Below are 113,015 nucleotides of genomic sequence, written 5' to 3' on the forward strand. Positions count from 1 at the left end.
CCGCGTGGCTGGCTACCGGACGTGGCAGGAGGAGTTCGACCGCCACGTCACGGAGGGCGAGTCGGCCATCTGGATCTGGGCCCCGATCATCACCAAGCAGTGCCCGGAGTGTGAGAATTCGCCGAGCTACCACGAGGACAGCGACTGTGACTACGATGAGACGCCGCCCGAAGAGTGGTCCGAGGGGCTGGTCGGGTTCAAGCCCGCGCCGGTGTTCGACGTCTCCCAGACCGAGGGCGAACCGCTTCCCGACCTGGACACGGAAGCGACTGGGGACGCCGGCGACCTCGTCGAACAGGTGACTGCCGCCGCTGACGACCTCGGCGTGACGGTGCGGATCGTTCCAGCCGATGAGTGGACCCACGGCGAGGCGAAGGGCATCTGCGAGCAGCTGAGCCTCGTCGACGTTCAGCCGCTCGTCGAGGTGCGTGATCGGGAGAACGAGGCCGACCTCGCGCGGACGCTGATTCACGAGTACGCCCACGCTCTGCTCCACTTCGACGTCGACGACGACACCGAGCGGGCGAAACGCGAAGTCGAGGCCGAAGCCGTCGCGTACGTCGTCGGGCGCTACTGTGGGTTGGACACCAGCGGGTCGGCGTTCTACCTCGCTGCGTGGGAGTCGGACGATTCCGAGGTCGTTCGCGAGCGGCTCGGACGGATCAGTCGGACGGCAGAGGAACTCATCGACGTCCTCAATATCTAAGCCATCAGTTGAGGGGCTCCGGTCGCAGCGTCAATCTTGCCGTTAATCGTGGGACCGAGCGTGTCCAGTTGGGTGTCGTCGCCATACACTTGCGATCAGTCCGGAGCCGACGACCCCGATGAACGAGAATGCAAGGACCGTCGTGAGGACGTTCGGATTTGAGAACCCGGTCGTCGCGATGAACAGCGCAATCGCCGCATTTCGAGCGGCAGTCGTCGTTGCTAACACTTCCCGAGTCCCTCGTGTTGGGCCGCCGAGCCAGTATCCAAGCACCAACGATGCACCCACAGCGACTGCCGAGAGCCCGAGGGTTCCCGTTCCGACGAGGGAAACCATACTGCCGCTGTAGACTACTAGCAGGACCACAATTAACCCGACGAACGTGTAGTCAGAGAGTCGCTGCGTCAGTGGATACAGACGGTCTACAAGCGACGGGAGAGCGAACGACATCCCCAGACCAAGCAGTAGCGGGACCAGCTGGATACCCAGAACCATCCGCCCGATGGCGAGGGGATCGACAGCGACGTCGCCAGGGAGTAACAGCAATAAGGAGATGGGGATGGTGACCACCGAGAGAATACAGAGAATCGCCATGAGCCCGCTCGCGAATGCGACGTCGCTATCTGAGATTTCTGCGAGTTTCGGGCCGAACGGAGCGCCGGGCGAGACTGCGAGTAACACAATACCGGCTGCGAAGCCGGTCTCCACAGAGAACGTTCGAACGAGGAGAAAGGCGATCAACGGAACCGCAATGAGGTTCACCAGCAAGGATTTCGCCAGCAGTCGCCGCCTCCGAAGCGCGTCAACGAGCTGGCTGACCGAGAGCTTCACTCCCATCGAGAACATCGTCGAAAGCACGAAAACTGTCGTGACGAACTCAACGACTACCTCTCCAGATATCTCTACCATTCCCTTGAGCTCTTGTACGAAATTCCGTGTTTCGTCCCTTTCTTTACTGCGGTTTCAAACGGTGTCGTCCGACGATGCTGCCATCCTACCCGACGACAACCACGCAAAGAGCGTGGTGAGGATCCCGGACGTGTATTTTCGGAAGATGGCATCTAATTCAGCGCACCGGTTTCCCAGCCGACGACCACCCTATTGTTGGTCGGGTCGACTAGTCGAGAGAGGTTGCTGCATCCAGCGTCAATTACGTCAACATCATCGCTGCCGTCATATAGCCGAGAGCCAATACGGCTGTGAGCGGTTCCTACAATCAACGAGAGGGGCTGGAACGACCACCACACCAGTCCGCCGATTGGGTCCAAGAGAGTTCCTCCAAGCGGTTCATAAGTCCTGCAGCTGTCGTCGTTCCGGAAATGGGCTTCCAGTCACTCCTCAAGTCGACGCCGGCGCTTTTCGAATTCCTCCTCGGAGAGCTCTCCACGGGCATACCGTGACCGGAGCGTCGAGAGTGCAGCATCCGCCTGGTTTCGTTCGTCGACCGGAGAACGCCGATGGACGAGCACACCATAGGCGACAAGAGCGACCAGACTCAGTAGGACGACCGACCAGACGAGTGGCCACCAGATGAAGCCACCTATGCCGCTTCCCATCCCGCCCATCCCACCGGAACTGCCGCCGTGCTGGGCGGTCGCGATACTCGAGAAGGGTACTATAAGCGCAGCTGCAAAAACGCCGCGAGCCACGGCAGACCTGAATGGAGGAGTACTCATGGATTTCTCAGGTGGTTACGCGGTCGCGGTTACCGTCGATTCGTCTGCGTCTTGACGTGTCTCGAGGAACTCCTCGGCGTCGAGGGCAGCCATGCTCCCGGTGCCCGCAGACGTGATCGCCTGTCGGTAGCGGGGGTCAGCAACGTCGCCAGCAGCGAACACCCCATCGACGGCCGTCCGAGCGGTGGGCCGCCCAGCGTCGTCGGTCTCCGTGAAGAGGTAGCCGTCCTCGTCCCGCTCAACGCCGGTCCCCTCGAGGAACTGCGTGTTCGGCGTGTGGCCCACGGCGTAGAACACGCCGCCCACGTCGACCGTTTCTCGCTCGACGTCGACACCGGACTCGGCCTTCTTCCGGGGGTATCCGTCGGGATGGGAGACGAGCGTCGCGCCGGTAACGCCCTCCTCTTGGGAACCGTGGATGGCTTCGAGTTCCGTGTTCCAGCGGAACTGAACGTCCTCGTGCTCGCGAGCACGGTCGGCCATGATCTCCGAGGCCCGCAGCTCCTCACGCCGGTGGACGATTGTCACGGTGTCGGCGAACTTCGCGAGGAACAACGCCTCCTCCATCGCGCTGTCGCCGCCACCGACGACGAGCACGTCGTCGCCGCGGTGGAACGCACCGTCACAGGTCGCACACGTCGAGAGCCCGGCCCCCATCAGCTCGTCTTCGTTCTCGGCACCGACCCAGCGCGCGCTCGCGCCGGTGGCGACGATCAGCGACCGCGTGTAGAGCGTGTCGCCGGTCGACAGCGATAGCTCCAGCGGCTGTCCGTCCAGGTCCGCATCCTCGATGCGACCGTGTTCGAACTGGGCGCCGAACTGCTCGGCCTGCTCTTTGCCGCGCTGGACGAGTTCCATCCCGCCGACGCCGTCGGGAAAGCCGAGGTAGTTCTCGACGTCGGTCGTCAGCGTGAGCTGGCCGCCCGGCTCGTGGCCCTCGAGAACGAGGGGGTCGAGGTCGGCCCGCGCAGCGTAGACCGCTGCCGAGAGGCCGGCGATTCCTGACCCGGCGATGACGAGGTCGTGGATATCCTGAGTCATTTACTCGGTGTAGCTCTCGATGAGCGTTCGGAGTTGGTCTTCGCCCTGGAGACCGACGACTTCCTCGGCTTGCTCGCCGTCCGCGAAGAGGACCAGCGTGGGGACGCCACGCACGCCGTACGCGCTGGCGAGGGGTTGATTTTCGTCGACGTCGATTTTCGCGACGGCCGCGTCGGTCTCCTCGGCGAGCGTTTCGACGACTGGTTCGAGCATCTGGCAGGGGCCACACCAGTCAGCGTAGAAGTCCGCGAGCACGACGTCGTTGTCGCTGGTGACGTCGTCGAGTTCTGCCTGGCCGTTCACGTAGAGCGGTTCGTCAGGCGTTGCGGTGCCAGTCGTGGCTGCAGTATCGGTTGCCATCACTCGATAGTATGGGAGTACAGTAGTTAAGAGTTTTGGACGTACTGCACAATACTACTGCTCGGTAACTCACCTACCACACGGTAACCGCGCGCGGCTATGAGTAGCAGATATGGTATTGGGATAGGATTAAGCGACCAGCTCGTGCTGCGGGAACGCAGAAGCACACGTCAAAGGGAAAAGAAGCGTTAGCTTTCGGCAGATTGGGGCACGCTATCCGGCTGTTCGTACTTCGTCTCGAACTCCTGGATAAGTTGGCCCATCTTCGCGTACCAGTCGTTGAGCATCCGCTGCATGTCATCCGTAATCTGAGACGGATCGCTTGGCGAGTAGACGTGGTAGTAACCGCCCTGGTCGTAGTTGACCTGTTCTTTCTCGATGAATCCCGTCTGGAGGAGGCGCTGAACGGCCCGGTACGCCGTCGAGCGCTCCCGGTCGACGGCCTCCGCGAGTTCATCGACGGTCATCGGTTCCTCGGCCTCAACGAGCGCTTGAAAGCACTCTTTGTCGAGTTCTTTGAGGCCGTGGAAACACTCCAGCAGCCCCTCACACTCCATATCCTGACGGAGTTGTTCGGACATCGAATCTGGCATTAGTATCACTCAATCGTAGGGGCTGTGCAGTTATAAGATTTTTGTATGGATTGCACAATTGTGCGCTATAGCGGGCTGAGTAACAGGGTTAGACGCTCCCCGTGACCACGGGTTACGTCGCCGACAGGCGACACCAGAAGCCAACGTTGTCGTCGCGAAGCTGGCACACCGCAGCCAACAGGATCGCACCACTTACGACGACCGTCGCGCCGAAGATGAGCGCGATACTCACGGTGTTGAGGACGCCGATGTCGTAGGCGGTGCCGACGCGTTTGGCGGCGACGGCGACGCTGCCGGCGAGTAGCATCGTCGCGAAGTACCCCTTGATGTCGTCCTCGTCGACGATGTTCGAGACGCCCGCGCCGATGCGCGCGCCGAGTGCGCTCCCGGCGAGCAGCGTCGCCACGACCGGAATCGCGACGAACCCGTCGCGGGCGTAGACGAAGGCGCCGAACGCTCCCGAGATCGTAATCTGGAGGATGTCCGTGCCGACGGCGATGGCAGCCGGGACGCCCAGCCCGTACATCATCGCGGGCATCAGCAGGAAGCCGCCGCCGACGCCGAGGAGCCCGGAGAGGACGCCGACGACCAGGCCGATGCCGAAAATGATACTCGCGGACACACGGACGTCCCCGCGGAGCGTCACCATCGGGGGAATTTCGAGTGCCTGTACGCGCTCGGAGAGGTCGACACTCGTTGTGGTGCCGCTAGCGCGAGCGTCACGGAGTGTGAATACCCCGACGGTCGCCAGCAGGCCGACGTACGCGACGCTGATGACGAGGTCGGCGTTCCCCGCCGCGTGCAGGGCGTCGACGACACGCTTGCCGGCTTCGATGCCGATCGTCATCGCGACGGTCATAATGACGGCGAGTTTGTAGTCGACGTGACCGTGGTCGCGGTGACGGAGTGCGCCGATGACACTCGTGCCGAACACGAACGCAAGCCCGCTGCCAACGGCGACCCGGGACGGGTACCCCATCACGAGCAGGGCGGGCGTGACGAGGAACGACCCGCCCATGCCGAAGAAGCCGAAGAGGATGCCGATGAGCAGCCCGAACCCGACGAAGAACCCGACGAGCAGCAGGCTCATTCTGAGCAGTTCCACGGCTCATTCACCTCCGAGCGCGCGCTTCACGCTCGGGCCGAGCGCGCTCGTGACGGCGCCATAGCCGACGTGGAGGACCATCGCTTCGAGCAATACGACGCCGATCAGTCCAGCTGCTTGTACGGTTGGCGGGAGTGACAGCGTATCGATCATCGTCGCTGTCCACCCACCAAATCTGGGTTTGTGCGATTCATACTTTTCTGCACACGGCACCGTAACCGGTAGCGTGTATTAACGCTTTTGGGACGACTATACAATACTATTTCCAGCAGCGTTCCATAACTTATCGATTGAACACGAGCAGGCAAACACCAAAGTGAGGGCTCGGAGGAAATTATAGATACTATCGAAATAGGGAGGCTTCGATAGTTCAGTTATCAATCGGAGGGCGCAGGTGCAGGTGGTTCGTGAGTGCCGAATTCCGGATGAGTCTCCTCCATCCAAACGTACACTACTGCACCCGACGCAAACATCAGGCCCGCAGTCAGGTAGAACGCGGCTGCTGCATTCACGAACTCCATCGAGAGTCCGATCAGTACCGCGCCGACAGCGTAGCCGGAGTCCCGCCACATCCGGTAGACGCCCATCCCCGCCGAGCGCCACGTCGGGTGCGCGGCGTCGCTCGGAACCGTCATCAGGTTCGGATACAGCAGCGCCATGCCGATCCCGGAGGTGCCAGCCAAGACGGCCCACGGGAGGTAGCTATCGACGAGCACCATCCCGAGGACGCCCGCGCCGGCGAGGAACATCCCGGCGATGACGGGCGGACGGCGACCGATGCGGTCCGCGAGCCCGCCGGTCGCGATCTGGAGGAAGTACATCGCGCTGTGGACACCGACGACGACGCCGACCGCCGCGATACCGAGGCCCTGACTCGTCAGGTACAGCGGGACGGCGATCCAGAATAGTGTATCGACGAAGTTCTCGATGTGGCCGGCCTGCGCAGCGGCGAACAGCGTCTTGTCGCCGTACGTCGCGCGCTTCAGCACCTCCTCGAACGGGAGGTTCGCGTCGTGGTGGTCGTCGTCACCCTCGGCTTGGGCGTACTGGACAGTCTCCTTGATCAGGAAGATCGAGATGAGGAACGCCAGCACGACGACGACGCCGAGGAAGTAGAACGGCTCGGGCCGCAGACTCCACTGGCCCGCGATGACGCCCGTGACCCAGGCGCCGACGGCGACGCCGGTGTAGCCGAACGCCTCGTCGATGCCGACCGCGAGCCCGCGCTGGTCGGGGCCCGCGAGGTCGATCTTCGCGTTAATCGCCATGCTCCAGGTCAACGCCTGGTTGATCCCCAGCAGGACGTTCCCGACCGTAATCCAGCCCCAGCTCGGGGCGAAGATGAGAATAATCGGCAGCGGGAGCGCCGTCGCCCACCCGGCGATGAGGACGGGTTTGCGACCGTACGCCTCACTCCACTTGCCGGCGTAGAGATTGAGGATCGACTTCACGATCCCGAACGAAACGACGAACGAGCCGATCACGAGGAACGACTCGACGCCGAGGACGTCCTCCCCGAGTACGGGGACGACTGTCCGTTCGGAACCGATGGTCAGGCCGGTCGCGAACACGAGCAGGACGTGCAGCGAGAACTGCCCGAGGTGTTCGCGGATCCCTTGGCGGAGTTCAGTTGTCGTACTCATGGATTACTCGGCCGCACAGTTGTTCGGCCCCAGTTCCAGTTCCGCTAGTTCATCCTCGGGGACCGACTCCTGGCCGACGTTCGTCCGCTTGACGCGTTCGAAGTTCGGCGGATGGTCCGGGATGTCCGACGCGAGCTCCTCGACGAACGCCTCCCGGTCGCGACCGAGGTCGTCGTTCCGTTCTCTGACCTCCGCAAGCGTGGCGGCCACCGGCGGTTCGGGCGAGCCCGGATCGTGCGCCGGCAGGACCAGCGCATCATCAGGGCGGTCCAGCAACCGCTGGAGGCTCTCGTACAGCGTCGCGGCGTTCTGCTCGACGTCGGAGTCCTCGATGCCGGCTTCGACGCCGAGTTCGACGCGGCCGACGCTGTCGTGAAACAGCGTGTCGCCAGTCAGAAGCGCCGCCCCCTCGACGTCGAAGGAGACGCTGCCCTCGCTGTGGCCGGGCGTGTGGACGACCTCGATGTCGAGGCGCCCGACCGTCACAGTCTGCCCGTCCTCGAGCGGTGTCGCGTCGACGGCGAGCGCATCCTTCTGGTGGAGATAGTATGGAACGTCGTGGCGGGCAGCGAGGTCTGCCGCCCCTGAAACGTGGTCGGCGTGGGCGTGCGTGTCGAAGACGCCGACAAGCTCGGCATCATACTCGTCGAGGACAGTGTCGTACTCGTCGAGGTAGTGTGACGGGTCGAAGACGGCAGCCTCGCCGTCGGAGACGAGCACGTGAGAGAAACAGCCCTTCCCCGGACGGGCGACTTGCACGAGGGTCCCATCGACGTCTACGGGGAGTTCCGCGTGCCGGTGGACGCGGCTCCAGCCGTTCATCCCGTCCGTCAGCGTCACCGCGTCGTACCCCAGCTCTCGGAGGACGGCCGTCGCAGTCTGGGAGACGACGCCTGCGGCACAGACAGTAACGATTTGTTCGTCACTGGGCAGGTCGTCGAGTGGTTCGATGGCCTGTTCCGGGTCGTCAGTCAGTTCGTCGTAGACGTCGACGTTACGGCTGCCCGGAATGTGCCACTCCTGGAAGTCTTCTTCGTGGCGAATATCCAGCACGAGTGGGCCATCATCATCCTGTAACTGTTCGCCGAGTTCCGCTGGCGAGAGTTCCTGCATCGGTAGTCCGGATTAGCAGAGATATTAGCATATGGGTACTGCCGGCCATGACCGGCACCGCTAATTACGTCGAGTTCGAACCTACGCGTATGGGACTGTACGAGGCCTCCATTCGAGTGAAACACGAATGCCCGTACCGACGGATCTCGGAGCGATACCCGGATCTGACAATCCGTGAGTGGCCGTTGAGCGACTGCCAAGTGCTCGAAATCACGACGGAGACGACGCCAACCGACGAACTACTCGACGAGATCAACGAGATCGGCACCGTACTGTACGAATCGGCGGACGATAATGGGTATCATGTTGTCACCCAGTCCTGTCTTTGCTCGCTCGAAGACTCCGTCATCGACCGCTTCGAGGAGCACAACTGCCTGTACCAGTCACCGACGATCTACCGCCAGGGCTGGGAGCACTACACGGTCGTCGCGTTCGACAGCGAGGACGTGCGCGAACTGCTCGACTCGCTTCGATCCGACAGAGAGATCGAACTCCTCTCGAAGACGTCAATCTCGGAGACACAGATTCCGCATAGTATGCTGGCGCCGGCGAATCAGTTGTTCGAAGACATCACTGACCGGCAGCTAGCCGCACTCCAGCTTGCCCTCGAAAGCGGGTACTACGAACAGCCACGGAAGACGTCGCTCCGCGACCTCGCCGAACGGACGGCCGTCGCTCGCTCGACGTACGAAGAACACCTCCGGAAGGCAGAGAATAAACTGCTCACGAACGCGGGCCAATTCCTCCGGCTGGTCACCGCGACCTCGACGACCAACCCTCTGGGTGTCGAGAGCGGTCGACGAACCGAACAGACCGCTGACTAACGACGGTCGGCAAAGACTACAGCAGCAACGCACCAGCGGCATACGCGAGGGCGAACGAGAGGGCGAACGAGCCGATCCACGCACCAATCGTCACACCGATTTTCCGGGCGTCTACCGCTTCTCGACCGCCGACAGCGGCACCACTTCCGATGATGGCGCTGACGACGATTTCGTTGAACGAAACTGGGACTCCCAGCAACACGGCCAGCTGTGCGATCAGGAACGAGGGGACGAGCGCCGAGATAGAGCGTCGCGGCCCAAGCGATGAATAGTCCTGCGCCAGCGACTTGATCATCCGTGGCGCACCCGTCCACGAGCCGACGAGCATCCCGAGGCCGCCGCCGACGAGCACGGCGAACGTCGAGACCATCCCTACCTCGTCGAGCAGCGGCAACAGCGGCCCGACGGCGAGCCCGACCTGACTCCCGCCCGCGGAGAACGCCACGAGCGACCCGAGCGCGAGCAGCACACGCCGCAGGCCACCGCGCTCGTCGCGACTGACATCCCACCAGACGACCACCGCGACGACGAGCGCTGCGAAGCCCGTGATTCCGACCGCCGACGCAAGTCCATCGGCTGCCAGTACCCGCTGACCGAGTCCGCGGACAGTTCCCGCTGCGCTCCCTTCACCGAGAAAACTGAACTGAACGTTTACGAGGACGGCCCCGACCAGGCCTGCGAGAACGGGGATACTGTACCGCTCGGGGACGTCGGGGCGTGGTAGCAGGCTTGCGATGGTGAACGCGATGCCGCCGCCGATGAACGGCGTCAACACCCAGACGGCGGCAATCTGCTGGTACTTCGGCCAGACCGGTGAGCCGCCAAGCGCGAGGCCGACGCCAATTACAGCGCCGGTCACGGTGAACGCCGTCGCGATGGGATAGCCGGTTGTGATGCCGATTGCCATCAGCCCCGCACCCAACACGAGTACGAGGATGACACCGGCGACCGGGAGACTGATTCCACCGACGAGGCCGCTCCCGATGGCTTCCGAGACGTTGCCGCCTTGCGTGACGGCACCGACGAAGCCGAAAATCCCGACGAGGAGGGCGGCACGCATCGTCGAGATGGCGTTCGCCCCGACGGCGGGGGCATACGGCGTCGCCCCACTCGAGCCGGCGCCGATAACCCACGCCATGAACAGGCTAGCCAGCGCTGCACCGACGAAGAGGGCGATGAGAGCGGGGTCCATAAACAGTGAGTTAGTCTGCGCCCGCCGAGGACGCATCGCGGCTCTGGCTGCGGCTCCGCCAGAAGCCCTGGGCGTACGCGCCGAGGAACATCCCGGCGAGCGCCCAGAGAATGGTGATGTTCCCGATGCCGAGGCTCGCGTAGGCGGCGCCCGGACAGATGCCGGAGAGCCCCCAGCCGACGCCGAAAATGGCGCCACCGATGAGGACGTTCCGGTCGAACGACTTCAGGCGGCGCTCGAAGCTATCGCCGGTCAGCGGCGCGCGGCCCAACAGCCGCGGCGCGACGAAGAACGTCACGCCCGTCACGGCGGCGCCGCCGAACATCACGAACACCAGCCCGAAGTCCTCGAACTGGAGGAAGTTCAGGACGACCTCGGGCCGGGCCATCTGGCTGTACGCGAGCCCGAACCCGAAGATGAGGCCGCCGACGAGAATCAACGGCATGAACGCTGGATGCCGGTCACTCATTACGGGCTCACCCCCAGTGCGGCGACCACTTGTGCGGTCACGATGGCGACGGTGAGGAACGCGAGGACGCCCACGATGGACGTCTTCGACGCCGACCCGACGCCACAGACGCCGTGGCCCGACGTACAGCCCTTGCCGACGCGCGTGCCGATGCCGACGAAGACACCGCCGACGAGCAGCCGCCACGGCTGGACGTCGGTCGTCCATGCACCGCCCTGATAGACGACGGCGTACACGGCCGCGCCGAGGACGATGCCGAGCGTGAACACGAGCCGCCAGTCCCGAGAGGTGACGTACTGCTGGAAGCGGGACTGGTCGGAGACGTACGACAGCGTCGACTCCAGGAACGTGCTCGCGCCGGCGCTAATGCCGGTGCCGAGGTAGATGACGGTGACGCCGAGCCCGACCAGCAGTCCGCCGATAGCGTAGCGGCTAATGCCGTTCGGGAACAGCTCAGCGGCGACCTGTAGTGGAAGTGGGTCAATTACCATCGGCGTCGTTAGTCACCTGCGAGGGAGTCCTGGCTGGCTGCGCAGTTGTTCGGGCCGAGCTCCAGGGTGAACGCCTCCTCGTCGTCGACGGCGTGCTGGCCGAGGTTCGTCGCGATGATGTCCTCGTAGTTGGCCGGCCGCGGCGGCATGTCCGAGAGGACCAGGTCGACGAACTCCTGTTCGTCCATCGTGAGCGCGTCCATCTCCTCGACGAGTTCGCCGATGGGCGCGGTGTACGTGCCGTCGGCGGCTGGCTCGGCGGCGTCGCTGAAGTGCGCGCCACCGACGAGCGTGTCGTCGGGTAGCGTCAGCACGCGCTCCTGGAGGGACTCGTAGAGCATGCGCGCGGCGTCCGGCGCGCCGTCGTCGCCCTCTTCGAGGTCGGGGCGGGCGACGCTCTCGATGAACAGCCCGTCGCCGGTCGCGAGCAGGCTGTCGTCGACGAGGTACGAGGTCATCCCGGTCGTGTGACCGGGCGTGTAGACAGCTTCGATGGTAGCGTCGCCGACTTCGAAGGTGTCGCCGTCTGCGGCGGTCGTCATGTCGTCGGCGTACGTGATGCCACGGTCGACAGCGGCCTCCGGGATGACGCCCTCGATGCCCTCCTCAGCGAGATTGCGAACACCGGAGATGTGGTCGGCGTGGACGTGGGTATCTAGGGCGTACTGCAGGTCGACGCCGAGGTCGTCGGCGTCGTCAAGGTAGCGGTCGGTGAACGCCCGCAGCGGATCGATGATCGCGGCTTCGCCATCGTCGTACAGCAGGTAGCCGAGACAGCCCGAGGAGGGGCGCTGGTACTGCAGCAGCGTCCCGGCGCCGTCGTAGCCTTCGACTTCGACGGCCTCGTAGATGCGCGCCCAGCCGTTCATCCCATCTTCGAGGTGGTCGACGTCGTAGCCGCGCTCCGCGAGCGTGCCCGCGACGAACTCGCTGGCGCCGCCCTTCGCACACAGGACGGTCACTTCGCGGTCGTCGGGAATCTGGTCGAGGACGTCCTCGTCGATGTCGTCCTCGAGGAATTCGAAGTACGGGACGTTGATCGACGTGACGTTTTCACCGTCGATGTGCCACTCTTCGTAGTCGCTGGTCATTCGCGCGTCGAGGAGCGTGACGTCCTCGCCGGCGTCGATGCGATCTTTGAGCGATTCCGGGTCGACGGATTCCACGTCGGCGTCCGGAGTCGGGAAGTCGTCAGCGTTCATGTTGTGCAGTCGCTTCTACTGGGTGGTCGCACAAAAGCATTTGGATAGTAGTTCCACCTTTGGACAATACTATTCTGGACCACCCCCCGCCTTAACCAGACTAGAGCGCCCATACAGAGGTTATTCCCGATTCAGCGCCTCAATTCGGGTTTAGAGTAGTTGGTGGTGTGCACAAGAATCGACAATCTTTTAGTTACGTAGTAGGTATTGTGCGATAGCTCCAAGACAGACTACCGGAGCAGACAAACCATGAGTGCAGATTACGACATCACGGAGACGCTCGACGTGAAAGGCGCATCGTGCCCCATGCCAGTAGTGAAGACGAAGTCCGCCATCGACGACCTCGCGGAAGGTGAGGTCCTCGAAGTGCTGGCGACTGACTCGGGGAGCATGAGCGACATCGACGGCTGGGCGTCTGGCACCGCCGGCGTCGAGCTCGTCGACCAGCAGGAAGGCGACGACGTGTACAAACACTACGTCCGCAAGACGGAGTAACGATGAGTACGGACACACCCGACGCGTCCGCCGACGACGCGCCCTCACGTGCGGAACTCGCCGCGCGCGTCGACGAACTCGAAGACGCGCTCGCAGAAGCCACCAGCGACGACGCCAAGAAGATGAGCATCATCGCGACGAAGGGCACGCTGGACATGGCGTACCCGCCGCTCATCCTCGCCAGCACCGCGGCCGCGTTCGGCTACGACGTGACCGTCTTCCACACGTTCTGGGGGCTCGAAATCCTCCACGAGGAACGCTCGAAAAACCTCAAACTCAGCTCCGTCGGCAACCCCAACATGCCCGTCCCGAACGCCGTCGCAGCGCTCCCGGGCATGGACCGCGTCACGACGAAGATGATGGAGAAGAAAATCGACGACAACGACACCGCCACCATCGAGGAACTCATCGAAACCAGCCTCGACATGGGCGTGGAGTTCCAGGCCTGTCAGATGACCATCGACCTGATGGACTACGACGAGGACGACTTCTACGACGGCGTCACCACGGGCGTCGGTGCCGCGACAGCCCTTGAGGACATGGCCGACGCCGACATCCAACTCCTTGTGTAATCACGAGATTCGGCTACTACCCCGTTCGCCATCCGGTGAAGCGTCAGTTTGAATCGGCTTTCCTCTTTACGCCCGGCAGCCTGCATATTCTCGTGCGCCCGCCGTGTACCGTGTCCTTGCAGATCGCCACGCCGCTTCTCGTATTTGCGCCGCCAGTGGTCGAACTCGTCACAGATTGTTTAGAATGTGAAGTCCCATTCGTCCTCGTCGTCGAACTGACCCGGCGGACGTTGGGTATCTGCGAGTTGGTCCAACAGCGTTGGATGGCCTGACCTCGCTCGTGGAGATGTGTCCACGACGCCCCCAAACCGAATCCCCGGCATCGTCTGCTGTAGCTGGCGGAGCAGTTTGAGGGTGGGGGATCGAGCCAACGTCGGGGCTCCGGTCCCACCGTCTGCGACCATTCCGACTGGTCCTGTGGGGCGGAAGGCTCGCGAAAGTGAGCCGTCACCGTCAGTATCTACACCGGGAGCACCCCGCCAGTAGTTCCCTTGCCAGACATGTAAGACGTTGAAGCGGGCCGTGTCGGCGTACTGGCGATTATACGCGATGTCGTTATCGGTGACGCGATTCGTCGGGAACAGCGACATCGCCCGAATGCCCACACGGTTGAACGCCGCGACGTTCTCCTCGTAGACTGAATACTGCCCTTGCACGACGATCCCGTTCCTGTTATGTGCCAGCACATTTTCGGCGACATAGCTCGACCGACCGAACACGAGGACACCGTTCCTGCTGTTCTCGACGGCGTTTCTCGTGACGACGTTCCGGTTCGACCGGTCGTGAATATAGACGCCGACATACGTGTCCTCGACGTCGTTACCGGCAGCAAACGCGCCCTGAGCGTACACGCTGAACACGCCGATCATCATCCCCTCCATCGAGGAATCTCGAACAGTGAACGACTGCGTGTCGTGGGCGAAGACGCCGACTTTCCCACCGTAGAACGTCGAGTTCTGAACGAGGGCGGGTGCACCGAGAATGGAGACGCCGAGGAACCCGTCTTCCCAATCTTTCGTTCCTACAACCGTGAGGTTCGAGACCGTGAGGTTCGGGCTATCCCGTGCGATGACGCCATTTGCACGCGTCTGCATTCGAACGTCCATGACGAGCGACCTCGCGGATCGCTCGAAGACCAGTCCGGCGTCGCCGTATCCGTGCGTCGCCCAGTACTGTTCCCGGAACGACTCGTTCTGGACGGGCACGCTCGTAATGTTCGCGCGATCGCGGGTCCGTACCGTCCCGATGCCAGTCAGTGATATGCCGGTGATTGCAACGCGTGACGTGTTTACGTAGACGATGCTGCGATTACTGTCACCGATGATGCGCGTCCGGTTGGCGCCGTCGCCACGAATCGTCAGGGGTTTGTCTACCGTGACGTCGGAGACGGAATGGTTCCCGCTGGCCAACCGAATCGTCGTGTTCGGTGGCGCAGCCTGAACCGCTGCGGTCAGCGATTCGTTCGGTTCGACCGTCGCTGTCACTGGCCGATCGAGAAGCGACCGCGCACGAGCTGCCGTCCGGTCCGCGCGCTCGCTTCGCGTCTCACTGAAGCGCTGCCACTCCGACGCGGAACGCCCCGCAACGCCGACATCTAACTGCTGGACCGCGCGCCACCGTTCCAGCCGCCCACCGTATTGTTGGGTGAACTCGATGGCGTCACTCCGATTCGAGAACGGCACCAGTGTCTGATTTCGCGTCGGAATACTGGCGGTACTGCCAGCGACAAAGTAGGCTGCCCTAGCCGGTACCCACCCGGGATCTGCGTCCATCGGTGTTCGAAGGATCCCATCATCGCCAACGTAGACGCCAGTTCCGGTGAAATCCGAGACGTACACAGCCATCGGCCGCCCGAATTCCCGTTCCGTACTCTCCTGTAGTCCCGCAACCATCGACGTGATACCGTAGTATCCGACGGTGAATTTGAACTGGGAGAACGCGACTTGCCCGGTCGGCAGCGCAAGTGTCGACTCGTGAGCGCGGGCAACAACGCTTTCCGGGACCCCCGTGGACTTCGTCTCCCCCATCGGAACGGCGGTTACCTGCTGACTACCACCGCTCATAGCGAACGGCCCGAGAACGGCTGCAAGGACGAGCACGCCAGCAGCGGCCACGTGCCAGAGCTCCATATCCGACGATACGGAAGGCGTGACAAAGAGTGATGGGGCAGTACACTTTTTCGGGTGGCGAGAAAACCGCCACACGAATGGGTGAACGTGTCGCCACGAGCGACGAAAACACCCCTACGGCAGCGTCGGCTGTCGTCGAGGCTGCGGATATCTCGAAATCGTTCGGCGAGGTCGATGTCCTCGAAGAAGTCTCGTTTTCGATACCCGATAACAGGGTGACGGCGATTATCGGGCCGAATGGGTCCGGAAAGACGACGCTGGCGGAACTCATTACGGGCGTAGACACACCGACCGCTGGTGAAATCACACTCCATGTCGGCGGCGAACGGCCGGTCGGGTATCTCCCGCAAGACCCACGGTTTCAGCCGTCGGCAACGGTCCGCGAGACGGTGGCGTTCTACGCGGCGTTGCTCGCGGGCGAAACCGACGTCGATGCCGCCCTCGCACGCGTCGGCCTCGAAGCCGCAGCTGATCGTCGAACGGACGCGCTCTCCGGAGGGATGCGTCGTCTCCTCGGCATCGCGGTGAGTCTACTAGGATCACCCGAACTGGTTGTGCTTGACGAACCAACGAGCGGCCTCGACCCAGAGATGACTCGGCACGTATACGACGTTATTGCCGGGTTGACCGAGCGCGACCAAGCCGTCGTGCTGACGACCCACGACCTGTCGCGCGCGGCCGACAGCGATTACCTACTCGTGGTGTCTGCTGGCGATATCGTTTCGGCTGGGTCTCCGGACGCAGTGCGTGCAGACACGGAGACAGAGACCCTAGCGGACGCCTTCGAGACGGCGGTCCGGGGCCGCACGGTTACATCCAAGGCGAGTGATCGGAGTGAGTGACGCCACCCAGCAATTCACCGCCATTTTCGAGCGAGAGCTGCGGGCACTTGTACGGTCCCGGTCGGTGTGGTTGCTGGCCCTCGGATTCTTCGCGCTGGTCGTGGCGATTGCAGCCCTCGGCGGGCAAGCCGGCTACGTGCCGCTCGTACTCGCGTTACTCACGCCGGTCGAGGTCCTGGTGCCGGTGCTGGTGGTTGCACTCGGATATCGTGCGATTCTCGGGGACCGGTTGCGGGGGGAGTTAAAGGTCCTCGATACGTTTCCGGTGACGCCAATCCGGTACGGACTCGGCGTCTACTGTGGCCGACTCGCGGTCGCACTCGGGATTATCGTCGTGACGCTGCTGGCAGCGGCGTTCGTCGTTCCACTGTCGGGCGACACGCCGAACGTGCTCGCGCAATCCGGAGGATTAGACTCGCCGGTGTACTACGCGCGGTTCGTCGCGTTGACGATGGTGTTCGCGGGTGTCGTCCTCGCCATCACGCTATTGCTTTCGTCAATAGCGCGGTCTGCTCGTCGTGGACTCGTGTCAGCGGTCGGCTTGTTGCTCGTGGTCGTCGTCGGATTCGACCTCGTCGTGATTGCCGGGGTCGGACAAGGGTGGATTGTCGAGCGTGGACTGGGTAGCGCGCTTGCAGCAAGTCCGCTAAGCGCGTATCGCGGACTCGTGCTGACCTACGCTGTCGAGCCGGCCGTCACGATGACGGTCCGAGCCGCATCCCCGGCCGCGAGTGTGTTCTCACTTGCTGTGTGGACATCACTGTCGCTGCTCACAGCGGCCGGGCTAACCGGAATCGAGTAATCGTCAAAGTGACGAATACAGTCGAATGCTAAAGCCCACTTATGTACGGTAAACACGACGTCGTTACTGACGAGGACGGTCACGTCGAGGACGACTGAATCAGACAGTCACTTCTCAGGTGACATCCTCCGCGCCGTGAACGGCGCGGCTTCCCACGCATGGGGAATACCAGCTAAGTGCGGCTATCGCTGGTAGAGGGTTCCGACCCGTGGAAGGCCGAGAGAGTCATTTGCGAGGGTGTCTCGCTCGTCTCACGGTGGGTCGTGGTGCTGTCACAGGCACTCCTATCCCGAGGCGAGTCATTGCCTGCCGGTTTCAGCGGCACGCTCTCTCCCCACGGGTCAGCCCGTTGTGCAACGTTGATTGCGCCGTTTATATCACCCTGAAACGCCGTGATGTGGCACTCGTCGTTGGTACACTGGAACGTGGCTTGAGCGGCCCTGTTCCCGATGTGACCGCACTCGTGGCACATCTGGCTGGTGTACTCCGGTCGGACGTACTCGACCGGGATACCAGCCTCTCGCGCTTTGTCCTCGACGCGGGTCTGTAACCGAGCGAACGCCCACGCATGGAGTCGCCGGTTCAGGTACGCGCCGTAGTCCAATTCTTCGCGGATGTACGTCAGGTCCTCCATCACTAGAACCGGCTTCTCGAATTGCCGGGCGTACTCCACAGCCTGCCGAGACGCCTTCTCGACAATATCGGTGAGCGCGTGCTGGTAGTGGTCGAATCGCTCGTCCATCCGCCACTTGGCGGCGTCACGCTCTTGGAGTCGTTTCAGGGTGGTGTGCATCTCCTTGCGAAGATGCTTCGCACGGCTCCCGTCACACACGAACGGGCCAGTTGGTGAACCGTCCTTGAGGGCACAGCCCGTTATCAGGGCAGTTTCACCAATATCTAGACCGATGTGTGTCACGTCGTCGCCGTCTGTCGCGTAGTCGGATTCTTCGACCGGAAACTCGACAGTGACGTGGAGCGTCCACGATGTACGATTCCGTTGCAGGCGGAGTTGGCCTGACGAAGCGTCCCCGTCCACGAGGGCGTGCCACAGACCCTCTTGTTCAGGGTTGATGCGAAGTGGTATCCAGAAGTTCGTTCCGCGACCGGGTTGTGGTGCCCACCACGTAAACTCGTAGTCTCGTGCCGGAGAGTGGTCGAACTCGGCGGCTTGGTTGGTGAGTCGAACCGGGTGGTCGTCGTCTAATTCTTGTGCGTTGTAGGTGTCGTGCAGTTGTGGGACGTAGTTGCAGAGAGCTGCTTTCGCCTGATACGGTAGGTCGTAGGGCGTCACCACGTCGCTGGTTGCATTCATCGTGTCACACCCGGCGTCGAATGCCTCGTGTAGTCCCTCACGGTAGGTTTCGAGTAGGTCACACAGTTTCCGCTCCTTGTGTGCTGTCGGGGGCGCGAGTGTGGCTTCGAGCGTCTTAGTCGTCGTTTCCATCCGTCTCTAACCCTTGTTCAATTAGCTCGCGGTAGGCACGCGGATGGCGGATGCCATTCTCACGAGCGTACGCTTTGACTCGCTCGTGTAGGTCGCCACCGCGCTCGATATCTATCTCCGTTCGCACAAGAATTTGTACGTTTCTCTCCTACTAAATATTTACGTTAGGTATTCAGTCGGGCAACAGTGACGGAGATTGTGGCACGGAGCTTACGCGATTCACTCCCGCCTGCTCAGTCCTCGGTTCCGACAGAGCGTCGGAACACTCGTCCTTCGCGGGAAGGGCGAGGATTCTCTCGCTGTATCAAGATAGTCTCACGTACCTCACCGAATGCTGCCTCGTCGGAGCTGCCTAGGTTGAACGGACGCTCGCCGGTGAGATCTATCGTATGTATACCTGCTCGTGTTGTCCAGCCGAGGTCGGTCTGGGAGGATGTCACTCGCCGTAACCCTCGCCCTCGATTGGACCGCTGAAGACGCCGTAAAGGAATTTGAAGTACCACAAGACCAGCAGCAGGACCGGGAATCCGAGGATGGTCACGAGGTTCAACGCTAGCGGCGACACGACGGCTTCTCTCACCAGCAGTCCTGTCGGCGGATAGACCGTCGGATACAACAACACCGCGACCAAGAGCGTCAGCAGCGTGGGGAGCGCCAGTGCGCTCGCGAGCCACGCCCGGTACCGGCCGCGGCTGGCCAGCACGCTCCCGCCCACCCCGGCGACGATAGAGAGCGCGACGACCGCAGCGACGGGCAGCGAGAGCACCGCATCAGCGGCACCACCCGCATCGGTCGCGACGACGGTCCCCAACAGGACAACTACGCCGCCGAGGTACGCGACCGTCGCGACGACGCCGTACGAACGCAACTCCGACGCCAACCCAGAGTCGGTCTTCGCCGCGAGGAACGCCGCCCCCGTGACTATCGAGACCGCGACCAGACCGACGCCGGTCAGCACCACCGGTAGCGTCGCCCCACCGAATAGCCACCGGCCGGCGAGCATCCCCAACAGCAGCGGCGCGAACACGCTCCCGCCGACGAAGGCGTAGTCGGTGTAGCGCTCCCAGCGCTCGTCCTCGCGCTGCTCGCGGAGCTCCGGACCGAGCCCGCGGAACACCAACGCGACGACGAACCCGAGTGCGAGCAGATAGTTGTCCGCCAGGAGCCGCGAGTACACGCGCGGGAACGCCGCCAGCAACATCGTCCCGAACGCTACGACCCACACCTCGTTGGCGTCCCACACCGGGCCGAACGCCGCCAGGAACGTCTCCCGCTCGTGTTCGTCCGTCCGGGTCGCGTACAGCATCCCGATACCGAAGTCGAAGCCGTCCAGGACGATGTACATCCCCAACGCGAACACCACGGCGCCGAACCAGACCTCCGGCAGGGAGTCGACGAGGTACGTGTCGACGGGAATCAGTGGATCAGTCATCGCTGGTCACCCACGGGAGAGGGCCACGCCAGCGGCCCGCACTCGACTCCTGGACGCCGAGCGACCGGAGCTCTCCATGAATCAGCCACTTCAGGACGTACAGCGCAGTCAGTATCAACGCGATGTAGAGGACAACGAACCCGACGAGAGTCAGGGTCGCCTCGGTCCCAGTGAGCGTCGAGGAGACCGCCTCGCTCGTCTTGAGTTCGCCCTGGATGACCCACGGTTGGCGGCCGACCTCGGTGACGTACCAGCCGGTGAGTAACGCCGCATAGCCGAATGGCGAGGCCGCGATCATCGACTTCAGGTAGCGCGTACTCTCTGTCAACCGGCCGCGGTACGTGAGGTACCCGCCCCAGAGCGCGAGCCCGATGAATAGGAACCCGAGCCCGACCATGAATCGGAACGACCAGAACACGAGCGCAACGGGTGGGTTCTCCTCGTACTCGTTCAGGCCGATGACCTCGGCGTCGAAGTCCCCGCCACTGGCGAGGAACGACCCGACTCTGGGGAGACTCACCGTGAAGAGGTTCTCGGCGCGCGGGTCGGTGAGCGCGTCGAGGGACTTCGGGAACGCGAGCAGGTGGAGGTCGGCCGCCCCCGTCTCGTAGTGGGCTTCCATCGCGGCGAACTTCTGGGGCTGCGTATCCTCAACGTGCCGGCCGTAGGCGTCACCGTGGACCGCTTGGAACGGCGCCGAAACGAGGAGCAGGACGACGGCGAGTTTGAGCGCGGAGTTCCAGGCCTCTGCGTCCGGCTTCTTCCAGACGAGGTATGCCGAGACGCCCGCGACGAGCAGCGCGACCGATATCACCGACGCGTTCATCATGTGAACGTACATCCACGGCATTCGCGGAGTGAGGAACGCCGCGACCGGGTCAGTGAGCTTGGCGACCTCCATCCCGTTGCGGGTGACCATCTCGTAGCCCCGAGGCGTCTGCATCCACGAGTTGACGACCAGGATCCAGAACCCCGACAGCCAAGCACCGACGCCGACGAGGACCGAGGAGAGGACGTACGTTCGGTCCGCGACCCGCTCGCGGCCGTACAGCAACACGCCGAGGAAGACGGCTTCCAAGAAGAACGCCATCTTCGCCTCGAACGCGAGTGGCCCACCGATCAGTTCACCGGCGATTGTGGCGAACTGCGGGAAGTTCGTCCCGAACTGGAAACTCATCGGGATACCGGTGACCGTTCCCATCACGAAGCCAGCGGCGAACACCTTCACCCAAAACGAGCGTAACCGCGCATACTGCTGCTCGTTAGTCCGTACGTCTTTCCAAGTGAAGTAGATGATAAACGGTGCGAGCCCGATTGAGAGAGACGCGAAAATGATGTGCACGGAGATCGTCCACCCGAACTGCATACGGCTCGCGGTTTCTGGAGAGAGCAAGGCCATCCACCCCAGGTCGACGGTGGACAGAAGTGTCGCTGGGACCATGGGTTAGGCGTTGCTGGGCGCGATATGATTAGCCACTAGGCGATTCCCGAATTTCGGATAACCCCGAAAGAGTTTTTATAGATGAAAATATATTCTTATGAATGCAGTAGAAAAGTCCGGGATCGGAGATGCACCAGGTTTGTAATCTCTCGGCGCGAGGACCACCGAGACCGCGCGAGAAAACTAATGGCAACAGAGGGGAAAAGATGGTCTTCGGTAGGAACCTAAACGCTCACGCTGCGCCGGCAGATGGGCGGTCTACTGATGCAGGATTCAGCCTGACGAAATGCGACAGTCGAAGTGAACCCTTCTGCGGTTGTCAGGTCCACTCCGATTCGAGGGCGTTCAGCAGCTCCTCAACCTCGGTGTGAGTGTTGACCGCGTGAACCGACGCGCGGACAGCGTCCGGCGTCGGCACGGCACGAACGACAATCCCCTCTGACGCGAGTCGGTCGACGGTCGCTTCGGGGTCGTCCACGTCGATGGTCACGAGTCCCGACTCGGGGTCTGCAGGACTCAGAAGCCGGTCGTCGGGGACGCCAGCGGCGAGCTGGCCGGCCAGTTCCTGAATCCGGGCGGCGATACGGTTGACTCCAACTTCGTCGATCGCCTCGATAGCTTCCGCCAGGGCGACGTGTGGCGCCGGGTTCGCCGAGCCGACCTCGAATCGGCGGGCGCCGGCTGCGAACTCGTAGGGATCTGCAGTCGGCGTCTCGACGCTTCGGTACCCAACTGTGGCGGGTAGGAGGGAGTCAGCAGCTGTCCGGTCGACGTAGAGGAAGCCGCCGCCCCACAGCCCCAGCAGCCACTTGTGACCGGCCGCCGCGACGGCGTCCGCACCCCACTCGCCGACATTGAGGGGAAGCTGTCCAGGCACCTGTACAGCGTCGACGAGCGCGAACGTGCCGGCTTCGTGGGCGATATCGACGAGATCGCTGACGGGCAGCTGGGTGCCGTGCGTCCACGTTACCGCGCTGAAACAGGCCAGGCGCGCGTCGGCGACGGCCTCGGCGAAGGCGTCGAGGTCGATACGGCCGTCCGCTGTCTCGACGACGCGAACCTCGACGCCCTCCTGTTCTAGGCGTTGCCACGGGAGCGTCCCGGCCGGATGTTCGAGGTCGGTTCGAACGACGGTGTCGCCGGGCTCCCAGTCGATGGCGGTCGCGACAGCGTTGATGCCCGCGGTCGTGCTCTCCGTGAGCGCGATCTCGTCGTCGTCCGCACCGACGAAGGTGGCGACGCGCTCCCGCACGCGGTCGTAGGCGTCGAACGCCACCTCGTAGGGGTCGTTTCGCGTGCTCGTCTCGTACTCGTGTGACCGCACGAACTCGTCAGCAGCCTCGACGACGTACCGTGGACTCGGCCCGTGAGCGCCGAAGTTCAGGTAGACGTCCTCGTGCAGGGCGGGCGTGTCGGCGCGAAGTTCTCTCGGGTTCATCTCGTTGTCGGTGAGTTAGTCCCGATACCGGGCAATCAGGTCGCGGAGCGTCTGTTCATTCTGGCCGCCGCGAAGCTGTTTCACCGGTTTCCCATCGGCGAAGAGGACGAACGTGGGCGTGCTCTGGGCACCGAACTCGATCGCCGTCTCGAGGTTCGACTCGATGTCGATCGTCAGCACCGTCGCGTCAGTGTCTTCCGCGAGGGCTTCGAGAACCGGCTTCATCCGCTTGCAGGTGCCACACCACTCCGTGTAGAACTCCACGAGCGCGACGCTACTGTCTTCGACGACCGTTTCGAGGTCGTCGTCATCAAGCGAAACCACGCGGTCCGTCTTCGCTGTCTGCGTTGCCATTACCAGCCTCTACGCACCCGGTGTTTAATAGTCTTGGGTCTACCACACAATACAATACGGTGCGGTCACTCCCCGTCTACATCGACCGGGAAAGTGGCCCGCCTCGGAGAGAGCGGTTAGTGTGACTTCTCCGTGGATTGCGCACGGCCGAGCGCGCCTGCAAGCGCCAGCAGATAGCCCAACCCGTACTGAACATCCGGATCACGTAATCCGCGAAGCAGACCAACGGCCCCGACCTGCTCGGGGGAGCTCTGCTCCGCCTCACCAACGCTCTCCAGCAGCGTTTGGATGCCATCACGAGTATCGTCGTCAGCGGCCGTCTGCGCGACCTCGCCGACCGCAGCACCGGTACCGGCCAATGACGTGACCATCTCGTCGTCGAGCGCCGCGGTCGCCAACGACCCTACCTCCGCGAGTTCGGCCAGGTCGTCGAGCGTTCCGCTTTGCTGGAGCGCGAGCAACGTATCAAGGGCCTCCCGCAGGTCGTCGCCGTTCTCCCCGACCGTTTCGGCCAGCGCCACGGTCTCGTCGGTCGCCAGCCCGTCGGCGGACTCCGCCAGCGTCGACCCCGTGGCCGAGAGCTCGCGGACCATCTCGTCGTCGAGCGCGCTCTCGCCCAGCGAGAGCACGTCCAGTAGCTCGTTGACGGCGTCGAGGTGCTCCACGAACTCGGCGACCGCCTCGGGGTTCTGCTCGATCGCCGCTTCGAGGTCGGTCGGCGCGTTAGCCTGGTTCTCGGACATGGTCAGAGCAGTCCCCGCGCGGTGAGCCAGTAGGACTCGTTGTACGCCAGTTTCGACCAGTGGAGTTTCTCCGAGGGCGGCGCCGGCGACGGCGGGTGCTCGTAGTCGAACTCGACGAACGACGCCGCGTCCATCCCCGTCTCGATGAAGCACAGCGTCTTCCCGTCGTAGGTCGCCGTCGCCGGGCGGCCACGGATCTCGCTAGCGAGGCGCTGACCGACGACGCCGGCCTGGTAGTGGGCGACGCTGCCCGCGTTCGGGACGCCGGTGTCGGCGGTGTCGCCGAGCGCGTAGACGTTGTCGGCAGCTTCTGCTTCGAGCGTGTGCTTGTCGACGTCGACCCAGCCGTCGTCGCCGAGCCCAGCCTCTTCGATCAGGTCGATGCCGCCGTGGGGTGGAATCGTCACGAGGAGGTCGTAGTCGAGTTCGGTCCCCTCCATCGACGTGATGGTCTCCGCGTCGGGGTCGACCGACTTGGCGTTGAAGAACGTCTCCACCTGGATGTCCCGTTCCTCCATGATGGGGCGGGCCCACTCGGCGATGTGAGGGTTGCCGTGGACGCGTTGGATCGGATACGTATACGTGATATCGACGTCCTCGCGGAGGCCGCGCTCGCGGAGCCAGTCGTCGGCCATGAAGACGAATTCGAGTGGTGCCGCCGGACACATGTGGGGCGTCCCGATGACGCTCAACACGAGGTCACCCTCGGTGAACTCCAACAGTTCGTCGCGCAAGTCGGTCGCGCCCGACTCGCTGTAGTAGTTGTGACCGCCCTTCGTGAGGCCCGGAATCTGGTCGGGCTCCAACGTCGAGCCGGTCGCCAGCACGAGGTAGTCGTAGCTGACTGGTGGGGCACTCCCGTGGAACTGGAGCCGCTGGGCCTCGGTGTCGATGTCGGACACGCGGTCGATCCGGAGATCGATTGCGTCGTCGACGAGGTCGTCGAGCGGGCGACGGCCGTCGTCAGGTTCGCGCTGGCCGAACGGCACGTACAGCCAGACCGGCTTATAGACGTGGTCGGGGTCGTCGTTGACGAGCGTGACTCGGACGTCACCGGCGTCGAGTTCGGGTTCGAGTCGGTCGGCGAGGTCGTTCGCGAGGACGGTGCCGCCGGTCCCGCCGCCGACGATAACGACGTGTTCAGTCATGCTTTCTCCACGTAGAACTCGTTGTGGTCGTCGAGCTCTTCGACCGCGAGTAGCTCGTTGCCGGCTTCCTCGGCCCACTCGGGGACGTCGGTGAGCGACTGGTCGTTGTCGCTCAGCAGTCGGATCACGTCCCCGGACTCGGCGCTCCGAATCTTTCCGATGAGGTCCATCAACGGGCCGGGGCATGCTGCGCCTCTGGCATCGACGGTGTCGTCAGGCTCGATGTCAGTCATAGAGAGCTCACAGGCGGCAGTTGGAACTATCCTATATTAGTATTGTGTGCGAGTTCCAAGATTCTGAAAATCTGTAGGCCTGGAATGAGCGACCGAGAGGTAATATTGAAATCGTAGAGGAGGAGCGTTCACCGCTCGAACACGAGCGCATAGTGGTACGGCGGCAACTCGACCTGCCGGTCGAGCGTGAACGCTGCGGCCGGAAGCACGGCTTCTTCAGTTTCTCCCGGCGTCATCCGAAGTTTCGTCGGAGGTCCGCGGGGTTCGGTTCCGACAGTCGTCGTTTCACGTGGGCGGTCATGCCAGTTGACGATGATCAGGCTTCCGCCAGGTTCGATCACCCGGAACGCCTGCTCGACCAACCCCGACTGGTCGTCGACGCCGTGGAACGTGTTTGCCACGACGAGCGTGCTGACTGAGTCGGGGAGGACCCCAGTCAGGTTCCGGGCGTCACCGTGAGTCGGAACGACGTTCTCGATGTCCTGCTGCTCAGCGAGATCATCGAGTTCACCGAGCAGTGACGCATCAAGGTCGATAGCGTAAACAGGCTCAGGGTCGGCAATTCGGGCAGCTGGAAGGGCAAAGTAGCCGCTTCCACAGCCGACTTCGGCGACCGACTCGCCGGATTCGACGCCGAGTTCCCGGAGCGTCGCGCCGGGTGTCGGCCAGAGTTTGCTCCACCAGTCCCAGTCGGGTTGGCCGGTGTTCTGGAAGCGCTCCATCCCTAGCGGGACCCCGACGTATCCACTCCCAGCAGGCGATACAGGAGGCAGACTCGAACGAGGCCAGTCCCGGCGAGAACGAGACCCAGCAGGGCCAGGACTGTGCCAACCACCGTCCCAACTCCAAGCAGCCCTCCGAGTGAGGCCACTCCGACAGCCGCCAAACCCAGCCCGCCACCGATCCGGATTCGGCTGTCTGCCGCACCAATATTGTTCTTCATACCCACAAATACACTATGATATTACCTAAGTGTTTCCCGACGGCTTCCCCTCACCGCCCAAGCAATCCGGTACAACCGTGCCTGGAGGGGTTACTACCCGAGCTGGGACTGCCACCGTATTGGTAGCTGAGCGTAGACGACGGCGTTGTCGACGAGGACGTCGACCGGAACGTACTCATCCGGCGCGTGAACAGTGTCGGTTCCGAGCGCGTACTCTACAGTCGGGATGCCTGCATTCCGGAGTTTCTTGGCGTCACCACCACCCGTAGCGCTCCGCCGGAAGACGTGATCACCTGTGGCCTCCTCCGCAGTCGACGCGACGGCTTCGACGAGTGGGCTGGTGGGTGCTTCAGCCGTACCGACGCTCCAGGAGACGTCGGCGATTGTGATACCTTCGCAGTCGGCGACGCACTCCCGAATCTCCGCGAGCACATCGGGCGTGTGGACACCTGCGGTCAGTCGCACGTCAACTTCGGCGTGCGCAGACTGCGGGACGGTGTTTATCGCGTCCCCGCCCTCGAGGACGCCGAGATTGATCGAGGGATACCAGAACAGCTCTCGGGCGGCGGCCTCACCCATCGAGGGGGCGTAGTATTCGACTGACTCCTCGACGATCGGAGCCACGTCAGCGTCGATCTCGAGTCGCTGGGTGCCAAACCGTTCGCGCATCGTCCCGACGGCGTCGTAGAGCCGGTCGATGGCATTGACGCCGAGTATTGGGCGGGAGCCGTGGACCCCCTCACCGCTGGCTTCGAGCGTCAGCCAAATGCTGCCCCGGTCCGCGATTGTGACTGAGTGGCGACCTTCCTCGCAGGTCGGCTCGCCAATCACGCATGCGTCAGCGTCGAGCTCACCAGCGTTCAGTAACGCTGGCAAGCCGGCGTCACCACCCACTTCCTCGTCACTCACGAACGCGAATTGGAGGTCGACAGGTGGCTCAGTGTCGGTGGCTGCGAAGGCCTGTATTCCCAACAACATCGACGCCACGGCACCTTTCATGTCGGTTGCACCGCGGCCGTAGACGCGTTCATCGACGCGCTCGCCAAGTGGATCGTGGGACCAGGCATCTGCGTCGAAGGGCACCGTATCGAGGTGGCCATTATATAGCAGTGTGTGGTCAGACCCACCCGGTAGCCGAACGAGCAGATTCGGCTTTGCTGGATCGACTGCAAAACGCTCTACCTCGACCGGAAGCGGGTCGAGGAATTGTTCGATTTTCGCGACGATTTCCTGCGTGTCGCCGGGCGGGTTCGACGTCTCAATCGCGAGGAGGTCGAGGGCGAGCGCGACCAGCTCCGCTCGGTGTGCTCGCACGTACTCGGATGGCGTAGCGTCGCTCATTCGCCCGCTAACTTCCCCTCGAGGACTTTCGCCGCCGTGAGTATCGGGTCCCAGACGGGGCTGAACGGCGGGGCGTACGCCAGGTCGGCGTTCCGGAGTTCAGTCACGGTCATCCCGGCCGTGAGCGCCGTCGCCACCGTGTCGATCCGTTTCGCCCCTTCCCGGCCGACGACGCTCCCGCCGAGCAGCCGGCCGGAGTTCAGGTCGGCCACCAGCGTGACGGTGAGCTCTGCGCCATCGGGGTAGTAGTGAGCCCGCGTCGGTGCCGATATCGTTACTGAGACGGGGTCGAAGCCGGCGTCCCGTGCCCGTTCTTCGTCGAGGAGGCCGGTCCGGGCGGCGCCGAGGTCGAATGCCTTGACGATGGCCGTTCCGGCGATTTCGCCGACCGGCTCCGGGTCGCCGATGACGGTCTGGCCGATTGCGCGGCCGGCGCGGTTGGCCGTCAGCGCCAGCGGCACGTGGGCCGGCTCGCCGGTCACGACGTGGCGTGCCTCCGCGCAGTCGCCCGCAGCGTAGATGTGCTCGTAGTTCGTCCGACCGTACTCGTCGGTCGCGATGGCTCCGGTCTCGCCCAGCTCGATGCCGGCGTCCGCCGCCAGCTCCGTATTCGGTTCGACACCGACGCCGACGATGGCGACGTCGGCGGGATGGGACTCGTCGTCGAGCATGACGCGCTCGACCCGGTCGGTACCTTCGAAGCCTGAGACTGCGGTGTCGAGGTGGAGCTCGACTCCCTGCTCGCGGAGGTGGTCCTCGACGACCTCGGCCACCGCGTCACCGAACGGTTGGAGGACGTGCGGCAGCATCTCGTAGAGGTGAACGTCGACGCCGCGCGCCGACAGCGCCTCGGCCATCTCGATGCCGACGTACCCGCCCCCGACGATCGCTGTGGAGTCGGGGGAGTGTTCGGTGACGTAGTTCTCGATGGCGTCGGCCTCGTCCATGTCGTGGATCGTGAACACGCCGTCGAGGCCGAGCCCGTCGAACGGTGGTTCGATGGCGCTCGCGCCCGTCGCGACGAGTAGATGGTCGTAGGGCTGGTCGAACGTCTCGCCATCAGCCTCGACGGTGACGGTTTCGGCCTCGGGGTCGATGCCGACGACCTCGTGGCCGGTCCGGAGGTCGATATCGCGCTCGTCGCGGAACTCCTCGGGCGTCACGGCGACGAGGTCCTCCAAATTCTCGACCTCGCCTTTGACGTAGTAGGGCATCCCGCAGGCGGCGTAAGACACCCACTTGCCCTTCTCGAAGACGACGACGTCCAGCTCCGGGTCCTCGCGCTTGGCCTTGCTCGCGGCGCTCATCCCTGCGGCGTCACCGCCGATGACCACGAACGTGTCGCTCATATTTCACCGTTGGGTCGGTAGCGCCAAAAGTATTTCGCGGAACACACAATATTGCGAGAGTCTCTCGAGTGGCCCAGAGCGGCCTCACTCGGAGAGAGATTCCGTAGCAGGGCCAGTCACGGGGGCTCGCGGGGTCAGTGCGGTCCATAGGTCGGCAACCAGGAACGCCCAAGCGACGGCGATCAGCAGGTAGCCGACGAGCGTCAGCGGATCCGTGAGTCCCGCGAGTGGCGGCACCGCCGTGCCCCAGAGTGCGAGCATTCCGACGTTAACGCTTGCAATCTGAACCCACGATGGCCGGCCGACGGTCTCGACACCCATATCCAGCAGGGAGACGACATCCTGCGTCTCGTTTCCGAGGGAAACCACGACGGCGGGCAGGAACGCCATCGCTAGCTGGAGCATCCAGCCAAACACGAGACCGTCGATGGCCGCTAACTCGATTGCCGCCCCGGGAACGGTCTCCGGGAACAGCAACACGAGCGGCGCCCACGGGACCGGGAACGCCAGCCAGAGATACGCCCCGAGAACGAGCGCGAGTCGCCGAGTGCGAGCCCGGTCACCGGCTCGGTACGTCCCGACGACGTTCGCCAGCAGCGCTACGGTTCCAATGACGTACACAGCCAGTCCACCCATCGTTAGTTCGTGGCGCGCGAGCCACGGCCCGGCGACGAGCCCCGCCGCCCCAACAGTGACCCCCCCAGTAGGTGACGCTGCGGAGCCGCGGATACCGGAGGTCGGCTCCGAACAGATTCGGGATCGACGTGAGGAGTGCGCCAGCTGCGACGAGCGCGAGGAAGCCCCAGACGTTGGCGTGGACGTGTGCCTCGATCGACCCGAAGTACCCGCCAGGCCCGTGGAGGTTCAACAACATCCCGAACGCGGCGAGGATACCGACGACCAGGAACCACGGTGCGGTTCTGAAGAACCGAGTCCTTCGGTCGCCGGACGTACTCGTCCGGAAGACCGTCACTAGCAGCCCGCCGAGGGCCGTGAGAACGAGCGTCGCACCGGCCGTAGCGGTCGTCGTGTCGCCGGTCGCCATCCCAATCAGAACGAGCGGGTATCCCGCGTTCAGTGTCAGCCACTGGAACCACCTGTTCCGGGTGGTCGCGGCCGTCGTCGCGGACGCAGAACCCGCGAGGGCTGGGAGGACGCCGAACAGCGCCTGTGTTATCCCCCCGATAGTAACGAAGTGGATCGTCAACCAACGGAGCCGCGGCAACGCGTCGATCACTCCGAACTCAACACCCAGCTTTCCGATGACGGCCAGCAAGCCGACGGATAGATACAAACCGGCCATGAGAAGGAACGGGTTGTTCCGTGTTTGCATCGTCGTGGACACCTGCCCCAATATTATCATCCGGTCCGTGTACCAGTTCGGACGAACCTGTCGGTTGGATTCGGATATGTGAGCATTATTCGAACATGTCAGGAGGTAGTTCAAGGGATTCCAGTGGTGATGTTCCAGTATGCCCCGAGCCCAGCTCTCCATTTCCCTGCCGTCGGATGTCTGGATTCACGATTTGTCGACGTCCCACGACGCCACAACGTTCGAAGTCGTGACAGCGCTTGCAGGCGAGGACGCAGGGATCGCACTCCTCCGGATCGAGAGTACCGAGCTCCTCGACATCCTCGCGGACGTTCGGGGTCAACCGGACGTCGTCGACGTCGACTTGCTCTGGAAGCACGAGCGGACTGCGCTCGTTCAAGTCGAGACAACGAGTCCACCGCTTCTCTTTCCTCTATGGGAGGCAGGCGTCCCCGTCGAGTTACCGTTCACCGTCCTTGCCGGACGCGCGACGTGGGAACTGACGACGTCATCGGATCGACTGTCCGAACTCGGCGAGCACCTCGACGAGGCGGGCATCGAGTACGACATCGAGTCCGTCGTCGAAATCGGCTCTTCGAAAGCCGACCGACTGCTGACACCGCGACAGCACGAGGTGCTGGCCGTCGCGATCGACGAGGGGTACTACGCCGTTCCGCGCGAAGCCACGCTCACCGACGTTGCAGAGACGTTGGGCGTCTCGAAGTCGACGTGCAGCGACATCCTCCACCGCTGTGAGAGCAGCATCATCACCTGGTTCGCCGCAGAAGAGTTCACGCAGCCCTGACGAGTGCCCGACCGATATGGGTCAGGGTTCGCTGTCGTCCTGCGTGCTACACGCACAGCCAAATGAGCGAACTCGATAGACTGCATCGATCAAACCCACTGCCAGCACGGTCACTAGAATCCTGATGAGTCCACCACCAAGTGCAGCAGCCGTCCCCCCGGCAGCCGCGGCGCCGGCCGCCGGCGCCGCGAAGAGACAGCAGAGACTCAACGCACCGCCCACACCGAGTAACCGCCACGGTGGCGTCGACGCATCCTCCGAACTCGCCTCCGTGTCCGAACTAGTCATCGGCTGGTCTCTCGTTCGACTGGTCGACCCAAGTGCGTTTGGGTCGTCGAGGCCGTTGGTCGCACTGTCAGCACACCTCGCAGCGCCGGCGCTGGTAGACCAGCAAACCGGCGAAGAACACGACGCTCACGACACCGAGGATTGGGCGGAGCGGGTCGAAGGACGTCATGAGCGCCGACGAGCTGAACAGCGCGAGCAACACGCCGTTACAGATCGGACAGCCGAACGCCAGGAATCCGCCGACGATTCCACCGGCAGCGAATCGGTCGCCAATTGGCTTCTCGGCCAGCGAGCGCTGGTAGACGAACGTGCCAGCGAAAATGGCGGTCGCGACGAGGAACAGGTAGTCCGCCGGCGTCCGAGACACCATCCGCACGTAGATCGGGTTCGGCAGCAGGCCGGTCACCGCCCCGAACAGAACAAACACCCCGATGCCCACGGCGACACTCCGGAGCAGACGGGGGCGCAGCAGCGTCGTCATGCACGCCCACCTCCGTCGAGCGAACACGTTCGTGGGTCACCGGCGCGACCGAGGAAGAAGAGGAGTAGGGCGAGTCCGACGAGCCTGAGGAGGTTGCCGTCGAATGGCAGCGCCGCCATCGCACCGACGAAGCCCAGCGCACCGAGCACGCCCGCGCCACAGCTCGCACAGCCGGCGGCGAGCAGTCCGGGGAGCACGCCGACGATCGCCGACGCACTCCGGCGACGTGCGCGCTGGACCAGCGCGAGCGCGTTGGTCACCGCGACACCGGTCAGGACGGCGTACGTGGTGACCAGCGCGAGCCCGAGGTAGCCGGTGGTCAGGTACACCTCCCGCGTGAGCGCTGTAACCGCGTAGCCGACGTCGGCCGGGTCGGTCGCGAGCACCTGGACCGAGAACTGGGGGAATGAGCTCAACACCAGGACGACGTACGTGACGAGTGTCACGGCGGCGGCCGATAGCAACCGGGCGTCCGACGTGAGCGGATAGCCAAGCGCGTCGCGGAGGTCGCGAGTCCAGTCGCGGCTCGCGGTGGCGGGACCCCCGGTCATGCCCGTCTCACCTGGTCGATCGCGTCGGCAAAGTTCTCGTAGGGGTGGGCGCCGACGAGCTTTCCGGCCGCCCCGGAGTCACGGTTGTAGAGTACGAACCCGGGCGTCCCCTGGATTCTCGACTCCTGGGCCATGGCGACGTTCGGTTCGATTCGCTCCCGGATCGTCGCGCCGCGTTCCTCACGGCAGGTCTCGACCGCGGACAGGCCAACGCCAGCTGTCTGTTCGGTGACCGCCGCGAACATTTCGTCGTCGGCCCAGTCCGTGCCGGACTCTGGCTGTTCGGCGAAGGCCGCCGCGTGCCAGTTCCAGAACGCATCCGGGTCGCTGTCGGCGACCTGCGACCACACGCAGCGCCCCCAGACCGCCGCTGGCGTGGAGTATTCTCCGATGTTCGGGTAGGGCAGCACGGCCAGGCGTGCGTCGCCGGTATCGAGGTGCTCTCGGCCGAGTTCCGGGAGTGTCTCCGTCTCGAACTGCTTGCAGAACGGACACAGATAGTCCGTCCAGTAGTAGATGTCTATCGGCGCGTCGCGTTCACCGGCAATGGGGCGGCCGTCGAGGTCGACGTCGAATCCGGTCGTCCCGGAACCAGCGTGCGTGGTGTCGGGGACGTAGTGCTGTCCGCTCGCACCAGATCGTGATCCCATGTAGGCGACACCACTACCGAACGCGAGCACCGAGCCGCCGGCGATGAGTGCCCTCCGCCGAGTGATATTGCCCTCTTCGTCCATCTATATACAATACCACTTCGCATCGGCTGATAGACGTTGTGGTCCTAACTGAATTCCAAAATTACTTTCTACGGCGCCTATACCGCGTTTTCGACTGTTTCAATTATCGAATACGGATCGTGTTTGTCATCATTCCGTACCACGACAACGAGCCCGGTCGTCTCCTCGACTGGTACGGTGATGGTGACCAGTGTATCGTACACGCGAACGGTCGCATGCAGCGACTCTCCGTGGTACTCCTCGTAGACTGCAGTGCCGATCGCCTCCAGTTGAATGTGCTCCAGAATCGCCCGGATATCCGACGCAGCGTACTGTGAGGACGCCGCCTCGTCTCGGTACAGGACATCGTACTCGCCATCCTCGTAGGACGCCAGGCCGACCAGCGTCTCACCGAGATCAGCCATCAGTGTCGATTCGAGGGATTCAGCGATTTCCCCCAGTGAGCGGTTATCCGCGTCAGTAGGCTCATCGGTCATCGTTGGTTCACGCGTGCGCTTCGATCACGGAGCGAAGCTGCGCTTCGTCCTGCATTCCGACGAGTCGTTCCGCCGGCTGGCCGTCAGCGAATAGGATGAGCGTGGGTACCCCCCGGACACCGTACTCTGCGGCGAGTTGCTGGTTCGCGTCGATGTCGATCTTCGCTACGGTCGCATCGGTCTCGGCCGCAATCGTTTCGACGATTGGTTCAAGCATCTGGCACGGACCACACCAATCGGCGTAGAAGTCGGCTAGCACGAGACCGTACTCGGCGGCAGTTTCTGACAGCTCGGCGCCGCCGTCGATATGGATCGGTTCGGACGGGCTCTTCGAGGGGGACGGCTCAGCACCGCCCGTTTCAGCCTTGTTTCGAAGCTCCGCCAGTTTCTGTCGACGGATCTCCTCGATATCTTCTGCCATTAGGTGTCCGTTTGAACCGCGCCGCCTTATTTGTTTTGTATAACTCGCACAATACTGCCCCAGTGCGGGTTTGAACGATAGGGGTCAGAGACAGGACTCAATCGGCTGCTTCTCGCGATCCTCCAAGTCTCGGCTGTACCGGTCTTCGAACTCCTGAATGAGTTGTCCGATGGCCGCATACCAATCGTTGAGCAATCGCTGCATGTCGTGTGCAACTTCCTCGGATGTCCGCGAACGATACACGTAGTAGTACCCTCCGTGCTCGTAGTTTACTTGCTCCTGAACTACCACGCCGGCCTCAAGGAGTCGAGATATCGAACGATACGCAGTCGAACGTTCACAATCCATTCGATCTGCGACGTCGTCGACGGTAAGACCCTCCTCTGCCTGTTGTAGCAGCTGAAAGACCACCTGATCCCGCTCGTTGAGCCCGTGAATGCAGCTCAGGAGGTCGAGGCACCCCAGATCGCGCTCGAGGTCCTCACGCACTGACGTGGCCACCATATCTAAAAAAATAGGGAGACAGAGACGATTAAAGCTGTTCCCGAATACTACAATACTCCGGTAGCCGATCAGATACTGGAGCCACTCTTTCCCATGGAAATCCGCTTTCGCGAAAGAAGACCCGAAGAGACTTTGTCCTGAAGACCCAAGATAGTACACGAATGGCACTCCCAATCGACCCAAGCCAGATCGACCCTGCGGACATCGGTGAAGAACAGGTAACTCTCGAAATGAGCCACGAGGAAGCTGTCGAACACGTCCGCGAGGTGTTCACGGACGCTGGCTTCGGCATCCCCGTCGAATTCTCCCCCTCCGAGATGCTCAACGAGAAGGTCGACGCCGGCCGCGACCCCTACTACGTGCTGGGCGCGTGCAACCCCGAAGTCGCCGACCGCGCGCTGGACGCAACCGACAACCAACTCGGTGCACTGATGCCGTGCAACGTCGTCGTTTGGGAAGAAGAACCGGGCAAGCAGGTCGTCTATCACGTCTCCATCATGCGCATCGCCCGCCTCATCGGGATGGCGTCCGACGACGACGAGATGGCAGACATCGTCGCCGACACCGGCGAACTCGTCGACGAGGCGTTCGCGAACCTCTAAGATGGGACATCACACGTTCGACGCCGACCGCGCTGACAAACTCGAAGAGGCACAGCGACGGTACCGGTTCCTCTCCGCGGAGGAACTCCTCTGGGCGCTCTCTCCAGATGGAGACGAAATGGTCGCAGATCTGGGCAGCGGGACCGGGTTCTACACCGACGACGTCGCACCGACTGTCGACCACGTGTACGCCGTCGACATTCAGGATGCGATGCACGACTACTACCGGGAGAAAGGCGTCCCCGAGAACGTCGACCTCGTGACGAGTGGCGTGGACGACTTCCCACTCGATTCCGACAGTCTCGACGCGGCGTTCTCGACGATGACCTACCACGAGTTCGCGAACGAACAGGCGTTGAGCGAACTCAGTCGCGTGCTCGCCTCACAGGGGACGCTCGTTATCGTGGACTGGGCAGCTTCCGGAAGTGGGTCTCACGGCCCACCCGTTGACGAGCGGTATTCCGCCACTGAGACGACGAGTGCGCTCCGCCAGCACGGGTTCACAGTCGAATTCGAAGCGGTACGGCCAGAAACGTTTCTGGTAACGGCATCAGCCGAATAAGTGAAAGAACACCCGAACGGCACGTGAGCACCAGATTGACCTGTAGCGGCGGAGACGTGGCTGAGAATCATCCTCTCCGGTGTGAAGGTCCGGTCGCGGACTCGAACGAACTCATAAGACCATTATCAGTTGCATACGAATGGAGAATATGACCGGTGACGTTGGAGTCCATCTGGACTCGACGCTATTCCTAGATTCACAACCCATCGAGATACTACACATCGAGGACGACCCAAGCTTCGCTGATCTTGTCGCGACCTTCCTCGAGCGCGAGCAAGACGCGTTTACCGTTCGCACCGAGACCGACCCCCGTGACGCACTTGCGATTCTCGAAGCAGATACCTGTTCAGTGGACTGTATCGTGAGCGATTATGATATGCCGGGTTTGGACGGTTTGGCCGTCTTAGAACGAGTGAGGGAGACCCACCCTGAAATTCCGTTTATCCTCTTTACCGGGAAAGGAAGCGAGGAGATAGCCAGCGAAGCCATCACAGCCGGTGTCACCGACTATCTCCAGAAAGCCGGCGGCACGGAACAGTACAGCGTTCTCGCCAACCGCATCCAGAACGCGGTCGGTGGGTATCGGGCTGAGCGATACATGAACCGTGGTCTTGAAGCCATCGAGACCGCCCAAGACGGGATCAGCATTCTCAACGAAGACGGCTACATCGAGTACGCGAACACCGCCTGTGCAGAGATACTCGGCTACACCCGTGAGGAGCTCATCGGTCTCCACTGGGAGACGTTCTATCACGACGACGATATCGATGACGTCTACGACGTGCTCCTCCCGGAAGCACGCGACGGCCGCTGGCACGGGACCACGACGTTCGTCCGGAAGGACGGCGCCAAACTCGACATCGAACACACGCTCTCGTACACCGAGGACAGCTCACTCATCTGTACACTCAGCCCACAAGGCGCAGCTACCGCCGACGAGTCGAATCTGTCCGCAAAAGAACAAGCGATGGACGAAGCGCCCATCGGAATCCTCCTGACCGACCCACACCAGGAGGATAATCCAATTATCTATGCGAACGAGGGGTTCACCGACCTCACTGGCTACGAGAAACGAGAAATTGTCGGTCAGAACTGCCGGCTTCTTCAGGGCGAGGGGACCACGGATGAACCAGTCCAGAAACTCCGGACTGCAATCGACAATCGTGAATCAGTGACCGTCGAGTTACGGAACTACCGGAAGGACGGAACAGAGTTCTGGAACCGTGTCCGCGTCGCGCCGCTGTTCGACGATGACGGAGAGCTAGACCTTTTCGTCGGGTTCCAGGATGACGTTACGGACCGTAAACAGTACGAGCAGCAGTTACAGTCCCACAGTGCACGGTTGGAGGGGCTGTTCGAACACTCCCCGGATATGTTCGCCGTCCATGACATCGACGGCGTGATTCGAGACGTCAATCAACGACTGTGTGACGAACTCGGCTACACGGAAGCAGAACTTCTGGGTCGGACAGTCTGGGATATTGACCCGACAGCAGATCCCGCTCGGGCCTCTACGTTCTGGGATACGCTTCCACCAAATACTCCGCATCGATTCGAGGGGGAACTCGAACGAAAGGATGGGGCGACGTTCCCTATTGAGGTGCATCTCATCCGTCTGAACTTGGACGGGGAAGACCGATTCGTTGCGATGGACCGCGACATCAGCGACCAGAAGCGCCGCGAACGAAAGCTCGTCCAGCAAAACGAGCGACTAGACCGGTTCACGAGCGTCGTCAGCCACGATCTACGGAATCCGCTGCAAGTCGCAGAGGGACGCCTCGAGTTACTGCGGGAGGACTGCGACAGCGATCAAATTGAGCACATCGACCACGCACTAGGCCGCATGGATGCGCTTATCGAGGATTTACTAACACTCGCTCAGACCGGAGAGGAAGCGATGACGCTCGAATCCATCCAGCTATCGGACCTTGTCGAAACCAGCTGGGAGACACTGTCGGCGACAGATGCAATATTAAAGATTGAAACCGATCGGACTGTCAAGGCCGACCGCGATCAGCTCCAGCAACTTCTGACCAACCTCCTTCAAAACGCTGTCGAGCACGGCGGACCAGCCGTAACAGTAACAGTTGGAGACACAGCGGACGGATTCTACGTCGCGGACGACGGAGCCGGTCTTCCTGAGTCAGCGAGAGAAGACGTGTTTGACGCCGGGTACACGACAGCTGATGACGGGACAGGGTTCGGACTCAGTATTGTCGAGGAGGTCGCCAGTAGACACGGCTGGACAGTTTCAGCCGCAAACAGTGCTAGCGGCGGTGCGCGTTTCGAGTTTGCAATCGAGTAACGGAACCGTTCTAATCGAAGGGTCTTGAGTGATGGAGAACATTATTTGACGGCTTTCCACCGTTATGCTCTCGTAGCGAAATCAGAATATTAGTAGAATCAGGGATATAACTAGTAGCCCGTGCAGAGATAGATATTCTTAGGTTCTCCTGCGAAGAGTTACGTTCGTTTTTCCCGGACGCCATTTCGGTCGCGAGTCTTATCCTCGCAGTTCGGACAGACACGTGGGTTATCGACTGCGTCCGGCGTGAACACCCGTGCATAGACCTCCGTCACGTGGCTGCCACAGTTCTGACACTCAGCCATGTCCGCAGAACCGCCTTTACCAATCATAGGCTTTCTGTCGTCACAGCACTGCGCCAGTAAACTCTTCATTAGCCCCCGGACGGTTATCTGGCGTTTAATCTCTGTCTTAGACGGCCACGAAGTAACCCCCGTAATTATATTGTCATTCGATGACACAGGTATTTTATATGTCGCTCACACGCCGGCAGTATCTCGGCCAGATCGGTCGCGTCGGCGGCGTGGGCGCTGCCGCAGTCCTGGGTGGCTGCGCCAGCAACCGGCAACCCGACACAGAGTCGGTATCCGTCCGAATCGGGTCGAAGCCATTCGTCGAGCAGAAGATTCTCGGGTATCTAGCGTACCAGCGACTGCAGTCAGTTGATTGGATTCGAGCAGTCGACGAAATTGGCTCCGGGAACTCGCTGTCGAACTGGGATGCGACGGCAGCGGGCGAGCAACACCTGTACTGGGAATATACGGGAACGGCGTGGATGCAGCTCCCGCCGCGTCATGAGACACGAATCACGGACCCCAACTCACTCTATGAGCGCGTGCAGTCGGATGCTCACTCCCAGCAACTCCAGCTGGCGGAACCGGCCTCGTTTTCGAACGAGTACGTTATCGTCGCCGACGCAACGTGGGCGGAACAGACCGGAGTATCGACCATCAGTGAACTGGCAACTCATCTCCGCGACGTAGATCGAATCCCGGGGATAGCGGTTAACGAGGAGTTCTTTCACCGACGCGACGGATGGCCTGGACTTGCGTCGTATTATGATGTCAGGACGGAAGATAGAGAGAAACTCGAGTCCGAGACGTTCATCGTTACGTCAATCGGACTGACCTACGAGCTACTCGAGCAGGGCCGAGTCCAGATTGCAAGCGGATTCGCAACCGATCCCCAGCTCGACCGTTCCACGATTACCGTCCTCGAAGATGACCGCGACTACTTCCTCCCGTACCAACCGGCGCCAACTGCATACGCACCTCTCATCGACGACCATCCGGAAATTTTCGAGGAGCTCTCGCCAGTGGTTTCAGCGCTCGATAAACCGACGATGCGGAACCTCAACAAGCAGGTGCTAATCGATGGAGACCATCCGTTTGCAGTCGCGACACAGTTTTTGAGCGAGGAGGTAGCCGCCGATGCGTAGGTCACTGTCGGGCGTTCCAGTTCTCGGTACGCTTGTCGACGTCGTTCGGTCGTCGTTTCGGCGAAAGCTTGCAACGGCGTTGCTCCTCGTGTTCCTAGTCATCAGTATCGGCACAGTCGGCCTGTATGGTCAGGTGGGCGGACTGCTCGAGGAGAACGTCGAGCAGTCGATGACGGCAGCCGCCGAGACCGAAGCAAACGAATTGAGCGAGTGGAATGAGCGGAATCGACTCGTTGTCCGACTCCTCTCCGAGCATCCCGTGTACGAAGATGGAGACCGAGCCGACGTTCGAGCGTATCTACAGACCCAGCAAGAAGAACGACCAGACGCGGCGATCATCCGCGCCTACGTGATTGACCGGCGGAACCAGACCGTCGCGACGAGTACCAATCTCACGATGGAGGGGCGGACGGTCGGAAACCTCAGCTGGAGTGAACGATTCTCCTTCCGGGATTTCGATGACGTCCAGGTGACCGAGCCGTACGCGGTGAACGATACGACGGTTATCGGCTTCATCTCACCAATCCGCCGGACACCGGAACAGTTGCTCGTCGTGGAGGTAGACACTGCAAGCGTTTTCGAACGGTTCGAACACCCTGTCGACAACGGGTTTACCCGAGTCGTCAACTCGAACGGGACCGTCGTCTTTAGCGATGATGCGGCGGCGACGCTCACGCAATACCGTGATGGGGCTCGTCGCGCCGCCGCTGTCAGCAGCGGCCTTCGTGGGAATTCCGGGTTCACGGAGTCTCCAGCGTACGAAAGCCAAGTGGAGACAGAGGGAGAGTACGTTGCGGCGTATGCAGCGGTTCCGAACACCGACTGGGTCGTTATTGAGCATGCACCGGCCAACGATGCGTACGTCATTACTCGGCAAGCGCTCCGATGGATCGGTGGGATTGCAGTATTCACGTTACTCGCACTCGTCGGTGTCGTCAGCGTTCTCGGCCGGAACGTGACAGGAGCACTATCCCGACTCACCGACCGAGCAGAACGGATTGAGGATGGTCAGTACGATGTTGAGTTCGATACTGATCGTCCGGACGAATTCGGCGATCTCAATCGGACGGTAGCGTCGACACGGGACGCCCTGCAACAGCGCATCGATGAGATTCGCGAAACCAAGGCAGAACTCCAAGCCTCGAATACCGCCCTCGAAGAACGGTCTGAGATGGTGGACGTCCTGAACCGTATCTTACGGCATAATGTTCGAAACGAGGTGAACGTCATCACTGGCCGTGCAGAATTGGCTGCATCCCGCGTCGACGATGAGGAGGCACAGGCAGATCTGGAAGCCGTACAGAGTGCTGCGTGGGAACTCAGTACGATTTCGACGCGTACACAGCGCATCAAGCAGCTGCTCGCCGAAGAGGAAGCGGAACCTGAACCCATTCACCTGAACGAAGCACTAGCATCGAAGCTCACCGACGTCGAGGCTAGTACACCATGTGCGAGCGTCGAATTTGACCGGTGTACTACCGACCCGGTAGTCGAGGCGCCACAGACCTTCCCGACAGCGGTCGCTGACGTCGTCGAACAGATCGCAGCACACAACGATGGGAATGTAGAGATCACTGTTTCAGTAACCACCGAGAACACTGATTCAGAGAGAGGGTTGGTCGTTCTCCGGGTCGATGATGATGCCAACGGGCTTCCAGCGTTAGATATTGAGGCCGTCAAAGCAGGGGAGGAGACCCCGCTCAATCACGCGGAGGGATTAGCGCTCTGGTGCCTGGAGTGGGCAGTAACGAAAGCTGATGGAGAGCTACTAGTCGCACCAAATAACGCGACTCTCAAAGTCCAAATGACCCCCTCCTCGGCAGCCCCGTAGCCTGGTTTTAGACCTGCAAACGTCGTTCCGAGCCACGGCCCACCATCAACAGCGAGCGAAAGTGTGACTGGAAGTTACACACAAGTTAACCAACAGCCCACGATTTGGAAGTGGCTTGTTGGTTAAGTTTTTCAGCGCCCGCGGAGGGGCGGAGGCGCGTTCTGACCTCCGTCGAATGATGACTGAACCCTATCTCACGACGGTCCTCGAGGAAGCCGAGCGCGTTGCCGAGCAGCACGACCAGGTCGCTCGAACGACAGACAACCAAGCCCACGAGTACCTCCGATACGCCGTCCTCCGAGTGCTTGAAGGCGAGGCGGATCACCTCCCGGCGGACTGGACGCCGATCGACGGCGTGACCGTCGGCTACGGGAGCGACGACGCGATGTACGACAGCTGGGGCTCCAGCGAAGACTGGTGGGAGACCCTCCCGCCGCAAGAAGGGTGTACCGACGGTCAAGGCGACTACACGGGGAGTTGGTTCTGGGCTTGAATCCGATAATCCAGAGACAAACAATTAATTGTCTACATTACTAACTATAAGATGGCGATGCAGTACAGTCACCGCTACCGCGCGTACCCGACACAAGAGGTAGCTGGTGATCTGGAACGGCATATCGATATCCATCGTCAAGCGTACAACTACACCCGCTACGAATACCAGAACGTGGATGCCGACACCATCGGCTCCGCGTACAAACACCACAGTCGACTCCCCGACTGGAAGGACGATTTCCCCGTCTTTACCGAGGTCAATGCAAAGGCACTGCAACGAACCGTCACACGATTCTACCAGAATCTCTCCGGTCTGAAGTCTCTAAAGGAGAAAGGGCACAAAGTCGGAGAGCTCAAGTGGAAATCACCGAAGGAGTACCAGAGCATAACGTACTCGCAGCACGGCTTCAAACTCAAAAATACGAGTGGCCGACGTGCGACGCTCTGGCTCTCCAAGATCGGAGAAATCAAAATCCGATATCATCGTGAAATCCCCGACGAATCCGACATCAAGGAAGTTACAATCAAGAAAGAGACGACCGGCGACTGGTTCGTTTCCTTTGGGCTAGAAAGGGATGAAGCCAGCCTCCCCGAGAAACCTGATGTGGACTTGCTCGATGCGAGCAACTGCGTCGGCATCGATCTCGGGGTTCAGAACTACATTCACACCTCGGACGGCAAGACCGTCGATTGGCTTGACCTCTCTGACGAGTACGAGCGTCTTCGCCACGAACAACGCAACCTGTCTCGTAAGGAGGACGGGTCGAACAACTACGAACGACAGCGTCGTACGGTGGCGAAGGTCAAGCGGCATATCCAGCAGAAGATCAAGGACTTCCAGCACAAACTCTCGACGTGGCTCGTCCGTGAGTACGACGCCGTGTTCGTTGAGGATTTGGACGTGAAACCGATGCTTGAGGACTCACACAATGCTCGCAACAAACAGGACGCTGCGTGGCGTCAGTTCATCACGCTACTCGAATATAAGGCAGAACTCTACGGTACGCACTTCGTGCAAGTTGATGCACGGGGTTCCACAAAGGAATGCGCGAAGTGTGGTACGGAAACAGCGAAACCCATCTGGGTGCGTGAACACGCCTGCCCAGCGTGTGGGTTCGAATGTGACCGCGACGCGAACGCCGCGTTGAACGTACTTCAGCGAGGGTTCGATGAATTAGGGCTGGGATGGCCCGAATCGACGCCTGTGGAGACTGCGCTCCCTACGGATACCGACGACTTCCAAGAGGTGTCTGCAAAGCGCGTCGTCGAAACAGGAAGCCTCGGGGTTTGATCCCCAGGCGATTCATCCGCTTCCGGGTGTTCTTCCCGGACGACCACCAGACAGTTCCCCGTGACATCGTCGACGTGATGGCTGCGCTGGGTGCCTGGCGCGTCTGGACCGGGAGCGCAGCCGCGTGCGGCTCCTACGACCATCGCGAACGTCGCGAGGTCCACTACCTCTGGCCGGATGGCCATCCGGTGGAGGAAGTGCTTCACGAGCGGCTCAGGGGGCCTGCGGAAGCCGTCGTTCCGGACGGCGGCCGAACGGGCGACGTTCGCGACTGGCTAGTCGTCGACGAGAACGCAGAGTCACAGGACGATCTTGAGCCCCGCACGAAGCGTGCCGTCGCCGAAGCGATGGACGTCTCGCTCCTCTCGAAAGGTGGCCGCTACGAGGTGCAGTCTGCATCCGGGAACCGGTACGAAGTCGACGTCGTCGACGAATCGTGTACCTGTCCCGACTGGCAGCAGCGCTCACCCGAGGGCGGCTGCAAGCATCTGCGTCGCGTCGATCACGAGATCAAACGGGGCCGCGTTCCCCGACCAGACGGTCGGCTCCCAGCTGACCCGAACTAACCCTGAGTAACCAACAGGGCTCTCAAGACCACGCTTGCTTTGGGTGACTCAGTCAGTATCGGCCCACTTGCTGTTACGGCAGCTCGCCAGTCACGTCAACGAGATCCTCCTCGGTTCGCCAGCGATAGAGCCGTCCTTCTTGGTCAAATAGTTCGAAGACGCCGTCCTGCATCCAGCCAAAGGAGTGGTCTTCGTCCTCGTACTCTCGCTTGAGGACGTGACTTTTCGCGAAGAATTCCGTCGTGCCGACGAGCAACCCCTGCTCAACGAGGAAGTCACTCGGCTCCTTCTCGGCGACACCGACGAGGTAGGTCACGATGTCCGCGATGAGGCAGAACTTCTGGATGCTGTTGTCCCACTCCCCACGAATATCGACCATTCGAAACGCGTACGCGTCGGTGCGCCGGTTAAGGCGGTCCACCACCAGATTCAGCCGTTGGATCGGCTCCCGGTCATAGTTTCCGAGGACGAAATACGACCGGTCGTTCTCGTAGACCGGGGTTAACTCGCTCAAGGCGTGGAGGACTTCCTCGTTATCGGCAAGCGTTATCTCCTCCTCGTCAAGCTGGTCTTTGGCACTTTTGAGAACGTCATCGGGAACAGGAGACTCCTCCTCGGTCATTATGTGAGTGTCTCGTGGCGGAGAGATATGGTTCATGGAGTAAATTACCTGCTGAAATACGTACAGTTTACTGTGGGGTGATTTACTCAGGAGTAAACTACTTGGCGCCAGAACGTGTATCGTGTTGTATGAGCACCGATCTGGGGACTGCTGAGGGGATGGAATCCCGCGAGCTCGTCCACTTCGTCACCCAACAGACGCGGTTCGCGCTAATCAACAACATCCTCCAGCACCCCGAGCAGCTCCCCTCGATGTACGAGCTCGAGGAGCTCAACCCCAGCGTGAGCGACGCGACCGTCTACAAGCACATCCAGAAGCTCATCGACGCCGGCATCGTCAAAGAAGTCGCCCTGGACGATGACCAGCGCCGACAGGGCTATCCCTGGAAGTTCTATGGGCTCACCGAGAAGGGACGGGCGTTCCTCGACGACCACAACCTCCTCGCCGCAGGGGAGACGCTCCAGCAGATTTACGAGACCATCTCCGACAAGCCCGAGAAGATGGTCAAGTACGAGAACGCGCCCCGTCCGAACGAAGAATAAGCGTATATGCTGTAAGTAGTGTGGCGGCACACTAGTCTTTTCCCGGTCGGCCACATAGCGGAAGGTATGAGCAGCGATAGAATTGACGCCGAAAGCAAGGTGTCTGGAAACCAAGCAAATATCCCCGCCCGGATTCGGCGTGAACTCGATATCGACGATGGTGATCAGCTCCGTTGGCATCTCGAAGACGACGGGAGCATTCGGGTCCAAGTGATCCAACAGCAAACGGGCACGTTCGCCGATTTCGACGGCTACGCTGGTGAGGAGTCGACCGATGTGACGAGCGAGCACGACGCGTGGGGCGTCGATGTTGAGTAAATGCCTCGTGCACTGATCGATACGACAGTTCTGTTCGCCGCCACATACCAGCAGGATGGCGCCCACGATGCCGCGCTGCCCGTACTCCACGGCATCGACGACGGAACGCTCCCCGAAGCGGTCATCCTCGACTACGTGCTCGCGGAAACGCTCAACGGCCTCACGACTCACGCCGACCACGACGCCGCCGTCGATCTCCTCGACCGCATCGAAGAAAACGCCCGCTTCCACATCGACTCACTCACCACCGACGCCCTCGCGACCGGGAAAGCCCTCTTCCGCCGACACGGGCCGCTCTCCTTCGTCGACGCCTGTATTGTCGCGTATATGCAAACCGAGGGGCTCGGCTACCTGTATGCCTTCGACGATGATTTTGACGCAGTCGAGGACGTCTACCGACTCGAGACAGCAACGAATCCCTACGATCCGAATTGACGGAGACAGACGTCACTGCTGGCATCGAAGTCCGGTTTCAGGAGAGACGATTCGAGCCGTACATCCGGCGAGTTGGAATCTGTCCCGTTGCTTAACCAACAGAACCCTGGCCTAGCGGGACGTGTTGGTTAACACGAGAGTAGCCGATGTCCGACGAACCCCCGACCCCACCGGCGAACCTCCCGACGGAGCTCGTCACCACGCTCAACGAGTCGAGCCCGGAGCAGCTCCGAGACGTTGCGACGTACGCTGAGGCGCTCGCCGAGCACAAGCAACGAGAGGCCCGTCTCGAGGAGTCGGCAGACCAAGACGCGGTCGAAGAGCGGCCAGACGATCTTCCGGACGACATCCCTGCCAAAGCGACGATTACAATCAAGGAGATCAACGATAATCGCTACTACTACTGGCAGTGGCGCGAGGGCGATTCAGTGAAATCCAAATATAAAGGCTCAGTCAACCCGGACGAATAAACCCCAAAGCAGGAAGGACCAATGTTTCCGTCGTGTCTCAACATTGGGGAAGAGAAAAAGGACGGACAGCGTACAGCAAAACAGAATCATGATCAGCGTGATTCTGAGAATAGACGGGCGAATCAGTCGGACGTAACAGTTGCCTTCGGACTAGGAGGGTGGTCGTCACTCCGATAGTCTTTCATCACTTGTTCCTCAGCTCGATGAAGGATTTCACTACAGGTGGATTTCGAGATGTCGAGCGCGTCGGCAAGCGCAACGAGCGTGGTCCGTCGAGGAGTATCGTAGTATCCCCGGTCGATAGCCTCGTCAACTAACCACTCTTGGCGGTCAGTCAATAAGGACTCCGACTCAACACTCTGCTGAATCCGTTCAACGTCGTACTCGATGCCGACATCATCCAAGGTATGACCGAGATTTGACAGCGTCTCCGAGGGGATGGTGGCTTCAAGCGTCATTTCGCCGTCGATGATTTCAAACGGCATTTCGAGTGGCACACCGGAGTCCTGCAACGAATTCAACAGTAGCGGAACCGTTGTTTCGAGTTGCATCTCGGTCATTCCATCGGTAGATTCGAGAACAGTGACGTCGGTGACCGTATCGTACTCACAGATTTCCTCACAGACTGCTTCGGAGTCATTTCCACGGAGTTCCACTCTCGCTACACCGCTGTCCTCGTTTGCTGTGGCCGCAAGCACCCGGAATCGCATATTTGGGTGTGCGTTTGATACTTCGCTGATCCAGACTGCGTCGGGAATCGTGATGGTGAGTTTTGCGTATGGCATGGCGGAAATCGTGGTTGGCCTAATTCCCCGCATTAGAGGTTTTGGATGCCTATATCGTACATTTTGGCACAACCTAAAAGTCGTTCGTGTGAACATCTTCGGCGCTCGCTCTTATGTAGAATTGCGGAAAGACCCGATAACGAGACACTCAACCGCTGTCTCGAGAGGTCCTCCAGCGAGAGTGAGTGATCGAACGATACCGAAGGTGTGAGCGGCCTGTTCCAAGCCCTGCTTGGACAGGCCGCGGAACTTCCGCAGCCACGGCTGGACGATCGAAAACAGGCACTCAGCTTGGTTGATGTGGACGCCGTCGGGCGATACGTACCTCTCTTTGTGGATGACTGTTCGGTGGTCACGCTCCATCTCTCGGTACGCTTGGAGTCCATCGGTCCAGACCTCTCCTAGCGGCTGGGAGAGATCTTCAGCCTCCTGAATCACCGGCTCAAGATCGCCTTGATAGTCGATTCCACGATGTCCACGAATTACGCGCAGTGAGTCGCGGCACGCCGCGACGAGCGTCAGCTGATCACCGTGACGCCCCCGCCAGCGTGACCGGCCAGACTGTGACGAGCCGCCGCGAGAACGGCTGTTCCGCGGCGGCTCTTGACCTTTGTAGCCCGAACAAACCCTGCCAGATTCGTCGACTTGCGTTGGTCCATCGATGATCTGGTCGAGATGCTCCCAAACCACGGGGAAGCCGCGCTGAACCGCGGCTTCCACCTCCCGAATCACTGTGTGAACCGTTTTATAGGCTCGATCGAGGAGCGGCGCAATCTGATTGATACTGAGCAACGTATCGGCGTAGAGCGTGAACGAGAGAAGTATCTCGCCGCAGGTGAGATGCTTCTCGTGGAACGGCGTGCCGTAGGTGTAGGACGGCTTGAAATCACAGTCTCGACACCAAATACGGTCGGTATTCTCCCACGTGACGATACTGTGATTCCCGCAGCGGGGACAGGACGTGTTCTCCCAGAACTCCTTGAGTCGCCGCTCGATGCAGGCATCGAGCGGCTCCGTATCGATCTTGATGACGTCTAACTCGATCAACTGCTGAAACAGACGGCCGAACGCTGTCTCAGTGGAAGACATACCTCCCGATTACCGGCGAGTTAGTGTAATTATACGGACTTTCCGCAGCTCTACATAAGAGCGTCGGCGCTTATTGAAGTGCCTAGCTGGAGACCGCAATCAAGTCGGACAACCCACAGGCGATCCGAACCTAAAGGGTTCCCGGCTACACGCACTGGGAGCCGTTACATTCCGTTCCGAGTTAGTTCACCGAGACAAGGAGGACCCAGACCTGTTCGTCCAGTGCCGAAGCCGCCCGCGGTCTACATCGGCATCTACAGGCGAACTAGACCGAGTGCCGTGGAAATTGGTTCAGGATACTTTTCCGGAGAGAATCCGTTCATAGCCAGTGTCAGGCTAATGCATGCTCGTAAGCTTCGAGCGTCCGATCGATGTCGTCCTCTGTGTGAGCCGCGCTGATGAACTGGCTCTCGAATTGATTGGGCGGTAGCAAGACGCTGTGGTCTTTCATTGCCGGGCGAAGTAGTCGTGCCCAACGATGCGTTGCACCGGTCCGAACATCCGCTCCCGTCGTCGGGACCGGTTCACTGTCGTCTTGGCTGCGGGTGAATAGGAGTTTGAACATTGAATCGGTTCCAACGACAGTGTACTCGTGGTTTGTGTCGGCGACAATCTCCGTTAATCCGGATCGAAGGCGCTCCCCCAGCGAGTTCACGTGGTCGTAGACGTCGTTCGCTTTCGCATACTCGAGTGTCGCGAGACCGGCAGCCATCGTCACGGGATGACCATTAAACGTCCCGGATTCGAAGACGTCGCCGGTTGGGGTGAACGCCTGCATGTACTCTGCCCGGCCACCGATTGCGCCGACCGGCAGGCCACCGCCGAGAATCTTCGCGAACGTCGTCAGATCCGGTTCGACGCCGAACTTCCCCTGAGCACACTGGAGGCCACCGACGCGGAACCCCGTGATCACCTCATCGAAAATCAAGAGAGCACCGTAGTCATCACACAGATCTCGGAGTGTTTCGTGGAACCCATCAACTGGTTCAACGATGCCACAGTTGCCCAGCAGTGGCTCCGTCAGAACGGCAGCAATCTCGTCGCCGTGGTGAGCGAACACGTCGGTGACGGCGTCAGCGTCATTGAACGGCACCGGCAACGTCTGCTCGGCAAACGCTTCCGGGATACCCGCACTGTCCGGTTTGGGGTTTGCGGGGTCGCCGTCGACGAGAAACGACTCATGGCCGCCATGATAGCCGTTCTGCATGACGACGATCTTGTCCCGGCCGGTGACGCCGCGCGCAAGCCGTACCGCCGCAGCCGTTGCTTCGGTACCGGAGTTGACGAACCGCAATCGCTCGACGGCAGGGACGTGGTCAATAACGAACTCTGCGAGCGCTATTTCGGGCTCAGTTGAGAACCCATACATCACGCCGTCATCGACGGCGTCAGCGATTGCTGTCCGAACCGGCTCAGGGGGATCATGCCCTAGCAGGAGCGGCCCATACCCCATCACGTAGTCGATGTACTCGGTCCCCTCCGCGTCGACGACGGTTGCGCCAGTAGCGTGGTCGATGAATTCGGGGTACGGATACGGTTCACCACGGACGGGAGAATTAACTCCACCGACAAGCGTTGAGGATGCTCGCTGGAACAGATTTCGGGTCGGGTCATCGCTCATCGGTGATCACCCCCGTAGGACGTCAAATCGCGATGGTTTGTCCGATTCAGGGTTAGTACCAACCTCAAGTGGGAACCACAACCGGTGTCATTGAACGAACCGTAACGACCGCGCGCATCCATATCTCAACCAGTTTTCGGCTCAGCAAAAAGTCCTTCTCGTGATATGTTCGCCTGGAGAACGTCCGCCGAATCGACGAGAGTATCGATGGCGTCTCCGCCCCGTTTTTGAACGGACGGTGAGAGGGTCCAAACGAACGGATGGCGAATCAAGACGACCACATTGAAACGAGAGCTACACGGTTCGACTCGGCTGAGACCGGTGTAACTGACGCTGGTGACGTCGTGTCACCGATTCATCTGACGACGACCCATGAGATGGAGCGGCCGGGACATTCCGACCACGGGTACAAGTACACCCGTTTCGGGAATCCGACGCGCGATGCGCTGGAAACTCGACTTGCGCAGTTGTGTGAGGCGGAATATGCGGTCGCAGCTGGGTCTGGCACTGCTGCAATGGCAGCGGTCTGTCTGTCAGTCGTCGAGCGGGGTGACCACATCGTCGCATTCGATGGGATATACGGCGGGACGCGTCGGCTATTTGAAGACCTGTTAGTTGATTCGCTCGGCGCTACCGTCGAGTACGTCGATGCGACAGAGACAGCGACTGTCGAAGCAGCAGTCACCGACGACACCACGCTCATCTGGATGGAGTCACCGACGAATCCACTCCTCCACCTCTGCGATTTCGCAGCGATAGCCGACATCGCATCGACGGTTAACGCCACGTACATTGTCGATAACACGTTCGCGACCCCCTATTTTCAACGACCGCTTGAACACGGCGCTGACGCAGTCGTCCACAGCACAACGAAGTATCTGAACGGCCACAGCGACTCGATGGGAGGTGCGGTAGTAACCAACGACCAAGCGATTGCGGAGGCGGTGACTCATACCCAGGCATACCATCTCGGTGGAACGCTCGCCCCCTTCGACTGTTATCTCACCCTCCGTGGACTCCGCACTTTCCCGCTTCGAATGGAACGACACGAGGCCAACGCAACAGAAATTGCGACGTATCTTGACGACCACCCGGCGGTCGTACGGGTGAACTACCCCGGTCTCCCGGACCACCCCCAACATACGCTCGCACAGGAACAAATGGATGGATTCGGTGGTATCGTCTCGTTCGAGTTAGACGCCACGGAAGCCGAGACGCGAGCAGTTCTCGAGGAACTCGACGTGTTTACACTGGCAGTTAGCCTGGGCGGCACGGAATCACTGGTGGACCATCCAGCGACTATGTCCGCATCGTATCTGTCGAAAAAAGAGCGTAAAGCTGCTGGCATTCCCGGTTCCTTGGTTCGAATTCCGGTCGGTATTGAACACATCGACGACCTGCTCGCCGATCTCGATCAGGCGCTCGCAAACCTCTGACGACTACAAATACGAAATACCTAAAAGTCCAAGCATGTTGCCGCCGTTTATATGCGGGGCAGGCGCAATCCCACGGCGTTCAGGCCGTGGATACGCGCCGTCACTCAGGGACACAATCCACCGACAAATTGCAGAGCCAAGTTTCCAATCCATACGTTGAAGTGCCAATAACCGCTATATTGCGGTACGGTCAGGTCGGAACGGAGCGGATTCCGAACGGCCTTCGGAGGCGGCCAGCCCGCCACGTAATGAGACAGTATCCGAAACACCGATGCGGTGAACGCGAATCCTCGAAGGATTCGTCTTGTGCCCGTCGGTCGAGCAAGTCTACGATACCTCCGAGTCCGGCGACGTGTCAGCGACTCCCTGCTGGCAAAAACAACAGATGGGAGTCAACGACGCTGAGGATAGGAGTACCAGCCGTTTGGCACGGCTAGCCAGCCACCGACCACGACAACTGGGTTAGATGCGGACTCCCGTAAAGTGGCGACATCCATGGTTGCACACCTAAAACTCCCACCGCTCGGGATTCCTCCGCCTGAAGGCGGAGGAGGATGTCAACGGTTCACGCGTTTTGGACTGCGTCGAGTACTTCCTCGTAGTCGGGTTCGTTAGTAGGATCATCGGCCACCCAGCTGTACGTTACCGTCCCATCATCATCGAGGACGTAGACCGCGCGGTTGGCGATGCCGTAGAGACCGAGGTCCGGGATGTCGATTTCGAGGTCGTACGCGCGGATGGCGTCGCCGGCCATGTCGCTGACGAGGTCGAACTCGATGCCGTGCTCCTCACGGAACGCACCTTGAGAGAACGGGGAGTCCGCACTCACCCCGAGAACCGTCGCCCCGGCATCTTGGAGGTTATCGAGGCGTTCTTGGAAAGCAATCATTTCGTTCGTACACGGCGGTGTGAACGCACCCGGGAAGAACGCCAACACAACTGGGCCGTCCCCAAGCCGGTCGTCGAGCGCGAAGTCCTCGTGGTCGCTGGTGCCGAGCGTCGCTTCGAATCGTGGTGCGGAGTCTCCGGTTTCCACCATACAGGAGTGTGGCTTTTCTAATCAGTAATAAAATTGTAGGGATAGAAAATAATAACCGGCTATTGGGCCTATATAGTTTCCTTCCAATAAAATTCGACTCGTGGGTTAAGTATCTCGTAAGGTTAGTGGTAGTATGGCCGATACGAGGAATTCGATACAGGTGGAAAACGTCGTTGCATCAAGCAGCATCAATCAGGAGGTCGACCTCCGGGCACTCGCTGAAGACCTCGACGCCGAATTTGAACCCGTCCAATTCCCCGGTCTCGTCTACCGCACTCAGAACCCGAGCGTGGCCGTACTCATTTTCGACTCGGGGAAGGTCGTTTGCACCGGCGCGAAAAGCATCAGCGACGTGCATGAAGCAATCACGGACACCGTACAAACCCTCCGCGAGTTAGAGGTCGATGCGCCCCAGTCACCACCGGTCAATATCCAAAATATCGTAGCCAAGGCCGATCTTCAGCGGCGACTCAACCTCAACGCAACGGCTATTGCGCTCGGCCTCGAGGCTGTGGAATACGAACCCGAACAGTTCCCGGGACTGGTCTACAGACTCGACGACCCGGACATTACCGTACTCTTGTTCGGGAGTGGAAAACTCATCATCACGGGCGCCCAGCACCGATCGGAGTCAGAAGCGGCGTTTACTAACATCCAGACCCAGCTGTCAAAACTGGGACTGCTCGAGGGTGGCCAGCGCGAGTACCCTCGGAATGTGCAGTGAACCAGTATACATTCCTGCGAATATATCCGGCGGTACCGCTTCCCCGACTGAGTTCGTACGGACACATATGCCCGGCTTCCCATCACTCGGCGGCGGCAACGACAACGACGGCCTCTTCGACGATTACGACGAGTTCGTGCCCGAGCACATCCCCGAACCGAACGTCTTCCTCGAGGACCATGATGTCCTGACTGGCAAGGACCACCTCGCATTCCACGATATCACTCAAGACCTCTTCGAGGAGCGGAAAGTCTACGACATGACGTTCAACTACAATCTTGCGCGCCTGAACCTCGATACGCGCCACAAGAACGCTGGTTATCGGTACGCTGAAGACGCCGATGATTCCTCAGTGCTGCGAGCAGAGTTCACGCCGACGACGCCATTCTGCCCGCAGACTCACACTCTCACCAAGGGGTCGTTCCGCGCGTGGAACGGTCTTAGCGAGCGACACGACTACGATCTCGTGAAGGTGCGTGCCGACCCAATGCACCATAATGCGGGCCCCATCAACGACGAGCTTCAGGAGTTAGAGGAGAAGTACCTCGAAACTGGTGACGTTGACGTCGTTGCCGATAGCGGCGACATCGGTTCCAATCCGATGGAACGCGCTAAAAAAGAGGAAGGACCGAGCCGTGGTGGTCCACAAGCGCCGTTCTAACGATACGTACGCCAACATCTGGCAGTAGTATCCACTGTCAATCAGATTCCGTCGGAGGACTTGCCCGAGCGATGTCATCGAATCTCAACCATCAGGGAAATCCAGTCGTCCAGAAGTTTCAGGAAATGTTGGATTTCCCCCGAGCGGGTCCTAACTATCGGCTTCTGTCGTTGCGTCGCCACCGTCGGCCACTGTCGGTCGATCTTGCTGACGCTCAAGCCACTCCCATTCGTTGGTACGCTGGCCTCGTGCTTCGAGTCCCCACGGATCAGTTCCGGCTTCGGCGCCCTCGAGCCATGAGGTCACGATGTTCCAGACGAAGATGATTTGCCCGATCGCGAGGATGAACGCGCCGAGCGTGGCCAGCTGGTGGAGGTCAGTGAAGTATGAAACCGGACCGACGTCGAGACTGTAGCTGGCGTACCGCCGCGGCATGCCTCCGTACCCCAGCATCACCATCGGGAAGAACGTGAGATTGGTGCCAACCATCGAGAGCCAGAAGTGCGCGTGCGCAAGCCGTTTCTGGTACATGCGCCCGGTGACCATCGGGAACCAGTAGTAGATCCCCGCGAACACGGCGAAGACGATGCCGCCCATGATGACGTAGTGGAAGTGCGAGACGACGTGGTAGGTATCGTGGAGAATCATATCGACGGGAATTGCCGCCTCGAAGACGCCGGTGACGCCGCCGATGATGAAGTTCGCGACGAAGCCGACGCAGAACAGCATCGGCGCCGTCAAGCGGAGGCTCCCGTTCCACATCGTCGTGATCCAGTTGAACACTTTGACCGCGGAGGGGATGGCAATTGCGATGGAGACGGCCATGAAGCTGGCGCGGAGCCGCGGGTCGATACCGGTGGTGAACATGTGATGGGCCCAGACGCCAAACGAGAGCACGCCTAATGCGAGTGTTGAGTAGACAACGAACTTGAATCCGAAGAGCTTCCGGCCGGTGAACTTCGGGAGGATAAGCGAAATCAACCCCATCGGCGGCAACACCAGAATATACACTTCCGGATGGCCGAAGAACCAGAAGAGGTGCTGGAATAGAATCGGGTCGCCACCGCCAATCGTGAAGAAGGTCGTGCCGAAGTTGCGGTCCAGCAGCAGCATAATGAGCACGCTCCCGAGAAGGGGGAACGCGAACAGGATTTGGCCAGACTGCACGAGCATCGTCCACGAGAAGATATCTAGGGTCGACCACGTCACGTCGTCGCCGCGCTCGGTGAAGATGGTCGCGACGAAGTTGATGGCGCCCATCGTCGCTGACACGCCTGTCAGGTGCAGGCCGAGCAACAACAGGTCGACCCCGGGATTCGCCTGATCGATCGAGAGTGGCGGATACAGCGTCCAGGCAGTCTGTGCGCCCTCGATTCCGATTCCGAACGGCTGGGCGATCATGCCGGCCCAGATGAGGAGGGCTCCGGGCGGAAGCAACCAGAAGGCGATGGCGTTGATGCGGGGGAACGCCATGTCATCGGCGCCGATGAGCAGCGGAATCACGTAGTTTGCAACGGCTGCTAAGATCGGCGTCCCGAACAAAAATAGCATCGTAATCCCGTGTGTCGTCAACAACGCATTGTACATCGAGGACGAGAGGACATCGATCGGTGGGGTCAACAACTCCGTCCGCATCAGCAGGACGGCAATCCCACCCCATGCAAACGAGATGATTGCGAAGGCGCCGTAGAGGAGGCCGATGTCCTTGTGGTCGACCGTTGTGAGCCATCGGACGAGCCCGGCTGGTTTCTCCGAGTGGCCGTGCTCGCGTTCCTGATGGTATGCACCGGAACGACCGAATGGCGAGTACGACCGCCAATTTTCTAGATTTGCTATCGTCCAAGCGACCCCAAACAGCAGGAGAGCGGTGACAACAGTGAGTGTTAGTTGCCCCGATTCAACTGGCATACGGGGTCGTTCACTCTCTGTCATCGTTCAATATTGTCACGAATATATTCGAATGTATTTTGATGAGAGAACAGTCACGACCACTGAGGAAATAAACCAAACAGTGAGGAGAACGCCATTGGCGGCCCGTAGACCCCATTCTCATCGATCCTCTCAATGAGTTGATCTCGTGCCGGCTGCCGAATTCGTTCGCCAAACGGGTTTTGCCCAGCTACTGAATACAGGCCGACGTGACGAAATACGACGTTGCCATCGTCGGTGGTGGAATTGCAGGACGAACCGCAGCAATGTTTACGGCGAGAGCCGGTCTCGACACCGCCGTCTTCGATACAGACGAATCGATTCTTCGGCGGAACGCACACCTCGAGAACTTCCCCGGATTTCCAGCTGGTGTCAACCCTCGACTCCTCCTCGACTTACAGCGTGAGCAGACCGAACGCGCGGGTAGCGACTGGTTTGAACGTAAAGTGGTCGACGTCGACCAGCACCCGGACGGCGGGTTCGTTCTCCAGCCGGCCGACGAAGACAACTGGGCCTACCGGTGCGACAGGCTGGTGGCCGCGACGGCCGGACAGCTCGACTACCTGGACGAACTGCCGGTAGACACGTACACCGAGGACGGCTCCCGGTTCGTCGACGCGACGGCCGCCGGCCGGACGAGCGTCGACGGCCTGTACGCGGCCGGCCGACTCGCCGGAAAGCCCCTGCAGGCGGTGGTCTCCGCCGGTCACGGCGGTGAGGTTGCGGTCGCGGTTCTCGAGGACGCCGAAGTCCCGTTCGCGTTCGACTGGAGTGTCCCGGAGGGCTACTTCACCGACCGCGGACACGACGTGCCGCCGGGCGTCGAGGAGGTCAGCGAGGAAACGCGACTCGAGCGCGAACGGCGCTCTATTGAGCTCATGCGGGAGTCGTTCGCAGACGCCCACCCGGAGGACCCGGACCCGCACCCAGAACTCCGAACCGACGACTGAACCGTAGCGGACCAGCTCAGTGCGTTCTCGGGGCCGATCTATGGAGCGCATCGGCTGTGAACGGCGCGCCTCCGACCAGCCCCCGTCGCGGTGGACAGGAATATATTCGGACGCAGATGCAGGACTCTGAACGCCCAAACGGGTCACATGGCCGCGATTCCGGGGAACATCGAGACGGACCAGCAACCGCCGATGACGGTGCCGCTGCGGCACTTCGTCGTCGCGCTCGGATTCCTCTTAGCCGGGTCGCTCGTCGGCCTAGCCATCGGCGTCGGCGCCGTCCCCGGTCTCGGAACGCTCGCACACGTCCACCTCCTGCTGGCGGGCTGGATCTGCATCACCATCATGGGCGCGATGACCCAGTTCGTTCCGGTCTGGTCGGGCGCAGTCCTGCATTCGCAGCGGCTCGCGAGCGCGCAACTCACGCTCGTCGTCGTCGGTCTCCTCGGGTTTGCGACCGCCCTCATGCTGAACGCGCTCGCCTGGCTCGTCCCGTTCGGGGCACTCATGCTGACCGGGTTCTGGGTGTTCATCTACAATATCGCGCGCACGCTGGCGACCCTCGACGGCTATGACGTGACCGAGCGCCACTTCCTGATGGCCCTCGGGTTCTTCGCCGTCCTCACGGTCTTGGGGTTCTTCCTCGCCACGGGCTTCACGAGACCGGTGTTCGCGGGCGTCGCGGTCACTCGACCGAACGTGGTCGCAATACACGCGACTGTCGCGATCTTCGGCGCCGTCCTCACGACCGTCTACGGCGCGCTCTACCAGCTCGGGACAATGTTCACGCAGACCGAGCTCCGCGGTGTCGACCTGTACCTCCGTCCCGTCGAGGAGGTCGGTCATCCTGTCGGCGTCGTGCTCCTAGCGGCTGGCCGACTAGCCGACACGGAGCTGGTCGCACGCGTCGGCGCGGTGCTGGTGCTCGTGGCAGCACTCGCGTTCTGTACCGTCCTCGGGCGGAAACTCTACGAGATGCAGGTGGACTGGACGCCGATGCACACCCGGTACGCGGTTGTCGTGCCGGGCCTGAGTAGCTGGGCTCTCGTGACGGCGCCGGCGTGGGTCCGAGCGCCGACCGCGCCGGCGAACCTGTTCGGCGCGGCGGGCAGCGTCCACCTGTTCGTGCTTGGCAGCATCGGCTTCGTCGTCTTCGGCACGCTCTACCACATCATCCCGTTCATCATCTGGGTCCACGAGTACAGCGGCCTGCTCGGGCTGGAGGACGTGCCGATGATCGACGACCTCTACAACGACCGCCTCGCCGCCCTCGACGGCGCGTTGCTCGTCGCCGGGACGGCCGTGCTTGTCCTTGCGGACTGGTTCGAGCTCCCGGCCGCCGTCCGCGGCCTCGGAGGCGTGCTCGTCGTCGCCGGCATCCTCGTGTTCGGCGCGAACATGCTGCTGGTGATCCGCGAGCACAGCCCGCACTCCGTGAGCCAGGTCGTCCTTGGGCGGCGGTTCACCGGGCGGGACGGCGCGGCGACAGAGACCGAGTCGGCGTGACTGGTCGCGCACAGGTGCGGAGACGTCGCGAACGATCCGCTGCTCACCGAAGAAATCGACACCGTGGGTCAGTTCGATCGACGTCGGTTGCCGCGCCCTACGCCTCCGGACGGGAGGCCAGCACGATTAGCGCAGTGCTGGCCGCGAGCGCTTTGGGCGCGATGTCCTGATCACCGTCGAACCGGGCTACGTCGCCGGCGGTCAGCCGGTGGGTGTCGTCGCCGAGCGCGAGTTCGATTTCGCCCTCGACGAGGTAGAAGACGATGTCGCGGTCCGGGTGGGAGTGTGCGGGCACGGATTCGCCCTCGCCGAGCGAGAGCCTGACCGTCTTCGGTTCCGCGTCCGGAAACGGGTTTGCGTGCGGTTCGCCCTCCAGCTCGTCGATATCTCGGATTTGTGGTGTCATCTGTTCGTAGGGTCGAATTCGTTTTCCTTGAGTCCGCGTCGGACGGGGTCGTGTTCGGTGTCGGTCGGTGGCGGTGCGGTGACGAGTAACGCCTCGAGGCGGGCCTCTGGGTCGGCTTTCACGCCGCGGTTGGTGTCTGCTTCGACAACCACGACATCACCGGGTTCGACGTGGTGTTCGTCGTCGCCATCTCGGACGACGCCGGTTCCGGACTGGACGTGGACCGCGACGTCGCTGCCCGGCGCGTGGACGGGGATGAACTGCCCGGGCTTGAAATACCCGCAAACGACTTTCATTCGGTCACTGCTGAACACCTCGACGGCCGAGAACTGGTCGTCGTCGTATGCCCGTTCGGCGTCGAAGTCTGTCGCGGTCATGTTTTCCCCTCCGTCCGGCAGACGTCGCAGCCGATGGACCAGACGCAGATGAGCGCGACCACTGCGGGGACGTGGGCGAGTACCAGTAGCGGGAGGACGAGCCTCCCGAGACCGAGCCACGAGCCGAGAGAGCGAACAGCGGTTCCGAAGAGCGGCACAGAGACGATCGCTGCGAGCGTGATTGCGGCCCGAATCGGCAGCGACCGTTCGTCGACGCTGTCGTGGATGTGCCGGAGGTGATTCCGGATCATGCTCGCTGCGTCTCCCGATAAGGGACAGGGCGCGGTCGGCGGGACCCGTCGGCACTGTTCAGATTAGCTGATTCCATGTGAAGGCGAAGGTTTGCAGCCAATTTTCGCCGGTCTCAGCTTCGGCGTGTTTGAAATGATTTGCAAACTGTTTCGTCCGGCGCTTTAGTTCTTTGAAAACACGTTCGACGGCATTCCGATTCCCGTTTGATTCGGTCTGGAATCGAAGGTTGAAATCGTGCAGTGCCGCCTTCAACCACGGTGCGCTATCGATGAGAAACAGACTGTCTTCGACGTCGTGTTTCTCGGTAAGCTCCTGCACGAACAGCTTTGTGAGTGCAGTGTTTCGTGTCGGAAACAGCTTCACGTGCAGGAATTCATTGGTTTCGGGATCGACAGCAGCGTACAGCCAGTATTGTTCGTTGTCGAGTTGGATCACGGTTTCGTCAAGCGCGACGTGATCCGGATCGCGTCCTGACGTGGGCTGTAGATCGGCTTTCTGCACCCAGTTGTGAACGGTGGATCGAGCTCGTTCGACACCGAAACTATCTAAGACTGAGATAGTATCTGAAAGTGATAGTCCAGCCGAATGGAGGTGGATACTGAGCTTCATCAGCGGCTCCGGTGTCGCCTCTCGCTCCACAAACTCTAACTCGATCTGGCCGATACTCCCGGTGAGGCGGTCAGGATCGAGCATTAGCCACTCACATCTTAGACCGCCTCATCCTTCAGACCTTATCTGAACAGTACCCGTCCACCCCACCCGAATGTTTAGGCTTGCCTAAATACATGCGAGTGAACCTCCGGCGTGGACCCTGAAAAGGGTTGACTCGAAGGTGTTCCCAACGGCGTTCAAAAAGTACGCCTCCGGACCGACGAGCAGCGCCGACACTACCGCCGATTCTAGGACCACGAGGATGGGGGGTGCCGCGAACCTGTGGACGGCGCGACTGCCCCGCCAACCACCTCGAAGTTCGGAGCCAGCCCTGTCCCAAACGGTCCAACGGGCCGAACATAGACGGCCACACCGTTTTGTTTAGGATATCCTAAATACTGCCGAGATTGCCCGTATCCACTGCCCCCGACCAAGACGGACAACCCAGCGACGCACACTCTCGGCAGGGCCTCCAGCCGCGAGTCGTGCTCGTACTCCTGCTCGGCGCGGCGCTCGGGGGCGCCTGGCTCACCCACCGCGGAGAACCGCTGGCCGCGAGGCTGCTCCCATGGGCAACGGCCGTCACCACCGGCGCCCTCGCCGGCGGCGCGTACTGGCGGCTCGCGCTGTTCGACGGCGACGCGTTCGACCGGGCGGAGCACCGACGAGCGGTGCGGCAGCGCTGGCGGCGACTCGAAACTGCGCTCGTCTGGGCGGCCGCCCTCTCCGGTGCCGCGTACCTCCTCACGGAGACGAAGAACCCCGCGCCCGCCTTCGGGCGGCCCGCGCTCGCCACCGGGACGCTCGCGTCGCTGGCCTGCTGGTACGGCCACCGGCGACTCGTCGACGCGGGAGTTGACAGCCAGTCGAGAGCGCTGCGGACCGGCGTTTTCGCCGGTGCACTCGCCGCCGTCGCTGGCTTCGCGTGGCTCGAGACCGCGACGACCGCGCTCGACTGGGGTGTCCGGCTCGGCCACCTGGCGGCGTTAGCGCTGTGGCTGGGGGGCGCCGTCTGGCACAACTTCGTCGTCCTCCCGACGCTGCGGGCGCGGCCGGACGTCGCCGCGGTGAAGTCCCAAGCGCGCCTTCCGCCGCCACCTCCCCGTGGTCGTCGCCGTCCTCCTCGCGACCGGCGTTTACCAGACCGGACGCCTCGTCGGGTACTCGGTGAACGCGCTGACGGGATCGACCGTCGGCCACCTGATCAGCGGGAAGCTCCTCGTCCTCGCGGCGCTGACGGGGCTGGTCGCCGTCAACGTCAGAAAGAGCCCGTAGGCGCCGCCGAACCACCTGACGTCGAACGGCTGATAGTCATGGCCGCCGAACGCACGGACGTCCGCGCACATGAACACGACCGTCGACGACCTCCGGGACGCGGCCGACCGCCTGCGAGCCGCGCTGGACGCCTACGAGCAGTTCGTCGACGGGTGGCCCTACGAGCGCGGTCCCCTCCCCGACGAGGTGGATTCGTACCACTCCGCACGGGACGCGACCCACACTCAGCCGCCCGCCGACGTAGGAGCCGCTCTCGTGGCCGACATCGAAGAACGCTACTACCGGGCCCGCGAACTGGAAAGCGAGTACGTCCAGCGGGCGCGAGCGAGCGGCCGGACGGACTGGGCCCGCATCGTCGCAGAGACCGAGCCGGTCTGGCGGGCGGCCCAGCGAGTCCACGCGGCGGGCTACGGGATCGATCCCGGGACTGGAGAGCCGGGCTACCTCCTGCCCCCGGCGCTCTGTCCGGCCCGCCGCGTGTCGATGAACGCCGGTTCGTCGCCGGTCGTCTACGACGACCGTGTCGCCCAGTACGGGGCCGTCGCCGAACGGTTCGGCATCTCGCCCGACGTCGTCTACCACCCCGGATCAGGACACGACGTCAGCACGTCCGAGGCGTTCCCGGACAGTCGCGTCGTCTACTCTGACGTCGACGCGGCCTCGATGGCGGACCTGCGGCGGACCGGATACGAGGCCCACGGCGCCGACGCCGTCGGGTACAAGGTCGACGACGGCGCGGACATGCTCGTGTTCCGGAACGCCGGGCTGTTCGAGGAGGCCGTCGTCGCGGCGAACCTGCGGTCCGGGGGCTGGGTGCTCGCCAACGACCACCTCGAATCCGCCCGCCACGTCTCGCGGCTGCCCACGCTCGAACTCGTCGCCGTGGTCCCCGCCGAGTGGCCGGGCGACGAACCGCCGGTCGATACGGTCGAGGCCGGCGACTGCACCCCCCGGCCGCGGACATTGGACCACTCCGAACGGGCCGACAATGGTCGCTCGGCGGCCTCATCGGATACGGCCGACCGCGTTCCGGCTGCTATCGAGGGTGGGGCGCCGCTGGACCTCTACGTGTTCCGGCGCGACGAATGACACGCCTCCGGTGTATGGCGTGCCAGAGACGCAGGTGCCAGAGACCCGGTCACACCATCCGCCCGAGACGCCGGATATCTCCCACGCCACCGCCGCGGGGCAACATTCAACCGGAAGCGGTCAGTACCGCCAGTGAACCGATGCCCGTCCGCACCAGGCGCGTCTACGAAGCGCCCCGGCCCGAGGACGGCACCCGCGTGCTCGTCGACCGGCTGTGGCCGCGTGGGGTCTCTAAGGAGGACGCACAGCTGGACGACTGGCTGCAGGACGTCGCACCCAGCGACGAACTCCGGGAGTGGTTCGACCACGACCCCGGCCGGTTCGATTCGTTTGCGGACCGGTACCGGCGCGAACTCGACGACAGTCCGGAATTGATCGACAACCTTCTCGAGTACGCGGAGTGCGGGACGCTCACGCTCGTCTACGCCGCCGCCGACGAGGACCACAACAACGCCGTCGTGCTCGCGGACTACCTCCGCGACCACCTACCGGAGGAGTGAATCGGCGCCAGCGACCGAGCAGACCAGTGGTCGTCACGGAGCGGTTGGACGGGCGCGAAAACGAGTGCGTCGGACAGACGTTCTGGGAAGGTGTTCGCGAACAGCCCTTCCCGGTGCGCGCGTCAGGTACGAACGCAATGTCCAGACACGCGTTCCTGTTGCTCTCGCCGCCGGAGACGCCTGGCAAGTTCGCGAACCCACTGGAATACGCCCGCCAGTTGGACGAGGGCGGCCACGAGGTCGCGGTCTACTTCGATGGGGCGGCGACCTACTGGTTCGACGGGATCGACGACCACCCTGCCCCGGCGGTCGAGGCGTACGAGCGGGCCAAAGAGCGCGACCTGATTGCGGGGGTCTGCGACCACTGCGCGACGTTCAAGGGCGTCGCGGACGCCGTCGAAGCCGAGGGGTTCGAGATCGAAGGGACCGAGCACGCGCCCGACGTCGCCGAACTAGTCGAAGACGGGTACGAAATCCACACAGTGTGACCGACGACGGACGCCGACCTCGCGTTCCCAGTGGCCCATACTATCCGCGCGACCGATTCGTCACGGGCAAGGCACAGTCGATTTTGGTGTGTTCACCCTGATTCCGGTTCCGGCCCGTACCCCCACTCCTCGACGAGCTGTCGAAGCCGGAGTTCCTCGATGCAGGACTGATCGAACCGAATTTCGAGCGCACGGGTCTGTTCGTCGGCCACGACGGCCTCGACGCCGTCCTCCTTCTGCAACACGCGCTCGATGGTGTTCGCGCAGTTCTGGCAATCGAACACGGACGCCGTGACAGGGACGCTGGTCGTCGCGCTCATATCCACTAATACGTATGCTTCGTCCCGCGCTAACTATTACCACGAAGGTGTTCTCCCTCGAACTTAACCGTTCATCGCCGTGCCACGGCGCGCTCGGTCACAGGCGCCACCACAGACGTCGGACCAACATCGCCAAACAACCGCTACTGGTGCGGACTACGAACCCGGCCACCGTCTCCGTCTATCGAGTTCCGCGTCGTGTCTCTGGACGTGCCCTGTCGCGTCGGTTGGACGTCGCGGGTCCGAACCTCGACGCCCGCCGGGAACGAACCAGGGGCCAGCCGCGCTAAATGACGCGGTTCTGGAGGTAGTCGAGGTGCTTGGCGTTGTACACGAGTTTCACGTCGTCGGTGGCGGGCGAGCCAATACAGGTCAGGCGAACGTTCTTCTCCTCGATCTCCTCGTCGCTGAGGATCTGCTGCATGTCCATCTCGACGTCGCCCTCGACGACGATCGCCGCGCAGTTCGCACACGCGCCGGCGCGACACGAGAACGGCCAGTCGTACCCCTCGGCCTCCGCGGCTTCGAGGATGTACTCGCCCTCGGCGACGTCCAGTGTCCCGTAGTCCTCGTCCGACAGGTCCAGCTCCTGTGCCCGCTCGAAGTTCTGCTCGTCGTGGACGTCCCAGCCTTGGTCGTCGACTACTTCGTAGTTGAGGTATTCGACGGTCGGCATCACTGTAATCTAACCCGTGCGAGTTAGAAAAGAACCGAGGCGAATACCTTCGCGTAGTCGGCGAAGACGCCGCATACCTGCGTCCAGTCGGGGAGGCGTGGATACCTCCGATTCGGGCCCCTACTCGAGACCGAGCTTCGACGATGGTCGGATCCTGGCGGCGGGTGCTGGACGGAGCGCGTGCAAGGTCCCAACAGCACTACGCGTGAACTGACAACCCTACGCCCGCCGAACACTCGTGGTGAAGTCGGCGGACCGATGGTCCGTCGGAGCGAACGCAACCGACGGTCACGGCGTCCGGGACAAATTTTTCCCAGAACGAACGCGTTTGTGTCTTCCGGAGGGGTTCGACCGTCGGCATCCCTCGTCGGCCTTTACATAGAGGACCCCTCCATCGCCGCGCGGGCCGTCGCGACCGAGTGCTGATTACTGTCCGTCCGCCGACGTGCGACGCGCCGCGTGTTGGAGCGCTACGTCGGTCCTGTCGAACTGGGCGACGCGGTCGACTTCGACGATGCGGCGGAAGGCGTCGGCAGGGAGCTCGTGAGTCGTCGCGCAGACGACGACGCCGTCGCGGCCGCCCGGGTTCCGCGAGACGGACCCGAGGAGACCCCCGTAGTACTTCTTGACGGTCGACACGACGTCCCGCTCCGACCCCTGGCGGGTCCACAGGACGTACGTCACTCCCTCGTGGCTGCCGATTTCATCCATGTAGGTGCCCGTTGGCGACAGCTACGTTCGGGACTATGATATACGTCGCCGGGAATACCTTCGGCAGAACGCCCGTCCCCGGCGAGTGCCGACCGTTACACATGGATTCCGTCGTCGCGTACCTTTCGCAGACGGACGCACCGACCGACCGCCCTGCCGAGACCATCGACACGCGGGAGCTCCCCCCGCCGCAGCCGCTCCAGCAGACGCTCGAACAGCTGGCGGACCTCGACGACTCCATCGTCCTGGTACAGCTCACCGAGAAGCGCCCGCAGTACCTCTTCCCCGAACTGGACGACCGGGGCTACGAGTACGAGTCGCTGGACGTGGCCGACGGCATGGCGACGGTCATCTGGAAGGAATGACCACACCGTCCGACCGGCAGTCCGAGGAATACATCGCGGTCATCGACCAGGACGAGGTGACCGACGAGGTGCGGAACATCGCTGTCAACTACGACCCGCTGAACCGGTCCGGCCACGAGGGGTTCCACGTCACCGAGGACGGCGAACTCCACATCGACGACGCGAAGGTGATGGCCGAGCACAGGCTCGTCGAGAAGAAGATCCCCAACGACGCGGTCCAGATCGTTCCCCTGCCGGCCGAGACCGGGCAGCTCGTCCACCAGTACGGCGAGAACGGGTTCCGACTGTACGAACTGCCGGCGCTCCGTGACGGCGCCGTCGTCGGACTGCTCGGCCGGAACGGCATCGGGAAGACCACTGCACTGCGCGTGCTCGCCGGCGACCTCGTCCCGAACTTCGGTGAGTCGTCGGGCGGCGACTGGGACCACGCCGTCGCGTCGTTCCGCGGGACGACCCTCCAGACCCACCTCGAGCGGCTCCGCGACGGGACAGTCACGACGGCACTCAAGCGCCAGCGCGTCGACAGACTCGCCGATCAGGCCGCCGACACTGTCCACGCACTGCTGGCCAGCCGGCCGACAGACGCCGACGAGCTCCTCGACGACCTCGACCTCCGACCGATACTGGACCGACCGCTCACAGAGCTCTCAGGAGGCGAGCGACAGCGCGTCGCCATCGCCGCGACGCTGCTCGAGGACGCCGACCTCTACCTGTTCGACGAGCCATCGTCGTTTCTCGACGTCGCCCAGCGTGCGACCGTCGCCCGCGTCGTCCACGACCGCATCCGGGACACGGACGCGTCGGCGCTCGTCGTCGAACACGACCTCGCGACGCTGGACCTGCTCACGGACAGCATCCACGTCGTCTACGGGGAGTCCGGCAGTTTCGGCGTCGTCTCCCAGCAGCTGTCCCCGCGAGCGGGTATCAACCAGTTCCTCGATGGCCACCTGACCGAAGAGAACCTCCGCATCCGACGCCGGTCGATCGAATTCCCGTCGGCGACCGACCGCGGTGTCCAGCACCGCGCCGTCGCGCTCGAATACCCCGCGCTCGAGAAGACGTTCGACGCGTTCTCGCTGTCGGTCGATGCGGGCCGGATTCACGCCGGCGAATGCGTCGGCGTCGTCGGCGAGAACGCGCTCGGCAAGACGACGTTCGTGAAACTCCTGGCGGGCGTCCTCGAATCCGACGACGGGACCGTCTCCGACGACGTGACCGTCTCCGACGACGTGACCGTCTCGTACAAGCCACAGTACGTCAGTCCGGACAGTCAGGGGACGGTCCGCGAACAGTTCCGGGAAGTCGCGGATCTCTACTCGGAGGAGTTCGCGAGACGGATCCGGGACCCGTTCGACGTCGAAGCGCTGTACGACCGGACGCTGGACTCGCTATCCGGCGGGGAACTCCAGCGGGTCGGCGTCGCGCTGTGTCTCGCTCGTGACGCCGACGCGTACCTCGTGGACGAGCCGTCGGCGTTCCTCGACGTCGACCGGCGCGTGTCGACCGCTGACGCGATCCGGCAGTTCAGCGACCGGACCGACCGGCCGGTGCTGGTCGTCGACCACGACCTCTTCGTGGTCGACCGCGTCGCCGACCGTCTGATCGTTTTCGAGGGCGAGCCTGGCGAGCGCGGCTACGCGAACAGTCCGCAGCCGATGCAGGAGGGGATGAACGCATTCCTCTCGGCGCTCGGCGTCACGTTCCGCCGCGATGAGCGCACCGGTCGACCGCGCGTGAACAAGCCCGGCAGCCAACTCGACAGGGAACAGAAAGCCAGCGGCGAGTACTACTACGGCAGGTGACCAGTGATCCGGCGGGTACTACCGCCGCGGGTCAGACGTGGACGCGAGTCACGTGGCCGCCGCAGCCACACTGCTGGACGTACTCCCAGTCGACGCTATCCCCGAACGCCTCGTCGAGGGCGTCGAAGAGGTACGTTTCGGGGTGGCCATGGTTCTCGTGTGTGACAAGGTTGACGTGGTTGCCGTCGGCCGTGTGTTCGACGGCTTCGATGGCCTGTCGGAGGACGAAGTCGCGGTCGTCGCCGTGCTCAGGTTTTTCGAGGTTTGCCGACCACGAGTTCTCGTGGACGTGGTCGGTCACCGGTTCCGCGTCGTGGTCGTGTGGCTCGGCGGACATCTTCGTACGGACGTTGGGTTGGAAGCCGTTTAAAGTGCTAGCAAGGCGAAAGTCCACGGCTGAAGCCGTGGGAGGATATCAAGGGTTTGGACCGTTCCCGTTGCTCGTCGGGAAACAGGGGAACTGTCAGGACGAGTTACCGTCGCTCTTCCACGTCCGTCCCCACATCCTCGCCTTCCACCAGAGGCCCGAGCGCATACATTCCAGTTCGACGATCTGGGAGTTATCTCCGACGATGACCGAGATGAAAACGGCCACCTAGACAGTCCTTGACAGGCTCGAGACGTTCGAATTCGAGTGCGAGGACGTCCACGACGCCAGGATGTCCCTAGAGAACGGCGTGGAGAAGTATACCGCTCTCGCCGAGATGTCCCGGGAGCACGTCGAACTCGACGAAAGCCTCGGTGATTTCGCGACCACGCAGCTCCTCCGAGAACTCGTCGTGGACGTCGAAGCAGACAACACCGAACTCGAGCACTACCTCAAGTACGACTCCCTAGCATTCGAATCCGCGACGGAGTGACCGGTCCCGCGGCCCGGAGGGTATCTCGTCGTCGTCGGTACTGTTATTTCGTTCTCGCCCGTTCCTGGGTTCTGGTGACAATAGCGAATGCCTGATCCGTCCGAGCACAAGCAGACTGTTCGACGCGCGTTCACGGAACAGGCCACTGCCTACGCAGCGAAGACGTCGGTGAGTGATCCGAAGCGGATCGCCCGGTTGGTTGACGCAGCCGGTGTCACTTCGACCGACAGCGTACTCGAGGTGGCTACCGGCCCCGGTCACGTCGCGTTCGGCTTCGCCGATCACTGCGAGGGGGTGGTCGGCGTCGACCTCACGCGAGCGCCGCTCCAGATCGCACGGGAGACGCAGCGAGAACGCGAGACGGGCAACGTCGACTTCGTCAGGGGCGACGCCGAGGACCTGCCGTTTCCGCCCGACGCGTTCGACGTCGTGGTTTGCCGGCTGGCACTCCATCACGTCGAACGCCCCCGTCGGATGGTCCGCGAGATGGCGCGCGTCTGTCGACCGAACGGGACTGTCGCGATCGGAGATCTCGTCGTTAGCGAGCACTCCGGCCGAGCGGAGTATCAAAACACGTTCGAGCGCCTCCGCGACCCATCTCACGTTCGCGCCCTCCCGATCAGTGAACTGATCGACGTCGTCACCGGACGCGGCGTGGAAATAGATCACCTCGAAACGGGCGAAGTGGTACAGAACGTCGAAGACTGGTTGGCCACCGCTGAGACGCCCGAACCGCGGGCCGTAGACGTCAGGGAGATGCTCCGGGAGGACGCCGAAGCAGACCTGAGCGGGACTCGCCCGTTCTGGCGCGACGGCGAACTCTTCTTTAGCCAGCAGACCGCAATCGTCGCGGGACGGCTGCTCGAGTGACCCTCAACCCGGCCAAGCGATCCCCGGCGGAGACTACCTCGACGCCACCGCCGGAACGGGCCGAATGCCCCGCCCCATCCCGCGCGTTCAGGGTTCTGCCGACGCGGCCGCCAGCCGGTCGCTGGCTTCGGCGAACAGAACGTTGTTCTCCTTGTGGACATGCATGTGGGTATCACGCTCCAACTGGTCGAGCCGTTCGAGCATACTCCGGTAGCTCGGACAGGCGTCCTCGGGGACAGCGTAGTCGTCGGTCAGCTCCGCGATCCGCTCGAGACGGTCCGCCGTCGCGGCATGGTCCTCCTCGAAGGTCCGGATCTCCTCGCGCAGTCGCTCGATCTCGTCGGCCGAGAGCCGTTCGCCGCGGTCGAGCTTCCCGACGACGGGGAACAGCTCCTCCTCTTCCTCGTCGATGTGCTCGCGCATCTCCGCCGCGAGCTCTCGGTACTCCGCCTCGACATCGCGGAGTTCGGGGTGGTTCTCGCCGTGGACCTTCGCGACCGTCTCGACGATGTCCTCGAGTTTCGGAAGCTCCTCGCGGAGGTAGTCGTGATGTGCTTCGACGATGTGGTCGGCGAGCTCTTCGAGGTCGTCCCACTCGTAGTCAGTGGCGTCGCCGTCGATCCGGTCCCGGGTCTCGGCGAGCCGGTCGCGGACCTCGTCTACGTCCAGGTCGTTCCGGTCGCAGGCGGCTGCCAGCGCCTGGTCGCCGTCACAGCAGTAGTCCAGCCCCAGTGACTCGAACGTGCGGGCGCAGGCGGGCGATTCCTCGACGAGCGATGCGAGTGTGCGGTCCGGGTTGATGTCGGTCATGGTTCGTGTTGGATTTGTCGTCGGTCAGTCCTCGGCGACGGTCACGTAGTACGGACCGTCCCATTGGTGGACCCACTCGGGTGCCGACGAGTGGTCTGCGAGCAGGTTGGCCTCGTAGGACTCGTCCGGGTACGGGTTCCCTGCGTCGTCGGTGGCGTCCGTCCGCGGGACACGGAACGTGACCGCGTCCCGCTCGCGGGCGGGGATCAGCTGTCGTCGGTCCCAGTCGTGGTCCTCTCCCGGCGAGTCGACCCACTCCTGTGGATGAAACGTGACGGCGACGGTCCCCGGGTCGGGGTCGGCTCCGCTCGCTCTGTCGGCGTCAGCCATCGTCAAAATGGCGCGTCCGGCGCGTCGTCGGCCGGTTCCTGCCCTCCGGCCAGTTCGCTGTCGGCCGCTTCCGTTTTGCCGATCAGCACCCGGAACTCGCCGGGCTCTTTCTGTCGGTACTCCCACCGGAACTCCGGTCCCGTCTCGGCCTCGAACTGGTGGTACAGCGGTTTGGGATCGTGGTCGTTGACCAGCACGAACCCCGTCCCACCCTCCAGATCGTCGTACCCGGCGAAGATCTGTTCGTGCCGCTGGGCGGGTGGAAGGTCACGTACGTCCAGCTCCTCGAGGACCTCGACCGCTTTGTCGCCGGCTTCCGCTTCACTCGTTCCCTCGGAATCACCGGCGTCGTCGTCTCCCTCCTTCGTGATCTGGACGCGACAGCGACCGGGTTCGCTCTCGACGACCTCCCAGGAGAAGGCGTTCCCGTACCGTTCCCGGAACTCCCCGCGGAGCGGTCGCGGCTCGTGCGGAGCGATCAGTTCCAGTGTTCCGCCCTCGGGGATCATCCCGTAGCGATGGTGGATCGTCGGGTGGCGCTCCTCCTTGGGGATGTCGCGAACGTCGTATCGGGTAACGATGTCCTCGTCGTCGGCGTCGGATTCGGCCGTCTTGACGACCTCGACCCGCCAGCCGTCGTCGCCGCGGCTCCGGTACTCCCAGTCGATTACCTCGCCGTGCATCGACCTGAGTTCGTGATACAGGGGTTTGGGGTCGTGGTCGTTAACCAGTACGAACCCCTCGTCGGCCCCCAGTTCGTCAAAAATGGCGAGCAACGCTTCGTGGCGCCGCTGGGGCTTCAAATCGCGGACGTCGATCGTCCCCAGGGCGCCGTCCAGCAGACCGTTCTTGGTCACCGTCAGTTCTCGCGGCTCTTCGTCGGGGTCCGCGTACGTCCACTCCAAGCCCTGGTCGTGTTCGATCTGATAGCGAACCAGGTGTGGGTCGATGTCGTCGGCTGCCACGACGTCGACGGTCTCGCCGGCGTCCACCGCCGACAGCGCATCGAACAGTACCCGGCGGTGCTCGTCTTCCGGATGGTTCCGCAGGTCGAGTTCAGTGTCCATCTCGACCGTCCGTTCTCGCGCCCAACGCATTAGTCCCGTTGCGAATCCCTTCGGAGCCGGATTCGAGGTTCGGCGACGGAGAGCGGACGCGGGGGCGCCGGCGGCAGCTCTCCAGTCCCGCGTGTCGCCGAGTGGCCTCCTCGTGCGCTGCGTGGACCTGACACGTAGCGACCGGAGGCCTACCCCATTAGAGGTGGGAGGATGTCAAAGCCAGCGTCACTGGGCAACCGTACCGAGCGGAATTTCGACGAGCGCCATCTCGGGTGACGGCACGACATCGTCCAACACCGACTGGAGGTCGTCCCAGTTGCCCGGTCGGTGGGCTTCAACGCCGAAGCTCTCGGCGAACGCGACCAAGTCGGGGTTCGTCAGCTCGGTCCCGAACTGTTCGCCCGTATGTTCGCGCTGTTTCTCGGAGATCAGGCCGTAGTCGTCGTCGTTGAACACGAGGATCGTGAACCCGCAGTTCAAGCGCGTCGCCGTGTCGATCTCGGCCGCGTTCATGAGGAATCCGCCGTCACCGGTGGCGGCGACCACGTTCGCCTCCGTGGCGAGGTCTGCTGCCACGCCGCCCGGGACCGCGATCCCCATCGTCGCGAGGCCGTTCGAGATGATGCAAGTGTTGGGCTCGTAGGTCGGGAAGTTCTGTGCGATCCGCATCTTGTGGCTGCCGACGTCCGAGATCAGGACGTCGTCGTCGGCCATGGCTTCGCGGAGATACGGCAGCGTTCCCGCCACCGTGAATGGGTCGTCGGGGCCGGGGTCGGCGGTGACGTCGTCAACGATGTGCTCGCGGAGGTCGCGGTACCAGTCCGTATCACCGCTCGCATCGACCTCCGCGCATCGGTCCCGGACCGCCCGCAGCGTCGCCCCAAGGTCGGCGACGATCTCCAGGTCCGGGTTGTACCGCTCGTAGACCTCCGCCGGTTCGCTGTCGACGTGGACGATCGTCGTCGCCGCCCTCGGGTTCCACCCCGCCGGATCGTGCTCGGCGATGTCGTAACCGATCGTGACGACGAGGTCCGCGGCCTTGATCGCCTCCGATGCTTCCTGGTGGTCCCCGGAGTCCAGCGTGAGCAGCGATCGGGCGTCGGCGTCCGATACCGCGCCCTTTCCCATGTACGTCGCCGCGACCGGATAATCGGTCAGCTCGACGAGGTCCCGGAGGGGTTGGGACGCGTCGGTACGCACCGCCCCGTTACCGGCGATCAGTAACGGCCGCTCGGCGGCGTCCAGCAACTCGAGGAGCCGGTCGACCGACGGGACGTCCGGGTCCGGCCGGCGGACGCGATCGCGAGTCGGTAGCGGCGCCGCGTCGGTCACCTCGGCGGCCACATCCTCGGGGAACTCGAGGTGGGTGGCCCCGGGTTTCTCGTACTCGGCGACCTTGAACGCCTTCCGGACGGACTCGTGGATGACGTCGGGGTCGCTGATCTGGGCGTTCCACTTCGTGATCGGTTCGAGCATGTCCACAACGTCGATCGCCTGATGGCTCTCCTTGTGGAGGCGTTCGAGGCCGCCCTGTCCCGTGATAGCGACGAGCGGCGCCTTGTCGAGCGTGGCGTCGGCGACGCCGGTCACCAAGTTCGTCGCACCGGGGCCGAGCGTCGCCACACAGACGCCAGCGTTCCCCGTGAGTCGGCCATGGACGTCAGCCATGAACGCCGCTCCCTGTTCGTGGCGGGTCGGGACGAACGTGATATCGGACGCCCGCAGCGAGAAGAGGAGATCCTCCAGTTCCTCACCGGGGACGCCGAAGACGTACTCGACGCCCTCCCGTTCGAGACAGGCGACCAGCAGATCGGATGCCTGCACGAGTCTCACTCCACCCAGACGGTCTTGCGGTTAACGAACTCCCGGATGCCGGCCTCGGAGAGTTCGCGGCCGTAGCCCGACTCCTTGACGCCGCCGAAGGGAACCCGCGGATCCGACTTCACCAGCTGGTTGACGTACGTGCAGCCGGCGTCGATGCGCCGGGCGACGTGCTCGCCACGCTCGCGGTCCTCGGTCCAGATGCTGGCGCCAAGGCCGAACCGGGTGTCGTTGGCGAGGCGGACGGCCTCGTCTTCGTCGTCGACCTCAAAGAGGGCGGCGACGGGACCGAACAGCTCCTCCTCGGCTGCGGGACAGTCCCTGGGCACGTCTTCCAGGACTGTCGGCGGATAGAAGGCGCCCTCGCGGTCGAGCGGTTCACCACCGGCCACGACCGTGGCGCCAGCGTCGACGCTCGCTTCGACCTGTTCGTGGAGATTCTCGAGGAGGTCCCGTCTCGCCTGCGGGCCGACATCGGTCCGTTCGTCCGTCGGGTCGCCGACGGTGAGTGATTCGACTTCGTCGACGAACTGGTCGCGGAACTCGCCGTAGACGTCCGTGTGGACGACGAAGCGCTTGGCGGCAATGCAGGACTGGCCGCCGTTGAGGTTCCGGGCCCACGCGCCAGTCTCTGCTGCCGACGCCACGTCGGCGTCGTCAAGTACCACGAACGGGTCGCTGCCGCCCAGCTCCAGGACGGTCTTTTTTAGGTTCTCGCCCGCTGTTCCGGCTACGGCTCGGCCTGCGGGACCGCTCCCAGTCAGCGTTGCGGCCCGTACGCGGTCGTCCTCGATGACATCGTCGACGAGCTCCGAGGAGGCGAACAGCGACTGGAACACGTCCTCGGGGTAGCCAGCTTCGCGGAAGACATCCTCGATGGCCTCCGCACAGCCGGGCACGTTCGAAGCGTGTTTCAGCAGGCCGACGTTGCCCGCGGTCAGGTAGGGTGCTGCGAACCGGAACACCTGCCAGAACGGGAAGTTCCAGGGCATTACCGCCAGCACCGGTCCGAGCGGCTCGTGGACGGTCTTGACTGCAGAACCCGGCGGGCTCGGATGGTGGTCGGCTTCGAGATAGGCGCTGGCGTGCTCGGCGTAGTGGTCACAGACCCACGCGCACTTCTCGACCTCGCTTACGGCTTGGCTGATGGGTTTGCCCATCTCCCGAGTCATCAGCTCCGCGTACTCGCGCTCGTTCTCCCGGAGCACGTCTGCCGCGGCCGCCAGCAGTTCCTCGCGCTCCCGAATCGGTCGGTCGGCCCACTTGTCGAACGCGTCGCGCGCTCGTTCGAGCGCGGCATCGACATCCGTCCAAGTGTCGGGCTCGTACTCCGCTACCCTGTCACCCGTCGCCGGGTTGATCACTTCCATGCCCAAACGGACGGCGAGAAGGCGCTTCAATCTTCGTTCGGATCCCTTCGGGGCTCCCTGAAGGCGGATTGTGGCCCCGGCGTCTCCAACCACGGTCCAGTCCCCGGTTCCGAACTCGATTACAGCGATAGCGTGGGGAACATCCACCCTTCATAGTTGTCGCGAAGATGTCTGCCACGCAGTTCATCGACCGGTATCCCGAACCACCAGGTATGCCTGGGACTGTGGCACTTCCCGCCGATTGGGAGCAAACCGTCGACCGCTCCGAACGCGACCCATTGATGGACCGGGAGTACACGACCGTGGTGTTCGAGCACGAGCCGACCGACCAGCGCGTCATTGTCAATGAAGTCCAGGAGCCCAACAGTTTTGGCGGCTGGGGGTACCTGGTGCACGTCTCGGATCCCGCTCACGGCCAGCTCGGGCTGGTCGAGGATCTGGATGCCGCAGTCGGGCTCGCGGAGGAATTCATCGAGACCCACCCACAGTGAGGATGACACAGGACCGGACCGGCTTCGATGCGAGCGACGGGGGACTGGACACCGACTTCAGGAAAAGCGAGCGCGCCGCGTACAAGTCCGACACCGGGCTGACCGAGGAGACAGTCCGGCTCATCTCCGAGGACAAAGACGAACCCGACTGGATGCTCGAGCGGCGGCTCCGCGCGCTCGAACTGTACGATCAGATGCCGATGCCGACGGACTGGCCGGGCCAGCCGGACCTCTCCGGCGTCGACATCGACGAAATCGTCCCCTACCTGCGGCCGGATGTCGACGTCGAGGACAGCGTCGACGACTGGGCGGACTTGCCCGAAGACATCCGGGACACGTTCGACCGGCTGGGAATTCCCGACGCCGAACGCGAGGCGCTGTCCGGCGCGGGCGCCCAGTACGAGTCCGAGGTCGTCTACCAGAACGTCCAGGACCGCCTCGCGGAGAAAGGCGTCGTCTTCTGCAACATGGACGAGGCCGTCCAGGAGTACCCTGAACTGGTCAAGGAGCACTTTATGACGAAGTGCGTGCCGGCCAGCGACAACAAGTTCGCGGCGCTCCACGGCGCGGTGTGGTCCGGCGACTCGTTCGTCTACGTCCCCGAGGACGTCACCCTCGAGATGCCCCTGCAGGCGTACTTCCGGATGAACTCCGAGGGCATAGGCCAGTTCGAACACAAGATCATCGTCGCCGAGCCCGGCAGTGAAGTCCATCTCATCGAGGGGTGCTCGGCGCCCCATTACGGGAGTCACAACCTCCACAGCGGCTGTGTCGAGGTGTTCGTCGGCGAGGACGCGCACGTGCAGTATTCGACCGTGCAGAACTGGTCGAAGAACACCTACAACTTGAACACGAAGCGCGCCATCGTCGAGGAGAACGGCACCATGGAGTGGGTCTCCGGTAGCATGGGCTCGAAGGCCACGATGCTATATCCAGCGTCAGTTTTGAAAGGGCGCGGCGCGACGGACAACCACATCACCATCGCGTTCGCGGGCGAGGGCCAAGACATCGACACCGGCGCGAAAGTCTTTCACGCCGCCCCCGACACCCACTCGACCATCGAGTCGAAGTCCATCGCGAAAGACGGCGGCCGCACGAACTACCGCGGCCTCGTCCACATCGCCGACGGCGCCGAGAACTCCTCGACGAGCGTGGAGTGCGACGCGCTCATGTTCGACGCCGAATCCACGTCGGACACGATGCCGTACATGGAAATCCAGGAGGAAACCGTGGATGTCGCCCACGAGGCCACGGTCGGCAAGCTCAGCGACGAGGACATCTTCTACCTCCAGAACCGCGGCCTCGACGCCGAGGACGCCAAGCAGATGATCGTCGCCGGGTTCATCGAACCGCTCACCGAGGAACTGCCCATCGAGTACGCGGTCGAACTCAACCGCCTCATCGAACTCGAGATAGACGGCAGTCTCGGCTAACCCCGAGCATCAGGAGGGGAATAGGCTGTGGCGAACAATTCCGGCTCAAACGTTATCTGCCTCCGAGACCAGAAGTAGACGTGATGACCGCCGACGGACGCGAACTCCGTGGCGGCGACGCGGTGGCGGAACGGGCGGACGGAACACGCGGTCGTGACAGTTCCGACGGGACGAACACCGAGGCACAGCCACCGGGCTCTCACGCCGACTCGACACAGCAGGCACAGTCAGAGCCACCAGACCGCTACGTTCCGCTGAAGGTCTTCCGCTACGACCCCGAAATCGAGGACAAGCAGGAGCCGCGATTCGACGAGTTCCGTGTCCCGTACGAGCGTGGTCTGACGGTGCTGGACGCATTAATCTACGCGCGTGACGAGTACGACTCCAGTCTCACCTTCCGGCACTCCTGCCGGCAAGCAGTGTGTGGGTCGGACGCGTTATTCATCAACGGCCGCCAGCGCCTCGGCTGCCAGACGCAGATCGCGGACCTCGACTTGCCGGTCCGCGTCGAACCCCTTCCACATCAGCCCGTCGTGAAGGACCTCGTCGTGGAGATGGACCACTTCTACGACCAGATGCACGCCGTCGAACCGTACTTCCAGCCCGACGACCTTCCGGACAGGGAGCTCGAAGAGCAGCGCCAGAGTCGACAGAACCGCAAGAAGATCAAGAAGTCCACGCGTTGCATCTGGTGTGGCGCGTGCATGTCCTCGTGCAACATCGTGCAGGGTGACGAGCACTACCTCGGCCCTGCACCCATCGTGAATGGATATCGGTTCCTTATGGACGAACGCGAGGGGGAACAGGCCCAGCAGCGTCGCCTGAAGATTCTATCGCAAGAACATGGGGTGTGGAGGTGTCAGACCCAGTTCTCCTGTACGGAGGTTTGCCCGAAAGACATTCCAGTCACCGAACACATCCAAGAGGTGAAACGCGAAGCAATTAAGGAGAGCGTAAATTTCTGGAATTAGAGGCTTTCTATTCGTCGAATTCGCTGGTAGGTAGGCCGACTCTCGGCGTGGTGGTTAGACGACACTCATACAAGTGTGACCGAGGTCGGCGTGGCAACCCACCGACCCAGTCACTGGTAGCGACACTGTAAACGGGACACTCTCGACAATCACAAAATCGATGATGACCACTCGTGTCCGCATTCCGAACATTCAAAACGGTGTACTGCCTCCCCGTCGACAACATCCCGGCATTTAGCCCTCGCCAACGGGTACCCGCAGTTTGGACAGGTAGCCACGGCCATCGATGGTGGATAACATCCTCACGCGAAAAAGTTCAACTCCGATAATATTAGGTGAGTAGGCCGATCAAACGGTTTGAATCGCTCAAAGCAAATGTAGAAAATCGGCCCCGGGTATGATCAGTGACTCCGGTGTGTATAGACAGTCAACTACCCCGTGCACGTCGAGAAGCATCCGTCCCACCCTCGACGTACCGGTGATGAATGGTTGGATGGCGTTCCGGCGGGGGTTCTCGCGAACGTCGTAGTGTGCCATAATGTCGTCGTCCGCTTTGCCCTCCGATTCGCTGATCCGGACCATCTCAACGCGCCACCCTTTCCACGACGGTTCAAGTACTCCCAATCGACCATGTCGCCGTCCATCGACTGGAGTTCGTGGTACAATAGCTTCGGGTCGTGGTCGTTTACCAGTACGAATCCCTCACCAGCCAGAAAGTATCGAAAATATCCAAGAGATCTTCGTACCGACGCTGTGGCTTCAGGTCACGGATGTCAATTGAGGGGTAGGCATCATCGCCAAGGCGGCCATCGACAGTTACCTGTAGCTTCCGAAGTGTCTCGTCCGTGTGGACGGACTCCCAGCCGATAGCTCGGTCGCGTTCGAGTTGATAGCGGACCAGAACCGGATCAACGTCCTGATCACTGATAATTTCGATCGAAGCATCGGAAGTAGCTTCGTTGATCGTCTCAAACAGTCGGTTTCGTCAACTGTCCAACGGTACCCCGCGGAGATTGACTGTATCGATCCTCAGTGCAGATAAGACTCTGATGGATTAAGGTCACTCCGCCGAAAAGATTCCCACAGTTGCTCAAGTAGCATCATCGTCTCGCACGATCCTCGCATTCGTCAGTTATTCTGCAAACTCAGAGCGCGTGCGTATCAGCCATCGAACGGGATGAGTACCGTCTCGTGAGAAGACATATGCCAACTGCGGCGAATGACGGCGTATGTCCCCACTCTCCGCACGCGCCACACAATTGTTCGTCGGGCGGAGTCGCCGCCGGAGTACGCGCTGGACGGGCCTCGCGGTCGTCGTTACGGTGGGATGGTGGCTCGCTTCAGCATTCCAGGACGTACTCGGACGGACGGTCAACACGCCATTCGAACCACTCGGCACTCTGTTCCTCGTTGTCGCCGGTATCGGAACTGTCGTCCTTCCTGTCCTCCACGCCTACCGCAACGAAGGCTGGGTGGTCTGCTGTCTACTGGGAGCCGTCCCGGGGTTCGTCTGGGGGTGGAATGGATTCCACATCGTCGGTGGCCACCTTTCGCTCTCGCAACGGATTTTGCACGGCGCACTCGTCGGGTCACTTAGTGGACTCGTCCTTGGGAGCGTCGGATTTCTCCTCGGCATCGTGATAGCGTACTGGCGTTCGCCTGCGTAATACAGTCGCAATCCTACCGAGAGGCTATTTCACCAGATTCTCCGGCGAACAAAAGGTGCACGGCACGCGCAGTCGATGAGAATCTCGCTTAGTGGTAATTACCACGTCTCTTATGCTGTTCACCATCCAATAGTAGATTATGTCGAGTCATTCCCACGACCACGGCGATACGACGCCTGTCACCGACCGAACGCACGACAATTCCTGGTCCGCAAACCTGGAAAAACCACAGTACGAAGACGACCGAGCCCTCCTCGTCGAGCATGCAATCGACGCCGTCGAACAGACGACCGCTGGCAACCACGTGAATCTTGTCACACATGCCGCACACGGCCACCCTGAGTCGTATCTCTACGACCCACTCGACGAACACTTCGGTGCTACCGACACGCACTGGGAGTACATCGAACAGTGCGGGTGTGGCGGCCACGTCCTGCGTGTCCACGTCGAATAGCACTAAACCCCCGGACGTCTCTTGGCGGCTGAACCAGCACCGTGGCCCCCATCTATTTAAGATGTATAGTTCAGTTTAAACTATGGCACCAGACATGAATCGCCGGGATGTCCTGAAAGGCACCGGCGCTGCTAGCCTCGGCGCGTTAGCTGGTTGTACGGCCCCAGTAGGCAAGCGAAAGCAGTCGAAAACACCGAACGCTGACGTCGACCGAGTTGCAGCAGACCCAACCGACGTCCCTGATCCCGTGGATTGGAACGAGCCGCGCCGCCACGAGATCTCGATGGAGACCGAGGAGTTAACCGCTGAAATCGCGCCCGGGAAGACGTTCGACTACATGACCTTCGACGGGCAGATTCCCGGGCCGATGATACGAGTGCGGGAAGGCGACCGCATTCACATGGAACTCACCAACCCCGAGGACAGCAACCTCCCCCACAACATCGACTTTCACGCCGCCTACGGCCCCGGTGGCGGAGCCGAAGACACAACCATCACGCCCGGTGAAACCGCCGAAATCGAGTTCACCGCGATGTACCCTGGTGTCCACATCTATCACTGTGCTGTCTCCGGATTCGATCATCACATCGCCTCCGGGATGTTCGGGGCGATTCTCGTCGAGCCGAAAAACGGCCTTCCTGAGGTTGACCGGGAGTTGTACTTCGGCCAGCACGAGATTTACACCGGCGAGCAAGACCAGAGCGGCGACCTCACCTTCGACTTTGACGCGATGGCCAACGAAGAGCCGACGTACGTCGTCTACAACGGCGAGCCATACGCGTTCACCGAGGACAAATACGGCCCCATCGAAGTCAACACCGACGAACGCATCCGCATCTTCCTCGCGAACGGCGGCCCAAACTTCACCAGCTCCTGGCACGCCATCGGGAACGTCTGGTCGCGGCTCTACCGCGACGGCGACCTCGTCTCCGATCCCGCCCGGTTCGTCGAAACCACGTCCGTCCCACCGGGAAGCGTATCAGCAGTCGAAATCGACACTCCGGTCCCCGGCCCGATCATGCTCGTTGACCACGCTGCCACACGGGCAGTGAAGAAGGGCGCGCTCAATATGCTTCAGGTCAACGGCGAAGAGAAACCGGAGATCTACGACGGCGGTGGTGAGGGTAACGACGCCGGCTACGGCAAGGACACCAACGACTTCAACGGCTGGTTCGACGACGTTGACGACTACACGGGTGTTGTCGACAAGACCGAAGTGGACCGCCCGGTGGTGGCTGTCGGCGCCGGCGGGAACGGCGGCCAGTTCGCGTTTGACCCACCCGCTATCGAAGTCTCAACGGGAACAACCGTCGTCTGGGAGTGGACCGGCGAAGGCGGCTACCACAACGTCTCCCACGCTGGCGACGCCTTCGAAAGCGACCTCACCCAAGAATCCGGATACACCTTCGAACACACCTTCGACACCGAAGGCCAATACAAGTACGTCTGCACACCCCACGAGACCCTCGGCATGAAAGGCATCGTCGTCGTCACATCCTAAACGACAGCCTGAGTCAGCAGCCCATCCGTGCTGCCCTGGTTTTGGCAGTCCAGGAAGACGTGGCGTCCATGCAGGCGCATATTCATCTTCCAGAGGTGTCTGCTAGTCATCGCGTCAAGAAGACACTCGGAACGCTGTCACCGGTCGCAACGGGATCGTCCCGCTACTCGCAGAAGTACTTGGCCGGGCCTGATGGGTAACCGCTACTCTTCGTCAGCCAATTTTGTGCGGACGTAGTATGGTCCCTCCCAGTTTTGAACCCATGCTGGCGCCGTTGGGTGGGATTGCAACTGGTTTGCTTCGTACGATTTGTCCGGGAAGACCGTTCCCTCTTCGTCAGTGCCGTCTTCCCAGGCAACGACGAACGTTACTGGGTCCTTGTCTTCTGCGGGAATTAGTTGCTTCTCCGATCCATCGTCTAAGTGGTCCGGTGCATCCACCCATTTCTGTGGGTTAAACGTGACCTCGATCTCTGCGTTTGTGACTGTCATAATCTTTGGTACTCCAGTATGTATTCTAAATTAGTATTCGACCGGTGAAATAGAAGTGGGGTGAATCCCACAACTTCAGAACGGACTGGCCCCCAAGCATTTGCGCGAAACACCATACTATGCGATATGGCACCAACTCTAATCGCCAGAACGTACTAGACGCCACTAGTATTCCCGGCTTCAGCACATTAGTGTGCTGGCCTGATCGGCGAGCGCAACCGCTCAAGATATCGATCAGGGCGTGAATGCCGGTAGCGACACTCGACGGAAACCAGTTCCAGGTACCACCCCACCACCAACTGACGCCGCACACGACCCGGTGCAGACACATTCAAAAAAACACGAATCCAATTCCCCAATCAAATGACAGCACAAATTCGCACACTCGACGAACTAGACGGCAAACCGCACGCAAACCCATTCCCGAACTCAGAACCAAAAACAATCAGACTCACTCTCGAAGCCGGAGAAGCAGTCCCACCACACGCACACCCAGGCCGCCAAATCGTTTGCTACCTCGTCGAAGGCGAACTTGAACTAACATTAGGCGACGACACCCATCAGTTGGCCGCCGGTGACATCGCCCGCTTCGAAGGCGACCAACAGATTGCACCCGAAGCAATCGAGGATAGCACGGCTGTACTCGTCCTCGCGCCAGCAGCCGACACCGACAACCAAAGTCGTAGGTAGCTCAAAGCGAACCCGTCTTGCTGGGTGGAGTACTTTGTGGACTTCCTCCCACGGCTGAAGCCATGGGCTTCCCCTCGAAATCCTGTAAGTACAGGTGCTGTACTCAGCGACTCATCGAATCCCGAGGAAACGGGATTCCGAGCTATCAACGGGTCGTGGCGCGCCTGACGGCGAACGAACAGAGTTCGTCACAGGCTCGATGCCGTCACGCAGTTTCGTTGTAGCAGGTTGCGTTGCCCTCGCACGTCGAAATGCGCCCCTCGCCGATGAAGATTACTGTCGCGCCCGGGCCCCCGTTCGGCGTTTCGTGGCTCGCGGACGCCCTCGCGGTCGAAGCGCGCATCGTGTAGCCGTCCGTCAGCGCGGACGTGTTCAGCGTCGCGACAACCCACTGCTCGTCGGGTGCGAGTCGCCGGGTTTCGTTGACGACTGGACCCTCCCCGCGAACGGCGATTGTCGCGGTGACGTTCTGCGCTTCGGGGTGCCCATTCTCGACGACGAACCGGTGTTGTCCTATCTCCTCGGACGCCGGCCCCATTATCGCACTACACCCCGAAAGGACGACGAGAACGACCGCTGCCAGGGCTGGAATGGAGGGCTTCGACATAGCCGTCGTATTCCGCACCCACACATCAATTTTCCGGGTTCCTGACTCGAATCGGCGCGAACCTACCCACGAGACGCCTCCCCTACAGCGACGAGGGGCCGCGGCGGAATTTGCCCGTGAGCGGCTGCTTTCGGCACGGGGCTGGTCATCGCGGCCCCCGTCATTATCGTAGAAGCCGACAGATGGTAGACGGGGACAGTTCGCGGTGATGGGCCGTATCGGGTGCTAAATACGCATCCCTACTGAGCGGACGTTTCACCGCAGATGGTATTTGACCAATAAACTCTCTATAGAGGCATGTTTCCTAATTGGTGGTTTGTAGAAATCCAAACGCCGAAGCTGTGACGACAACGCTGACCGATTACGTATATCACAATCGGCTTTAACGAACCCTCCGACAGAAAGCAGATCCTGCGACTGCGCTACTCGTCGAAGGTCATCCCGTAGCCCCACTCTTCGAGGTGTTCTTCGACCTCGTCGAGGTGGTCTAGCCCGGTCTTCATCAGGGCTTCCCGGAGGTCGGTCAGTGAGACGTCGTCGTCGAAGCGGTCTTCGAGCTCGCGCTGGGCGTCGCGCTCACCGCTTTTGGTGTCGCTCTGCAGGAACAGCGGGACGCGCTCGCGGCCGTCCTGAACCCCGTCTCGGCGGAACTTGTACGGAATCTGCATCGAGCGCTGCTGGCGAGACGACTCCCCGGTTTCGGCGGCCGCACTCTCTGCTTCCGTGGTCGCCGACTCGCTCGTGGACGACTCTGTCGCTGCGTCCTCGACGCCCGCGCTCTCGTCGTTCGACGCGAAGGGGTCCTCGCCCGCTCCCTCTTTCATGCCCGTCATGCGGAGAGCACCTCGTGGTCGAGGTCGCCGGGCTCGGGCGGGTTCGGCGCTTCGAGTCCGACCTGTTCCTCTAGGTGGCGCGCAATCCGGTCGAACTGAGCGAGCGTCTCGATTTCGTAGTCGCGTCGCCGGTCCCGGTGGTTCCGGACGTACTCGTACGCCGAGCACTGCTGCATCCAACAGCCCTCCATCAGCGACGCCCGCTCGCCGATGACTTCGGGAATCGGGTAGTCGATCTCGTCGAGAATCGTGCGCTGGTCGCGCGTGTTCTTGAACCCGACCGGCACTGCGGCGAGGACGCCTACCTCGACGTCGAGTTGGTCTTCGAGGCCGGCGACCAGCGATTCGAGGCCTTCGACGGCGGCCCGGCCTTTCGCGCTCGGTTCGACGGGGATGACCAGCGAGCGCGTGGCGTGAATCGCGTTGTAGAGGTGCGGGCCTTCGGTCGCGGGCGGGTCACAGATGAGGACGTCGTACTCGTCGGGGACGCCGGCTTCTTGCAGGACGCGCAGCAGCTGCGCGTGCATCCCGAAGGCTTCTCCCATCGCTTCGGCTTGGTCTTTCTCGCGCTGGAGGTATTCGGCGAGGTCCGAGAGCATGTTGTGCTCCGGGATGATGTCGACGCCTTCGACGGTCCGCACGAGGTCGTCGAAGTCGCCGCTCGGGCGCCGAATCATGTGGCGGACGATGTTGTCCACGGACTCCGTGCGGTCCGCGTCGACGCCGAACAGCCGGGAGAGGTCGCCGTCCTGCGGGTCGAGCGGGACGACGAGCGGTTTCAGGCCCGCTCGCGCGTGTGCGACCGCGAGGTTCGCGGCCGTCGTCGTCTTCCCGACCCCGCCAGCCTCGCTGTACGTCGAGTACGCTAACATACTCAGTTCATGGACACCACTCACCTTGAAAGTTCTGTGTGTTCATTCATTGTTGAACGAAACCGTACCCAACAGTGAACATAATCAATGGATATATGTCCTGAACAAAACTAATGAACATAGCCAATGAACACTACTACTGAATGCAAGTGGTGGATGTCGTTACTGGATGCCAGTAATGAATCTCACCATTAGATGCCAGCAATGGGTGTCAACATCGTCCTTTCGTCGCGAACCAAAACGATGGACCGGAGGAACAGTCTACCGGACTTCCGGCTCGCTGACCGGCTCCGCGAACGCGACCGACTCCTTGACGTCCGTAATCTCGACTTCGGCGCGGTCGCCCGGCTGGGTGCCCGGAACGATGACGATGAACCCGCGTTCGACTTTCGCGATGCCGTCGCCCTGATCGCCGAGCGTGTCGATGGTCACCGTCCGCACTTCGCCCTCCTCGACGGGCGGCGCCTGCGTTTGCCCCCGCCCGGTCGACGATTTCTCCGTCGACTGCTCGCTCGTCGACGCCGCCGCTTCGCCCGACTCCGCGCCCGCCTGCGAACGCAGAAGTGCAACCCGATAGACGTCACCGGCTTCCAGAGAACTGTCCGTCACTACTTCCTTCGGCACCGAAACCACGTACCGGTCGTCGCGTTCCTCCAGCGTCGTCTCGTAGAGCGCCCGCAGTGAATCAGGAATCTCAGTCATCACCCACAGTTCACCACCCAGCACTAAAGACACTGGGACTTGCTACGAATCAGTCTGATTCACTTTCCCCCAGACGATTTTTGAGCGGAGTCGTCCGTAACCTGCTCGACGAAATCACTCGTGGGCCGAACACGAATTCGTTTGAGCACGCCACCAGCAGTTGGTACTTCGAGTAGCGTTCCCGCTCGCCGATCGGCGGTCTGGTTGTTCGTGTCGTTTCTCCCCCTCGTGAGATGCCGAATACGTTCCCCGCCGTTTTAGCGGCCCTAAACCCGACTCAGGGGCGCATTGAAACCCGCTCAGGATGGGTCTGCCACCATTCAGCGGCCGCAATACTACCCACCCGTGGTGACAGGGCCATCGACATGAGCGGTCGAACCTTCACCCGGAGTGGTCGCCGGTGAGTCGCCGACGCCGAATCGCCGCGCTCCTGCTCGCGGCCGCGGTCGTCACCGCGAGCATCCCGCTGATGGGCGCGTTCACGAGCACCGCGGCCGAGCGGTCCGTCTCGGTCGCGGTCGCGGACGACGACGCCGCGTTCCTCGCGCTGGAGCCGTCCAGCGGCGCGAACGGCGTCTACGCCGCCCAAGCAGGCGGGACGCTGGAACTCCGCTTCGACGGCAGCGGCACGCCCGCGGACGGCCTCAACCCCGACGCGACGACGTACTCCGCTGACGTGTTCACGGTCACCAATCAGGGGACGCAGCAGGTGTCGCTGACCGTCGACGCCCCGGCCGAGGGTATCGCCTTCTACGCCACCGCGGGCGGAACCGAACGCCGGCTCGACGGCGGCGAGGCCGGCGGCGTCCCGGTCGGCGTCGGCGAACAGGTCAACGTCTCCGTCGAACTCGACACCGCGAACGGCAGCGCCCTCGAAGCCGTCGACTCGGTCACGGTCACCGCGAACGCGAGCGCGGGCGCCGGCAGCGGGGCGGACGACCCCGCCGACGGCGGTGGCCGGACGGTCCAGACGAACACGTCCGATGGCGACATCCGGGCTACCGGCTCCATAATCAGCGGCCAGTCCCTCGCCCTCGACCTCGCGGACGCCGCCGAAGCCCAGCAGGACGACATCGCCGTCCAGTCGACGACCATCAACTACGCCGCGTCGACGTCGCTGAACACCACCGTCTCGGTGGTCGACGCGGAGGCGAACGGGAGCGCACCCGTGGACGCGTCGCTGCCCGCGAACACGTCCGCGCTCACGTACTTGAACGTCTCCCACCCGCAGACGCCCGACAGCGCCATCGAAAACGCGTCGTTCCGGTTCACGCTGCCTGACGACGCCGCCGACGCCGGCTCTGTCGACCTCGTGCGCTACGACGAGGCCGACGGCACGTGGGAGACGGCGTCCACGACCATTTCGCACGTGGGCAACACCAGCGAGGCGGACGTCTACGAGGCCCGCACCGACTCGCTGTCGCTGTTCGCCGTCGTCGAGGCGGTCCGCGGCCAGCTCGTGCGGACGGACGGAACGCTGGCGGCCGTGGACGCGAGCCTCGTCACCGACCCCAACACCACGTACCCAGTGACGGCCTACGAGACCTACCGGACGCAGTCGCTGAACGCCTCGTTCTGGGAGCAGAACGCCACCCGGGACGCCGACGACGCGGCCGCGGTCATCCGCGAGAAGCTCCGCCTCGACGTCAAACAGGCCGCCGAGGACGCGGCCATCTCCAAGCTCGTCTCCTACGTCGACGGCGCCCTCAAGACCACCATCGGGCTCAGCGGCATCGGCACGCTGCTGACGCTCGTCGACCTGACGCTCTCGTCCGCGGAGTTCGCGACGTCCCTCGGGCCGGCGATACAGAAGCAGGCCGTCGCGGTCCACGTCGACCCCGGCGAGCAGTCCTACCACGACCTCCGAGCGAACCTCGAAGCCCTCGAAACGAACTCCGCGAAATACAAGAACGCCACCCGGCAGCCCGAACGCGACGACCTCCTCGAAGAACGGGCGGCGCTCCTCGAAGAGACGTACCAGCTGCTCCCGACGTACCTCGAAGACGTCCACGACGACGTCGTCGACAACACCGCCGGCGGCGAGGACCCGCGGGCGTACAAGCAGATTCGCTCGAAGGTCGAGTCCCTCCGGCTCCTCCTCAAGGAGGACTACCGGGAGACGACGCTGGAGCGCTACGACGCGGCCAACCGCTCGCTCTCCCGCGGGACGTCGATGCCGACCCACGGCTGGGTCGCGTTCGGCTCCGCGGAGGTCTACGACACGATGGACCACCCCGACGACTACGTCGTCCTCCGACTGGACGCCAATGAGGCCGCAGCCGAAGACGTCCCCGTGAGCGTCTCGGTCACCGGCGCGAACGCGTCCGCGCTCGACGCCACGCTCGTCTCCGAGCGCCCGGACGACCCGCGTGCGGTCGATAGCCGGCAGCTCGAACCCCGCGGCTCCACGGAGGTCGAAGCGGTCGTGGAGGACCCCGAAGCGACCTCATACGTCGTCGTCGAGCCCGGGGATACGTCCGGTCCCATCCGCGTGGTCGCGAACGCCGGGTCGACGCCGGTCCGGCTCAGCGTCGCCGAGCGCGCCGGCCCCGACATCCAGCGGCCCCACGCCGACCTCGTCGCCAGCCCCGAGCCCGTGACGCTGGCCGACGGCGACGTGGTGTTCGCGACGGACGACGCCGACAGCGACCTCGCGTGGTCGCTGTGGGACGACAAGACCGAGACCGACGCAATCGACTACCGGCTCCGGGCCGACGACGGCAGCGGCTTCACCGACTGGACGGCGTGGCAGTCGGCGCCCGCTGACGGCCGCGTCACGCCGAACCTGACCTACGGCGAGGGCCTCACGCGCGTCCAACTGCAGGTCCGCGACGGCGCCGACCGGACGACCACGCGGAACGCCGACGTGGTCGTGACGACGGGGCCGCCCCAGACCGCGCTCGCGGCGCCCGACGCCGACGACCCCGAGGACGGCGAGGTCGCCGTCCGCGTCCTCCCCGACCGTCGGGTCGAGCGAGTCGTGGCCCAGTACCGGGTCAACGAGAGCGCGCCGTGGCAACACCTGCGGACGGTCGAGGACACCGCCGGCTTCGAGTCGGTGACGCCGCCGCCCGTCGGCGCTGTCGAGGTTCGCGCTCGCGCGACGAGCCTCGCGGGCGAGACCGGCGACTGGGCGCGCGAGACGCTCACCTACGACCCGAGCGACCCCGTGGACACGACGCCGCCCGACGTCGAGTTGGAGAACGCGCCCGAGCGCGCGCCGACGCTCGTCGACGGCGAACGCGTCGAGCGCCGCGTCGTCTCCGCGGAGACGGCGACCGTGTCGTGGTCGGCCACCGACGCGGGAACGCCCGACGGCGAACTGGCGTACCGAGTCCGGGTCGACGGCGGCTCGTGGTCCGCGTGGCGCGACGGCGGGGACTGGTTCGAGGTGACGCCGGAGGTCTCGACGGCCGGCACGACCGTCGACGTCGAGGTCCGGGACGGTGCCAATAATACCGCCTCTCGCTCGGTCACCCTCCTCCGCGACACCGACGCGCCGGCCGTCAGCGTGGACGTGACCGACGACGTGACGGGCGCCGTGGTGAACCCGAGCGGCGACGAGCCGCTCGCGTCCGTCGACCTCCAGTACCGGCCCGCCGGCGAGACCGAGTGGACCGACTGGCGGTCGCTCGGTTCGACCGACCCCACGGACGTCCACCTGGGGACTGCGGGGCGCTTCGAACTCCGCGCTCGCGGCGTTGACGCCGCGGGCAACGTCGGCCCGTGGACGGCACCGGTCGCCTTCGACAGCCTCCCCGCCGACCGCTCGACGCCCATTTCGGACGCCTCCGAGGAGCTGTCCGGGGGCGGCGGCGTGGACTACGACGTCCCGAACGCCTCCGAGTTCGGCGAGCGCGCCGCGGAGGGCTACCTCCTGTACAACGCGCTCGTCGACCAGATCGACGGCGAGCTCTTGCTCGACGTCTACATGGTCGCCCGGGACGGCTCACAGGTGAAAGTCGACGAGATCGCGCTGACCGAGGAGCGCAACCAGACGGTCGCCGCGGACCTCCCCGCGAACTTCACAGAGGCCGACAAGCTCCGCGTCGAGGCGACCGGGAACGGCACGGTCGTCCTCTCCAGCCTCCGCGCTATCGGCGCCGAACCCGAGGTACCGCCGCTATCCGCGTCGCCGGCGAACGCGACCGTCGGGGCGGAAGTGACTCTCGACGCCGACGGCGACGAACTCGACCGCGACAACGTCGACAGCTACGAGTGGGACATCGACGGGGACGGCGCCTACGAGCGCGACACCGACGGCCCGACGACGACCGTGGTCTACGACCGCTCGGGCGCGGTGAACGCGACGCTCCGCGTGACCGACATCTTCGGCGCGAGCGTGACGCGCTCGGCGGTCGTCCGCGTGAACGCGCCGCCGTCGGCCGCCGTATCCGGTTGCGAGACCGTCCGCACCGGCGCGGACGCCACCCTCGACGCCGCCGGAACCGTCGACCCGGACGGGAACGTCACCGCGTACCGCTGGGACGTCGACCGCGACGGGAACGCCGAACAGACCGGGGAGACGGCCACCGTCTCGTTCCCCGACGACGGAACCTACGCGGTCGCGCTCACGGTGACCGACGACGACGGCGCGACGAACGCCACGACGACGAACGTGACAGTGCTGAACCGGCCGCCGGAAGCCGCTGCTGGCGCCAACGAGACGGCGCCGCTGGTCGACGCACCGGTCGCATTCGACGCCACCGACAGCGCCGACAGCGACGGGACAGTCGAGCGCTACGAGTGGGACCTCGACGACGACGGTGACTTCGAGCGCGAGGGCGCCACCGTCACGGCTTCGTTCGGCGACCCCGGAACGAAGACGGTCACTGTGCGCGTGACCGACGACGACGGCGCGACCAACGAGACGATGGTGACCGTGGACGTGAACGCGCCGCCGACCGCCTCGCTGGACGTGACGTCCTCCGTCTACACCGGGGACGCAGTGACGGTCGACGGGACCGACAGCGCAGACCCCGACGGCGAGGTCGTCGACTACGCGTGGAGCATCGAGGGAGCGTCCGCGGCGGGGCCGAACGGCACGGTCTCGTTCGCGGACGACGGCACGTACTCGGTCTCCCTGACCGTGACCGACGACGCGGGCGCGACCGACACGGCCACCGCGAACGTGACCGTGCTGAACCGCCCGCCGGTCCCGCTCGGGGTCGTCGAGACCACTACCCCTGTCGCGGGTGAGCCGGTCGCCTTCGACGCCGCCGGGAGCTTCGACCGCGACGGCACCGTCGACGCCTTCCGCTGGGACCTCGACGCCGACGACGAGACGGAGGCCAACGGGTCCACCACCGCCACCGTCTACGACACGTACGGCACGCGGACGGCAACGGTGACGGCCGTCGACGACGACGACGCCGACAACGAGACGACGGTCACCTTCTACGTGAACGCGCCGCCCGAGCCCGCCGTGAACGCCTCTGGTCCGGCCTACACCGGCGAGTCTATTTCCCTCGATGGGACCGACAGCACCGACCCCGACGGCACCGTGACTACCTACGAGTGGGACCTCGACGCCGACGGGAGCGTCGAAGACTCCGGCGCCACAACGACCGTATCCTTCCCCGACGACGGCGAGTACCCCGTGACGCTCGCAGTCGTCGACGACAACGGCACCGAGCGCGCGACGGCGACGAACGTGACGGTGCTGAATCGCCCGCCCGAGGCCGCTGCCGGCGCGAACGAGAGCGACCCGACGGTCGGCGCTCCCGTTACGTTCGACGCCATCGACAGCCTTGACCCCGACGGCACCGTGACGACCTACGAGTGGGACCTCGACGGTGACGGCGGCTTCGAGCGCGACGGCGCTACGGCGACGGCGTCGTTCGACGAACCCGGCGAGCAGACCGTCCGGGTTCGCGTCACCGACGACGACGGCGCGACCAACGAAACGACCGTGACCGTGGACGTGAACGCACTGCCGTCGGCCGCCATCGACGCCGGCTCCCCGGTCTACACGGGTGAGTTGGCGCCCACCAGCGGCGCCGCCAGCGCCGACAGGGACGGCACAATCGAGCGCTACGAGTGGGACGTCGACAGCGACGGCGCCGCCGAGCGGACGGGCGTGAACGGTTCGGTCTCGTTCGCTGACGACGGCGTCTACGAGGTCTCGCTGACTGTGACGGACGACGACGGCGCCACCGACACCACGACCGCGAACGTCACCGTGCTGAACCGGCCGCCCGAGGCCGCCGCTGGCGCTAACGAGACGGAGCCGCTGGTCGATGAGCCGGTCGCGTTCGACGCCGCGGATAGCCTCGACCCTGACGGGAACGTCACCGCGTCCCGGTGGGACGTCGACGGCGACGGCGAGTACGACCGCTCGGGCGAAACCGTCGTCGCGTCGTTCGACCAGCCCGGGCGCCAGAACGTCTCGGTCCGCGTGACTGACGACGACAACGCGACCAGTGAGACGACCGTGACCGTGGACGTGAACGCGCCGCCCGAGCCCGCGGTTTCGCTGCCCGACTCCGTGCTCACCGGCGAGCCGGTGACGCTGAACGGCACCGCGAGCGCCGATTCGGACGGCGCGGTCGTCGACTACGCGTGGGCCGTCGAGGGGTCGTCGACGCTCTACGGCGGCGAACTGGCGAACGCCTCCTTCGGTGACGACGGCGTCTACGAGGTCACCCTGACAGTCACCGACAGCGACAACGCGACCGCAGCCGTCACGCGCAACCTCACCGTCCGCAACCGCGAGCCGGAGCTGTGGCTCACTCGCGTCTGGCCGGACAGCCTCCCGGTCGAACGCAACACCTCCGTCGAGTATTCGACGGACGCCATTGACGACGACGGGCGCGTGGTGAACGCGACGTTCGCGTTCACGTCGCCGTCGAACGAGACGCGGACGCTGTCCCCCGAGAACGGCGTCCGGGGCGGTGTCGAGGTCCGCCTCGACGAGAGCGGCGTGTGGAACGTCTCCGCGACGGTGACCGACGACGACGGCGCGACGACCACCAAGAATCGCACGCTCGCGGTGAACGCGCCGCCCGAGGCGGCAATCGACGCGCCGCGCAACGCGACCGTCGGTGAGCCGGTGCAGCTCCGCGCCGACGCCGCCGACCCCGACGGCGACGTCCGGAACTACACGTGGCTGTTCGACGACACCGCGGTCACCGGCGCGAACGCGACGTGGGAGCCCGACGAGGACGGCACCCGGAACGTGACGCTACGGGTCACCGACGACGACGGCGCGACGACCACGGTGACGCACACGCTCGACGTTCACGGCGTCCGCGACGCCGAAATCGTCGCGCCCTTGCCAGTCGCGCCCGGCGAGCCCGTGACGCTCCGCGCCGACACTGTCGGCTTCGACGACCCCGTGCAGAGCTACTCGTGGACGGTCGGCAACGAGACGTTCGCGGGCGAGAACGCGACGTGGACGCCCGAGGACGCGGGCGTCTACGACGTGACCCTGCGCGTGACCGGCGCCGACGGCATCACCGAGTCGACGACGCGCTCGTTCACCGTCGAATCCCCGTACCAGCCGGACCTGTACGTCGAGCAGTCCCTCGGCGGGCGCGTCCTCTCGGCCAGCGCGTACCCGGACTACGACTACGACCTCGAACGCGAGGACCTCACCTACGAGTGGGACCTCGACGGCGACGGCGACTTCGAGCGCGACGGCCGCTCGTCCCGGGACCGCGTCGTCGACGAGCCCGGAACCTATGAAATCGCCGTCCGCGTGGACGCGCCCAGCATTCCGGCCGGGACCGAGCGCGTGACCGTCACCGTCGACGACGTTGACCCGAACGTCACGCTCGACTGGCAGCGGACGGACTTCGGCGGCGCCGTCTCCCTGACCGACGACACCATCCTCGTCGGCGCGGGCGAACAGGACAGCGGCGGCGAGGCCGGGACGATTCGCGGGCTCTCCCGGTCGAACCGCTCGCTCGCGTGGGAGACGACGCTCTCGTTCACTCCCTACCAGTCGGTCCTCCGCGGCGACGCGCTGTACGCCGTCGGGGAGGGCGTCGCTCGCGTGGACGTCGACACCGGTGACGTCGAGTGGTCGCTATCCACACTCGACTACCCCGAGGTGGCCGTCGAAGGCAACACAGCCTACGCGGTCGCCGACGGAACTATCACCGCGCTGAACGCGACGACGGGCGTTCCGCGGTGGAATGAGACTACTATCGACGATTCCGTCTACGGCGTCGTCGCCGCCGGCGACGCGGTCGTGACTCGGGGCGACTCCCAGATTGTCGCCCGGGACGCCGCCACGGGCGCGGTGCGCTGGAACCGCACGTGGCCGAACGCCCCCGAGGTGGAGGGCATCGTCGACGGACGCGTCCTGCTCGTCGAGGACGCCGACCTCACGGCGCGCGACGTCGACACCGGGGACGTGGCGTGGACGCAGTCGCTGCCAGCCACGGAATCCTACGAGGTGGGCGACGTCAGCGTTCGCGACGGCGTGGTGTACGTGGAAAGCGACGGCGGGGCCTCGGCGTCGGTCGCCGCGATAGCAGCCGACGGCGAGCAACTGTGGTCCACGACGACGGGCGACAATCTGAGATTCAGCGTCCACGGCGACACCGTCTACGTCACGAGCAGCAGCGAGGTCGCGGCGCTCGACCGGCAGAACGGCACGGTCGACTGGAACACGTCCGTCGACCTCGACTACCCGACCGTCGAGTGGGTCGACGACGAGCGCGTCGTCGTCGACGGCTCCGGGAACGCGACCATCCTCGACGCGGCGACCGGCGCCACTACGTGGCGCGCCGACACCGGCTACGTCCTCTACTCCAGTGACTACAGCGACGGCACGCTGTACGTCGGGACGGCAGGTGGCATCTACGCGGTCGACGTCGCGGACGCCTGACGCCCCGCCGCCGCGCTCAGAGATTCCCGTTGATGACGTCCGCGACGCGCTGGCGGTCGAACAGCTGCTCGTCCTCGGGAATCTCGGGGTAGGGGCCCTTCGTGTACGTCGGCCACTCGCCGAACGCGTCCGGGTAGAGCTGTTTGGCGGTCATCTCGATCTGGAAGAGGTTCAGAATCGGGCCCTGGTAGCGGGCGCCCTGCGCGTAGATGCGGTCGTTCTCCACGGCGGGGAGCTTCTGCCCGACCTCGCTCTCCCGGAACCCCGACCGAATCGCCTCGATGTCCGTCGACGGGTGCATCCCGCCGAGCGCGAACATCACGTCGGGGTCCGCCTCCGCCAGCGCCTCCATGTCCACCGTCGTCGACGATTCGACGTCCGGGCCGAACGCGCTCTTCGGCTCCAGCGGCCGCGTGTGCGCGGTCAGGAACCCCGGGTCGTCGAGCCGGTAGGCGTAGATGCTCTTCAGGTCGCTCGCGCCGACCATCACCGCCGACGGGCGCTCGGACTCCGGCGGCAGGTTCGACTCGACGGTGTCCAGCAGGTCGCTACGCACCGCCGCCAGCGCCTCGTAGCGGTCCTCCGCTCGGAACACCTTCGCGACGCGCTCGAACATCTCCCAGAGGCCGTAGTACTCGTAGCTGTCCGCCCACTCCGAGGGCGGCCGGGCGTGCGTGTCGCTGAACTGGTTCCCGAACCACGGCCCGATGCTCTCCTCGACCTCCTCGACGTCGTCCATGTTCCACCCCGAGAGCGCGAACACGCTCGCCGGGTCCGCGAGGTGGACGTCGCTGTCCAGCTCGTAGAGCGTCTCCATGCTCGGGTTCCACGACGAGTACAGGCCCGTCCAGTCGAGCTCGACGCCGTCGAGGCGGGGCGTGAACTGGTTCCAGAGCGCGTCGTAGTAGTCCGGCGCGTGCATCGCGTTCACGTCGTCGCCGCGCCCGAGCGCGAACGCCATCCCCGCGAGGTGGGTGAGCCGCGTGAAGATGCTCTCGGGGACGCCCTCGAACTCGACGTCGCCCATCGGCGCCATGCTCACCGTGTACGACCCGCTGGTGGTCGTGTTCGCGGAGTCCTCGGTGGCGGTCCCTGCCGCGGTGTTCGTGGCGGTCGGGTCGCCGCCGTCGCCCCCGCCGAGACAGCCGGCGAGCAGCCCGCCGCCGAGGAGCGCGCCGCCGCCCTTGAGGTACGCTCGCCGTGTCGATGCGTCGCGTCCGGTCGTGTCGTCGTCCATTGTTAGAAGTCTCCGTTGATGATGTCCGCAACTGCCTGCCGGTCGAACAGCGCTTCCTCGTCGTCGGCGAACGTCTCCATGCCGCGCCACTCCCCGAACGTCTCCGGGTAGAACTGCTTGGCCGCGGCCTCCGTCTGGAAGAGGTTGACGACCGGGCCCTGGTAGGACGCGCCGCCGCGGTACAGCCGGTCGTTCTGGACCGCGCTGAGCCGGCCGCCGACCGGGTCGTCCCGGAGCGCGTCCATCAGGTCGTCGAACTCCGACTCCGTGACGTGCGAGAAGCCGTACTGGAAGACGATGGCGTCGGGGTCGACTTCGAGCAGCGCCTCGTAGTCCCAGTTCGCGTAGTTGCCCTGGATGTGCTCCGCGAAGGCGTCCCGCATCCCGAGGTCGCGGTACTGCTTGTGGTTGTTCCCGTCCTGGACGGGGTACGCGTAGAACGACCCGCCCTCGAAGTCCGAGTTCACGGACAGCAGGCCGACTCTCGGTCGCTCCTCGGGCGCGGGGAGCGACGACTCGACCTCCGCGAGCACGTCGTCGTGGATGGACTGGAACGCCTCGAAGCGCTCGCGTTCCCGGAACGCTTCGGCGACTTTCTCGAAGGCCTCGTACAGCGAGTAGTACGGGTAGTCGTGCCAGTCGTCGCCGCGGCGCCGGAGGTAGTTCCCGAGGAACGGCCCGACCGCGTCGCCGATCTCGTCGGCGTCCTCGCCGTTCCAGTCGTCCGAGAGGACGCCCAGCCAGTTGGGGTCGACCAGGTGGACGTCGCAGTCCAGCTCGTAGAACACCTCCTTGTCGAAGCCGCTCTCGCCCGCGACCGCGGCGACGTCGTCCATCGAGACGTCGACGCCGGGGAGGTAGTCGTAGAACGCCGTCGGGACGTCTTCGGGGTCCCAGAGGCCCCGCAGCCCCTCAATTTGCCCGAGCGCGATGCCCATGTCGCCGTACGTGCTCAGGAACGCCAGCCACGTCTCCGGCGGCTCCTCGAACTCGACGGTGCCGACCGGGTCCATCGTCACCGAGTAGGACTGGTCGTCGGCCCCCGTCTCGGTCGCGGTGTTCTCGGCGGTCGTCTGGTCGGTCGCCGTTCCGTCGCCGCCACTGAGACAGCCGGCGAGCAGCCCGCCGCCGAGGAGCGCGCTGCCGCCCCTGACGACGTCTCTGCGCGCCGGCATCTCGCGTCCGTGGTCGTCTCGTGCCATAATTTTTAGGCTAGCCTAAAAACGTATAACTGTTACTATCCGCGCCGGTCGACGCCCGACACGACTGTCGGCCGCCGACCCGACGCTCCTCACTCGCCGTCGACGCGGTCGAGGTACGCCCGGATGCGGTCCGTGTCCAGCGACTCCAGAATCGCGTCGTGAGCCCGCTGCTTCCGCCGGTCGATCTCGTCGTCGGTGACGTACGCGTCGAGGCGGTCGTCGACCTCCTGCTCCAGGAGTTCCTCCAGCTCTTCCTCCGAGAGCCCGTGGTCCTCGGGCAGGTGGTTCTGGAAGTACTCGCGCCAGCGCTCCCGGTCGCCCCACTCGTCCTCGCGCGCTCGCTCCCGGCGGAGCCAGTCGACGCGCTCGGCGATTCCGTCCCAGTACCCCTCCTCGCGCCGCGCGTCCCCGACGACGCGCCGGCCGACGAGCGCGCCGTGGCCCGCCGCCATAATCGCCTGCTCGCTCACCTCCTCGACGGGCGAGGCGACGTACAGCCCCTCGATCGGCGTGCGGCCGTCGCGGTCGGCGTACGTCCGGTCGAAGTGCTCGTGCTCCTCGCCGTCACCGTGGGAGTGAGTCACGAACATCTCGTCGCCGTCGTCCAGCGGCTTCAGGTACTCGCTCCCGTAGCGAGTCGCGCCGACGACCCGGGGCGCGCGCACGGTCCGGTCCTCCTGCGTCTCCACGACGAAGCCGTCTCCGTCCGCCGCCCGCGTCACCGACTCGACGAGGTCCGCGACGACCTCACAGCCCGCAGTCTCCGCGTGGTCGTGCGCGAGGTCGTAGAACGTCTCGATGTCGATGCCCTCCGGGAACCCGAGGTAGTTCTCCAGATGCGCGCACTGCCCCAGCGAGGAGCGGCCGCGGTCGAAGATGACGGTGTCGAGGTCCTCGCGGGCGGTGAACACGCCGGTCGAGCAGCCCGCGGGGCCGCCGCCGACGACGACCACGTCGAACTCGCGCGCGGACGCCGCGCCGGTGGATTCGTCGGCGCTCACGCGTCGAACTCCCCGTTGACGATGTCCGCGACGCGCTGGCGGTCGAACAGCTGTTCGCCGCCGAACGCCTCGGGGTACAGGCCCTGCGCCGCCCGCTCCAGTTGGAACAGGTGGATGATGGGGCCTTGGTAGGTGAGCCCGCCGTAGACGACGCGGTCGTTCTGGACGGCCGACAGCTGGCTGGCGGCGTCGTGGCTCTCCAGGTGCGAGCGGATGTTCTCCTCGAAGTACGACTCGGAGATTTCGCCCTGCAGCCTGATTGCGAGCGCGTCCGGGTCGATCTCCAGCAGCGTCTCGAAGTCGATGGTGCCGCCGCCGGCTTGGGCGTCCGTGACGCCGTGTTCGGCGAGCGCGTCGCCGACGCCGAGGTCGTTCCAGTGCTTGGACTGGGTGCCGCCCCCGATGAGGTACGGATAGAACGACTCCGGCGGGACTTCCGCGGGGTAGAGCACGGCGACGGACGGCGTCTCACTCGGGAGCCGTGCTTCGACGTCCGCGAGCACCTCGTCGTGGAGCTCTCGGAAGGCCTCGTAGCGGGCGCGCTCCTGGAAGACCGCCGCGAGCTTCTCGAAGGCCTCGTACAGCGAGTAGTACCGGTAGTCGTCGTGCCAGCCGTACGCCCGCGAGAAGATGGTGTTCCCGAAGAACGGCGCGACGCCCTCGCTGATCTCCTCGACGTCGCCCTCGCTCCACTGGAGGCGGTTGACCATGAAGTTCGGGTCCGTGACGTGGACGTCGGCGTCGAGCTCGTAGTAGATTTCCTTCCCGGTGCCGTTCTGCCAGAGCTCCGTGAGGTCGTCCTTGTCGACGGAGACGCCGGGGAGGTCGTCGTAGAGGTGGGTGCCGTACCGGGCCTTGACACCGATTGCGGCCATGTCGTCGCCGCGGCCGAGGGCGACGCCCATGTCGGCGTAGTCGGCAGTGTAGGGGACCCACGTCTCCGGCACCGACTCGAACTCGACGGTGCCGACGGGCTCCATCGTGACGCTGTAGGAGCCGTCCGTGGTCGTCTCGGTCGCGGTCTCCGTCGCGGTGTTCGCTTCGGTGGCGGTGCTGGTGGCCGGGTCGTCGTCGCTGCTGCCGGTACAGCCGGCGAGCAGCCCGCCGGTGAGCACTGCCCCGCCGTACTTCACCACGTCGCGCCGCGTGGGCGAATCCTGCTTCATAGAGTTTAGGCCCACCTAATCACGTATAGGCGTTTCGAATCTTAGGCGGGCCTAAAAGGCTACTGCGGTCCCCCGCACCGCGGACACAACGGCGGGCCGTGCTCGGGCAGCACGTGACCGCACTGTGAGCACGTTCCTTCCTCGTCCGGCGTCGTGATGTCCTCGACGATGGCCTCGGTCTCCGCTCGGACCCCTTCGAGAGTCCCGACTTCGTCACTCACGCTGGCGTCGCCGGGTTCGTCGGCCAACTCCTCGACCGCGAACCGCGCCCGGTCCGCGACGAACGACGTCTCCTCGTCCTGTAGCGCTACGAGTCGCTCCGTCGGGAGTGACGCGACCGGTTCGTCGCCCCCCGCGAGCAGCCCGACGGCCTCCGCCGCGCGACCACGAACGTAGTCGTTCTCGTCGTCGAGGCGGGCCACGAGGGCGTCCCGGCAGTCCCGTAGCGCCGCCGGGCGCTCACAGCCGACCGCGACGAGCGCCGTACAGAGGTGGTAGCGGACGAGTTCGCCGTCGTCGCCGAGGTGGGACGCGAGCGCCGCCGTGTGGTGGGCGAGTCGTCCCGGGCGGCCCAGCGCCACGCATTCGAGGGCTTTCGCGAGCTTCTCGACGACCTCCGGCTCGTCGAAGTCGAGTCCGACGCGCAGCTCCGCCAGCAGCGCCGGCGTGTCGACGGCGTCGGGCTCGTCGCGGGCCACGTAGCCCAGCGCCTCGGCGGCCCGAGCGCGGACGTAGTAGAACTCCTCGTCGTCGGCGAGCCGCTCGGCCAGCGGCTCCGCGACCGCGCCGACCGCGGCGGGCTCCGCGTCGGCGACGGCGACGAACAGTTTCGCGGTCGTCAGCCGGACCGCGCGCTCGGCGTCCGTGAGGAACGGCACCAGCGCCGCGAGCACCGGCGAGAGCGCGCCCGGCTGTTCGTCCGCGAGACTGCCCAGCGCCCGCAGCGCCTCCCGTCGCCGTTCGGCCGCCGCGGCTTCGTACGCTTCGAGGTCGGCCGCGGCGGCCTCGTGTGCGCCCGACTCGACGCGGTCGGTCAGTCGGCCTATCGCCGGCAGGTCGTTCGCCTCGTCCATCCGTGTTTCCTCCACGTGCCACTCGCCCGTACACTGTGAAAAAGCCTAGTCGTCTCCGGGCCACGACGGTCGCCCCACTGCGCCTATCCGAGTGGGCTGTCTCGCGCGCGGCGACCTACCGTTCTAGTCACGTTTCCGAGCCGGAACGTTTATGCTGTTTTAGGTGAGCCTAAAGAGCGATGGCAGAGAGTCACGCACCACGACTGCCCCCGCGGGACGGTCCTCTTCCGCGGCGCGCTCCCGGGCGCCGACCGCCCGCCAACGAGGGATAGCATGTTCGACGACTCCCTCCCGTCGTCGACGCGCCGCCAGCGCAGCGCCCTCTGGACGGGGCTGTACCTCCGCCTCTTCGACGAGGCCGAGGACGACCGACCGGACGCGCGGTCCCGCGAGCGCCGCGACGCCGGCCGAACGGAGGGCGAGTGACGTGGTCGGGCAGACGCTCACCGAAATCAGGGCGCGCATCGAACGGCTGGCGACCGACGACGGCCCCTACGAGGTGGTCTGCGGGCGGACGGCCGAGCGCATCGTCCCCGTCGACGGCCACCGCTTCCCCGACCGCGAGGCCGCCGCCACCGCGGCCGAAATCGCCGAACAGTACCGCGCGACGCTCCGCCGGTACGACCCGCGCGTGCCGTGTTACGACCCCATCGTCTGCGAGGCGCCCGCGCTCGAACGCTCCCCCGCGCCCTCGACGAGCAAGGACTGGGCGTTCCCGGCCACCGCGCGCTCGGACGCTGCCTCGGGCCGCATCGAGTTCTGCCACCGCGTCGCCGGCGCGCTCTTCGAGGCGCTCTCGTCCCGCGGCCACGACGACGTCGAGCGAACCGTCATGGACGCGTACTTCGACGCCGCCGAGACGACGCCCTCGCGGGACCGCCTCTGCTCGCGACTCCTCGAACAGACGGCCGCCGAACTCGACGCGCGCCTGCCGGCCGCCGAACAAGCGGCCGTCCTCGCTGACGCTACCACCCACCTCCCCGACGAACCGACGTCCGACCCCTCGCTGGCGGCGGCGTTCGACCGCCTCGCCGCCAACGACCTCGTCGGAGAGTACGCCCTCTCCCCGTGGCGCGTCGACTTCGACGCCGACGAACACCGGTGTCGCGTCTCTGTGACGGACTACGCGCTCGCGCCCGTCGAGACGCACCTCCCGACGCTCCCGATTACCGTCACCGTGCTGCGACACCACGGCGGGCGTTCGCTCACCGTCCCCGAGGTCGCTCGCGTCGGCGACGACACGTTCGAACTGACGCTCACCGCCGACGCCGAACCCGCCGGCCTCACCACCGCCCCAATCACGAACCATGCCGAGTGACACCCACCTCGACGCCGCCCGCGAGCTCGCCCGCGCCGAACAGGAGTCCGTCCGCGGGAAACTCGACGCCTACGACCAGTTCGTCTCCCGAGTGCAGGACCTCCCGCTGGAGTCCAGCCACCCCGGCCAGCGGGCGCCCGCGCTCTCCGCGGGCGGCGCCCAGTCTTCCGGGTCGGCGGCCAGCACGAAGACGGGCTGTGCGAGCGTCCGCGCGGCGTTCCGGGACACAATCCGGCCGTACAGCGTCGAAGACATCGACGACGACGAGCCGCTGCTGGAGACGATTCGCTCCGAACTCTCGGACTCGATTGCGGTCGCGCTCGCGCCGACGACCGACGCCGGCTTCACGAGCGGGCTCCGCGATGCCATCGTCGCCGCCGTGGAGTCACGGCGCGTCGAAGCCTACGCGATGCAGGCCGGACTCGACGCCGAAATCGACGAACTGGCGGCCGCCTCCGAGACCCTCGACCCGATTCTGACGTGGCTGCTCGACGCCGACGAGACGCCGCTCACGGCCCTCGACTTCGACGAACTGCGCGTCCGCCACGCGAAACTCGGCGCCCACCGCGAGCGCTGCGCGCAACTGCTGGCCGACCGACAGGCGTTCCTCGACCGGGCGACGAAGCACGCGGGGCAGGCGGGGATGCGCCATCGGACGCTCGTCCGGTACCTCTACGCCGACCTCCCCGTCGTTTTCCCCGTCCTCTCGGCGGGCGTGCGCGTGGAGACGCTGTGCGCCGACGCCCAGCGCGCCGTCCGCGACCACCTCACCCGGCGCGTCTGACCGGTGTCGCCCCGCTCCTCCGAGTGGTTTACTGCGTCAGGCGGTTCTGGTTAAGCCAGGTGCTAGTCTGTCGAGACGATTCTGATAGCGAGCTCGACGATTCCAGAGACGAGCATTCCGATAGTCACCAACCAGAACCACCGTAACTCCGTCGTCACGCCGATTGTTACTACGACCGAAATTGCAGTGACGAGTGTGACCCAGTGGTCATCACCACCGACGAATCGAGTCTTCATGAATTCGCGTCAAACGGCATTGGCTGTCTCGTACTCGATAACTGCTACCTCTCGGTCGTCGATGGATACTGTGTAGACCTGGTCTGACGAAGAGAACCCCACCGCTCCGTGAACGTCGCCTGATTCGGCAGTCCACCCCCGTTCAGCTGCTGACTCACGGACGTCGACGGTTCGTACTGCTGGCTCGAACTCGAGTTCTACGTCGTAATCTGTCTCTCGTTCGAGCGTAAACGATGCATATATCGGATTGTCCGGGCTCACAGAGTATGTCTCGTCGAGCACCGTCTCGTCTGCACTCGTCACCTCGATTGGGACCGAATAGTCGCTTTGCGTCGTCTCGATTTCGATTATCCCCTGGCTCGGGGACCCCCACGAGAGACAACCCGCGCCGAAGAGGAGACCTCCGGCAGCCATCATCGATTGCCTGCGGGAACAGTCGAACGACACAAATCGACTTCCACCCCCGACTCATATATGTTTTCTCGCCAACTTCTGGGGGTGTGGGAAAATCCTCCAAACTACGGAGCCTGGTCGCACACCTACCGACTGCTGTCTCACGTAACTGGCATTCGATTAATCGGATTTCTACACGGCCACGTTCCGTACTGTGGGCTTAGGCGTTCGAACGGCGAATCTCTGTGAAGCAGCCACCCGAGGAGTAGTTGAGGGTGGTTGTCTCAATGCATATGGTTCCCTCCTACGAGTGCCCGTGCAGACACGAATCATGTGAGTACGTCTTTGTTCCGGGACTGGATCCCTCACAAGATGTCGCTGATTCGGAGTGACTATTACTACTGATCGACGTTCAAAATATAATGGAGGAAGCGATTGCCCACCGGCTCCGTTGGATTTACGTTCCGCTGTTTGCCGTGATCCTCGCAGCGTAGGTCATTCGCGTTACGGCGTTCGTTGAGCACCCCCGGCTAGAGAGTCTGCTATCGGCCAGATTCCCGGCGTGCTCGTGATTGGTGTTGCCGTCCTCTATACCGTGATTCCCGTAATAGCCGTCGTTAGTTTTTGAGTGTCATTCTCGGTGACCACGAACGAATGCACGTCGCAAGACACTCAGAAGAACGTACGTTTCGTACTTCTGGGTTCGGCAATGCTCGCAGGGCTGCATATCCGTGACAATGTCCTTGATTTCGTCGTCGTACTCGTCCGTGAGCGTGGTGAGGGCATCCGTAATCTGGGGCTGGATAGCGTCGATCATCTCCTCAACGGCGGAGTCGGCCGAATCTGGTAGTGAGTACGAGAGGACGATCGTGTTCGCCCCGTAGTATTTCGTCGTCCCACCGCGCCCCTCCTCGAACCGGACGACATCGACGAGGCCCGCGTCCCGGAGCTCGTTGATGTGGTGGCGCACGGTGTTTTCTGTTCGGTCGATTCCGCGGTCGGCGAGGCGCTCGTGTACGTCGCTCGCCGTCAGCGTCTCGTCAGCAAGAATATCGAGAATCATCGCTCGCATCGGTTCATCGATCGCATCGGAGACCCGCGTATCTCGAACGGCGATATCCTCGAGTTCGTGCTCGGCATCAGATGTGCTCATATGTGAACCGACAGCGTGTACAGGCTAAGTAGTGGCGACCATCGCACGGACTCCAACTGATGCTCATCTCGGAAGTCTGGCAAAGCTCTAGATGACTCGTTTGTCCGTTCAAACACTCCGTATTCATATTCAAACATATCATCTAAAAAATACTTTAGAGGGTATGGGCACTACGTAGAACTGTGATGAGCGAAACAACGCAACTCCGCGTGATGGACTTCGATTGTCCGAGCTGTGCAAGCACCGTCGAACGCGCCCTCGCGAATCAGGACGGCGTCGAAAATGTTGAAGTTCACTACGCGACTGGCCGGGTCGAGATTGAGTACGACGACAACGTCGCCGATCCCGCCACGTTCGAACAGACGATCGAGAACCAGGGCTACACGCCCCAGCCCGCCTGAGGAGAAAAGCCATGGATACCCAATCAGTCAAACAGTACTATCGCAAACACCAGCAGGCTATCATCGTCGCGGTGAGCGGCCTGCTGTACGCCGCCGGCTGGACGCTCGGCTACGTTTCGGCCTTCGACACGGCGAGCGCTTCGATCTTGATCCTCGCGGCGATCGTCGGCGGCTACGACATCGCTAAAACCGCCTACCACGAGGTCACAAGCCGAACGCTCGGCATCAAGACGCTCGTGACCCTAGCCGCCGTCGGCGCAATCGTTATCGGCTCCTACTGGGAGGCCGCCGCAGTGGTCTTCCTGTTCGCACTGGGATCGTACCTCGAAGGGCGGACGATGCGCAAGACGCGCAACGCCCTCGAAGAACTGCTGGAGATGACGCCCGACACGGCCACCGTGCGCCGTGACGGCAAGCAAAAAGAGGTGTCTGCCCGCGAAGTCGAAGAGGGCGAGATCGTCATCGTCAAACCCGGCGAGAATATTCCCGTGGACGGCGACGTCGTTGAAGGTGAGAGCGCCGTCAACCAAGCACCGGTGACCGGTGAGAGCGCGCCCGTCCACAAGGCCGACGGCGACGAAGTCTACGCCGGGACGATCAACCAGGAAGGTTCGCTGGAAGTACGGACGACCGGCTCCGGGACGGATACGACGCTCCAGCGGATCATCCAGCGCGTCGAAGAGGCCCAGGAGGCGCAGTCACCGACCGAGAGCCTCATCGACCGGTTCGCCAAATACTACACACCAAGCGTGATCGCACTGTCCATCGGCGCCTACGTAGTCACGCAGAACGCAATCCTGTCGCTGACGCTGCTGGTCATCGGCTGTCCCGGCGCGCTGGTGATCGGGCCGCCAGTCAGTATCGTCTCCGCGATCGGGAATGCAGCTCGGAGCGGCGTTTTGATGAAAGGCGGCGAGCACCTCGAACGGGCCGGCAAGATCGATCTCGTCGCCTTCGACAAGACCGGCACGCTTACGAAAGGCGAGACCGCCGTCGCCGACGTTACCGGATTCGACGCCAAAGCCGGCGACGTGCTGGAGCTTGCGGCCATCGCCGAGAAGAAGAGCGAACACCACCTCGGCGACGCCATCCTCGAGGCGGCACAGGACCGTCCGGCCGCCGTCACCGATGGCGGGGCGGCAACTGGCCAGGCAGACACCAACCCAGCACTCACAGAAGCACGCTCAGTCCCCAACCCGGACGATTTCGACGTGGTTGCCGGCAAGGGCGTCATCGCCCACCACGACGGCCGCGAGATCGTCGTTGGTAATCGAAAACTGCTCGACGAACGGGAGATCAAGATCCCCGAGGAAGTCGGCGACTACGTCCGTGAGCGGGAGGAGCGCGGCGAGACTGTCGTCCACATAGTACGTGACGGCGTCGTCATCGGCGCCATCGCCATGCGGGACGAACTACGGGAGGTGGCGCCCGGCGTCGTCCAGGAGCTGCAGGACGCCGGTATCGAGACCGTGATGCTGACCGGCGATAACGAGCGCGTCGCGGCTGCGGTGGCTGAGGAGGTCGGCATCGACGACTACCGCGCGGAACTGCTCCCTGAAGATAAACAGACGGTCATCGAAGAGTACCGCAAGGACGGCCACGTCGTGGCGATGGTTGGTGACGGCATCAACGACGCGCCCTCGCTGGCGACCGCCGACGTGGGCATCGCTATGGGTGCTGCCGGGACGGACACGGCCATCGAGACGGCCGATATGGCACTGATGGCCGACGACCTGGAGCGCATCCCCTACGCGGTGACGCTGAGCAAAGCGACCCGCTGGAACATCTACGAGAACGTCGGTCTCGCAGTGCTAACCGTGAGCCTGCTGCTGGCAGGCGTCTTGACGAGCTACGTCACGCTCGCGCTCGGGATGCTCGTCCACGAGGCCAGCGTCCTCGCAGTCATCCTCAACGGAATGCGCCTGCTGCGCTACTAACAGCACAGAGCCACACCCACACACGAAAATCCACGACCAATGTCAGAAACCACGAACCCGACCGACACGAACCGTCCCGAGGAGCACTGGGCAGTCGAATACGATGTCGAACCGATCCGGATCCGTGACCCCGTTGCAGAGGCGCTTGCGGTCCTCGATCCCGGCGAGCCGTTCGTCGTCACCTACGAGGACGTAGTGAAGGCGGCAGGGCATTCCTGTCCGACCGCATCCGGTGCCTATCGAATCGCACAGGTGGGTCTCGATGCGCTGTACCCCGACGGCCATCCGGTCCGAAGCGAGATCGAAGTGCTCACGGCAGGGCCGCGCGACGATGCCACTTACGGCGTGATGAGTCGGCTCATCTCGTACGTGACCGGCGCAGCGCAGGAAGACGGCTTCGGCGGCCTCGGTGGTGGCCACGGTGACCGCCAGAACCTGTTGACCTTCGACGCCTTCGAGTCCGACAGCGCGGCACCGACGTTCCGGTTTCGTCGGACGGATACGGACGATGCCGTCGCCGTAACGTACCACGTCGGAGATGTCCCTGACGGGGGACCGGCAATCGGGAATCTTCAGGGGATCCTCGATGGATCAGCCAGTGACCAGCAACGGGAGGCCTTCGCTGACGCATGGCATCGCCGCGTCCAAGTCGTCCTGGCTGACGACTCGCTGTTCACTGTAGAACCCGTCTAGCCACGGCGTCAACCACGGTACGACAGTCGGCCACGATTCCGCCGTCGGGCTATCACACTTCCATATGCTCCTCGACGAACCAGTGGATGATGTGGCCCTCCGCTCGGTGCAACACGTCGCTACACGTCGCGTTCGCGATGTCGAGTGCCGCAGCCACCTCGCCTAATGTCGATTCCCGTGGTGTCCGGTAGTAGCCTGCTTCGACAGCAGCCAGAAGCACCTCTTGCTGTCGGTCCGTGAGCAACTGGTCTGCTGGGCTCGCGTCGATTTCGCGAACAGATTCGATCGTGAAGCCGATGCCTAAATCCTCGAGGTGATCGCCGAGACTCGAGAGCCGCCTCGTCGATGTCGTCACCTCCCACGTAGCGACACCGTTCTGAATATCGAAGGGCATTCTGAGTGGAACACCGGCTCGCAGGACCGGGAGAAGTGGAAGTGGGTTCACCGTCTTTATCTGGAGGAGCGCCTCGTCTTCGTGCTTCCAGAGTAGCTCGAGGTCCTCGATGTCGTCACGGGATTGAATGTCGGTAATGATTGGAAGTGGGTCAGCGGTCTTGAGCCTGACAAGCCCGATGCCGGTCCCTTCGCCAGGAATACTCGTGACGACTTGAAACACCACCTCCGGATGAGCAGCCGAGAGATCTCCGATCCAGGTATGGTCGGGGATATCTATGGAAAGTTTCGCGTGTGGCATCGTCTGTAGCGTACCTACTATTTCGCTCATTATACCGGGATATACGAATATATTAGGGTGCGCCTCAATTTCTCGCGCTGATCACTAACCAGCCGAGGCGTGTACGGACATGTAATGTCGGAACTCCGCGAACGCGTGGCTAGCAGCCCGGGAGCGAAATTTCCCGATGTCCAGATTTCTGTCGCCAGATCGCTGGCCTGCGTCACGCTCAACGGGGCGGTTACGGTGGATCGTACCTCGTCCACGCCGTCGAAACTGGGGGTGTGTGTTCAGTAATGGTCGACGTGGGCGAGTGGATCACGGACAATGCTCGGCTCGTTATTGCGGTCATGGTCGTCGCGTCCGCGGTGGTCGCCGCCGGAGTGCCGATGGTCGACCGATCGACGTCCCTCGACCAGTTCCAGACCGACGCCGACGAAGCCGATGCGCTCGATTACGTCGACGCGAACTTCTCGAGCGGGTCGACGGATACGACCTCAGCACAGGTCATCGTCCGGGACAACAACGTCCTCGATAAGGACACCCTCGTTTCTATTCTCGAATACGAACGGGCGCTCGAGACCAACGAAACAGTCAACGAGACCCTCGTCGAGAACGACTCCACGCGAAGCGTCGCGAACCTCGTCGCGACCACCTCGATCCGGGAAGACCGGGCCGCCGAGCTACAGACCCGCGAACGTGAACTAGCGAGGACGGAGACGAGCCTGGCGGAGGCGCTCGATTCACTCGAGAGCAACCCCAACGCTAGCGTTCGCCCCGCGTTCGAGACCGTCGACGCCAACACGTCGATAACCCTCACCGAGGCGGACTACCGGCTGTTCGCGGACGCTGTCGAGGAGCGACGCGCGCAAGACGAGACAGGTGAGAGTACGGGGAACGTCACGAAACAGATTCTCGCGGACGAGTACGCAATGCTCGCCGAGGACAGAAACGAGCTGGAGAGCCTTGACCCAACTCTCGAGACGCAGATCGAGGAACTCCGGTCGCTAAACGACTCCGAAGTCGAGGCTCTCGTCGCGGACGTACTTTCCAGTGAATCGGACCGGTCGGCACGCGCGCTTGCCTTCATGCCCGACTACTACGAGCCGGGATCGACGGAGACGAACGCGACGCTGCTCGTCGTGACCCACGAGTCCGCAGGCGGATCGTTCGCACCCGGTGACGCACCCGAGGAGATCGAGGACGCACAGGCCACGATGACGGACCTGGCGCCGGACGACGACTCGATGGTCGTCCTGGTCTACGGTGACGGTGTCGTCTCGACGGAGATCACGGACTCGATGATCGACAGCGTCCTCCTGGTCGGCCCACTGGCGATCGCGTTCGTCTTGCTCGTTCTCGTGGTCGTCTACCGGGATCTGCTGGACATCCTGCTCGGTCTCCTGGGGATCGCGCTCGTGCTCGTGTGGACGTTCGGTGCGATGGGGTGGTTCGACATCGCGTTCAGCCAGCCGTTCATCGTCGTCCTCGTCCTACTGATCGGGCTCTCCATCGACTACGGCCTCCACGTCGTGATGCGTTATCGGGAGGATCGAGAGTCGAGCGAGACGTCGCCCAGTCGCGCGATGGCTGTCGCACTCGGGAGCGTCGGCGTCGCACTCGTCTACGTCACCACGACGACCGTCATCGGCTTTCTCTCGAACCTTACGAGCCCGCTCGGGGTGTTCCGCGAACTCGGCGTCGTCAGCGCTATCGGCATCGTGGCCACGCTGCTCGTCTTCGGCCTGCTCGTTCCGGCGCTGAAAGTCGAACTCGACGAGCTCCTCGAACGCCGTGGGATCGACCGCCTGAAACCAGCTGTCGGAACGGGTGGCGGGCCGGTCAGTCGCGTCCTAGGTACGGGGGCGACGCTCGCGACGAAGGCCCCCTACGTCGTCATCGCCGTCGCGCTCCTCGTCAGCGCGACGGGTGCGTACGGGGCGACAGGTATCGACGCGAGCTTCGAGCAGTCGGATTTCCTCGCGGAAGATCCCGACGACTGGGTGAAAGACCTCCCCGATCCGATCGCGCCCGGGACGTACACGGCAGAGAGGGCGATCGACACGCTCGACCGTGACTTCGTCAGACAGGACACCACAGCCACGATACTCGTCAGGGGCGACGTGACTGATCCCGCGACACTCGACCGGCTCGACGCCGCACGCACGAACGCGAGCGACATGTCGGCGACGGAGACGTACGCCGACGGAGAGCCCGCGGTGACCGACCCGATCACGGTGATGGACCGCGTCGCGGCGGACAACGCGTCGTTCAACCGGACGCTAGCGGCAGCCGACACCGACGGCGACGGCGTCCCTGACGAGAACGTGACTGCCGTCTACGACGAACTGTATCGGGTGGCACCCGAGGAAGCAGCCGACGTCGTCCACAGGGAGGACGGCGAGTATCGGGCTGTCCGGATGGTCGTGACCGTCGACAGTGGCGTCGACGACGACGTCGTCCACGACCAGATGGGGTGGCTTGCCGACGACGCCGACGGGGAGGGCGTTTCCGTCATCGCGACCGGCGACGTGATCGTTAACCAGATCACGGCCGACCAGCTCGCGGAGACGGCGCTCCTGAGTCTCGTCGTCGCGCTGCTCTCGGTCGTCGTCGTCCTCGCGGTCGCTTACCGGCTCACCGAGGGGAGCGCATCACTCGGCGTCGTCACGATCGTCCCCGTCGCTTTCACCCTGACGTGGGTACTCGGGACGATGGCGCTGCTGGACATCCCGTTCAACATCGTCACCGGCATGATCACCGGGCTCACGATCGGGCTCGGCGTCGACTACAGCCTCCACATTAGCGAGCGATTCAACCAGGAGCTAGCCGGGGCTGAGACGGTTGCCGCGGCGCTCCACGAGACCGTCACCGGGACCGGCGGTGCGTTACTCTCGAGTGCGGCGACGACCGCCAGCGGGTTCGCTGTGCTGCTCGTCGCGATCCTCCCGTTCCTGCAGTCGTTCGGCCTTATCACCGCGCTGACGATCGTGTTCGCGTTCCTCGCCAGCGTGTTCGTCCTCCCGAGCTTGCTCGTCGTCTGGGCACGGGTGGTGAATCGAGATTCCGGACTGCGGGAACCCACCACCGGTACGGCGACAGAATCACCCGATAGCACAGCTGAAGGCAAGGCTGACGTGACGCGAACGGTTCACCGCTCCTACCTCTCCCCCGACCAGGTGGTTCCAGTGACTGTCTCGCTCCGGAACGTTCGCGATCGGATGATACTCAGGGAATCAGTCGATGGCGAGATCGGCAATATCGACCACTCCCCCGAACCAGTTGCCGTAGATCGGGATGACGGAACCATCACAGTGTACTGGAACACCGCTGATTCGGTGGTCGACGCGAGCCTCGAGTACACGGTCGAACTCCCCGCGGAAGCAGCGGATGGCGATGTAGTCACGTTTGAGGGGACCGTCGAAAGCAGTGACTGCCGATGGTCGGTCGGTGGAGACGAGACGGCCACTGTCGTTGAGGATATCTTCCAACGCGTGCTTGAGCGTGGTGCAGTCACTGCCGCGGACATCGAGGTCGCTATCGAGCGTGACGATATCACTCCCAAAGAAGTCGCACGTCTTCGCCGTGCTTGGCTCAAAGGGGACTGAGTCCGGTAGTATCACTCGACGTCAACTGTTTCCAGTCGCTCGCGGATTACGCTCTTGGCCGGCAGGGATTTTTCGTGTTGTTCTTCCGGACAACGATTAGAGCGGACCTGATCTCAAGTCCTCTCGAACCACCCGAGGCCCCGACCGGGATGGAGTGGAAGCAACTCGAATTTGAGTAGCGGGCAACGTGTCGAAGATTTCAGCCGCGTACCGGTAGAACGCATTTACCTCACTCTATATCTTTCACGGCGTTCTTGTATCGAGTAATCCAGCAAACCGAACGGTACGTAAGTTCTCTGTACTGACCAGTCAGATGAGTTCTTGAGCGAGTCCTGTCCAGTGTTTCGTAGTGTCTCAGACTCGTGATTCTCGGCGAGCAGTCTTTCGGAGAATTGCCCGGCAATCATACACTCAGTGGCCTGTATACGATTCGACGCCGCTGTACGAGCGAAGCTCGCTCGACGGGCTGGAATCAGATATCAGAATCGTCTCGCAGACCTGGTTCAGACACGACCGCCATGAGTCGATCGAGAACTTCGTTTGTGCACTTCCGCTGGCGTATTTCGAATTCGGTACGCACGACCGCTACGCGGGGTCGACTCACTACGAGATGGACACGCTCTTTCGCGTATTCTTGCTGAAAGAGCTCCACGGATGGACCCACGAAACCGCACTGATCGAGTATCTCGAGTGCCATCCAGCACTCTGCGACCAACTGGATCTGGAGACAGTGCCGGACCAATCGACGCTGTGGCGTAGTTGGCACAAACGGTTTCCTGACGAGTTTCGCAGTACAGTCGAGACAGCCGCGCGCACTATCCTTGTCAAAGCTCAGAACGCGGATGTCGCTGTTCCACGCGAACCAGAGCGGCGTCTTCCTTCTCACGATGCGGAAGAGGACGAATTAGAGCTAGAGGATCAAGCTGTCCTCAACGAAGCGGAAACGATCACGGAGCACGTCAGCCGTATCGTCTTCCCGGCACTTTCGCTGGATCGTGGGGACGGCTGTGAAATCCACGAGAACGCCTACTGGGACTTACAGACGTACCTGGGGCTTCGCGAGAGATTGGCTGCTAATGAAGGGGCTCGCAGTTTCGTCTACGAATCGACTCGGGATCGGACGCCGCTGGGGCACGCTCATCGGGAGCAGATTCGGGACCTCTCGATTGAACAGGTTCGAGCGATGTACCGGCAGGCCATCACTCGGCTCCTGAACGAAGTTGCCGAGACAGAGCAGTTCTTTCGAGCCGGAATCGTCGCGATCGACATTACCGAAGCTGACCCGTTCACAGGTAACCGCACGGGCCACGAGGACGAGATCATCGGGACGAAGGAGAAGACCGATGAATACGCCTACCAGTGGGCGACGGTGCAGTTGGTCGGGAATGCCGTCCCGATCGTGCTGGACGCGCGCCCCGTCCGAAAGGGGGAGACACGACTGGAAATCGTCGAGGACTTGCTCGATTCGGCTGAAGAGTTGGTCCACGTCGATAACGTGCTGATGGACAGGGAGTTCGATAGCCAGCACGTCTTGGAGATGATCAGCCAGCGCGGGCTCTCCTACGTCGTTCCCAAGCGGATGCAGACCAGCGAGAAAGCCCAGGCCAAGCGATTGCTTCGACGTGATCAAGACCGCTACGAGACCGGCCGGAAACTCCACCTCGGCAAGAACGAATGGCACGAGACGACGCTGATCTACCGTCGGAAAGAAGACTCCGAGCATGACGACCACCGGCAGTACTCGGTGTTCATGACGAATTGCGGGAGCGGTCACCTCACAGAGTACGGGTATCGGTGGGAGATCGAGAGCGGCTACCGGTCGATAAAGCGGTTCATGGCGGCGACGACGTCGAAGGATTTCGGGCTTCGCTTCTTCTACTTCGCATTTGCCTGCCTGTTGTACTCGATCTGGCGAGCTGTCGATTTGCTCGTGCAGGTTGAGTTGACTGGTGAGTACGAGCACTCGCCGATGGTGACGGCAGATAACACACTGACGCTGCTGAAGAAGGAGACCGGAATCGGATAGAGAGATACTCTGACCGGGGCAATACGGATTCCTGAGTGGCAACGCTGTCGGGGATCTTGGAAATTCACTGGTCTAGTTGGTAGTACGACACCAGAAGACTATCGAGAGTAGATCCGAAGCAGCTTCTCCTCGAAAATTCGCCCGAAACCACGCATCACAGCCCCGTTAAATCCACTGTAGTCTCAACTCCACACGGCCTGAGATTTTGTATAGCGGTATACGATATATAATTTCCCATAGTGCGGTTTTTCGGTGCTAAGGGGCTCCAGATACCCGATTTCTCTCGATGGGGCGAATACAGCGAGTGGTCCTGATTATGCCAATAATCACGACCAAATTGAAGCACCCCGACGCTGTGGGGTAAGCACGAATGCCGCACACGCCTCACGACGGCGCTCTCCCAGGGGTGGAGGCACCGAGACCGGGATCGAGTTTGCTCTGGCTCTCCTCAGCTGAGGTCGAAGCGATGCCGAAAGAAAGATTCGATATAGAACGAATGACCTTAACCTATATTAAGATAGGGTCCGAACGTTGCTGTATGACCGAAGACGGATCGAACTCCGAGGGCCTGATGGAACGCCAGACCACGGGTGAAGACCGCGTACGGATGACCGTCCGGCAGCTT

The 113,015-nt window shown here is 63.1% G+C and carries 113 protein-coding genes and 5 pseudogenes (1 of these 118 running past the window's edge); 49 read left to right on the forward strand and 69 right to left on the reverse strand.

Going from position 1 to position 113,015, the window contains the following annotated elements; all coding sequences use genetic code 11:
• Positions 1-706, forward strand: a 706-nt coding sequence (locus tag ABSL23_RS00005) for a DUF955 domain-containing protein (protein WP_353633158.1), incomplete at its 5' end; no start/stop codon positions are given.
• Between the two features lie 42 nt (positions 707-748).
• Here the strand turns inward: ABSL23_RS00005 and ABSL23_RS00010 are convergent.
• From ABSL23_RS00010 to ABSL23_RS00050, 9 genes are all read right to left on the reverse strand, one after another.
• On the reverse strand, positions 749-1,615 hold the full coding sequence (locus ABSL23_RS00010) for a bile acid:sodium symporter (RefSeq protein ID WP_230893658.1): 867 nt from the start codon (positions 1,613-1,615) through the stop codon (positions 749-751).
• A 422-nt stretch (positions 1,616-2,037) separates the two neighbouring features.
• Complete coding sequence (locus ABSL23_RS00015) at positions 2,038-2,355, reverse strand: SHOCT domain-containing protein (protein WP_353633159.1); 318 nt, start codon at positions 2,353-2,355, stop codon at positions 2,038-2,040.
• Between the two features lie 42 nt (positions 2,356-2,397).
• On the reverse strand, positions 2,398-3,423 hold the full coding sequence (locus ABSL23_RS00020; RefSeq protein ID WP_353633160.1) for an FAD-dependent oxidoreductase: 1,026 nt from the start codon (positions 3,421-3,423) through the stop codon (positions 2,398-2,400).
• Positions 3,424-3,783: a thioredoxin gene (trxA, locus tag ABSL23_RS00025; protein WP_353633161.1), complete on the reverse strand. Its 360-nt coding sequence runs from the start codon at positions 3,781-3,783 to the stop codon at positions 3,424-3,426.
• Between the two features lie 188 nt (positions 3,784-3,971).
• A complete protein-coding gene (locus ABSL23_RS00030; protein ID WP_285253352.1) occupies positions 3,972-4,376 on the reverse strand; it encodes a helix-turn-helix domain-containing protein in 405 nt (134 codons plus the stop codon).
• 112 nt (positions 4,377-4,488) lie between these two features.
• Positions 4,489-5,466, reverse strand: a complete 978-nt coding sequence (locus ABSL23_RS00035; protein WP_230893779.1) for a sulfite exporter TauE/SafE family protein — start codon at positions 5,464-5,466, stop codon at positions 4,489-4,491.
• Between the two features lie 18 nt (positions 5,467-5,484).
• A complete protein-coding gene (locus ABSL23_RS00040; RefSeq protein ID WP_230893774.1) occupies positions 5,485-5,634 on the reverse strand; it encodes a hypothetical protein in 150 nt (49 codons plus the stop codon).
• A gap of 224 nt (positions 5,635-5,858) precedes the next feature.
• Positions 5,859-7,124, reverse strand: coding sequence for an MFS transporter (locus ABSL23_RS00045; RefSeq protein ID WP_353633162.1), 1,266 nt, complete (start codon positions 7,122-7,124; stop codon positions 5,859-5,861).
• Between the two features lie 3 nt (positions 7,125-7,127).
• Positions 7,128-8,237, reverse strand: a complete 1,110-nt coding sequence (locus ABSL23_RS00050) for a rhodanese-like domain-containing protein (protein ID WP_353633163.1) — start codon at positions 8,235-8,237, stop codon at positions 7,128-7,130.
• Positions 8,238-8,326: 89 nt separating this feature from the next.
• Here ABSL23_RS00050 and ABSL23_RS00055 point away from each other — a divergent pair, with 89 nt between their 5' ends.
• Positions 8,327-9,061, forward strand: a complete 735-nt coding sequence (locus ABSL23_RS00055; protein ID WP_049892625.1) for a helix-turn-helix domain-containing protein — start codon at positions 8,327-8,329, stop codon at positions 9,059-9,061.
• Between the two features lie 16 nt (positions 9,062-9,077).
• Here ABSL23_RS00055 and ABSL23_RS00060 read toward each other — a convergent pair whose 3' ends face one another.
• Genes ABSL23_RS00060 through ABSL23_RS00075 form a run of 4 tightly spaced genes read right to left on the reverse strand, consistent with a single transcriptional unit; the run spans position 9,078 to position 12,415 of the window.
• Positions 9,078-10,253 (reverse strand): inorganic phosphate transporter, encoded by a 1,176-nt coding sequence (locus ABSL23_RS00060; RefSeq protein ID WP_353633164.1) that lies wholly within the window; start codon positions 10,251-10,253, stop codon positions 9,078-9,080.
• A gap of 10 nt (positions 10,254-10,263) precedes the next feature.
• Complete coding sequence (locus ABSL23_RS00065; protein ID WP_353633165.1) at positions 10,264-10,722, reverse strand: YeeE/YedE family protein; 459 nt, start codon at positions 10,720-10,722, stop codon at positions 10,264-10,266.
• Complete coding sequence (locus ABSL23_RS00070) at positions 10,722-11,213, reverse strand: YeeE/YedE family protein (protein ID WP_353633166.1); 492 nt, start codon at positions 11,211-11,213, stop codon at positions 10,722-10,724. Before ABSL23_RS00070 ends, ABSL23_RS00065 begins: the two co-directional genes overlap by 1 nt.
• Before the next feature lie 8 nt (positions 11,214-11,221).
• Positions 11,222-12,415: an MBL fold metallo-hydrolase gene (locus ABSL23_RS00075; RefSeq protein WP_353633167.1), complete on the reverse strand. Its 1,194-nt coding sequence runs from the start codon at positions 12,413-12,415 to the stop codon at positions 11,222-11,224.
• A gap of 249 nt (positions 12,416-12,664) precedes the next feature.
• Between ABSL23_RS00075 and ABSL23_RS00080 the strand changes: the two genes are divergently transcribed.
• Positions 12,665-12,910, forward strand: a complete 246-nt coding sequence (locus ABSL23_RS00080) for a sulfurtransferase TusA family protein (protein WP_353633168.1) — start codon at positions 12,665-12,667, stop codon at positions 12,908-12,910.
• A gap of 2 nt (positions 12,911-12,912) precedes the next feature.
• On the forward strand, positions 12,913-13,482 hold the full coding sequence (locus ABSL23_RS00085; protein WP_353633169.1) for a DsrE/DsrF/DrsH-like family protein: 570 nt from the start codon (positions 12,913-12,915) through the stop codon (positions 13,480-13,482).
• On the opposite strand, the pseudogene ABSL23_RS00090 reads toward ABSL23_RS00085, so the two are convergent.
• Together ABSL23_RS00090 and ABSL23_RS00095 are read right to left on the reverse strand one after the other, a co-directional pair.
• Positions 13,482-13,652, reverse strand: a pseudogene (locus tag ABSL23_RS00090) (RNA-guided endonuclease TnpB family protein); the annotation flags it as partial. The gene ABSL23_RS00085 and the pseudogene ABSL23_RS00090 sit on opposite strands and share 1 nt — an antisense overlap.
• Positions 13,653-13,661: 9 nt before the next feature.
• The gene (locus tag ABSL23_RS00095) at positions 13,662-15,611 is read right to left on the reverse strand and encodes a NosD domain-containing protein (RefSeq protein WP_353633170.1); all 1,950 of its coding nucleotides are present in this window, start codon (positions 15,609-15,611) and stop codon (positions 13,662-13,664) included.
• Between the two features lie 77 nt (positions 15,612-15,688).
• Between ABSL23_RS00095 and ABSL23_RS00100 the strand changes: the two genes are divergently transcribed.
• Together ABSL23_RS00100 and ABSL23_RS00105 are read left to right on the forward strand one after the other, a co-directional pair.
• Positions 15,689-16,453: an ABC transporter ATP-binding protein gene (locus ABSL23_RS00100; protein WP_353633171.1), complete on the forward strand. Its 765-nt coding sequence runs from the start codon at positions 15,689-15,691 to the stop codon at positions 16,451-16,453.
• Entirely contained in the window at positions 16,446-17,255 is an 810-nt protein-coding gene (locus tag ABSL23_RS00105; protein ID WP_353633172.1) for an ABC transporter permease subunit, read from the forward strand. The genes ABSL23_RS00100 and ABSL23_RS00105 overlap by 8 nt, the downstream gene beginning before the upstream one ends.
• A 172-nt stretch (positions 17,256-17,427) precedes the next feature.
• Here ABSL23_RS00105 and ABSL23_RS00110 read toward each other — a convergent pair whose 3' ends face one another.
• The 14 genes from ABSL23_RS00110 to ABSL23_RS00175 form a co-directional block, all read right to left on the reverse strand.
• A complete protein-coding gene (locus ABSL23_RS00110; protein ID WP_353633173.1) occupies positions 17,428-18,699 on the reverse strand; it encodes a transposase in 1,272 nt (423 codons plus the stop codon).
• Positions 18,700-19,135: 436 nt separating this feature from the next.
• The gene (locus ABSL23_RS00115; RefSeq protein ID WP_353633174.1) at positions 19,136-20,131 is read right to left on the reverse strand and encodes a cytochrome d ubiquinol oxidase subunit II; all 996 of its coding nucleotides are present in this window, start codon (positions 20,129-20,131) and stop codon (positions 19,136-19,138) included.
• A complete protein-coding gene (locus ABSL23_RS00120) occupies positions 20,124-21,572 on the reverse strand; it encodes a cytochrome ubiquinol oxidase subunit I (RefSeq protein ID WP_353633175.1) in 1,449 nt (482 codons plus the stop codon). The genes ABSL23_RS00115 and ABSL23_RS00120 overlap by 8 nt, the downstream gene beginning before the upstream one ends.
• A gap of 319 nt (positions 21,573-21,891) precedes the next feature.
• Positions 21,892-23,010 (reverse strand): aminotransferase class V-fold PLP-dependent enzyme, encoded by a 1,119-nt coding sequence (locus ABSL23_RS00125; protein WP_353633176.1) that lies wholly within the window; start codon positions 23,008-23,010, stop codon positions 21,892-21,894.
• Positions 23,011-23,025: 15 nt separating this feature from the next.
• Entirely contained in the window at positions 23,026-23,364 is a 339-nt protein-coding gene (locus ABSL23_RS00130) for a thioredoxin family protein (RefSeq protein WP_276274237.1), read from the reverse strand.
• A 116-nt stretch (positions 23,365-23,480) separates the two neighbouring features.
• A complete protein-coding gene (locus ABSL23_RS00135) occupies positions 23,481-24,107 on the reverse strand; it encodes a DUF1641 domain-containing protein (protein ID WP_353633177.1) in 627 nt (208 codons plus the stop codon).
• Positions 24,108-24,109: 2 nt separating this feature from the next.
• Positions 24,110-25,255, reverse strand: a complete 1,146-nt coding sequence (locus ABSL23_RS00140) for an FAD/NAD(P)-binding oxidoreductase (protein WP_353633178.1) — start codon at positions 25,253-25,255, stop codon at positions 24,110-24,112.
• Entirely contained in the window at positions 25,252-25,488 is a 237-nt protein-coding gene (locus ABSL23_RS00145) for a sulfurtransferase TusA family protein (RefSeq protein WP_123619645.1), read from the reverse strand. Before ABSL23_RS00145 ends, ABSL23_RS00140 begins: the two co-directional genes overlap by 4 nt.
• Before the next feature lie 128 nt (positions 25,489-25,616).
• The gene (locus tag ABSL23_RS00150; protein WP_123619646.1) at positions 25,617-26,210 is read right to left on the reverse strand and encodes a class I SAM-dependent methyltransferase; all 594 of its coding nucleotides are present in this window, start codon (positions 26,208-26,210) and stop codon (positions 25,617-25,619) included.
• Positions 26,211-26,212: 2 nt separating this feature from the next.
• A complete protein-coding gene (locus ABSL23_RS00155; RefSeq protein WP_276274241.1) occupies positions 26,213-26,437 on the reverse strand; it encodes a YgaP-like transmembrane domain in 225 nt (74 codons plus the stop codon).
• 87 nt (positions 26,438-26,524) lie between these two features.
• Complete coding sequence (locus tag ABSL23_RS00160; RefSeq protein WP_353633179.1) at positions 26,525-27,772, reverse strand: M20/M25/M40 family metallo-hydrolase; 1,248 nt, start codon at positions 27,770-27,772, stop codon at positions 26,525-26,527.
• Positions 27,769-29,121: an FAD-dependent oxidoreductase gene (locus ABSL23_RS00165; RefSeq protein WP_353633180.1), complete on the reverse strand. Its 1,353-nt coding sequence runs from the start codon at positions 29,119-29,121 to the stop codon at positions 27,769-27,771. Before ABSL23_RS00165 ends, ABSL23_RS00160 begins: the two co-directional genes overlap by 4 nt.
• An 84-nt stretch (positions 29,122-29,205) precedes the next feature.
• Entirely contained in the window at positions 29,206-29,742 is a 537-nt protein-coding gene (locus ABSL23_RS00170; RefSeq protein WP_353633181.1) for a hypothetical protein, read from the reverse strand.
• The gene (locus ABSL23_RS00175) at positions 29,681-30,454 is read right to left on the reverse strand and encodes a hypothetical protein (RefSeq protein WP_353633182.1); all 774 of its coding nucleotides are present in this window, start codon (positions 30,452-30,454) and stop codon (positions 29,681-29,683) included. Before ABSL23_RS00175 ends, ABSL23_RS00170 begins: the two co-directional genes overlap by 62 nt.
• A gap of 139 nt (positions 30,455-30,593) precedes the next feature.
• On the opposite strand from ABSL23_RS00175, the gene ABSL23_RS00180 reads away from it, so the two are divergent.
• Positions 30,594-31,238: a helix-turn-helix domain-containing protein gene (locus tag ABSL23_RS00180; protein WP_353633183.1), complete on the forward strand. Its 645-nt coding sequence runs from the start codon at positions 30,594-30,596 to the stop codon at positions 31,236-31,238.
• Positions 31,239-31,593: 355 nt separating this feature from the next.
• On the opposite strand, the gene ABSL23_RS00185 is transcribed toward ABSL23_RS00180, so the two are convergent.
• The 6 genes from ABSL23_RS00185 to ABSL23_RS00210 all read right to left on the reverse strand — a co-directional run bounded on the left by ABSL23_RS00185 (position 31,594) and on the right by ABSL23_RS00210 (position 34,693).
• Positions 31,594-32,007 (reverse strand): hypothetical protein, encoded by a 414-nt coding sequence (locus tag ABSL23_RS00185; RefSeq protein ID WP_353633184.1) that lies wholly within the window; start codon positions 32,005-32,007, stop codon positions 31,594-31,596.
• Positions 32,004-32,558, reverse strand: a complete 555-nt coding sequence (locus ABSL23_RS00190) for a hypothetical protein (RefSeq protein WP_353633185.1) — start codon at positions 32,556-32,558, stop codon at positions 32,004-32,006. Before ABSL23_RS00190 ends, ABSL23_RS00185 begins: the two co-directional genes overlap by 4 nt.
• Positions 32,555-33,292 carry a thioredoxin domain-containing protein gene (locus tag ABSL23_RS00195; protein WP_123619651.1) on the reverse strand — a complete coding sequence of 246 codons (738 nt, stop codon included), beginning with the start codon at positions 33,290-33,292 and terminating at the stop codon, positions 32,555-32,557. Before ABSL23_RS00195 ends, ABSL23_RS00190 begins: the two co-directional genes overlap by 4 nt.
• Before the next feature lie 77 nt (positions 33,293-33,369).
• Positions 33,370-33,768 carry a hypothetical protein gene (locus tag ABSL23_RS00200; RefSeq protein WP_123619652.1) on the reverse strand — a complete coding sequence of 133 codons (399 nt, stop codon included), beginning with the start codon at positions 33,766-33,768 and terminating at the stop codon, positions 33,370-33,372.
• A 7-nt stretch (positions 33,769-33,775) separates the two neighbouring features.
• Positions 33,776-34,189 (reverse strand): thioredoxin, encoded by a 414-nt coding sequence (gene trxA, locus ABSL23_RS00205; RefSeq protein WP_123619653.1) that lies wholly within the window; start codon positions 34,187-34,189, stop codon positions 33,776-33,778.
• An 84-nt stretch (positions 34,190-34,273) separates the two neighbouring features.
• Positions 34,274-34,693, reverse strand: a complete 420-nt coding sequence (locus ABSL23_RS00210; RefSeq protein WP_353633186.1) for a helix-turn-helix domain-containing protein — start codon at positions 34,691-34,693, stop codon at positions 34,274-34,276.
• A 161-nt stretch (positions 34,694-34,854) separates the two neighbouring features.
• Between ABSL23_RS00210 and ABSL23_RS00215 the strand changes: the two genes are divergently transcribed.
• The 8 genes and pseudogenes from ABSL23_RS00215 to ABSL23_RS00250 all read left to right on the forward strand — a co-directional run.
• On the forward strand, positions 34,855-35,295 hold the full coding sequence (locus ABSL23_RS00215; protein WP_353633187.1) for a DUF302 domain-containing protein: 441 nt from the start codon (positions 34,855-34,857) through the stop codon (positions 35,293-35,295).
• A gap of 1 nt (position 35,296) precedes the next feature.
• Complete coding sequence (locus ABSL23_RS00220; RefSeq protein WP_353633188.1) at positions 35,297-35,857, forward strand: class I SAM-dependent methyltransferase; 561 nt, start codon at positions 35,297-35,299, stop codon at positions 35,855-35,857.
• Positions 35,858-36,005: 148 nt separating this feature from the next.
• Positions 36,006-38,162 carry a PAS domain S-box protein gene (locus tag ABSL23_RS00225; RefSeq protein WP_353633189.1) on the forward strand — a complete coding sequence of 719 codons (2,157 nt, stop codon included), beginning with the start codon at positions 36,006-36,008 and terminating at the stop codon, positions 38,160-38,162.
• A 472-nt stretch (positions 38,163-38,634) separates the two neighbouring features.
• Positions 38,635-39,600 (forward strand): glycine betaine ABC transporter substrate-binding protein, encoded by a 966-nt coding sequence (locus ABSL23_RS00230; RefSeq protein WP_353633190.1) that lies wholly within the window; start codon positions 38,635-38,637, stop codon positions 39,598-39,600.
• Complete coding sequence (locus tag ABSL23_RS00235; protein WP_353633191.1) at positions 39,593-41,431, forward strand: HAMP domain-containing protein; 1,839 nt, start codon at positions 39,593-39,595, stop codon at positions 41,429-41,431. The genes ABSL23_RS00230 and ABSL23_RS00235 overlap by 8 nt, the downstream gene beginning before the upstream one ends.
• 178 nt (positions 41,432-41,609) lie before the next feature.
• Positions 41,610-41,882 (forward strand): annotated as a pseudogene (locus ABSL23_RS00240) (hypothetical protein); the annotation flags it as partial.
• Positions 41,883-41,981: 99 nt separating this feature from the next.
• The gene (locus tag ABSL23_RS00245) at positions 41,982-43,217 is read left to right on the forward strand and encodes a transposase (RefSeq protein WP_353633192.1); all 1,236 of its coding nucleotides are present in this window, start codon (positions 41,982-41,984) and stop codon (positions 43,215-43,217) included.
• Positions 43,218-43,234: 17 nt separating this feature from the next.
• A pseudogene (locus ABSL23_RS00250) lies at positions 43,235-43,783 on the forward strand (hypothetical protein); the annotation flags it as partial.
• Positions 43,784-43,856: 73 nt separating this feature from the next.
• On the opposite strand, the gene ABSL23_RS00255 reads toward ABSL23_RS00250, so the two are convergent.
• Complete coding sequence (locus ABSL23_RS00255) at positions 43,857-44,405, reverse strand: hypothetical protein (protein ID WP_353633193.1); 549 nt, start codon at positions 44,403-44,405, stop codon at positions 43,857-43,859.
• A gap of 128 nt (positions 44,406-44,533) precedes the next feature.
• On the opposite strand from ABSL23_RS00255, the gene ABSL23_RS00260 reads away from it, so the two are divergent.
• From ABSL23_RS00260 to ABSL23_RS00275, 4 genes are all read left to right on the forward strand, one after another.
• Positions 44,534-44,947 carry a MarR family transcriptional regulator gene (locus ABSL23_RS00260; RefSeq protein WP_353633194.1) on the forward strand — a complete coding sequence of 138 codons (414 nt, stop codon included), beginning with the start codon at positions 44,534-44,536 and terminating at the stop codon, positions 44,945-44,947.
• Positions 44,948-45,013: 66 nt separating this feature from the next.
• Positions 45,014-45,265: an AbrB/MazE/SpoVT family DNA-binding domain-containing protein gene (locus ABSL23_RS00265; protein ID WP_353633195.1), complete on the forward strand. Its 252-nt coding sequence runs from the start codon at positions 45,014-45,016 to the stop codon at positions 45,263-45,265.
• Complete coding sequence (locus ABSL23_RS00270; protein ID WP_353633196.1) at positions 45,266-45,700, forward strand: PIN domain-containing protein; 435 nt, start codon at positions 45,266-45,268, stop codon at positions 45,698-45,700.
• Between the two features lie 146 nt (positions 45,701-45,846).
• The gene (locus ABSL23_RS00275; protein WP_353633197.1) at positions 45,847-46,170 is read left to right on the forward strand and encodes a hypothetical protein; all 324 of its coding nucleotides are present in this window, start codon (positions 45,847-45,849) and stop codon (positions 46,168-46,170) included.
• A gap of 122 nt (positions 46,171-46,292) precedes the next feature.
• On the opposite strand, the gene ABSL23_RS00280 is transcribed toward ABSL23_RS00275, so the two are convergent.
• From ABSL23_RS00280 to ABSL23_RS00290, 3 genes are all read right to left on the reverse strand, one after another.
• The gene (locus ABSL23_RS00280) at positions 46,293-46,955 is read right to left on the reverse strand and encodes a helix-turn-helix domain-containing protein (protein WP_353633198.1); all 663 of its coding nucleotides are present in this window, start codon (positions 46,953-46,955) and stop codon (positions 46,293-46,295) included.
• A 111-nt stretch (positions 46,956-47,066) separates the two neighbouring features.
• Positions 47,067-48,044: an IS1595 family transposase gene (locus ABSL23_RS00285; protein WP_353633199.1), complete on the reverse strand. Its 978-nt coding sequence runs from the start codon at positions 48,042-48,044 to the stop codon at positions 47,067-47,069.
• 331 nt (positions 48,045-48,375) lie between these two features.
• A complete protein-coding gene (locus ABSL23_RS00290) occupies positions 48,376-49,665 on the reverse strand; it encodes a glutamate-1-semialdehyde 2,1-aminomutase (RefSeq protein WP_353633200.1) in 1,290 nt (429 codons plus the stop codon).
• A 260-nt stretch (positions 49,666-49,925) separates the two neighbouring features.
• On the opposite strand from ABSL23_RS00290, the gene ABSL23_RS00295 reads away from it, so the two are divergent.
• Positions 49,926-51,101, forward strand: a complete 1,176-nt coding sequence (locus ABSL23_RS00295; protein ID WP_353633201.1) for an aminotransferase class I/II-fold pyridoxal phosphate-dependent enzyme — start codon at positions 49,926-49,928, stop codon at positions 51,099-51,101.
• Between the two features lie 565 nt (positions 51,102-51,666).
• Here ABSL23_RS00295 and ABSL23_RS00300 read toward each other — a convergent pair.
• Positions 51,667-52,140 carry a redoxin domain-containing protein gene (locus ABSL23_RS00300; protein ID WP_353633202.1) on the reverse strand — a complete coding sequence of 158 codons (474 nt, stop codon included), beginning with the start codon at positions 52,138-52,140 and terminating at the stop codon, positions 51,667-51,669.
• A 133-nt stretch (positions 52,141-52,273) separates the two neighbouring features.
• Here ABSL23_RS00300 and ABSL23_RS00305 point away from each other — a divergent pair, with 133 nt between their 5' ends.
• Both ABSL23_RS00305 and ABSL23_RS00310 read left to right on the forward strand, forming a co-directional pair.
• Positions 52,274-52,864 (forward strand): TATA-box-binding protein, encoded by a 591-nt coding sequence (locus ABSL23_RS00305; protein ID WP_353633203.1) that lies wholly within the window; start codon positions 52,274-52,276, stop codon positions 52,862-52,864.
• Between the two features lie 67 nt (positions 52,865-52,931).
• Positions 52,932-53,525: a hypothetical protein gene (locus ABSL23_RS00310; RefSeq protein WP_353633204.1), complete on the forward strand. Its 594-nt coding sequence runs from the start codon at positions 52,932-52,934 to the stop codon at positions 53,523-53,525.
• Positions 53,526-53,675: 150 nt separating this feature from the next.
• Here ABSL23_RS00310 and ctaD read toward each other — a convergent pair whose 3' ends face one another.
• Positions 53,676-55,433, reverse strand: a complete 1,758-nt coding sequence (gene ctaD, locus ABSL23_RS00315; protein WP_353633205.1) for a cytochrome c oxidase subunit I — start codon at positions 55,431-55,433, stop codon at positions 53,676-53,678.
• Positions 55,434-55,663: 230 nt separating this feature from the next.
• On the opposite strand from ctaD, the gene ABSL23_RS00320 reads away from it, so the two are divergent.
• Positions 55,664-56,404 carry an FAD-dependent oxidoreductase gene (locus ABSL23_RS00320; protein WP_353633206.1) on the forward strand — a complete coding sequence of 247 codons (741 nt, stop codon included), beginning with the start codon at positions 55,664-55,666 and terminating at the stop codon, positions 56,402-56,404.
• A 147-nt stretch (positions 56,405-56,551) separates the two neighbouring features.
• The gene (locus ABSL23_RS00325; RefSeq protein WP_353633207.1) at positions 56,552-57,910 is read left to right on the forward strand and encodes a hypothetical protein; all 1,359 of its coding nucleotides are present in this window, start codon (positions 56,552-56,554) and stop codon (positions 57,908-57,910) included.
• A 97-nt stretch (positions 57,911-58,007) separates the two neighbouring features.
• On the opposite strand, the gene ABSL23_RS00330 is transcribed toward ABSL23_RS00325, so the two are convergent.
• From ABSL23_RS00330 to ABSL23_RS00345, 4 genes are read right to left on the reverse strand one after another with little or no spacing between them, the layout of a single operon-like run.
• On the reverse strand, positions 58,008-58,316 hold the full coding sequence (locus tag ABSL23_RS00330) for a cupin domain-containing protein (protein ID WP_353633208.1): 309 nt from the start codon (positions 58,314-58,316) through the stop codon (positions 58,008-58,010).
• The gene (locus tag ABSL23_RS00335; protein WP_353633209.1) at positions 58,313-58,693 is read right to left on the reverse strand and encodes a cupin domain-containing protein; all 381 of its coding nucleotides are present in this window, start codon (positions 58,691-58,693) and stop codon (positions 58,313-58,315) included. The genes ABSL23_RS00330 and ABSL23_RS00335 overlap by 4 nt, the downstream gene beginning before the upstream one ends.
• Entirely contained in the window at positions 58,690-58,944 is a 255-nt protein-coding gene (locus ABSL23_RS00340) for a hypothetical protein (RefSeq protein ID WP_353633210.1), read from the reverse strand. Before ABSL23_RS00340 ends, ABSL23_RS00335 begins: the two co-directional genes overlap by 4 nt.
• Positions 58,945-59,002: 58 nt before the next feature.
• Positions 59,003-59,638: an IS6 family transposase gene (locus tag ABSL23_RS00345; protein ID WP_353633211.1), complete on the reverse strand. Its 636-nt coding sequence runs from the start codon at positions 59,636-59,638 to the stop codon at positions 59,003-59,005.
• Positions 59,639-60,691: 1,053 nt separating this feature from the next.
• Here ABSL23_RS00345 and ABSL23_RS00350 point away from each other — a divergent pair.
• The 4 genes and pseudogenes from ABSL23_RS00350 to ABSL23_RS00365 form a co-directional block, all read left to right on the forward strand.
• A pseudogene (locus ABSL23_RS00350) lies at positions 60,692-60,871 on the forward strand (hypothetical protein); the annotation flags it as partial.
• Between the two features lie 69 nt (positions 60,872-60,940).
• On the forward strand, positions 60,941-61,960 hold the full coding sequence (locus ABSL23_RS00355; protein WP_353633212.1) for a hypothetical protein: 1,020 nt from the start codon (positions 60,941-60,943) through the stop codon (positions 61,958-61,960).
• A 140-nt stretch (positions 61,961-62,100) separates the two neighbouring features.
• On the forward strand, positions 62,101-62,460 hold the full coding sequence (locus ABSL23_RS00360; protein WP_353633213.1) for a DUF488 family protein: 360 nt from the start codon (positions 62,101-62,103) through the stop codon (positions 62,458-62,460).
• Between the two features lie 26 nt (positions 62,461-62,486).
• Positions 62,487-62,948, forward strand: a complete 462-nt coding sequence (locus ABSL23_RS00365; RefSeq protein WP_353633214.1) for a DsrE family protein — start codon at positions 62,487-62,489, stop codon at positions 62,946-62,948.
• A gap of 92 nt (positions 62,949-63,040) precedes the next feature.
• Here the strand turns inward: ABSL23_RS00365 and ABSL23_RS00370 are convergent, their stop codons facing one another.
• The 3 genes from ABSL23_RS00370 to ABSL23_RS00380 form a co-directional block, all read right to left on the reverse strand.
• Positions 63,041-63,268 (reverse strand): heavy-metal-associated domain-containing protein, encoded by a 228-nt coding sequence (locus ABSL23_RS00370; protein ID WP_353633215.1) that lies wholly within the window; start codon positions 63,266-63,268, stop codon positions 63,041-63,043.
• A gap of 286 nt (positions 63,269-63,554) precedes the next feature.
• Positions 63,555-63,944, reverse strand: coding sequence for a ferredoxin Fer (gene fer / locus ABSL23_RS00375; RefSeq protein ID WP_353633216.1), 390 nt, complete (start codon positions 63,942-63,944; stop codon positions 63,555-63,557).
• A 426-nt stretch (positions 63,945-64,370) separates the two neighbouring features.
• Positions 64,371-64,655, reverse strand: coding sequence for a hypothetical protein (locus ABSL23_RS00380; RefSeq protein WP_353633217.1), 285 nt, complete (start codon positions 64,653-64,655; stop codon positions 64,371-64,373).
• A gap of 101 nt (positions 64,656-64,756) precedes the next feature.
• On the opposite strand from ABSL23_RS00380, the gene ABSL23_RS00385 reads away from it, so the two are divergent.
• Together ABSL23_RS00385 and ABSL23_RS00390 are read left to right on the forward strand one after the other, a co-directional pair.
• Positions 64,757-65,020: a DUF2249 domain-containing protein gene (locus tag ABSL23_RS00385; protein WP_353633218.1), complete on the forward strand. Its 264-nt coding sequence runs from the start codon at positions 64,757-64,759 to the stop codon at positions 65,018-65,020.
• The gene (locus ABSL23_RS00390; protein ID WP_353633219.1) at positions 65,017-66,822 is read left to right on the forward strand and encodes a ribosome biogenesis/translation initiation ATPase RLI; all 1,806 of its coding nucleotides are present in this window, start codon (positions 65,017-65,019) and stop codon (positions 66,820-66,822) included. The genes ABSL23_RS00385 and ABSL23_RS00390 overlap by 4 nt, the downstream gene beginning before the upstream one ends.
• A gap of 31 nt (positions 66,823-66,853) precedes the next feature.
• Here the strand turns inward: ABSL23_RS00390 and ABSL23_RS00395 are convergent, their stop codons facing one another.
• Positions 66,854-67,159, reverse strand: coding sequence for a CGCGG family rSAM-modified RiPP protein (locus tag ABSL23_RS00395; RefSeq protein ID WP_353633220.1), 306 nt, complete (start codon positions 67,157-67,159; stop codon positions 66,854-66,856).
• A 126-nt stretch (positions 67,160-67,285) separates the two neighbouring features.
• A pseudogene (locus tag ABSL23_RS00400) lies at positions 67,286-67,387 on the reverse strand (phosphosulfolactate synthase); the annotation flags it as partial.
• Between the two features lie 94 nt (positions 67,388-67,481).
• Here ABSL23_RS00400 and ABSL23_RS00405 point away from each other — a divergent pair.
• Complete coding sequence (locus ABSL23_RS00405) at positions 67,482-67,682, forward strand: hypothetical protein (RefSeq protein ID WP_353633221.1); 201 nt, start codon at positions 67,482-67,484, stop codon at positions 67,680-67,682.
• Between the two features lie 87 nt (positions 67,683-67,769).
• Entirely contained in the window at positions 67,770-68,552 is a 783-nt protein-coding gene (locus ABSL23_RS00410) for a class I SAM-dependent methyltransferase (protein ID WP_353633222.1), read from the forward strand.
• 87 nt (positions 68,553-68,639) lie between these two features.
• Here the strand turns inward: ABSL23_RS00410 and ric are convergent, their stop codons facing one another.
• From ric to ABSL23_RS00435, 5 genes are all read right to left on the reverse strand, one after another.
• A complete protein-coding gene (gene ric / locus ABSL23_RS00415) occupies positions 68,640-69,362 on the reverse strand; it encodes an iron-sulfur cluster repair di-iron protein (RefSeq protein ID WP_353633223.1) in 723 nt (240 codons plus the stop codon).
• Between the two features lie 24 nt (positions 69,363-69,386).
• The gene (locus ABSL23_RS00420; protein ID WP_353633224.1) at positions 69,387-69,692 is read right to left on the reverse strand and encodes a hypothetical protein; all 306 of its coding nucleotides are present in this window, start codon (positions 69,690-69,692) and stop codon (positions 69,387-69,389) included.
• Positions 69,693-69,694: 2 nt separating this feature from the next.
• Complete coding sequence (locus ABSL23_RS00425; RefSeq protein WP_353633225.1) at positions 69,695-70,759, reverse strand: DUF2249 domain-containing protein; 1,065 nt, start codon at positions 70,757-70,759, stop codon at positions 69,695-69,697.
• A gap of 216 nt (positions 70,760-70,975) precedes the next feature.
• Entirely contained in the window at positions 70,976-72,574 is a 1,599-nt protein-coding gene (locus ABSL23_RS00430) for an acetolactate synthase large subunit (RefSeq protein WP_353633372.1), read from the reverse strand.
• 5 nt (positions 72,575-72,579) lie between these two features.
• Positions 72,580-73,941, reverse strand: coding sequence for an NAD-dependent succinate-semialdehyde dehydrogenase (locus ABSL23_RS00435; protein ID WP_353633226.1), 1,362 nt, complete (start codon positions 73,939-73,941; stop codon positions 72,580-72,582).
• 167 nt (positions 73,942-74,108) lie between these two features.
• Here ABSL23_RS00435 and ABSL23_RS00440 point away from each other — a divergent pair, with 167 nt between their 5' ends.
• From ABSL23_RS00440 to ABSL23_RS00450, 3 genes are all read left to right on the forward strand, one after another.
• Positions 74,109-74,432, forward strand: a complete 324-nt coding sequence (locus tag ABSL23_RS00440) for a hypothetical protein (RefSeq protein WP_353633227.1) — start codon at positions 74,109-74,111, stop codon at positions 74,430-74,432.
• 2 nt (positions 74,433-74,434) lie between these two features.
• Positions 74,435-75,865: a Fe-S cluster assembly protein SufB gene (sufB, locus tag ABSL23_RS00445; protein WP_353633228.1), complete on the forward strand. Its 1,431-nt coding sequence runs from the start codon at positions 74,435-74,437 to the stop codon at positions 75,863-75,865.
• An 83-nt stretch (positions 75,866-75,948) separates the two neighbouring features.
• Complete coding sequence (locus ABSL23_RS00450; RefSeq protein WP_353633229.1) at positions 75,949-76,836, forward strand: succinate dehydrogenase/fumarate reductase iron-sulfur subunit; 888 nt, start codon at positions 75,949-75,951, stop codon at positions 76,834-76,836.
• 431 nt (positions 76,837-77,267) lie between these two features.
• Here ABSL23_RS00450 and ABSL23_RS00455 read toward each other — a convergent pair whose 3' ends face one another.
• On the reverse strand, positions 77,268-77,549 hold the full coding sequence (locus tag ABSL23_RS00455; RefSeq protein ID WP_353633373.1) for a DUF2249 domain-containing protein: 282 nt from the start codon (positions 77,547-77,549) through the stop codon (positions 77,268-77,270).
• Positions 77,550-78,065: 516 nt separating this feature from the next.
• On the opposite strand from ABSL23_RS00455, the gene ABSL23_RS00460 reads away from it, so the two are divergent.
• The 3 genes from ABSL23_RS00460 (at position 78,066) to nirK (ending at position 80,458) form a co-directional block, all read left to right on the forward strand.
• A complete protein-coding gene (locus ABSL23_RS00460) occupies positions 78,066-78,503 on the forward strand; it encodes a hypothetical protein (RefSeq protein ID WP_353633230.1) in 438 nt (145 codons plus the stop codon).
• Positions 78,504-78,642: 139 nt separating this feature from the next.
• Positions 78,643-78,957: a CGCGG family rSAM-modified RiPP protein gene (locus ABSL23_RS00465; RefSeq protein ID WP_353633231.1), complete on the forward strand. Its 315-nt coding sequence runs from the start codon at positions 78,643-78,645 to the stop codon at positions 78,955-78,957.
• 94 nt (positions 78,958-79,051) lie between these two features.
• Positions 79,052-80,458, forward strand: coding sequence for a copper-containing nitrite reductase (gene nirK, locus ABSL23_RS00470; protein ID WP_353633232.1), 1,407 nt, complete (start codon positions 79,052-79,054; stop codon positions 80,456-80,458).
• A 203-nt stretch (positions 80,459-80,661) separates the two neighbouring features.
• Here nirK and ABSL23_RS00475 read toward each other — a convergent pair whose 3' ends face one another.
• A complete protein-coding gene (locus ABSL23_RS00475; protein ID WP_353633233.1) occupies positions 80,662-80,949 on the reverse strand; it encodes a hypothetical protein in 288 nt (95 codons plus the stop codon).
• 363 nt (positions 80,950-81,312) lie between these two features.
• On the opposite strand from ABSL23_RS00475, the gene ABSL23_RS00480 reads away from it, so the two are divergent.
• On the forward strand, positions 81,313-81,639 hold the full coding sequence (locus ABSL23_RS00480; protein WP_353633234.1) for a cupin domain-containing protein: 327 nt from the start codon (positions 81,313-81,315) through the stop codon (positions 81,637-81,639).
• A 205-nt stretch (positions 81,640-81,844) separates the two neighbouring features.
• Here the strand turns inward: ABSL23_RS00480 and ABSL23_RS00485 are convergent, their stop codons facing one another.
• The 4 genes from ABSL23_RS00485 to ABSL23_RS00500 all read right to left on the reverse strand — a co-directional run bounded on the left by ABSL23_RS00485 (position 81,845) and on the right by ABSL23_RS00500 (position 84,653).
• Positions 81,845-82,246, reverse strand: a complete 402-nt coding sequence (locus ABSL23_RS00485) for a hypothetical protein (protein WP_353633235.1) — start codon at positions 82,244-82,246, stop codon at positions 81,845-81,847.
• Between the two features lie 422 nt (positions 82,247-82,668).
• Positions 82,669-83,079, reverse strand: a complete 411-nt coding sequence (locus tag ABSL23_RS00490; protein WP_353633236.1) for a hypothetical protein — start codon at positions 83,077-83,079, stop codon at positions 82,669-82,671.
• Entirely contained in the window at positions 83,076-83,951 is an 876-nt protein-coding gene (locus tag ABSL23_RS00495) for a ParA family protein (protein ID WP_353633237.1), read from the reverse strand. Before ABSL23_RS00495 ends, ABSL23_RS00490 begins: the two co-directional genes overlap by 4 nt.
• A gap of 261 nt (positions 83,952-84,212) precedes the next feature.
• Positions 84,213-84,653 carry a TRAM domain-containing protein gene (locus tag ABSL23_RS00500; RefSeq protein WP_353633238.1) on the reverse strand — a complete coding sequence of 147 codons (441 nt, stop codon included), beginning with the start codon at positions 84,651-84,653 and terminating at the stop codon, positions 84,213-84,215.
• A 400-nt stretch (positions 84,654-85,053) separates the two neighbouring features.
• Here ABSL23_RS00500 and ABSL23_RS00505 point away from each other — a divergent pair, with 400 nt between their 5' ends.
• On the forward strand, positions 85,054-93,489 hold the full coding sequence (locus ABSL23_RS00505) for a PKD domain-containing protein (protein ID WP_353633239.1): 8,436 nt from the start codon (positions 85,054-85,056) through the stop codon (positions 93,487-93,489).
• Positions 93,490-93,505: 16 nt separating this feature from the next.
• Here the strand turns inward: ABSL23_RS00505 and ABSL23_RS00510 are convergent, their stop codons facing one another.
• The 5 genes from ABSL23_RS00510 to ABSL23_RS00530 all read right to left on the reverse strand — a co-directional run bounded on the left by ABSL23_RS00510 (position 93,506) and on the right by ABSL23_RS00530 (position 99,183).
• Entirely contained in the window at positions 93,506-94,726 is a 1,221-nt protein-coding gene (locus tag ABSL23_RS00510; RefSeq protein ID WP_353633240.1) for an ABC transporter substrate-binding protein, read from the reverse strand.
• Positions 94,727-94,728: 2 nt separating this feature from the next.
• Complete coding sequence (locus ABSL23_RS00515; protein ID WP_353633241.1) at positions 94,729-95,928, reverse strand: ABC transporter substrate-binding protein; 1,200 nt, start codon at positions 95,926-95,928, stop codon at positions 94,729-94,731.
• Between the two features lie 89 nt (positions 95,929-96,017).
• On the reverse strand, positions 96,018-96,929 hold the full coding sequence (locus ABSL23_RS00520) for an FAD-dependent oxidoreductase (RefSeq protein ID WP_353633242.1): 912 nt from the start codon (positions 96,927-96,929) through the stop codon (positions 96,018-96,020).
• The gene (locus tag ABSL23_RS00525) at positions 96,926-98,095 is read right to left on the reverse strand and encodes an ABC transporter substrate-binding protein (protein WP_353633243.1); all 1,170 of its coding nucleotides are present in this window, start codon (positions 98,093-98,095) and stop codon (positions 96,926-96,928) included. The genes ABSL23_RS00520 and ABSL23_RS00525 overlap by 4 nt, the downstream gene beginning before the upstream one ends.
• Positions 98,096-98,154: 59 nt before the next feature.
• Positions 98,155-99,183, reverse strand: coding sequence for a hypothetical protein (locus ABSL23_RS00530; RefSeq protein ID WP_353633244.1), 1,029 nt, complete (start codon positions 99,181-99,183; stop codon positions 98,155-98,157).
• A 258-nt stretch (positions 99,184-99,441) separates the two neighbouring features.
• Between ABSL23_RS00530 and ABSL23_RS00535 the strand changes: the two genes are divergently transcribed.
• From ABSL23_RS00535 to ABSL23_RS00545, 3 genes are read left to right on the forward strand one after another with little or no spacing between them, the layout of a single operon-like run.
• The gene (locus tag ABSL23_RS00535) at positions 99,442-99,594 is read left to right on the forward strand and encodes a hypothetical protein (RefSeq protein ID WP_353633245.1); all 153 of its coding nucleotides are present in this window, start codon (positions 99,442-99,444) and stop codon (positions 99,592-99,594) included.
• Between the two features lies 1 nt (position 99,595).
• A complete protein-coding gene (locus tag ABSL23_RS00540; protein WP_353633246.1) occupies positions 99,596-100,486 on the forward strand; it encodes a hypothetical protein in 891 nt (296 codons plus the stop codon).
• Positions 100,476-101,270 (forward strand): hypothetical protein, encoded by a 795-nt coding sequence (locus ABSL23_RS00545; protein ID WP_353633247.1) that lies wholly within the window; start codon positions 100,476-100,478, stop codon positions 101,268-101,270. Before ABSL23_RS00540 ends, ABSL23_RS00545 begins: the two co-directional genes overlap by 11 nt.
• 245 nt (positions 101,271-101,515) lie before the next feature.
• On the opposite strand, the gene ABSL23_RS00550 is transcribed toward ABSL23_RS00545, so the two are convergent.
• Both ABSL23_RS00550 and ABSL23_RS00555 read right to left on the reverse strand, forming a co-directional pair.
• Complete coding sequence (locus tag ABSL23_RS00550) at positions 101,516-101,953, reverse strand: hypothetical protein (protein ID WP_353633248.1); 438 nt, start codon at positions 101,951-101,953, stop codon at positions 101,516-101,518.
• 577 nt (positions 101,954-102,530) lie between these two features.
• On the reverse strand, positions 102,531-103,052 hold the full coding sequence (locus ABSL23_RS00555; protein ID WP_353633249.1) for a helix-turn-helix domain-containing protein: 522 nt from the start codon (positions 103,050-103,052) through the stop codon (positions 102,531-102,533).
• 185 nt (positions 103,053-103,237) lie between these two features.
• On the opposite strand from ABSL23_RS00555, the gene ABSL23_RS00560 reads away from it, so the two are divergent.
• From ABSL23_RS00560 to ABSL23_RS00570, 3 genes are read left to right on the forward strand one after another with little or no spacing between them, the layout of a single operon-like run.
• Positions 103,238-103,453 carry a heavy metal-associated domain-containing protein gene (locus tag ABSL23_RS00560; RefSeq protein WP_353633250.1) on the forward strand — a complete coding sequence of 72 codons (216 nt, stop codon included), beginning with the start codon at positions 103,238-103,240 and terminating at the stop codon, positions 103,451-103,453.
• Positions 103,454-103,464: 11 nt separating this feature from the next.
• A complete protein-coding gene (locus ABSL23_RS00565) occupies positions 103,465-105,390 on the forward strand; it encodes a cation-translocating P-type ATPase (RefSeq protein WP_353633251.1) in 1,926 nt (641 codons plus the stop codon).
• A gap of 39 nt (positions 105,391-105,429) precedes the next feature.
• Positions 105,430-106,083 (forward strand): hypothetical protein, encoded by a 654-nt coding sequence (locus tag ABSL23_RS00570; protein ID WP_353633252.1) that lies wholly within the window; start codon positions 105,430-105,432, stop codon positions 106,081-106,083.
• A 52-nt stretch (positions 106,084-106,135) separates the two neighbouring features.
• Here the strand turns inward: ABSL23_RS00570 and ABSL23_RS00575 are convergent, their stop codons facing one another.
• Positions 106,136-106,807: a helix-turn-helix domain-containing protein gene (locus ABSL23_RS00575; RefSeq protein WP_353633253.1), complete on the reverse strand. Its 672-nt coding sequence runs from the start codon at positions 106,805-106,807 to the stop codon at positions 106,136-106,138.
• Positions 106,808-107,052: 245 nt separating this feature from the next.
• Between ABSL23_RS00575 and ABSL23_RS00580 the strand changes: the two genes are divergently transcribed.
• The 3 genes from ABSL23_RS00580 to ABSL23_RS00590 all read left to right on the forward strand — a co-directional run.
• Complete coding sequence (locus tag ABSL23_RS00580; RefSeq protein WP_353633254.1) at positions 107,053-110,364, forward strand: MMPL family transporter; 3,312 nt, start codon at positions 107,053-107,055, stop codon at positions 110,362-110,364.
• Positions 110,365-110,713: 349 nt separating this feature from the next.
• Positions 110,714-112,390 (forward strand): transposase, encoded by a 1,677-nt coding sequence (locus ABSL23_RS00585; protein ID WP_353633255.1) that lies wholly within the window; start codon positions 110,714-110,716, stop codon positions 112,388-112,390.
• 496 nt (positions 112,391-112,886) lie between these two features.
• Positions 112,887-113,015, forward strand: partial view of a hypothetical protein gene (locus tag ABSL23_RS00590; protein ID WP_353633374.1) — the 5' portion only. The gene runs 450 nt beyond the window's last position; only the first 129 of its 579 coding nucleotides appear in the window; its start codon is at positions 112,887-112,889; its stop codon lies beyond the right edge, outside the window.

The organism is Halobacterium sp. NMX12-1, from assembly GCF_040435975.1.
Taxonomy (GTDB): domain Archaea; phylum Halobacteriota; class Halobacteria; order Halobacteriales; family Halobacteriaceae; genus Halobacterium; species Halobacterium hubeiense.

Bases quoted from the DNA above. Each gene is read 5' to 3' on its own strand.
- ABSL23_RS00010 (WP_230893658.1), bottom strand. From the start codon at position 1,615: ATGGTAGAGATATCTGGAGAGGTAGTCGTTGAGTTCGTCACGACAGTT.
- ABSL23_RS00020 (WP_353633160.1), bottom strand. From the start codon at position 3,423: ATGACTCAGGATATCCACGACCTCGTCATCGCCGGGTCAGGAATCGCC.
- trxA (WP_353633161.1), bottom strand. From the start codon at position 3,783: ATGGCAACCGATACTGCAGCCACGACTGGCACCGCAACGCCTGACGAA.
- ABSL23_RS00030 (WP_285253352.1), bottom strand. From the start codon at position 4,376: ATGCCAGATTCGATGTCCGAACAACTCCGTCAGGATATGGAGTGTGAG.
- ABSL23_RS00035 (WP_230893779.1), bottom strand. From the start codon at position 5,466: ATGAGCCTGCTGCTCGTCGGGTTCTTCGTCGGGTTCGGGCTGCTCATC.
- ABSL23_RS00040 (WP_230893774.1), bottom strand. From the start codon at position 5,634: ATGATCGATACGCTGTCACTCCCGCCAACCGTACAAGCAGCTGGACTG.
- ABSL23_RS00045 (WP_353633162.1), bottom strand. From the start codon at position 7,124: ATGAGTACGACAACTGAACTCCGCCAAGGGATCCGCGAACACCTCGGG.
- ABSL23_RS00050 (WP_353633163.1), bottom strand. From the start codon at position 8,237: ATGCAGGAACTCTCGCCAGCGGAACTCGGCGAACAGTTACAGGATGAT.
- ABSL23_RS00055 (WP_049892625.1), top strand. From the start codon at position 8,327: ATGGGACTGTACGAGGCCTCCATTCGAGTGAAACACGAATGCCCGTAC.
- ABSL23_RS00060 (WP_353633164.1), bottom strand. From the start codon at position 10,253: ATGGACCCCGCTCTCATCGCCCTCTTCGTCGGTGCAGCGCTGGCTAGC.
- ABSL23_RS00065 (WP_353633165.1), bottom strand. From the start codon at position 10,722: ATGAGTGACCGGCATCCAGCGTTCATGCCGTTGATTCTCGTCGGCGGC.
- ABSL23_RS00070 (WP_353633166.1), bottom strand. From the start codon at position 11,213: ATGGTAATTGACCCACTTCCACTACAGGTCGCCGCTGAGCTGTTCCCG.
- ABSL23_RS00075 (WP_353633167.1), bottom strand. From the start codon at position 12,415: ATGAACGCTGACGACTTCCCGACTCCGGACGCCGACGTGGAATCCGTC.
- ABSL23_RS00080 (WP_353633168.1), top strand. From the start codon at position 12,665: ATGAGTGCAGATTACGACATCACGGAGACGCTCGACGTGAAAGGCGCA.
- ABSL23_RS00085 (WP_353633169.1), top strand. From the start codon at position 12,913: ATGAGTACGGACACACCCGACGCGTCCGCCGACGACGCGCCCTCACGT.
- ABSL23_RS00095 (WP_353633170.1), bottom strand. From the start codon at position 15,611: ATGGAGCTCTGGCACGTGGCCGCTGCTGGCGTGCTCGTCCTTGCAGCC.
- ABSL23_RS00100 (WP_353633171.1), top strand. From the start codon at position 15,689: ATGGGTGAACGTGTCGCCACGAGCGACGAAAACACCCCTACGGCAGCG.
- ABSL23_RS00110 (WP_353633173.1), bottom strand. From the start codon at position 18,699: ATGGAAACGACGACTAAGACGCTCGAAGCCACACTCGCGCCCCCGACA.
- ABSL23_RS00115 (WP_353633174.1), bottom strand. From the start codon at position 20,131: ATGACTGATCCACTGATTCCCGTCGACACGTACCTCGTCGACTCCCTG.
- ABSL23_RS00120 (WP_353633175.1), bottom strand. From the start codon at position 21,572: ATGGTCCCAGCGACACTTCTGTCCACCGTCGACCTGGGGTGGATGGCC.
- ABSL23_RS00125 (WP_353633176.1), bottom strand. From the start codon at position 23,010: ATGAACCCGAGAGAACTTCGCGCCGACACGCCCGCCCTGCACGAGGAC.
- ABSL23_RS00130 (WP_276274237.1), bottom strand. From the start codon at position 23,364: ATGGCAACGCAGACAGCGAAGACGGACCGCGTGGTTTCGCTTGATGAC.
- ABSL23_RS00135 (WP_353633177.1), bottom strand. From the start codon at position 24,107: ATGTCCGAGAACCAGGCTAACGCGCCGACCGACCTCGAAGCGGCGATC.
- ABSL23_RS00140 (WP_353633178.1), bottom strand. From the start codon at position 25,255: ATGACTGAACACGTCGTTATCGTCGGCGGCGGGACCGGCGGCACCGTC.
- ABSL23_RS00145 (WP_123619645.1), bottom strand. From the start codon at position 25,488: ATGACTGACATCGAGCCTGACGACACCGTCGATGCCAGAGGCGCAGCA.
- ABSL23_RS00150 (WP_123619646.1), bottom strand. From the start codon at position 26,210: ATGGAGCGCTTCCAGAACACCGGCCAACCCGACTGGGACTGGTGGAGC.
- ABSL23_RS00160 (WP_353633179.1), bottom strand. From the start codon at position 27,772: ATGAGCGACGCTACGCCATCCGAGTACGTGCGAGCACACCGAGCGGAG.
- ABSL23_RS00165 (WP_353633180.1), bottom strand. From the start codon at position 29,121: ATGAGCGACACGTTCGTGGTCATCGGCGGTGACGCCGCAGGGATGAGC.
- ABSL23_RS00175 (WP_353633182.1), bottom strand. From the start codon at position 30,454: ATGCAAACACGGAACAACCCGTTCCTTCTCATGGCCGGTTTGTATCTA.
- ABSL23_RS00180 (WP_353633183.1), top strand. From the start codon at position 30,594: ATGCCCCGAGCCCAGCTCTCCATTTCCCTGCCGTCGGATGTCTGGATT.
- ABSL23_RS00185 (WP_353633184.1), bottom strand. From the start codon at position 32,007: ATGACGACGCTGCTGCGCCCCCGTCTGCTCCGGAGTGTCGCCGTGGGC.
- ABSL23_RS00190 (WP_353633185.1), bottom strand. From the start codon at position 32,558: ATGACCGGGGGTCCCGCCACCGCGAGCCGCGACTGGACTCGCGACCTC.
- ABSL23_RS00195 (WP_123619651.1), bottom strand. From the start codon at position 33,292: ATGGACGAAGAGGGCAATATCACTCGGCGGAGGGCACTCATCGCCGGC.
- ABSL23_RS00200 (WP_123619652.1), bottom strand. From the start codon at position 33,768: ATGACCGATGAGCCTACTGACGCGGATAACCGCTCACTGGGGGAAATC.
- trxA (WP_123619653.1), bottom strand. From the start codon at position 34,189: ATGGCAGAAGATATCGAGGAGATCCGTCGACAGAAACTGGCGGAGCTT.
- ABSL23_RS00210 (WP_353633186.1), bottom strand. From the start codon at position 34,693: ATGGTGGCCACGTCAGTGCGTGAGGACCTCGAGCGCGATCTGGGGTGC.
- ABSL23_RS00215 (WP_353633187.1), top strand. From the start codon at position 34,855: ATGGCACTCCCAATCGACCCAAGCCAGATCGACCCTGCGGACATCGGT.
- ABSL23_RS00220 (WP_353633188.1), top strand. From the start codon at position 35,297: ATGGGACATCACACGTTCGACGCCGACCGCGCTGACAAACTCGAAGAG.
- ABSL23_RS00225 (WP_353633189.1), top strand. From the start codon at position 36,006: ATGACCGGTGACGTTGGAGTCCATCTGGACTCGACGCTATTCCTAGAT.
- ABSL23_RS00230 (WP_353633190.1), top strand. From the start codon at position 38,635: ATGTCGCTCACACGCCGGCAGTATCTCGGCCAGATCGGTCGCGTCGGC.
- ABSL23_RS00235 (WP_353633191.1), top strand. From the start codon at position 39,593: ATGCGTAGGTCACTGTCGGGCGTTCCAGTTCTCGGTACGCTTGTCGAC.
- ABSL23_RS00245 (WP_353633192.1), top strand. From the start codon at position 41,982: ATGCAGTACAGTCACCGCTACCGCGCGTACCCGACACAAGAGGTAGCT.
- ABSL23_RS00255 (WP_353633193.1), bottom strand. From the start codon at position 44,405: ATGACCGAGGAGGAGTCTCCTGTTCCCGATGACGTTCTCAAAAGTGCC.
- ABSL23_RS00260 (WP_353633194.1), top strand. From the start codon at position 44,534: ATGAGCACCGATCTGGGGACTGCTGAGGGGATGGAATCCCGCGAGCTC.
- ABSL23_RS00265 (WP_353633195.1), top strand. From the start codon at position 45,014: ATGAGCAGCGATAGAATTGACGCCGAAAGCAAGGTGTCTGGAAACCAA.
- ABSL23_RS00270 (WP_353633196.1), top strand. From the start codon at position 45,266: ATGCCTCGTGCACTGATCGATACGACAGTTCTGTTCGCCGCCACATAC.
- ABSL23_RS00275 (WP_353633197.1), top strand. From the start codon at position 45,847: ATGTCCGACGAACCCCCGACCCCACCGGCGAACCTCCCGACGGAGCTC.
- ABSL23_RS00280 (WP_353633198.1), bottom strand. From the start codon at position 46,955: ATGCCATACGCAAAACTCACCATCACGATTCCCGACGCAGTCTGGATC.
- ABSL23_RS00285 (WP_353633199.1), bottom strand. From the start codon at position 48,044: ATGTCTTCCACTGAGACAGCGTTCGGCCGTCTGTTTCAGCAGTTGATC.
- ABSL23_RS00290 (WP_353633200.1), bottom strand. From the start codon at position 49,665: ATGAGCGATGACCCGACCCGAAATCTGTTCCAGCGAGCATCCTCAACG.
- ABSL23_RS00295 (WP_353633201.1), top strand. From the start codon at position 49,926: ATGGCGAATCAAGACGACCACATTGAAACGAGAGCTACACGGTTCGAC.
- ABSL23_RS00300 (WP_353633202.1), bottom strand. From the start codon at position 52,140: ATGGTGGAAACCGGAGACTCCGCACCACGATTCGAAGCGACGCTCGGC.
- ABSL23_RS00305 (WP_353633203.1), top strand. From the start codon at position 52,274: ATGGCCGATACGAGGAATTCGATACAGGTGGAAAACGTCGTTGCATCA.
- ABSL23_RS00310 (WP_353633204.1), top strand. From the start codon at position 52,932: ATGCCCGGCTTCCCATCACTCGGCGGCGGCAACGACAACGACGGCCTC.
- ctaD (WP_353633205.1), bottom strand. From the start codon at position 55,433: ATGCCAGTTGAATCGGGGCAACTAACACTCACTGTTGTCACCGCTCTC.
- ABSL23_RS00325 (WP_353633207.1), top strand. From the start codon at position 56,552: ATGGCCGCGATTCCGGGGAACATCGAGACGGACCAGCAACCGCCGATG.
- ABSL23_RS00330 (WP_353633208.1), bottom strand. From the start codon at position 58,316: ATGACACCACAAATCCGAGATATCGACGAGCTGGAGGGCGAACCGCAC.
- ABSL23_RS00335 (WP_353633209.1), bottom strand. From the start codon at position 58,693: ATGACCGCGACAGACTTCGACGCCGAACGGGCATACGACGACGACCAG.
- ABSL23_RS00340 (WP_353633210.1), bottom strand. From the start codon at position 58,944: ATGATCCGGAATCACCTCCGGCACATCCACGACAGCGTCGACGAACGG.
- ABSL23_RS00345 (WP_353633211.1), bottom strand. From the start codon at position 59,638: ATGCTCGATCCTGACCGCCTCACCGGGAGTATCGGCCAGATCGAGTTA.
- ABSL23_RS00355 (WP_353633212.1), top strand. From the start codon at position 60,941: ATGAACACGACCGTCGACGACCTCCGGGACGCGGCCGACCGCCTGCGA.
- ABSL23_RS00360 (WP_353633213.1), top strand. From the start codon at position 62,101: ATGCCCGTCCGCACCAGGCGCGTCTACGAAGCGCCCCGGCCCGAGGAC.
- ABSL23_RS00370 (WP_353633215.1), bottom strand. From the start codon at position 63,268: ATGAGCGCGACGACCAGCGTCCCTGTCACGGCGTCCGTGTTCGATTGC.
- fer (WP_353633216.1), bottom strand. From the start codon at position 63,944: ATGCCGACCGTCGAATACCTCAACTACGAAGTAGTCGACGACCAAGGC.
- ABSL23_RS00380 (WP_353633217.1), bottom strand. From the start codon at position 64,655: ATGGATGAAATCGGCAGCCACGAGGGAGTGACGTACGTCCTGTGGACC.
- ABSL23_RS00385 (WP_353633218.1), top strand. From the start codon at position 64,757: ATGGATTCCGTCGTCGCGTACCTTTCGCAGACGGACGCACCGACCGAC.
- ABSL23_RS00390 (WP_353633219.1), top strand. From the start codon at position 65,017: ATGACCACACCGTCCGACCGGCAGTCCGAGGAATACATCGCGGTCATC.
- ABSL23_RS00395 (WP_353633220.1), bottom strand. From the start codon at position 67,159: ATGTCCGCCGAGCCACACGACCACGACGCGGAACCGGTGACCGACCAC.
- ABSL23_RS00405 (WP_353633221.1), top strand. From the start codon at position 67,482: ATGTCCCTAGAGAACGGCGTGGAGAAGTATACCGCTCTCGCCGAGATG.
- ABSL23_RS00410 (WP_353633222.1), top strand. From the start codon at position 67,770: ATGCCTGATCCGTCCGAGCACAAGCAGACTGTTCGACGCGCGTTCACG.
- ric (WP_353633223.1), bottom strand. From the start codon at position 69,362: ATGACCGACATCAACCCGGACCGCACACTCGCATCGCTCGTCGAGGAA.
- ABSL23_RS00420 (WP_353633224.1), bottom strand. From the start codon at position 69,692: ATGGCTGACGCCGACAGAGCGAGCGGAGCCGACCCCGACCCGGGGACC.
- ABSL23_RS00425 (WP_353633225.1), bottom strand. From the start codon at position 70,759: ATGGACACTGAACTCGACCTGCGGAACCATCCGGAAGACGAGCACCGC.
- ABSL23_RS00435 (WP_353633226.1), bottom strand. From the start codon at position 73,941: ATGGAAGTGATCAACCCGGCGACGGGTGACAGGGTAGCGGAGTACGAG.
- ABSL23_RS00440 (WP_353633227.1), top strand. From the start codon at position 74,109: ATGTCTGCCACGCAGTTCATCGACCGGTATCCCGAACCACCAGGTATG.
- sufB (WP_353633228.1), top strand. From the start codon at position 74,435: ATGACACAGGACCGGACCGGCTTCGATGCGAGCGACGGGGGACTGGAC.
- ABSL23_RS00450 (WP_353633229.1), top strand. From the start codon at position 75,949: ATGACCGCCGACGGACGCGAACTCCGTGGCGGCGACGCGGTGGCGGAA.
- ABSL23_RS00460 (WP_353633230.1), top strand. From the start codon at position 78,066: ATGTCCCCACTCTCCGCACGCGCCACACAATTGTTCGTCGGGCGGAGT.
- ABSL23_RS00465 (WP_353633231.1), top strand. From the start codon at position 78,643: ATGTCGAGTCATTCCCACGACCACGGCGATACGACGCCTGTCACCGAC.
- nirK (WP_353633232.1), top strand. From the start codon at position 79,052: ATGAATCGCCGGGATGTCCTGAAAGGCACCGGCGCTGCTAGCCTCGGC.
- ABSL23_RS00475 (WP_353633233.1), bottom strand. From the start codon at position 80,949: ATGACAGTCACAAACGCAGAGATCGAGGTCACGTTTAACCCACAGAAA.
- ABSL23_RS00480 (WP_353633234.1), top strand. From the start codon at position 81,313: ATGACAGCACAAATTCGCACACTCGACGAACTAGACGGCAAACCGCAC.
- ABSL23_RS00485 (WP_353633235.1), bottom strand. From the start codon at position 82,246: ATGTCGAAGCCCTCCATTCCAGCCCTGGCAGCGGTCGTTCTCGTCGTC.
- ABSL23_RS00490 (WP_353633236.1), bottom strand. From the start codon at position 83,079: ATGACGGGCATGAAAGAGGGAGCGGGCGAGGACCCCTTCGCGTCGAAC.
- ABSL23_RS00495 (WP_353633237.1), bottom strand. From the start codon at position 83,951: ATGTTAGCGTACTCGACGTACAGCGAGGCTGGCGGGGTCGGGAAGACG.
- ABSL23_RS00500 (WP_353633238.1), bottom strand. From the start codon at position 84,653: ATGACTGAGATTCCTGATTCACTGCGGGCGCTCTACGAGACGACGCTG.
- ABSL23_RS00510 (WP_353633240.1), bottom strand. From the start codon at position 94,726: ATGGACGACGACACGACCGGACGCGACGCATCGACACGGCGAGCGTAC.
- ABSL23_RS00515 (WP_353633241.1), bottom strand. From the start codon at position 95,928: ATGGCACGAGACGACCACGGACGCGAGATGCCGGCGCGCAGAGACGTC.
- ABSL23_RS00525 (WP_353633243.1), bottom strand. From the start codon at position 98,095: ATGAAGCAGGATTCGCCCACGCGGCGCGACGTGGTGAAGTACGGCGGG.
- ABSL23_RS00535 (WP_353633245.1), top strand. From the start codon at position 99,442: ATGTTCGACGACTCCCTCCCGTCGTCGACGCGCCGCCAGCGCAGCGCC.
- ABSL23_RS00545 (WP_353633247.1), top strand. From the start codon at position 100,476: ATGCCGAGTGACACCCACCTCGACGCCGCCCGCGAGCTCGCCCGCGCC.
- ABSL23_RS00555 (WP_353633249.1), bottom strand. From the start codon at position 103,052: ATGAGCACATCTGATGCCGAGCACGAACTCGAGGATATCGCCGTTCGA.
- ABSL23_RS00560 (WP_353633250.1), top strand. From the start codon at position 103,238: ATGAGCGAAACAACGCAACTCCGCGTGATGGACTTCGATTGTCCGAGC.
- ABSL23_RS00565 (WP_353633251.1), top strand. From the start codon at position 103,465: ATGGATACCCAATCAGTCAAACAGTACTATCGCAAACACCAGCAGGCT.
- ABSL23_RS00570 (WP_353633252.1), top strand. From the start codon at position 105,430: ATGTCAGAAACCACGAACCCGACCGACACGAACCGTCCCGAGGAGCAC.
- ABSL23_RS00575 (WP_353633253.1), bottom strand. From the start codon at position 106,807: ATGAGCGAAATAGTAGGTACGCTACAGACGATGCCACACGCGAAACTT.
- ABSL23_RS00580 (WP_353633254.1), top strand. From the start codon at position 107,053: ATGGTCGACGTGGGCGAGTGGATCACGGACAATGCTCGGCTCGTTATT.